Source organism: Stenotrophomonas sp. Bg11-02 (genome assembly GCF_002836635.1).
Taxonomy (GTDB): Bacteria; Pseudomonadota; Gammaproteobacteria; order Xanthomonadales; family Xanthomonadaceae; genus Stenotrophomonas; species Stenotrophomonas lacuserhaii.
Window position 1 is genome coordinate 1 of record NZ_PJAY01000063.1, and the last position, 101,118, is coordinate 101,118.

A 101,118-nucleotide genomic window follows, 5' to 3' on the forward strand; every position below is an offset into this window, starting at 1 on the left:
GCTCCCGGAACCTGTCAGGGGGCCGGGCGGTGGGGCTGGGCGGGGGCGTAGAGCGCCATGGATGGCGCGAAACGAGGCCCGCAGGAGCGGCTCTTGCCGTCCCCCGCACAGCCCCACCGCCCGGCCCAGACCAAGGCTGCTGCTTTGAAGCCACCCGCGAGGGGGTCCCACCCGTTCGACCACCCGAACGACAGGCAAAGAAAAAGCCGCTGGCGAACCAGCGGCTTCTTCAGAACAGCGTGAAGAAAGAAGTTATTACTTCTTGGCTTCTTCAGCAGCGTCCTTGGCCTGCTCGGCGGTGCCTTCGGCAGCCTTGGCAGTGTCAGCAGCTGCGTCGGCAGCAGCGTCGGTGGCGGCGCCAGCGGCGGCACCGGCAGCGTCGGCCGAAGCGTCAGCAGCGGTAGCGGCGGTGTCAGCAGCCTGCTGGGCAGCGTCGGCGGTGGCGGTGCCAGCGGCAGCAGCCTGGTCAGCAGCGGCCTGCGCTTCGGTGGCAGCTTCGTTGGCCGAAGCAGCGGCGTCCTGGGCAGCTTCCTGCTTCGAGCAGGCAGCCAGGGCCAGGGCCAGGGACATAGCAACCAGCAGCTTGTTGATGCTCATTTGGTGAATCCTCGTCGTCGTTAGATAGGCAACGCGCAGTTGCGCGCCGCCAACATGATGACAAGCCACGAATGGCTGTCAAGCGATCCCGCATTCAGTTTTGCGAAACGGGCGTTAAATCCAATCAAATCAATTCGATGGCGATGGCCGTTGCTTCACCACCGCCGATGCACAGCGTAGCGATGCCGCGCTTGCCACCGCGGCTGCGCAATGCGTGGACCAGGGTGACCACCAGACGCGCACCGGATGCGCCGATCGGATGACCCAGCGCGCAGGCGCCACCATTGACATTCAACTTGTCGTGGGCGATGCCCAGTTCACGCATCGGCGCCATGGCCACCACCGCGAATGCCTCGTTGACCTCGAACAGATCGACATCGGCCAGCGTCCAGCCCGCCTTGTCCAGCAGTTTATGGATCGCGCCGATCGGGGCGGTGGTGAACCATTCCGGCTCCTGCGAGTGGGTGGCATGGGCAACGATGCGGGCCAACGGCTGCAGGCCGCGGGCGTTGGCATCGTCTTCGGACAACAGCACCACCGCAGCGGCACCATCGGAGATGCTGGAGGAGCTGGCGGCGGTCACGCTGCCGTCTTTCTTGAACGCCGGACGCAGGGTCGGGATCTTGGCGATGTCGGCGCGGGTGGGCTGCTCGTCGACGGATACTTCGACCTCGCCCTTGCGGCTGGCGACCTTCACCGCGACGATTTCATCGGCGAACGCGCCATTGGCCTGCGCGGCCTGGGCGCGCTTGACCGACTCGATCGCGTAGGCATCCTGCTCTTCGCGGCTGAACTGGTACTTGTCCACGGCGCACTCGGCGAACTCGCCCATCGCCTTGCCGTCGTAGGCATTGACCAGCCCGTCGTGGGCCATGTGGTCCACCGCCTGGAAGTTGCCGAAGCGGTTGCCGGTGCGCGAATTGGGCAGCAGGTGCGGCGCGTTGGACATGGATTCCATGCCACCGGCGACGACGATGCTGGCCGAACCGGCCTTGATCAGGTCATGCCCCAGCATGATCGCCTTCATGCCCGAACCGCACACCTTGTTCAGCGTGGTGGCGCCGGTGGACAGCGGCAGTCCGCCGGCGATGGCGGCCTGGCGGGCGGGCGCCTGGCCCAGGTTGGCCGGCAGCACGCAGCCCATGATGACTTCGGTAACGTCGCTGGCCGGCACGCCGGAGGCTTCAAGCGCGGCGGCGATCGCGGTCGCGCCCAGGGTCGGGGTGGGGACGCCGTTGAACTGGCCGAGGAAGGAGCCGATGGCAGTACGCTTGGCCGCGGCGATGACGATGTTGGACATGGCAATCTCGTTGTTGCGTGAGCAAATTCGGAAAAGGAGACGCGAGCCGTTGGAAGGCGACGCGAATCCCGGCAGACTGCGTGGGGGACGCCAGTATAGGCGGTGCCCCTGACTGCGGGTTGGCTGGCCCAGCGCCGGCATCCGGCGACTGCGGCACTCGATACCTTTCACGGGGATACAGGGATGAAACGGGTTCAACTGAATACGGCTACAGGGATGAAGACTGCGCTGGCCATGGCGCTGGCCGCGGCATTGAGCGCCTGCGGAGGTGGTGGCGGCGGGGGCAATGTCCGCGTCGAACCGCCCGCGCCGCCGCCGGTCACGCCACCGCCGGTGACCCCGCCTCCCGTTACGCCGCCCCCCGAAGCGCCGCCGCAGCCGAGCAGGCAGGGCCATCTCACCGCGATCAACGCGCTGGGCACCGGGCTGACCGGGCAGGGCGTGCGTATCGGCGTGGTGGATTCAGGCGTCAACCGCACCCATCCGGCGCTGGCCGGTCGTGTGGTCGCCAACTACACCTACGTCGATCCGCGGGAAAACGACCTGGGACGCGATGACGTGGTCGGGCATGGCACCACCGTGTCGATGCTGGCCGCCGGCGGCGCCTACGCCGGCTCGCAGGTCGGCGTGGCGCCCGGCGCGGAGATCGTCTCGGCGCGGATCATCGCCGACAAGCGGCCCGTGGACGACGGCAGCGGCAATGGCAACCAGGTCAGTGGTGCGATCGGCCTGGCGCCGGTGCATCGCGACCTCGTCAATGCGGGTGTCAAGATCATGAACAACTCCTGGGGTGGCCTGTATTGGACCAACGCGGCGACCACTGCACAGATCGCCGAGGAGTACCGCCCGTTCATCACCAGCAACGGCGGACTGGTGGTGTTTGCCACCGGCAACGACGGCAGGTCCACCCCGTCGAACATGGCCGCGCTGCCGAGCCGCCCCGGTGTCGGCGGCAGCATGCCGGCGGCCGACCTGGTGCGCGGCTGGCTGGCGGTAACCGCCGTGGACACGGTCACCCCGACCCAGCTTGCCAGCTACGCCAATGCCTGCGGCGAAGCCGCCAGCTACTGCCTGGCCGCGCCCGGCACCGCGGTCTATCCGGATCCACAGGCAACCACGGCGACCGCAAGCTATTACTACGGCTGGGGCACGTCCTATGCGGCGCCGCTGGTCTCCGGCGCAGCGGCGCTGGTCTGGCAACGCTATCCGTATTTCAGCAACGACCTGGTCCGCCAGACCCTGCTGGGCACGGCAACGGACATCGGCGCTACCGGCGTGGACCCGGTGTTCGGCAACGGGCTGCTCAATGTCGGCAAGGCCGTGAACGGTCCGGGGCGACTGGACTGGGGGGATGTCAGCGTCAACGTCAACCGGCTCGGGCTGGATTCGGTATGGAGCAACGATCTAAGTGGGGCCGGCGGCCTGGTCAAGCAGGGCGTGGGCGCGCTGGGCTTGTCGGGACGCAACACCTACAGCGGTGCCACGCGCATTGAACAGGGCACCCTGGCGTTGCGCGGCGGCGCTTCGATCACCTCCAGCGTCAGCATCCTCGCCCAGGCCGGCAGCCCGAGTGGCGCCGCGCTGCAGTTCATGAACGGCACCACCCGGGTGGTCGGCAACGTCGACAACGGCGCCAGCGTGGTGCTGACCAGCGCCAACGCCGATGCCACCATCGAAGGCAATTACCTCCAGCGCGACGGTGCCCAGCTGATGGTCGCGCTGGGCGTCAACGCATTGCAGGTCACCGGCACGGCGACCCTGCAGGGGGGTGGGGTGCTGGTCAATGGCGCGATTGCCGGTTATGTGCCGGCCGATGGCACGCGGCAGTCGTTGATCCGGGCACAGGGTGGGTTGTCCGGCCAGTTCAACACCGCTGCGGTGGGCCAGAACGGCGTGTCGCTGCTGGAATCTTCGTACGGCTATGACAGCACCACGGCATGGCTGGAACTGACCCGGGTCAGCGTGGTCGCCGCTGCCAGCGCGGCATCGCTGGATGCGCGCGCACTGGCATCGGCCGAGCGCGTGGAGCGCGCCTTCGAACGGCTCGACGGCAGTCCGGACCTGCAGGGCAGCGCGTTGGCCGATGTGGCCGGCGAGCTGCAGCGCACGCCCGGTGGCATCAGCGGGTTGTCGGCCAGCCTGGACAGCCTGTCCGGCAAGGCCCACGCCTTGGCCACCCAGGCCACCTTCGACAGCGTGGACATGAGCCGCCGTGCAGTGGCTGCGCGCTTCGGCGAGGTGCAGGCACGCCCGGCGCTGCGCGGTGCGTGGCAGCATGCGCTGGGCGAGGCAGGGCAGGGCAATTTCGCCGGCAATGGCGCGCAGACCCGGGGCTGGATGGTGGGCCATGAAAGCGCGTTGGGCGGCAATGGCGTGCTGGGCGTGGCCTTCGGCGAAGTGCGCAGCAACGCCAGTGGCAACGACAACGGCGGACTGGGGCGTGATCGCCAGGCACAGGCGCAGCTGTACGCCGGCTGGAGCGAGGGGCGTGGTTACCTGCTGGCGCAACTGGGTGCTGGACAGTTCCAGCGCCAGGTGGACCGGCAGCTACTGCTCGGTGCGCAGGCGGTCGGTGCGGGCGCACGCTACGGCGGCCGCTTCGCCAGCGTCAGCGTGGAATCCGGGCTGCGCTTTGGCGGCCCGCGTATGGCGCTGACGCCGTACGTGGCGGCCAGCCAGGTGCAGGTGCGCTCGGACGGGTTCACCGAGCAGGGCGGGCTGGGCTTCGGCCTGCACATGCAGGACAACCTGGCGCGGCGCAGCCTCGCCATGGCCGGTCTGCGTGCAGAGCGCCAGTGGCGGCGTTGGACCCTGCGCGGCTACTCCGAATGGCAGCAGGAGCTCTCCAGTGAGGGGTTCGATGCGCAGGCCGGCTTCACCGGCGTCGAGGCGTGGGCCCCCTTGGTTTCCGGCGCACTGCCGCGTGCGTCGGGCCTGCTCGGCGTGGCGCTGGAAGCTGGGGTGGGGCGTAGCGGCAGGGTGTCGTTCGGTTACGACCAGCGCTTCGGTGGCGGCCTTGATGTATCGCAGGCGGCGCTGAACTACAGCACCGGCTTCTGATTGTGAGGTAGCGCCGAGCCATGCTCGGCGGCTTTCCGGGTCGGCGCCGCGTTGTCCGATGAAAGGCGCCGCGCTTCGCGCTCGCCGAGCACGGCTCGGCGCTACCGGGCTTTCCGGTCAGCGCTAGCGGCGGTCAGCCGGCGCGCAGGTCGCCCAGGCGCGGGGTGGCGCGTCCCATCGGCAGCTTCAGTCTGCCGATCGACTGGATGCGCGCTTCGGCAATGCGGTCGGCCGCGCGCTGGGGGGCAATGTTCTCGCGCTGGGACAGCGCAAAGATGCGGCCCAGGTTGTGATAGATGCTGCGGATCAGGCGCATCGCGCGTTCGCGGTTGTAGCCGTCGATTTCCAGCGAGACATTCATCACCCCACCTGCGTTCACCGCGTAATCCGGCGCGTACAGGATGCCGCGCGCGTGCAGTTCGTCGCCTACTTCCGGGTTGGCCAGCTGGTTGTTGGCGGTGCCGCAGATGATGCGCGCCTTCAGCCGCGGCAGCACGTCCAGGCTGATCGCACCTTCCAGCGCACACGGCGCGAACACATCGGCGTTGACCTCGTGGATCTCGTCCGGCTTCACCGCCTCGGCGCCGTACTCGGATACCGCGCGGTCCACCAGCGATGCATCCAGGTCGGTCACGTACAGCTTGGCGCCGCGGTCGCGCAGCAGCTTCACCAGTTCCATGCCGATGTGGCCCAGCCCCTGCACGGCGATGCTGGTCTTGCCTACTTCTTCGTGCCCCAGCTTGGCCTGCAGCGAAGCCATCAGCGCCTGCAGCGCACCGTAGGCGGTGAACGGGGCCGGGTCACCGGAGCCGCCGTGAACCTGGTGGACGCCGGTGACGAACTGGCTTTCCAGGTAGATGTTTTCCATATCGTTGACATCGGTGCCGACGTCCTCGGCGGTGATGTAACGACCGCCCAGCGCATCGACCTGGCGACCGAAGGCACGCAGCAGCACTTCGGTCTTGTCGGTGCGCGGGTCACCGATGATCACCGCCTTGCCACCGCCGACGTTCAGGCCGGCCAGTGCGTTCTTGTAGGTCATCGTGCGGCTGAGTCGCAGCACATCGGCCAGTGCCTCGTCGGTGCTTGCGTAAGGACGCATGCGGACGCCGCCCAAGGCCGGGCCGAGGGTGGTGCTGTGCAGGGCGATGATGGCCCGCAACCCGGCATCGGGGTTGTTGCAGAAAACGACCTGCTCGTGACCGGTAGTGGCGAGGGTTTCGAATAGCATGGCGACTCCGTTGGCGTGAACAGCAGCGAACCACTTCGAACAGGCCAGCAACGATAAGGGTGCAGAAACAAAAAAAGCGACGTCGTCAGTTCAGGGGACGGGCCGCGCGGCGCCATTCTAGTCCATTCCCCGGGGTGGTGTTGTGCACGTCCGGGCCCATGGCCAGGCGGGTGCCCGGGTTAAAGAACCCACCGTATCGGCCGATGCTGGATGCACGGCGGTGTCCGCCTGAACCCAAGGAACGGTGCGGTGGCAGTACAGCAATCCTACGCCCGCTTTGGCGGGCCATGCGGGGCGGGCCGATGAGTGCGACGGGCAGCAGGGGCTGGGCCGGGTGGTGGGGGCGGCTGTTCGGCCGTGCCGCGACGGGGCGCGCCACGCAGCGGCGCACGCGGTGCCGCGATGTCCTGGTGGCCGAAGCCGTTGCGCCGACCGGGGCGGTTGCCGCTGGCGAGCCCGATGCCGATGCCGAGGCGCGCCTGCATTCCGGCCTGTATGCGCTGGCTCTGCACCCGGCCCTTGATGGCGGCGCTGCCTGCAACGAGGCCCTGCTCGAAGCCACCCGGCAGGCGCTGCTGTCACGTGACTGGAGCGCGCGCCAGTTGCCGCGGCGGCCGCAGCTGCTGCCGCAGCTGATCCAGACCGTCAACGATCCGGAATCCTCCGCGCGGGCGACCGCGGCGATCATCGGCCAGGATCCGGTGCTGACCGGCAACCTGCTGCGCATCGCCAACAGCCCGGCTTTCCGCATGCAGGAGCGGCCGGTGGACAGCCTGCAGCGGGCCATCACGCTGGTCGGCACCGAAGGCATCCGGCAGATCATCAGCGCGGTGCTGGTGCAGCCGGTCATGCACCTGCAGTGCAGTGAGTTCCCGCAGTTCAGCACGATCATCTGGGAGCATGCGCTGCTGTCCTCGCGCGCGGCGGCCGACCACGCACGTACGGTCAGCCAGCAGGATCCGTTCGCCGCACAGTGGCTGGGGCTCACCCAGGGCCTGGGCGCCGCGCTGGTGATGAAACAGCTGCTGCAGGAAGCGCAGACGCTGCAGGTGCCGCTGGACTACCCCACCGCCGAGGCGGTGCTGCGGCAGTGGACGCTGCCAGTCGCCCAGCGCGTGGCTGCGGCGTGGGAGCTGCCCGCGCCGGTGCACGAAGCGCTTGAGCAAACCAACGCCGACAGCCCGCTGCCACGCACTCTGCGCTTCGCTCGCGCGGCGGCGGCGGCCAGCCTGTTGGCCCGGCATGGGCACATCGGCAAGAGCCAGGGGCTGGCCTGGCTGGAGCAGCTGCCCGGCACCCCGCCGCATGCCCTGCTGTGGATCTGGCGGCGCCTGCACGGGCGGCCGGTTGAAACCCTCGCCGACGAACACGACGGCGAGGGCTGAGCGGGATCAGAGCTGCGATTCCAGCGGCAGCCAGCTGATCACCCGGGCACTGGTGCGCAGGCGCACGCTGCTGTCCGGTTCGGTGTCGACCCAATGCGGCGGTGGATCCCGTTCCAGCCAGCGCACCCGGTCCTGTGCGTCCAATGCGAGCCACCAGCTCTGTTCCGGACTGGACAGCCGCAGGTATTCGGCCGTCAGCTGGGCCGCCAGCACCGGGTCGTCGAAGATCACGCCCATTTCCGTGTTGAGGTAGGCCGAGCGCGGATCCAGGTTGAAGGAGCCGACGAAGCCGTGCCGGTCATCCAGCACGAAGGCCTTGGTATGCAGGCTGGCGCCGCTGCTGCCGAACAGGCCGGAACTGGTCGCCTTGCCATGTGCCTTCAGTTCGTACAGCTGCACGCCGGCCTGCAGCAGCGGCACCCGGTAGGTCATGTAGCCCCCGTGCACGGCGACCACGTCGTTGGCGGCCAGGGAGTTGGTGACCACCCCGACCTGCACGCCGCGTTCGCTCAGCCGGGACAGTCCATCCAGCCCCTCGTTGCCGGGCACGAAGTACGGCGATATCAGCAGGGCCTTGTGCTGCGACGCCGTCAGCATCTGGACCAGGTCGCTGACCAGCCAGTTCTGCGGATCATCGCGGCGATGCTTCATGGGCGGATCGGAAACGATGCGCACGTTCCTGCTCCAGTGCAGCGGCGCTGCGCTGGCCCGTGCGCGTGGACGCGACTTCGCCACTTCCTGCAGGTACGGCCTGGCCGATTCCAGCCGTGCTTCATTGTCCGATTCGCGCATCAGCAGGCGCAGCTGCTGGCGGGTGTGGTAGGCCAGCGCGGCAATGGGCACGGCCGCTTCGCTGTTCCAGTAAGCGTCGAACACGGTGTTGGCCTGGTCGACGGCTTCACCGGCCACCAGCAGGTCCAGGTCGCGGAAGTTCACGTCCGGGCGCGCGCTGAAGTATTCCTCGCCGATATTGCGGCCACCAACGATGGCGACCCGCCCATCGGCGATCCAGCTCTTGTTGTGCATGCGGTGGTTGACCGAGAAGAACCGCTGCACCATCTCCAGCATGCGCCACGGCCCATTGCGGTTGCGGAACGGGTTGTAGAGGCGGATTTCGATGTTGGGATGGGTATCGAGCGCCATCATCAGCGCGTCCTTGTCCTGCGCGTTCATGTCGTCGAGCAGGATCCGCACGCGCACGCCGCGCTCGGCGGCGTCGTGCAGGGCACGCGCCATCAGGTGGCCGATCAGGTCGTCCTTCCACATGTAGTACTGCAGGTCCAGGCTGCGTTCGGCGCGTTCGGTGATGACCGCGCGCGCAGCGAAGGCATCCAGCCCATCGGACAGGAAGGCCACGCCGGATGCCCCGGGATGCGCCGCCTGCAGCGCGCTTACCTCGCGGTCGATGCGGGTCTGCGTGGGGTGAACCGGCAGCACGTGCGATGTTTCGCCACGCGCCTGCGGGGTCAGATGGTCGGCCAGCAACAGGCCGGACAGCACCAGCAATACCAGCAGCGCAAGCACGATGGCCAGGCCGCGCAGCAGCCGGCGCCACAGGGGAAGGGGTTTACTCATGCACCGATCCTAACCGCCAGGCCGGTGCACGCGCAGTGCACTGCTCAGAAACGCTCGTCACTGCCCAGATAACGCCAGCTGCCCGGGGCCAGCTTGCCCAGCGAGACACGCCCGATGCGCAGGCGGCGGATGCCGACCACCTGCATCGAGGCACCGGCGCAGGCTTCGCGCAGCATGCGCGGATGCAGGCCCTTGCCGGCAAAGCGCAGCCGCTGTTCGCTCTGCCAGCTGATCTTGCAGCCGGGGATGGTGCGTCCGTTTTCCTTCAGGCCGGTCTGCAGCCGGGCCACGTCCCACATCGCGCGCTCGCCCTGGATATCCACCAGGAACTCCTGTTCGGTGCGCGCAAGCTGCTGCTGCAGGTGGGCGATGATCAGCGGGTCCTGGCTGACCACCACCAGGCCACTGTCCGAAGCGGGCAGCGCGGCGGCCAGCTGCAGGCCGTGGAAGTGGCGCTGCAGCGGACGGATGCTGCCCAGGTCCAGCGGGCTCTGCGATTCCGGGGTGACCATCGCGCTGAGCGTATGCGCGGCCGCATCGACCGGCTTGGCCAGCAGCATGGTCACGCGCTCGGTTTTCTCATCGCGCGCGGCCGGGTCCATCTCCACCGTCTCGGTGGTGACCTGCGCCTGCGGCTGTTCCACCACCTGTCCATCCACGCGCACCCAGCCGCCTTCGATGTAGCGGCGGGCTTCGCCACGGGGGCAGCCGAGCAGTTCGGCCAGGCGTTTGTCGAGACGGGTGGAGAGCATGGGGCAGGGAACCTCTAGGGGGCGCGCAGTGTACCTGCCACGGCGTTTGGCTGCTTCAGCCGCCGCGGTGGGCCAGTTCAGTCAGGAACAGCCGGGTGTCGAATTCCAGCTGCATGTAGTCCGGTTCCATATGCTGGCACAGTTGGTAGAAGGCCTTGTTGTGGTCGGCTTCCTTCAGGTGCGCCAGTTCATGCACCACGATCATCCGCAGGAAGGCGGCCGGCGCCTGCCGGAACACGCTGGCCACGCGGATCTCGCGGCTGGCCTTCAGGCGTCCGCCGTGCACGCGCGACACCGCGGTGTGCAGGCCCAGCGCGTGTTTCACCACTTCCAGCTTGTTGTCGTAGCAGACCTTGTTCAGGTGCACCGACTGGCGCAGGTAGCGGTCCTTGAGCTGCTGGGTGTAGTCATACAGCTGGCGGTCGCTGCGTACCTCGTGCGCCTCGGGATAGCGCCGCTGCAGCAGGGCGCCAAGGCGGTCTTCGGCGAGCAGCTGGCGCACCTGCTCCTGCAGGGGTTCGGGATAGCCGGTCAGGTATTTCAGGGAGGGCATGGTGCCGCTGGGGCTCCGGTATCATGGACGTCCCTAAGATAGACCAGTTGCAGGCAGGACCATGGCAAAGCCGAACGCGCTGCAGGAACAATTGCTCAAGGCCGGGTTGGCCAAGAAGGCGCAGGCCAGTGCCGCGGCCCGCGAGCAGGCCAAGGCCCGCCAGGGCAAGGCGCCGGATGCATCGGCGGAGATCCAGCGCGAGGCCGAGCGCGTGCGGCTGGAGAAGGTCGAGCGTGACCGCGCCATCGCCGCCGAACGCAATGCGCAGCTGCGTGCCACCGAGGGCCGCGCGCAGGCGCGGCAGATCGTGCAGGCGCATGCGGTTCCGCACGCGGGCGAGAGCGAGTACCGCTTCACCCACGGCGAGGTGATCCGCACGCTGCTGATCGATGCCAAGCTGCGCAAGGCGCTGTCGGCCGGTGCGCTGGTGATCGTGGCGGCGGGCGAAGGTTATGCGTTGTTGCCACGCGCGGCGGCGGAAAAGGTGCGCGAGCGCGCCCCGGAACTGATTGCGGTCGACCACGGCCAGGCGGGGGAGAGCACGGTCGCCTCCACCGGCAATGCTGAAGACGATGCGTATTACGCGCAGTTCCAGATTCCGGACGACCTGGTCTGGTAAAGGGTTTTTCTGCGCTGGCGCGCGGCGTTGAAGCGACGGCGACGTCAACGTCAACAGCTGCAGGGCCGTTGGTTGGGCGGGGCGGGGTGGGTTTGCGGGAATCGCCGTGAATCCATCCCTGGAGGCTCGCCATCCGCATCCATGCGGATGAGCGTTCCCGCCAACCACCCCGCCCCACCTTCGACAGGTCTGCGGGGGCCTTGGTAGCGCCGACCCATGGTCGGCGGAATGTTTCCGCCAACGGCCCGCTGCGCTCGCCGACCATGGGTCGGCGCTACCAGGGCATCGTGACGTGTCGGGTGGAGGGAGCCCCTGGGTCAGGGGCGGCCGCGAAGCGGCGGGGTGTGGGTGTTGGTGAGACGGGGCCCGCGGTTTGCGCAGCAAAGCGTGGGAGCGGCAGCGCGAATGCGGTGACGCGTACCCGCGCCATGGATGGCGCGAAACGAGGCCCGCAGGAGCGGCTTTTGCCGTCCCCCGACCAGCCCCACCGCCCGGCCCAAGCTCAGCTTCAAGCTTCTAAGCCACCCGCGAGGGGGCCCAACCCGTTCGCCCCACCCAACGGCTGCTTCACCCGTGCCGGATTAGGCTGGAAACCCGTATCCCCGTGGAGGAAGCCCCCATGGCCACCGGATGGGCACAGGACGGTGCCGTGCAGGACCAGATCGACGCCACCGTCGACGATGCCATCGCCCGCGCCCGCAGCCAGCTCAAGCAGGGCCCCGGCCTGGAACACTGTGAGGAATGCGACGCCCCGATCCCGGTGGCCCGGCGCAGGGCCGTACCCGGCGTCCGCCTGTGCGTGGCCTGCCAGCAGGCCCACGACGAAGACGAAAGCGCCCAGTCCGGCTACAACCGCCGCGGCAGCAAGGACAGCCAGCTGCGCTGAACCAGGGTCGCGTTACCGCTTTTTCCTTTTCACTTACGCGGCGGCCCCCGGCCCAGATCAAGGCTGTAGCTTGAAGGCACCCGCGAGAGGGTTCCCACCCGTTCGAGCACCCTCAACCGTCGCCCTGGATCCCACCCGGCGCCGTGGACGGATCCCGCCACCGCCGCACGGTGCGCTGGAAAAACAGGTTGTTCGGCAACTGCAGCACCGTGCCTTCGTGTCCCTCGCCGGTTTCCTGCAGCGTGGTGTAGATCAGGTTCACGTCGATCACCCGGCCCTTCAGCCCCGGCTTCTCGCCGTTCTCCAGTACCTCGATGTAATCGTGCAGGCGGAACGGCCGCGTGGTGAAGATCAGCAGCGTGCAGAAGATGTTCGACAGCACGCTTCAGGCCGCGAAGAACGCCACCGCGCCTACCGCCGCAAAGCCGGTGAAGGCCGTCCACAGCACCGTCCCGGAGGTGCCCAGGATGCGCAGGATCACCAGCAGCGCGCCAAAGTAGATGACGAAGGTCGTGATCCGGCGCGCGCCCATCACCATTTCCGGCGGCAGGGTGTAATGCGCAGCGAAGCGGCGGATCAGCCGTCGCAGCACCAGCTTCAGCAGCCACGCGGCCAGCAGCGTGGCCAGTACCAGCAGGACCATCTCTGCCTGTTCCAGCCAGGCATGGGCCCACGGCGGCAGGTACTTTTCCATCGAACAGACATCCGGTAACGCAGGGGGAGGTCGATGTTACCTGCGCCCGGCCCTGGGATCGACCATCGCCATGGCGCCGGGCAGGTCGGCACAGGCCGCCACTACGCCCTGTTGCAGCAGGCAGGCGCGGTTGCCCTGCAGGCGCACCTGCAGTTGCAGGGGATTGCCCTGCAGCAGGCCGCAGACGAGGATGGCAAGCAGGCCGCTGGCGGCGGGGGTGGACATGGGCCTTCTCCGTGGCCGGGGTGGCCGCTGGGTACCGGGCTTGGATGCAGGCGGGGGCCGAAAGGTTTAACGCCGCCTCCCGCTCAACCGCTTTAAACCTTTTCCGCAGGCGCTGCATCCAAGGGTCATGCTCGACACGCTCACCCCCACACTGGATACAAGCCTGCCTGCCTACGACGAACCGGCGGTGGTGCGCGCTGCCGCCGCAGGCGATGTGGCCGCCTACGAGCAGCTGTACCGGCGGCATGCGCCGCGGCTGTTCGCGGTGGTGTGGCGGTTGTGCGGCGGCCAGCGGGCACGTGCCGAAGACGCGCTGCAGGAAGCGTTCCTGCAGGCTTGGAAAGCGCTGCCGGCCTTCCGGATGGACAGCAGCATCGCCACCTGGCTGCATCGGCTGGCGGTCAACGCCGCGTTGATGGAGCTGCGCGCACGCAGCAACCAGGCCCACGACAGCCTGGACGTTGCGGGCCTGGACCTGCCGCAAATGCACGTGCATGACCGCTGCGCCGGGACCGAACGCGACCTGGAAAGGGTGCTGGCCACCTTGCCGCCGCGCGCGCGCGCCGTGCTGGTACTGCATGACATCGAAGGCTGGAAACACAGTGAGATCGCCGAACAGCTGCAGATGGCGGTCGGCAGTTCGAAGGCACAGTTGCATCGAGCACGCGGCCTGTTGCGCGCGCGCCTGGGAGACATGACATGAACCACGAAGACCCCCGTATGACCGACCACACCGACGATGCGCTGCAGCAGCGCCTGCGCGCGCTGCCAAGGGAGCTGGCGCCGCCGGGTGACGGTTGGGCACGGTTGCAGGCTGCGCTGCCGCCGCGGCCGCCGATCGTGGCCGCCCCGCCGCGAATGCTGGGCCACGGCCCCTCCGCACGGCGCCGCCTGCGCTGGGCATTGCCAGCCGGCGCGGCATTGGCCGCCAGCGTTGCCTTGTACTGGGTAGCGCCGATGACGATGCAGCTGCCATCGCAGACGCCGGCTGCGCCCAGCGTGCTGCAGCAGCAGGCCAGCGCGATGAGCGCCGATTACCAGCAGGCCATCGCAGCGCTGCCGCGGGTCGATGCGCCGGAGTGGCGCCCGGCGCTGCGCGAGCTGGACGACAGTGCCCACCAGATCCATGCCGCGCTGGCGCAGAGCCCGCGTTCGCGCCACCTGCTTGAACAGCTGCAGCGCACCTATGCGCTGCGGCTTGAACTGACCCGGCAGGCGGCAACGTCTACCGGCCTGCCCAGCTAACCCGATCCAACAGGAGAATCACGACCATGAACGCTTGTTTCCTACGCCGCCCGCTGCTTTTCGCCGCATTGGCGCTGCTGTCCCTGCCGGCGTGGGCGGACACCCGCGTCGATGAGCGCCATGCCATCGCCAGTGGCGGGCGGGTCGAACTGAGCAACATCGCCGGCAAGGTGGTGGTACGCGGCTGGGACCGCAGTGACGTGCAGCTCACCGGCACGCTCGCCGAAGGATTGACGTTGAAGCAGGAAAAAAGCGCGAACCGGGTACGCTGGGAAGTGCAGTACCCGCGGCGCAACAACAGGGGCGGCGCCACGCTGGAACTGCGCGTGCCGCGTGCGGTGGAGCTGCAGCTGGGCACGGTCAGCGCCGACCTGGATATCAGTGCGATCGACGTCAAGCGCCTGCAGGCAAACACGGTCAGCGGTGACCTGCGCGCCGCCGGTCGCAGCGCTGAGAGCACGCTCAACACCGTCAGCGGTGATGTCGACGCGCAGTTGCAGACCTCCCGCATGGACGCGCGGACGGTGAGTGGCAGCATCCGGGCCGGTGGCGGGCTGTCCGGCGAAATCGGCGCCACCTCGGTGTCGGGCCGGGTTGGCGTGGAGGCCGGGCGCACCCAGCGCATGGTCGTGGAGACGGTATCGGGCACGGTCGAGCTGTCCGCGGCGGCCTTGGCGCCGGGCGGGCGGATCAGCGTGGAATCGGTCAGTGCGCCGATCTCCCTGCAGCTGCCGCGCAACGTGTCCGCGCAGCTGTCGGTGAACAGTTTCAGTGGCTCCATCCAGAGTGACGCCGGCAAGGTGGAACGGCCGCGTTACGGCCCTGGCAGCTCGCTGGATACCCGCTTGGGCAATGGAGATGGGGACATCAGCCTGGAATCGCATTCCGGTGGCGTGCGGGTGCGGCTGGATCGCTGACCCGTTGGCAGGGGCCAGCCTTGGCCGGCCGCGGCGGTGATGCCGCCGCGGTCGCCGACGCGGTCAGCTGGCTTTCTTCAGCGACCAGGTGTTGCCGAGGACTTCGATCTTGCCGCCAGCCTTGCGGAACGCGGCCAGGTCGGCGGCGATGCTGTTGCTGCTGGGCGTGGACGATGAACCGCCCTTGCGCTCGTTGCGGATGGTGTTGCTGGCCTTCGCGGGGGTCTTTGCCTTGCGGGGCATGGGTGCTCCTGTCAGGTGGAAGGGTGGGGAGGGTTCCAGGCAAGTGCCTGGTGCTGGTAATCCTGCCGTTCACGCTGGCAGTCATCGCCGCCCATCTCGAACTGGCGACAGATGGCGGGGCGCTGCGTATAGATGGAACAACGCAGGTGATACGGGTCGATGGCTGCGCACCAGCCTTCTTCGTTCTGCGCCATGCGGCGACCGCCGTGGCCGTCGCTTTCAACGAACCAGATGGGGACGTCATCGCCCGGCATCAACCACACCGGCATCCGGCAGCACACCGCGTCACAGCGACGACAGTCGATGGAGGCGGGGGTCTGCTCAGTTTGTAAGGCCTCGTGGGCCTTCGTAATGCCCAAGGATGGTCTCGATCGCGGCTCGGAGCGGGTGCGTGGTCATGGAAGCGCCAAGGAAAGCATGGCCACAGGGCCCGCAAGGGGCGGCTGCGCACTGAAGAGCGCGGCGTGCGCCACAAGGGCGGCACGTCAGCGGTGAGCGCAGGTGAATGTCAAGCCGGTCGAGTTTAACGCGGATCGTGCGGAGATATGTTAATGCGAACCCGCTGCGGCCAGCGCGAGCCCCTGGACGACGCCGAAAGAGGCATCGCCATGGACCTGGCGGGCCTCGGGGAAGGCATCGGCGGCGGCCTGCCGCAGGTAGCCGGCGCGGGACATGCCGCCGGTCATGAACACCGCATCCGGGGCCTGGCCGATGTCCTGGCGGACCTGGTCGAGCAGCTCGCGCAGCTGGCCAAGGTAGCCGTGCGCGGCCTGCCCCAGACCCTCGGCGGAAGTTTCCCTCTGCAGCCCCTTTTCGATGAACGGCAGCGGACTGGCATGTGCGGCAGCGCCACTCAGGCTGATCTTGGCGCGTTCCACCTCACGGTACAGGCGTGCGGTGTTGCCGGTGTCCTGCAGCGCCTGCAGGCGGCTGCCATACGGGTCTTCGACGTGGTCGTAGCGGTGCTGGCGGAAGTCGCGCTGGCGGGTCATGTCCTGCACCATCGCCGCTTCCACGTAGTGGTGGGTCGGCACCCGGGTGATGCCGCGGCCGAACAGTGGCATGTAGGCGGCCAGGCTGAGCGCCAGGTCGATATCGGTACCGCCGCGGGCGATGCCCCAGGCGCGGTGGATGCGCGGCGGCTCGCCCCCGCCCACGCGGGCATGGGCGATGTCGGTGGTGCCGCCGCCGATGTCCACGATGATCGCCTCGTGCGGCTGCCCACTGGTGGCGTGGTAGTGCATGGCGGCCGCGGCGGGCTCTTCCATGAAGGCCACTTCGTCGAAACCGGCGCCCAGCGCAGCTTCGCGCAGGATCGCCAGCGCCTGGTCGTTACCGGCATCGCCGATGGAACTGCGGAACTGCACCGGCCTGCCCAACAGGGCTTCGCGCACCGGTGCGCCCAGCTGCGCGCTGGCGGTGAGCCGGATGTGTTCCAGGATGTGGGTGGCGATCCCGGTGATGGTCTGCCGCGCGCGCGGATGCAGGTTGTAGCCGAGCATCGATTTCGGGCTCTGTACCAGGTTGCCTTCGTTCTCCTCGAAGTAGGCTTCCAGCGCGTCATCGCCGTACACCGCGTTCTGCAGCAGCTGGCTGGAACTGCGCGGCTCGGCCATGCGCTTTTCCATCCACTGGCGGCGCAGCGACAGCAGTGCTTCGCGGCGCAGGGCTTCGGGCGGGCGCGCGTGGCCGTTGGCACGCGCCTGGGCGGCGGCCGCTTCGATCAGCGCCTGCAGCTCATGCTCCTGGCCGGGTTCCAGCTTGAATTCACCGGGGTCCTGCATGATGCCGGGGAAGTACACCGAGGTGCGGAACTGGTCGGCGTCACCGAAACGGATCGGCTGCACCTGGCCATCGCGGACGATGGCTGCGGCGGAGTTGCTGGTGCCGAAGTCGATGCCCAGGCGCATGGTGGGGTTCCGCTGTTTCGAGGGCCGCGCACTGTAGCGCGCCGGCCGGCCCAGCGGTAGGGCCGGTCCGCCAGGGCGGGCGGTTACAATGGCCGCTGTCGAACTACAGTCAGGTTTTGCCCGATGTCCGCCACCCCCGCCTGCCCGCAATGCACGCTTGAAAACACCTATGCCGATGGCGCCCTGATGATCTGCGCCGACTGCGGCTTCGAGTGGACCGCCGAGGAAGGTGTCGGTTCCGGCGTGGTGGTACGGGACAGCAACGGCAACGTGCTGGCTGCCGGTGACACGGTCACGGTGATCAAGGACCTGAAGGTCAAGGGCTCGTCGATCCCGCTCAAGCAGGGCACGGTGATCCGCAACATCCGCCTGGTGGAAGACGATGCCGAGCACATCGAAGGCAACTCGGACAAGATCAAGGGCCTGGTGCTGAAGACCTGCTTCCTCAAGAAGGCCTGATGCCTCAGCGACCCAGCCGCGCGCTGGCCTGCTGCCGACGCCAGCGCTGCAGGCTGTCCAGCTTGTCCTGGTAACGCGACTGCAGGGCTGCACCGCCCAACGCCTGTGCGCGCGCCAGTTCGCCATTGGCGCGCTCCAGCTGGCCGGCCATCAGATAGGCACGGGCCAGCGCGAAGTGGAACTGGTGTGCGCTGTCGTACAGACGCAGCGCACGCCGGTAATAGGTGATGGCTGCATCGGCATCACCGGCACGTTCGGCCTGGGTGCCGAGCACATACTGGAAGAACGGATCACTCTGCCGCACGCTGCGCAGGCGGGCCTGCAGGCGCGCCGCTTCGCTGGTTTCGCCAAGCCGCAACAAGAGGTTGCTCGCATTGGCCAGGCTGGCCGGATTGCGCGGCGCGATGCGCAGCGCATCGGCGTAATGCTGCCGCGCAAGCGCCAGGTTGCCCTGGCGGGTTTCCAGGACGCCAAGGTTGTTCAGCGCCGAAGGGAAGTCGCTTGCCTGGCCCAACGCGGCGCCGTACCACGCACGCGCGCCTGCCACGTCACCGGCCTCCATCCGTTCGGCACCGCGGTTGTTGTAGAAGTGGGCAAGCGCCCGCGCATCACTGATCTGCCGCGGGCCGTCGCGGTCGTACAGCACGTTGCGGTCCAGGTCGACGGTGCCGCGGCGGCCGTTGAATTCGATGCCCGCGTTGACGTGGCCGACGTTGTAGAGCACGCCGGCATCCTGGTACCACGACACCACCTGCGCCACTTCCTGCACCTGCGCCTGGATGCCGATATGGCGTGCCAGGGTGACGAACAGCAGGGTGAAGGACAGGCAGTTGGCGCGACGATGCTGCCATGTTTCTTCGATGGTGTAGGTCGCCCCGGCGTCGTACTGCAGGTCCATGCCATCGCGGTCGAAGATCATTTCCGCCAGTCGAAGCAACTGCGGTCCACGGCCGCCGCCCGGATCGATGACGCGGGCCTGCAGCAGCGCGGAGAGTGCCGGCGGGATGGCCGTCACTTCAGCCGGGGAGGGGGGCGGTACAACCGTGGGTGGGACGGTCTGCAACCGGGCGGAAGGGGCCTGCACCGATGACTGCGCCATCGCCGGCGCGGCGACCAGCGCGACCAGGGGAAGCATCACCACGGCATGCAACAGCAGGCGGTTCATCGCCATTCTCCGCAGGCGCGGCACGCGCCATCGGCTTGAGCATAGACCGACCCCTGCCCGTCGCCACACCGCTGGTCGGACACATGCCGGTCATCCACAGCGGGTGTGGACCATGCGCGGAGAAAGCTGTGCATAAGTGGTGATGACGCTGTCGCTGCAGGGCGTGTGAAAGGGTGGTGAAAGATTGTCCAGTGCTTGCGTCGCGGCGGCCCGCTGGCACATCCTGAGCGCATGGAATTCCAGCCGATCATCCTGCCCGCCGGGCAGTGGGACGCCCTGCAGGCCAGCTATGCCGCACCGCCGCGGGCCTACCACCACTTCGGCCACGTGCGCGCCTTGCTTCAGCACGCGCAGTGGGTCGCTGCGCAGGCGCCGTGGCAACAGCCGCTCGAGGTCTACCTGGCCGTGCTGTACCACGATGCGATCTATGAAAGCGGGCGCAAGGACAACGAGGCGCGTTCGGCTGAGCTCGCTGCCGAAGCCATCGCACAGTGGCTGCCCGAACATGACATCGACGTGGCGCGGGTGCGCGAACTGATCCTGCTGACCGCGCGCCACGGCAGCCTGCAGCCCGGCGACGTCGACGACGAGGCGGCGTTGTTCCTGGACTGCGACATGGCCATCCTCGGCGCGCCCGAAGCGGTGTTCGACGCCTACGACCGCGGCGTGGCCGAAGAGTACGCCGGCAGCGTGCCGGCGTTCCTGTACCGCGCCGGCCGTCGCCGCTTCCTGCGCAACCTGGCGCGGCAGCCACGCATCTACCTCAGCGATCTGTTCCACCAGCATTTCGACGCACCGGCACGGGCGAACCTGCTACGGGTGGCCGGGCCCTGACAGCGGCCGCTACACTGGCGGCCTGTCCTGTTGGCCTGATTGCGTGACTGATTCCGATCCCCGTCCTATACCGCCGGAAGCGCCCGGTCCGAACGAATGCTGCGGCAGTGGTTGCCCGTTATGCGTGCTCGACCTGTACAGCGAAGAGCTGCAGAACTATCGGCAGGCGCTGGCGGCGTGGTTGCTGCGGCATCCGGAGGCAGGCGCGCCATGAACCGCGCACGCGACCTTCGCTGTGCCAGTGGCATTGCGATGGTGGCGTTGCTGCTGTTCGTGGCGACTGCCCTGTGGAGCCAGTTCGCGCGCGCTGACCTTGACTGGGTCAACGCTACCCTGAGCCTGTATCTGCACGGACCCTGGGGGCTTGCGCTGCGCACGGCGTACTGCCTGCTGGCAGGCGCCATCGTGGTACTTGGGCTTTCGATGTACCGGCAGCTGCGCGGTCCGCGCCGCAGTGGCGCCGCCGCCCTGCTGTTCGTAGGTGCCGGGCTGGGCCTGGCAGGCGTTGCGGTGGGGGACAGCTGGCTGCCCGAGCGGGCCCCGCTTGCGTGGCCGCTGGTGCACGGCCTTTCGGCGATGACCGCATTCCTGTGCGCCAGCGTGGCGATGTTGCTGCAGTCCTGGTACCTGCGCGACGAACCCGGTTGGAAGCGCGCGGCGGCGGTGCTGTGGTGGTGGGCGTGGCTGGCCTTCGTGCTGTTGTGGCTGCACGTGTTGTGGCGGGCGCCGCCGCGCGGGGCAGGGCAGAAACTGGTGATCGCGGTGATCGTCGGCTGGCTGCTGTGGTTGGCGTGGTCCGGCTGGCGCCACGCGCGCACCCCACGCTGAGCGGGCACCCATTCCGGCACACCCCCTTGGCACCTGCCGGGCGTATCGTGGGCGCAGGTCAGGTCCTGTCGGAGTAGTGCATGCGGTTCAGTGGAAGATGCGCGCGCGCGCTGATGGCGTGGTGCGTGCTGGTGCCATGCGTGGCGGCTGGAGTGCCCGTGCAGCAGGCCAGCCATGGACGGTTCCAGCAGGTGCCGCTGGCACAGCCGCATGGCACGGTGCAGCGCGTGGTGCTGTGGTTCCATGCGGCCGGCAAAGCCGACGCCGCGCAGCGCGAACGCGATGCGCTGCGTGACACCGGGGCGCTGGTGGTATCGGTGGACCTGGGACAACTGAAGGGCGCGCTGCAGCGCGAAGGCAGTGCTGCCTGCTCATTCGGCGCAGGCGACGTGGAGAATTTCTCGCGCTGGCTGCAGGCATGGCTGCACCTGCCCGGTTATCGCCTGCCGTTGCTGGCCGGCGACGGCGACGGCGCCCGGTTCGCCTATGTGCTGGCGGCGCAGGCTGGCGACGGGGTATTCGCTGGCCTGCTGACCACCGGCTTCCAGCCGGGTGTGGCACCGCAGCGGATGGCGTGCGGCGCTGGTATCGTCGATGGCGCCCTGAAGCCGGTGCCACTTGCGCTGCCCTGGCTGGCCGCCGATACCGGCGCGCAGTCGCGTGCCTTCCAGCAGACAATCGCTTCGGCACGTACCTTTCGCCGTACCGCTGGCGGCGATGCACTGCCTGGCCTGCTGGCCGCGGCGCGGGTGCTGGGCGAAGCACCCGGGGTCAACGTGGCGCCTGCCCCGAAGGACCTCGATGGCCTGCCCGTGGTCGAGGTGCCTGCGACCGTCCCCGGCGAGACCGTTGCCATCTTCGTCTCAGGCGACGGCGGCTGGGCGGGACTGGACAAGGACGTTGCCGCAGCGTTGGCCGCGCAGGGCGTGTCGGTGGTCGGAGTGGACTCGCTGCGGTACTTCTGGAGTGCCCGCACGCCGGCCGGCTTTGCCGCCGACCTGACCCGCATCGCCGACTATTACCGGCAGCGCTGGCAGCGTCCGAAGCTGATGCTGATCGGCTTTTCCCAAGGCGCCGATGTACTGCCTGCCAGCATCAACCGGCTGGCGCCGGCGCTGCGCGCGCAGGTGGAGCTGATCGCGCTGCTGTCGGTGGGGCGCACGGCCGACTTCGAATTCCACGTCAGCAACTGGCTGGGCAGCAATGATGACGGCCTGCCGATCGCACCGGAGATCGCGCGCCTGCCTGACGACAGGACCCTGTGTGTTTACGGGCAGAAGGACGCCGACGCCCTGTGCCCGGACCTGCCACCAGGCGTGCGCGTGCTGCCGTTGCCTGGCGACCACCATTTCAACGGTGACCACGACCGCCTCGCCCGGGAGATCCTCAACGCCGCTGCGCGCTAGTGCCGCGGCTCGAGTGAGATCAGGCGCGTGGCATCGAGCAGCGCGGCCGGCAGGTGCACGCCACCGGGCGCGGCCAGGTAGCGCGGCCGCCACTGCGGGGCGAACTTGGATTTGAAGCGGCGCAGTCCGCTGAAGCCATAGAAGCGCTCGCCGTGGCGCGCCACCAGCGAGGCTGCGCGTGACCAGCGACCGGCCAGGCGGTGATCGGCCAGCCCGGACAGCGGCGCCATGCCCAGCGAGAAACGGGTATCGCCGCGCTCGCGTCCCCACAGGAACAGTTCGATGAACAGGAAGTCCATCGTGCCCTTCGGAGCATCGGGCAGGTGCCGCATCAGGTCGACCGACAGCTCGTGGCCTGCCGGTGCGTGCCACAGGTTGGCGAAGGCCACGATGCGGCCTTCCGCTTCCACCAGCGCCACCGGGAAACGTGCGAGGTAGACAGGGTCGAAGCTGCCCAGCGAGAAGCCTTTTTCCTCGCCGGCCTTGTCGTCCAGCCAGGCGCTGGAAACCGCCGAAAGTTCGGGCATCAGTGCCGGCAGCTCGTCCGCTGCGGCCACGCGGAAGCTCAATCCGCTGCGTTTGCCACGGTTCCAGGCCTGCCGCAGGTCGGCGCGGTCGCGCCCTTCCAGGGTGAACTCCTGCAGCGGCACCATCGCCTCTTCGCCCAGTTTGACCAGCCCCAGCCCCAGGTCGAGATAGGTCTGCCAGTAGGCTTCGCCGACCTGGTAGAACACTGGGCGCAGGCCAAGGCGATCCGCTTCTTCGCGGAAGCGCCAGATCAGCGTCCGGGCCACGTCCGGCGGCCCCACTGGGTCGCCCATCGCGATCAGCGAGCCGCCATGCCGCTGCATCATCACAAAGCCCAGCCCGGCCTCGTCGCGCAGCACGGCCTTGTCGGCGGTGAGCACCAGGCAGGCCTGGGTATCGCGTGCGGCCGCCAACACGGGTGCCAGCGCCTGCAGGGTGGCCTCGTCGGCTGCCGGCAGCGGGCCGCGCGTGTTGTGCAGCAGCCGTCCGATGCCGAAGATCGCTACGGCCATCGCCACCACCAGCAGCGCGCGCAATGCACGGGGTGCATTGCCGGACAGCGCGAACTGCCACCACAGCTCGTTCTGGTATTCCACATGGCTGTAGACGAAGAACAGCAGCCACACCACTGCCACCAGCACCAGGCCCAGGTTGCGCAGCCACGGCCACGACCATGCCTGGTCCAGCAGCGCGCCTTCGCGGTAGAACTCGCGTCGCGCGGTCCACAGCGCCACGGCGACCAGAAGCGCGGCTACCGCGATCAGCACCTGCCCACCGCGCAGCCAGATCGGCAGCGGCGCGGCCACGCAGATCACCAGCGCCAGCACCCAGGCGGCATGGCTGCGCCGCGACAGTCCCTGGCCGATCAGCAGCAGCACCACGCCGGCCAGGCTGCCGAGCAGGTGCGAGGTTTCCAGCAGCGGCAGCGAGGCCGTGTGCAGGTGCCGATGCGGCGCCGGCAGCGTGCCGTCCACGATCAGCGCGGCGCCGACACTGAACACCGCCAGTGCCACGATGTGCGGCAGCCACGGGCGTAGCGCCTTCCAGCCAGCGCGGGTGGCACCGGCGCTGGCACGCAGCGGGCGGCGCAGCGCCGGCGCAGTGGCCAGCAGCGTGGCCAGCAGCAGCGGCAACACGTAGTAAGTAACGCGGTAGACCAGCGCGGCGGCCAGCACCGCACCGGGTGCCACCTGCGGCAGCAGCTTCAGCAGGCTCCATTCGAACACGCCCAGTCCGGCCGGCACGGTGGAGACCAGCCCGGCCAGCACCGCCACCAGGTACATGCCGACGAAGCCGGGCAGGCCGGTGGGCGTGGAATCGGGCAGCAGCACGTACAGCGCGGCAGCGGCGAGCACCAGTTCGACCACGCTGAGCGCGGTCACCGCCAGCATGGTGCGACGATCCGGCAGCCACAGCGCATGGCCGAACACGGAGAACCTGCGGCCTTCGTGGCCCACTGCCAGGATGGCCGCCGCATAGCCCAGCCACAGCGCCGCGCCGACCGTCTGCAAGGCGCCGACCTTTAGCGGCAATGCAAGGGCGGCTGCGGCCGGTTCAAGGCACAACGCGGCGCCAAGCAGCACCCAGGCGCCGAACACGAAGCCCAGCGTGCTCATCAGCACCACCTGGCCGATCTGCGCCAGGTCCAGCCCCGCGCTGCGATAACCGCGCAAACGCACCGCGCCACCGGTAAGCGCAGCGAAGCCGACGGTCTGCCCCAGCGCATGGGCGAGGAAGGCGGTGATGCCGATCCGTGCCGGATGCACGCGCACGCCGCTGCGGCGCAGCCCGATCGCATCGAAGCCGACCAGGCATGCGTAACTGGCCAGCCCCAGCAGCACGGCGAGCAGCAGTTGCCCTGTGCCGAGATCGTGGAAGGCCTGGCGCACCGCGCGGTAGCCATGTTCGTCGAAGGCGCCGGCCAGTCCGTGCAGCGCCACTGCCAGCACCAGCAGCGGAAACACCACCGTCAGCAGCCGCTTGGCGCGCTGGCGGGCAGGGGAGGCGAGCGGGGCGGATTCAGTCATTGAAGGAAAGTGGACCCGCACGGGCGATGGGCGCGTCAACGGCGCGAAGCTGCGCATCGTGCGCCTGTGCCGGGGGTTTGGCTAGGGGCGGGCGGTTGCGCTGTTGCACTGCCGTTGGCCATCACCACAAGCCGGTCGCGGTGGGCCAGAATGGGGCTTGTCCACAGAAAGAGGAGCACGCCCGTGTTGGAGCGTTTCGATGTTGGTCCGCGCATGTCCGAGATGACCATCCACAACAAGGTCGCCTACCTGTCGGGGCAGATTCCCGAGGACACCAGCCAGGACATCACCGGGCAGACCCGGCAGGTGCTGGAGGAGATCGACAAGCTGCTGGTGCTGGCGGCCAGTGACAAGCAGCACGTGCTGCGGGCGGAGATTTTCCTGGCCGACATGGCCGACTTCGATGGCATGAATGCCGCGTGGGACGAATGGGTGGTGGCGGGCATGACGCCGGCGCGTGCGACAGTGGAAGCCAAGCTGGCGCATGCAGAGTGGAAGGTCGAGATCGTGGTGACCGCCGCGGTCCCTTGATGCTGAGGGGCTGATGCGTTGGCGGGCTGCGTCCGGCACCTGATCTTCAAGCAACGGCAACGGCAACGGCAACGACAAAAGCTGCAGGGCTGTTGCGTTGGTGGGGCGGGGTGGCTGTGCAGGACACGCCGCAAGTACGTCCGTGTAGGCTCGCTTTTCGCATCCCTGCGAAAAGACGGTCCTGCACAGCCACCCCGCCCCACCTTCGACAGGTCCATGGGGGCCATGGACAAGGCAGTGGTTGGAAGGGGGGGTAAACATGGGGTCAGAGTCCTTTCGCGTAGCGAAAGGACTCTGACCCCTGCCTTTATCCTCTTCATTACGCGGGTGGCGGCCACCGGAACCTGTCAGGGGCCGGGCGGGGAGGCTGTGCGGGGCCTTGAGCGGCAGGAGCCGCGAAGAGCTACATGGACGTACTTGCGCGTGCCCCGCATAGCCTCCCCGCCCGGCCCCCCCAGCTATAGCTTCAAACAGCAGCCACCCGCGAGGGGGTCTCACCCGTTCGACCCACCAGGTCGATGCAGTCCACCGGACACGGCGGAACACACAACTCGCAGCCGGTGCAAAGATCGGCAATCACCGTGTGCATGTACTTGGCCCCGCCGACGATCGCATCCACCGGGCAGGCCTGGATGCACTTGGTGCAGCCGATGCAGTCGGCTTCGATGATCACCGCCACCTGCGCTGGCTTGTGCTCGCCGCGGCTGCGGTCATACGGCAGCGCCGGCACGCCCAGCACCTGCGCCAATGCGCGCGCACCGGCATCACCGCCCGGTGGGCAGCGCTCCACGCCGGCTTCGCGGCGGGCCATCGCCGCGGCGTAGGGGCGGCAGCCGTCGAACCCGCACTGGCCGCATTGGGTCTGCGGCAACAGGCGGTCCAGCCGCTCCACCAGCGGGGGAGGCATCAGGCTCATGCGGGGCGATGGCGGCGAAGGGGAATCATCGTTCCAGTGGTTTTCCGCGATACCAGCGGTCATGGGCGAGGGCGAGCATCGGCGCGTCCTCGCGGCTGTCACCGTAAGCATGGATGCGCGTGTAACGGGATAGATCGAAGCGCTGCCGGATGTGCTGGGCCTTGCGGGGGCCGCAGTCACCGCCGGCATAACGGCCGGTCAAACGGCCCTCGCGGGTTTCCAGCTGGTTGCAGATCAACTGCAGTCCCAACGTGTCGCACCAAGGCCGCAGGTACAGATCAAGCGACGCCGACACGATGGCTACGGTGTGGCCCTGGGCCTGGTGCCAGCGTATCTGTTCGAGCATTTCCGGGCGCATCATCTCCGGCAACGCATCGCGTGCGTAGCCGGCGGCCAGCAGCGCGATGTCATCGGCGTGGCGGCCACTGAACACCAGCGCGGTGACGCGGGCGCGGATGCGCTCGGCGCTGATCAGCCGCAGCCGGAAGGCGGCCAGCCAGGGCCCCACCAACCACCAGGCGCGCGCCCGTTGTTCGGGCGTGGCCACCCGCCGCAGGAAGCGGCGGTAGCTGTCGGCCGTGGTGACGGTGTCGTCGAAGTCGAACAGCGCCAGCTCCATCGCACCCTCCGGCGTGGCCTGTTGCAGGTCAGCGGACCGGCATGCCCGGCAGCGCGGCACTGTCGGCGTCCAGCAGCGCCAGCGCACCACCGTCAAAGCCGGCCGACAGGATCATCCCTTCGCTCAGGCCGAAGCGCATCTTGCGCGGGGCCAGGTTGGCGATGAACACCACGCTGCGCCCGACCAGCTTTTCCGGTTCGCCGTAACTGGCGCGGATACCGGAAAAAATCTGCCGGGTGCCCAGCTCGCCGGCGTCCAGTTCAAAGCGCAGCAGCTTGTCCGAACCCTCCACGAATCCGCAGGCAAGCACTTTGCCGATGCGCAGGTCCAACTTGGCGAAGTCGTCGATGCCGATGTACGCCGGTGCGGCGTCGCCCTGCGGCGCGCTCGCGGCGGCAGCCGGCTTGGCTTCGGCCTTGGCGGCAGGTGCGGCAGCGGCGACGGGGGCAGCGGCGATCGGCTGCAGGGTGTCCTTGGAGGCGTCGGTCATGGCGTCGATTTTCTTCGGGTCGATTCGGGTGAACAGCGCAACGTAGTCGTTGATGCGATGGGCCAGCAGCGGCTGCGCCAGTGCGGTCCAGTCGCTGACCGGTGCGGCCAGGAAGGCTTCGGCCTGCGCCGAGGTGGCAGGCAGCACCGGCTTGAGCGCGGTGACCAGTACCCGGAACAGGTTCAGGCCCTGGGTGCACACCGACTGCAGCTGCGCATCGGCGCCTTCCTGCTTGGCGATCACCCACGGCTTGACGTCGTCGATGTAGCGGTTGGCTTCGTCGGCCAGCGCCATCGTCTGGCGGATGGCGGCTGCCGGATCGTTGCGTTCGTAGGCTTCGCGGATCGGCGCGAGGGCCTCGACGAAACGCTGGTACTGCGTCGGATCGGGCAGCTGCGTGGCCAGCTGGCCATCGAAGCGCTTGCTGATGAAGCCGGCGCAGCGGCTGGCCAGGTTGACGAACTTGCCAACCAGGTCGGCGTTGACGCGGGCGATGAAGTCGCCCAGGTTCAGGTCGAGATCGTCCACCCCACCGGAGGATTTGGCGGCGTAGTAGTAACGCAGCGCTTCCGGTTCCAGCCCGGCATCCAGGAACGTCCGCGCCATCACGAAGGTGCCGCGCGACTTGCTCATCTTCGCCCCGTCCACGGTCAGGTAGCCGTTGACGTGCAGTCGGGTCGGCGCGCGGTGGCCGGTGGCATGCAGCACCGCCGGCCAGAACAGGCCGTGGAAATTGACGATGTCCTTGCCGATGAAGTGGTGCAGTTCGGTGGAGGTGCCGGCGCGCAGGTGCGATTGGAAATCCACGCCGGTCTTCGCGCACAGCGTCTGGAAGCTGGACAGGTAGCCGATCGGAGCATCCAGCCACACATACAGGAACTTGCCCGGGTGGCCGGGGATCTCGAAGCCGAAGTACGGCGCATCGCGCGAGATGTCCCACGCGCGCAGGCCCCCGTCGGCGTTCATCCATTCCATCAGCTTGGCCTTGACGCCGGGCAGGGCGACATCACCGCCCAGCCACTCGCGCAGGAAGCCTTCGAACCTGCCCACTTCGAAGAAGAAATGCTCGGAATCGCGGACTTCCGGGGTGGCCCCGGAGATCACCGATTTCGGCTCCTTCAGGTCGGTCGGGCTGTAAGTGGCGCCGCAGACTTCGCAGTTGTCGCCGTACTGGTCGGCGCTGCCACAGTTCGGGCAGATGCCCTTGATGTAGCGGTCCGGCAGGAACATGCCCTTGGCCGGATCGTAGAACTGCGCGACCGAACGGCGGCTGACGTGGCCTTCCGCTTCCAGCTTCAGGTAGAACGATTCGGTCAGCGCCTTGTTGGCAGCCGAGTTGGTCGAATCGTAGTGGTCGAAGTCGACCCCGAAGGCGGCGAAATCGCGCTCGTGGCCAGCCTGGATGCCGGCGATGAACACTTCCGGGGTCAGTCCGGCCTTTTCGGCGGCCAGCATGATCGGGGTGCCATGGGTGTCGTCTGCACAGACGAACCAGGTGGTGCCGCCGCTCATTCGCCGCGCACGCACCCAGATATCAGCCTGGATGTAGCCCACCAGGTGGCCCAGGTGCAGCGGGCCGTTGGCGTAGGGCAGGGCGGTGGTGACGAGCGCGGTACGGGTCATGGTCACGGCGTGCAGCGAGGGGAATCCCGGATTATCGCACAAGGGGGTCGGATGGCCTTCCAGAAAAGGGCGATCCGACCTCCGTGACCGCCTGCGCTTACTCGCGCTGCCAGGTCTGGGCGCGGCAGATGAAAGCCACGCAGCCGGACACGTCCAGGCGGGTGCCGCCGGGCTGCAGTTTCATCTTGGATTTGTAGGTCTTGCCGTTGGCCGGGTCCAGGATGGTGCCGCCGGACCAGCTGGCGGTGCCGTCGGACGTCAGGTTCCACAGGATGGTCATGCCACGCACGGGCTTGTCCTTGTTGGTGCCGCTGCAGTCGCTGCAGACCGGGTTCGGCCCCTTGTCCGACTGCAGGATGTCGACCACCTTGCCGCTCAGCGTGCCGTTGCCGGCCTGGGTGATCTCCACGATCGACTTCACCTTGCCGGTTTTGTCATCGATGGTCTTCCAGCGGCCCACCGCCGAATCGGCGGCGTTCGCTGAAAGCGCGGCCACGCACAGCGGCAGCGCCAGCAGCAGGGTCTTGAAGGTGTTGCGCATGGTCCCCTCCCAGGGCTTTGGTTCACTGCCAGCGGCAGTGCCGGCATGTGCCGACTGTATACCCATCCGGGTGGGTATGGTGCAAGCAAGGGGCGGGAGAGCGTGACGACCAACGGTCGTCACCCACAACAACGGCCGTCACTGCGCCGTTTCGTACAGCTCCAGCGGCAGGTCATCCGGATCGGCGAAGAAGGTGAAGCGGCGGCCGGTGTACTCATCCACGCGGATCGGCTCGCACTCTACGCCGTGCCGGGCGAGGTGCGCGATGAACGGTTCCAGCGCCTCCACCCGGAAGGCCAGGTGGCGCAGCCCCTGCGCTTCGGGCCGGCTGGGGCGCGGCGGCGGGCTGGGGAAGGAGAACAGCTCCAGCTGGCTGCCATCGGGCAGGGCCAGGTCCAGTTTCCAGGAGTCGCGTGCGGTCCGGTGATGCTCGGCCAGTACCGCCAGGCCGAGCACGTCGACGTAGAACGCCCGCGAGCGGACATAGTCGGCGCAGATCAGGGCGACGTGGTGGATGCCTTGCAGGCCAAGGGCCATGGGGAGTGCGCCTGGGAGGGCCGGCCATGATCTCAGATCACGCCGCGCAGCGTGATGGACTCCGGGCGCCGCATGGACGAAATGCGAAAGCGCCTGGGCCATGCCGCGTGCAGCCTTGGGCCTCCTCCGCATGCAGAGAGTGCCCTCCGTGACCACCCCTATCAGCGAGTCTCCCGTCACGTACACGTCGTTCATTTCCGTACAGCTTGCGTCCAAACCTTCCGTGCCGAGGGCGCTGTCGACCCTGCGAACGCTCAGCAATCCCGCGCGCGACGAACTTCCCTCCAGCTTGAACCGCACGCCGGTGGCTGCGCATCCTGGACCGGCTCATTACTCTGCAGTGGCAGCTTCGTCGCCCAACGCAGCGGCCGGTGCCAGCGACTGGAAGGATTACGTCGGTCATCTGCAGCAACAGGACAAGGTTCCCGGCGCAGGACGCTCGGACCCTGATCAGGGCGTAGTGATACCGTCCAATATCAGCGTGAAGCAGATGCTCGCGTTCCTTCGCAACCAACCGCCGGCAACGCCCGCCGGTGTGGCGCAGGGGGGGCGCCCGCCAACGCCCGCGCCCGCAGCGGCGGCGGCCGTGCACGTTGCTGCCGTCGCGGAGTCGGCAACCGTGCCGTCGGTGTCCGTGCTGCAGACTGACGATCCGGTGTGGGTCGATGACCCGTGGGAACTGACGACGCTGCTGGACCAGATGGAACACCCGCATCGAGCCGCCGAAGCGGAGGCCGCGTCAATCGACGCGCAGCTGCTGGAAGAGGAGCGCGCACTGGATGAGGAACTCGGCGCGCTCGCTGAAGCGCAGCGTCCGCGTGGTGCCAAGCCTCCGATGATCCTTGAGGAGGACGAGGAGAATCCCTTCCAAGCGTCCGAGCTCGTCGGGACGATACCGCGCTGGGAGCAGGGCAGGCTGCGCAGCGAAGCGATGTTGCGCGCGAACGCAGCGCTTGAAGAAGAGAATGCAGAACCGGTGTTGCGTTCGCCCGGGCGCCGGGGAAACGTGAAATTTGACCAGGTCGAAACCAGCCGGGTGCTCGAGGTTGACGCCGAGTCGGGCGAGTTGGTTTCAGTGATAGACGCCTTCTTCCTGACCAAAGAGCATGATGGAAAATGGAAGCCGAATCAGTCCAAGCAGTCGATATCGCCGCACCAGATCAGCGACAACCCAGGCACCGGCCCACGTGTGGCCGCGTTCGCAATGCCGCGCGTCCTGACGGCTGCCGATGACAGTGGCTGCGTCGTGCATTCGGTGTTCCACGAAGATCGGTATGACCAGCCGACCCATGCCGAGATGGGTGAAGCCTTCTGGTCCGATCTCGGCCGGGACGACGCGCCGGCTGAGCCGCTCGCCAGTGGAAGTTTCTGGGGCGACCTGGTCCGGTACAACGAGCCGGCTGAGCCGGGCGTGGGCGAGGCGTTCCTTCAGCTGCAGCAGCTGCAAAAGCTGCAGGAGCTGCATGGCAAGTTGGAAGCCGCGCTGCGCCACAACCAGCAATTGAAAGAGGAGGTCGGCGTCTACTTGTGACCTTTGGCCTGTGCCGGATCCCGTGCCCTGCGGCAGCGGGATCCGGCCCCATCAGCGGCCGGGTTGCGCCTGCCAGCGGCTCATCCGCTGTTCCAGGATGTCCAGCGGCATGGAGCCGTCCTTCAACAGTTCGCCATGGAAGGCGCGCAGGTCGAAGGCGCCGCTCTGCGCCTGCCGGGCGCGGTCGCGCAGCTCCACGATCTTCGCCTCGCCCAGTACGTTGGACAGCGCCTGTCCGGGCTGGGCCATCATCCGTTCCACTTCGGCGTTGGCATCGTCGACGGCCATGCCGGTGTTCTGCTCCAGATACTCCACCGCGCGCTTCTTGTTCCAGCCCTGCGCGTGGATCCCGGTATCGGCCACCACGCGTGCCGCGCGGGTCAGCGCGGCGTGCAGGTAGCCGATATGGTCGTAAGGATCGGCATACAGCCCCAGCGGCTCGCCCAGCGATTCGGCATACAGGCCCCAGCCTTCAACGAAGGCCAGATCGCCGCCGAGACGTCGGAAACGGGGCAGCTTTTCGATTTCCTGCTGCAGTCCCAGCTGTACGTGATGGCCCGGCACGGCCTCATGCAGGTACAGCATGGGCACGCTCCAGCGCTTGCGTGCGGGCAGGTTGCTGGTGTTCACCGACAGCACGGCGGGGCGGCTGCCGTTGACGCCGGGCTGGTAGGACGCCGCTGCCGAGGAAGCGGCGCGGTCGGCTTCGACCGGCTGGATCTCCAACGCGGCCTTGGGCAGGGTCTGCAGCACGCTGGGCAGTTTCGCGGCCACCTGTTGCTGTACCTGCCGATAGCGGCCCAGCAGCGCATTGGCATCGCTGTACTGGAACTGCCTGTCGCTGCGCATGCGCTGCAGCAGCTTGGCTTCGCTGCCGCGCAGCTTGTTGTCCTTCATCACCGCGGCAATCTGTGCATGCAGGGCCTGTACGCGCTGTTCGCCCCAGGCATGCAGCTGGGCCGGATCCTGGGCGGTGGCGGTGGCCTGGCGCAGCGTGCCGGCATACCACGCCGCGCCATTGGGCAATGCGCCCAGGCCCGCGGTTTCGCGCGTGGCCGGCAGGTATTCGGTGGCGATGAACCCACGCAGCGCGCGGTAGGCGGGCATGATGCGGAACTCGATCATGCGCTTGTACTCGGCGCTGATGCGGGTCTTCTCTTCGGCCGGGATGGTCTCCGGCATGGTCCGGATCGGCGTCCAGAAAATGCTTTCTTCGGCAGTCGGCTTGATTACCGCATCCAGCTGCGGCAGCACCTTTTCCATCAGGTCGCGCGGCTGCACCACCCCGGCCGCCATGCCCTGGCGCATGTTCGCAGTGGCCTGTTCGAACAGGGCCGGGATGCCCAGCGATCGTTTTGACCAGTCATCGTAGTCCTTGACCGTATTGAACGGCTGCGCCCCCGCACCGGCGCCGAGGATGGCCATGATGCTGCCCAGGTTGTAATACTGGCTGATCGGCAGCATCCAGGAGGGGTACTGCTCGGCTGCCAGCGATGCCTTGGCATCGCGGACGAAGATCTCGTAGCTGAGCAGATCCTGCCCCTGCAGGCCGCTGCTGCCGATCTTTTCCACCTTGCCCAGCCATTGCGTGGTGAAGTCATGCGACTGCTGGCGCCAAGCCGCAGACAGGATGTTCGGTAGCTCGCCGTTGTAGCGCGCGTCGCCCTGGAACGTGGCCTGCAGGGGATTGAGCCGCATCGAGGCATCCCAGTACTCGTCGTACAGCCGCTCCAGCTGGACCGCCTTGCTGGCGGGTGCAGCGGCGGCCTGCCGGCCTGCCGCAGCTGCCGGGCGTGCACGCGGCCTGGCCTTGGGCTTGGTCGCCTGGCGGGTCTGCGCGGCTGCAGGGCGTGTGGCTTTCTTCTTGGCGGCTTCGGCCGGCGGCGCGGCGCTGAACAGCATCAACGAGGCAAGTGCGACTGCCAGGGCGCGGGCAAGCTGGGGCATCGGATATTTCCGTGGAACACAGACCGTGGAGCTTGCACGATCCAGACGCATACGGCCAGCATCGAGCGCGCAGTCAGGAAACGCCGCGTTGTCGCTCAGTCAGCTGCCGCGTCGGCCCGTAGCTGTCGTGCCCGGTCCGCACCCAGGTATTGCGTGATCGCATGCCGCATCAGGTAAAGCAAGGGAATGAGGGCAATGGCGAAGGCCATTTTGTAGACGTAATTGACACTGCTGACCGCCAGGAACAGCGACGTCGGCCACTGCTGCGGCCCCAGCACGAAGGCGATCCAGATCACCACGAAGCTGTCGATCAGTTGGGACACCGCGGTCGATCCGGTGGCGCGCAGCCACACATGGCGCTCGCCGGTAGCACGGCGGATGCGGTGGAACACCGCCACATCGATCAGCTGGCCGCCCATGAACGCGACCAGCGAGCCGGTGATGGTCCACATGCCCTGGCCGAACACCACGGCAAACGCCGCCTGATAGTCCGGCACGCCGTGCGCGCTCATCGAGCCGACCCACCAGCTGGCCGGCGCCAGCGAGATGGCAGCATACGCGAACAGGAAGCCATAGCAGATCAGGGCCGCCGCCAGCCACGAAATGAGGCGCACGCCGCGTTTGCCGAAGAACTCATTGATGGTGTCGGTCATGACGAACACCACCGGCCACAGCAACGTGCCGGCGGTGAAGCTGAGCGAACCGGTCTGGCCGAACAGGTTCCAATCCAGCGGTGCGATACCGAAGGTGTCTTCCAGCGCGAAGATCTTCACTCCGATCAGCTCGGCCAGCAGCGCGTTGGCGCAGAAGAATGCGGCCAGCCCGATGAACAGCAGGACCGCACGGTCCTGGAGCGGCCGCGCGCTCATCAGCCGCGTTCGCCAGCGCGGGTGAAGGGCACGGTTTCCGGCGCGACGGCACCGCCGGAGATGATGAAGCTCATCGCCTGGTCCACGGTCCAGTCGGTCGGCGTCAGCAGTTCCACCGGCACGATCTCCAGATAACCGGAGGTCGGATTGGGCGTGGTCGGCACGTACACCGCCGCCAGCTCGCGGCCGGTGCCCTGTTCGCGGATGACCCGGGTGACCAGGCCCACCGCCTTCATCTCACGGTGCGGGAAGTCGATCAATACCACGCGCTGGGTGGTGCCCGGCTCGGTCTGCAGCATGTCCAGCAGCTTCTTGGCGCTGTCATAGATGATGCTGGCCAGCGGAATCCGTTTGATCACCGCGCCGACCCAGCGCAGCAGGCGCTGGCCGACTACCCGGCGGCTCAGCACGCCCACGGCCAGGATCACCAGAAGAGTGGCCAGCAGCGCCACCACGTTCTGGATCCATTCGATGTGAACCCAGCCGAGGTAGTGCGGGAACCGTGTGGCGATGGGTTCGGACATCGCCACCACCAGCGGGCTGGATATGCCGGACAACAGCACGAAGACGAACTTCACCACGACCCAGGTGAGCCAGATCGGCAGCAGGGTCAGCAGGCCGGTCAGGAACAGCCGTTGCAGGGAAGGGCGGGGAGTGAGAGTGGGGGCTGGGAGTGACATCGGCGCATTGTAGCGGTCGCGTGGCGCCGGTTAGGCTCTGCTGTGTCATAGGACGTGGCAGGGAGGGGTTGCGATGGTGTCGAGGATGGCAAAGGGGGTGAGGTGGTCGGTGGTCAGTGTGCTGGGCGCGGTGGCAGCAGCGGTGTTGCTGTGGTGTGCATCGCATTTCTGGCCGATGCCCGACAAGCAGCGCAGCGCGTTGGCGCTGATGCGCACGCAGGTCCCGGCCGAAGGCCGCAACGGCTATGCGTTGCTGTGGATGCTGGACTTCGATGGCATGGACGACAGTTCCCGCGCAGCGGCGATGGCGGTGGACGCCGCACGCTGGCAGGCCGCTCCGGACCTTGCCGGCGGCGTGCGGATGAGTGCCGAAGGCGATCATCCGCGCGTGGCCTATCCACAAGGACGCTACTGCAGCGGGCCCACCGGCGCCTGCCTGGAGCAGGTGCGCAGCGACCCGCAGCGTTTCGCCCGGGCCCACGCCGGGCATGCAGGCCTGCATGCGCGCGTGTCGCAGACGGCGGCATTCAGGCATTTCACCAGCCCATGGGACAGCCAGGTCGCCGCGATCATGCTCCCGTTCCCTGCGTTGAATGGATTGACGGATCCGGTCACCGCGCACGCATTGGCCCATGTCCAGGGCGATACCGCCGGTGCCTTGCAGGGACTGTGCAGCGGCCTCCTCGCTGGCCGCCGCCTGCTGTCCGGCAGCGATACCCTGCTTGCCAGCAGTGTCGGCATGGCCATGGTGGAACTCAATGGTGGCGTGCTGGGCGAGGTGCTGGCCGAACTGCCGCGCGACGCCTCGCTTCCCGCTGCCTGTACGGCGGCGCTGCGGCCGATGACGGCGGCGGAAACCAGCCTGTGCCGACCGCTGCAGGGCGAGATGCGCTACGCCGGCATGGCTATGCGTTACTCTGCGCGATCGCCGGGTTCAGTGCTGGTGCTGGATACCGAGCGCTCCCTGGCGCGCCTCGCCACGGCGCATGCATGGGCGTGCGACCCCGCACAGCAGCAGCGATTGGGCGAGGACAGGCAGATCGCGGCGCCCACGCAGGCCACGCACGGATTCGACTGCGTGGCCAACCTGGCAGGTTGCGAGTTGAGCGATATTCCCGCGCAGCTATACCTGCGTTATGCCGGCCGCAGCCAGGACGCCGCCGCGATGGTGCGGCTGCTGGCGGCGCAGCAGTGGCTGCGCACGCAGTCGGGTTCACCCGCCGACGCGCTGGCCAGGCTGCCGGTGGCGCTACGTTCGGCAACCCGCGCCCCCCATGCGGATGCCGAGGGGCGCTGGCTTCAGGTCGCGCGGCGTGACACCTCGCGCCGGCCCGACGACCGCCTGCTGAGGGTGCCGCTGCGCTGGGATCCAGAACCTTCACGGCAAGCTGCGAAGTGAGGCGGACCCTGCACAGGCGTCAGCCGGTGGCGAGCACCACCGTCCACTCTGCTTCCAACGGTTCATCCTCCCCCACGCTGCGCGGCAGCAGGGTAACGGTCTCGCGATCTTCGGCAGACAGCGCCTGGTAGAGCAGGTCGCTGTCATTGAGTGGCTCGCCACTGAAATAGATCTGTGTCACCAGGCGATCATGCTGGCCGCGGATGTCGAAGTGGATGTGCGGGGTGCGAAGCTGATCCGGGCCGGTTCCGATGGGATACGCTCCGGGGACGATGGTCAGGAAGCGGAACCTCCCCTCCGCGTCGGTTTCCTGTCGTCCAAACCCCTGGAATGCAGGGTCAAGCGGCGCAGCCTCGTTGGCGTCGGTGGCATGCGCGTAGCGCCCGTGGGTGTTGGCCTGCCACATCTCGATCCAGGCGCCCGCCACCGGCTGGCCCAGGGTGTCGACGACGCGTCCATGCAGGTCGATCCGGGTGCCCTGCGCAACGCCCGGCTGTCCGTCGACGCGGGTAAGGTCCGCGTCCTCGTCCAGCGGTCGCTGGATGGGATAGTACGGACCCATGATGTCCTCCACGGTGATCCGGCGTTGCTGCTGCGCGGCGGCGGTGGTGGTGAACAGGGCGGTGGCCGCCCACCCGGCGGCCTGCAGGGCGTGGCGTCTGCTGATCGTTGCTGACATTTCGTTTCTCCGATGAAGATGGCGCACCGCATGTGCGCCGCACTTCATCATCGATATGCCGCGATGCGGTGCCGTGCGCTCCATCTCGGTATAAGCACAAGCGTTCGATTCGGCGGCACTCGCCTCAATCGACAATTGCGCCGCCGCGCGCCTGCGGCTTGAGCCGGATGTAGACCTGCTTGCGCACGCGCGCGATCACCTCTCCTGAAGCATCCAGTACGTCGTTGCTGTACCAGCGCAGTTGCTTGCTGCCATCGGCAGCGTCCGAGCGGATTTCCGCGAGCATTGCGTCATCGATGCGGAAGGTCGCGCGCACCGTACTACGGCCGGGCTTGAGGAATTCGATCTCGCCGGCGCGATCCCACACGTAGTAGTCGCGGCCCAGGTTGTGCATCAGCCCCAGCATCCAGAACGGATCGGTCATGGCGAACAGGCTGCCGCCGAAATGGGTGCCGACATAGTTCCGGTTCCACGGACGCATGCGCAGTTCGACGTCGATGTCACGGTAATCCGGTGACACCCGGGTTACGTGGATGCCGGCGAACAGGAAGGGCGGCCACAGATTGATGCCGTGGCGGAACAGGCTGGCTTTCATGGTGGACCGGCATCCAGGAGGGGGGATGCCAGTGTAACCATGCGGTTGCGTATGGAAAAGCGTGGCCCGCTCAGCCCGCGTCCAGCTGATAGCCGTCGCCACCAGTGGCCTTGACCCGATGCAGTGCGGCGTCCGCGCCGGCCACGAACGCCTGCGCGGACAGTTCCGGGTCCGGCACCCGGCAGAATCCGCCGATGCTGAGGGTCACCTTCGAGGCGGCCGGATCGGTCGCGGCAGAGGCAAGCCGACGTACATCGCCGATCAGGTCCTCGGCCACCTGGCGGGCACCGCCCGGCGCGGTATCGGGAAGGATCATCGCCAACGCATCGTCGCCAAGGCGGACGGCGGCGTCGCGTGGTCGGCGGGCATGGGCGGCCACCAACCGGGCGACCGCGACCAGCACCTGCTCGTCGGCCCGATGACCGGGCCGGAGGGGGTGGCCCATGCCGCGCTGCACCTCGATCAGTACGACGGTGAGCGGCCTGCGCGCGCGCAGCCCGGCCTCGCGCTCCTGCTGCAGGGTGTGTTCGAAGCGCTGCCGGTTACCCAGCCCGGTGAGCGCGTCCAGCCCGGCCCGTCGACGCCATCCGGCGATCGACCACGCGGCGACTGCGGTGATGCAAGCGAGCGCCACGACCCACGCGGCCGCGGGCGCCCACCACAGGTTGCCGGACCGCAACAATCCCAGTGCAAGCAGCAAGGGCAGGACCAGCCCGACCATCACGCCCGCCACGGTGGCTGTGCGCCCGCCACAGACCCCAAGCACGCAAAGCGCCACCACCAGCGCGCTGATGCCGTCCTGCCAGGTCCCTGCCATGACCTGCAGTGTGCGTGACTGCAGCAGCATCGAGGCCACGTGGGCCTGGAATCCGGTTGCGCTGATTACGGATCCACCGGCGCCTGGGGGCCGCAGTCCCGGTGCGATGGCAGGGGCGGCAGGCCCCACCAGAACGCGCCGGCCGTGCAGCAGGGAGGGCGCCACCCGACCTTCCAGCACCTCGACATAGGACAGCTGCGGGACCCCCTGCGGCCCCGCGTATCGAAGGCGGACGTAGTCGTCGCCGACCCATTGGAAAGGCGCGGCGTGCTGTTGCCGAACCGGCAGGCCCTTCATACGCTCGGGCAGGTCGGCGAGTGCGACGCCCAGCGCCGGCCAATGGGCTGATCCGATGCCGGCATGCAGGAAAATACCGCGTGCCACCCCATCGGCATCCACGTGCACCTCTGCGTGGCCCAGCGCGGCGGCATTGGCGGTCATCCGTGCAATGGGCAGCCGTTCTTCGGCCAACCGGCCGTCGCGGGCCGGTACCGCCAGCACCGGCAACACCACCTGGCCGTTGCGCGCGATCGCCGCCGCCAGGGCGGCGTCGGCGCCCGGATGAGAGTCAGGTTCGGACAACGGCAGGTCCAGCAGCACCCGCTTGCTGCCGGCCCGGGTCAGCCGGTCCAACAGGCGCGCGTGCACGCTGCGGGGCCAGGGCCACGGGCCGATCTGCTGCAGGCTTGCCTCATCGATGGCGACGATCAGCAGGCTGGGGTCGGCTGGGTAGCTCCAGCGGGCGAGGTAGTGGTCGAAGATCGCCTCGTCCACTGCGCCCAGCCATCGGCCATGGCTGGCGGCAGCAGCGGCCAGCCCGGCTAGCAGCGCCAGCAGCAGCCGATAGCGCCAGGCCAGCGGCTGCCGCTTCATTGCCGCCGCCAGCCACATGGGGTTACTCCTTCAGCAATCACGCGATCCTCCCCCGGGAAAGATCGGTGGAGCGATGCCCTCGGCCGCCTGGCCGGGTTTCATTCCCCCGAATGAACCGTGACGTGTACGACGCCACCGGATCAGTATCGCGTGCCGGCCGCAGGCCGGTTCTGAACGTATTTACCTTCAGAACAGCAGCGCGGCCATCTTCCGCCGGTACTGGCTGACCAATGCGGGGTCGGTGATCACGTTGAATGCATCGATCAGCGCCTTGCGCGGCAGGCCGTCATCGAAACTGCGATCTACCCGCAGCATCTCCAGGAACTGCTCCAGTGCGGCCGCGTCTTCGCCTGCCAGCAGCAACTGCACGCCGCGCAGGTGGCGGGCGGTCAGGTCACCAGCATCGGCTGCGATGCGCGCTTCCAGGGCTTCCGGGGCCGGTGCATCCTTCAGGGCCGAAGCGAACGAAAGGCGCGCGCGGGCGCGCACGGCGCGGTCATCGGTGGCCAGGTTGGCCGGCAGTCCATCGATCAGGGTGCGGGCTTCGTCCACCCCGCCGATCTGCAGCAGGGCCACGGCCAGGTCCAGACGCAGCTCGTCCTTGCCCGGTTCGGCCGCGATCTGCGCGCGCAGCACGTCGACCTGCGCCTGCGCATCCAGCGGCTCGGGCTCGGCTTCGGCCACCGGCTCGGCCGGGGCGATGCCGTGCTGGGCCAGGAACTCACGCAACTGGCCTTCGGTCACTGCACCGGGGAAACCATCCACCAGCTGGCCGCCCTTGACCAGGAACACGGTCGGCACCGAACGGATCTGGAACGCCGCGGCGATCTGCTGTTCCTTGTCCACGTCCACCTTGGCCAGCTGGAAGGCACCGTTGTATTCACCGGCCAGCTTTTCCAGCAGCGGTCCGAGGGTCTTGCAGGGCTCGCACCAGGTCGCCCAGAAATCGACCAGTACCGGCGTCTGCAGGGATTTCTGCAGCACTTCGGCTTCGAAGGTTTCGGTCACAGCGTCGAATACGTTCGGCAGTTCGCTCATGGAAACTCTGGATCTACGGCGGGAGACCGATTCTATGGTGGCGGACGCTTGCGGCTTCAACCCACCGCCGGTTCGATGTTCCACAATAGGGTCCCCGATTTCCCGAGTGCCGCTCCATGCCGACCCTGCTTCCGCGCCGTCTCGAGAACCTGCTCGGTCCTGCCGCGGCGGTGGGGTGGGTGCTGTCCGTGGCCGGTTTCGGCGTTGCGCTGGACGGCTTCGAGCAGGGGCGCCATCCGGTGGCGCTGCTTGGGGCGGGCGGCATCGCCCATGCACTCGGCTTCAACCTGCTGGGTTGGGTGCTGCCGGGCCTGCTCGCCACGGCGATGGCGCTGTGCCTGCTGGCGCGCCTGCCGGCCGGCAGCAGCTGGCTGCTGCGGGTGGCCGGCCAGCTGCTGGTGCTGGCCGGACTGGCCTTTGCCGGCATGGGCCTGTTCCCGTTGGACGTGCAGGACCTGGACGGCCCGGCCAGCCAGGCGCATGCCAGCGCATGGATGGTGTGGGCGCTGGCGTTCATTGCCGGCACGCTGATGCTGGGCGTCGGCAGCTGGCGCAGATCGCCGCCGTTGGCGCGGCTGGCGCTGGGCTGCGGGCTGGTCGCGGCGGTCACCGCTTTCGCCCTGCAGGGGGTGGTGCCGGCGCCGCTGGCGCAGCGGCTTACCTTTGCGGCGTGGGCGTCATGGCTGCTGTTGGGGCTGCGCCTGCTGGGCCCGGCCGATACCCGCCGGTAAGCGGCCGGGAGCGGGCGGCGGGCCGCCTGTCGACCGGATTGGAGGCTTTTGCCGCACTGCGGTACCCTGTGCCGCTTTGCCGCCGCACTTGTGTGTTCCATGACCAGCGTCGAACCCAACGCCTACGACCCGCAGCAGGTTGAATCCGCCGCCCAGCAGTTCTGGGACGGTACCCGTGCCTTCGAAGTCAACGAGACCTCGGACAAGCCGAAGTACTTCTGCCTGTCGATGCTTCCGTACCCGTCGGGCGCGCTGCACATGGGCCATGTGCGCAACTACACCATCGGTGACGTGATCAGCCGCTACAAGCGGATGACCGGGCACAACGTGCTGCAGCCGATGGGCTGGGACGCGTTCGGCCTGCCCGCCGAAAATGCCGCGATCAAGAACAAGACCGCGCCGGCCAAGTGGACCTACAAGAACATCGACCACATGCGCAGCCAGCTCAAGTCGCTGGGCTATGCCATCGACTGGTCGCGTGAGTTCGCCACCTGCAACCCGGACTATTACGTCCACGAGCAGCGCATGTTCACCCGCCTGATGCGCAAGGGCCTGGCCTACCGCCGCAACGCGGTGGTCAACTGGGATCCGATCGACCAGACCGTGCTGGCCAACGAGCAGGTCATCGACGGCCGCGGTTGGCGCTCCGGTGCGCTGGTGGAAAAGCGCGAGATCCCGCAGTGGTTCCTGCGCATCACCGATTACGCCCAGGAGCTGCTGGACGGACTGGACGAACTGGATGGCTGGCCGGAATCGGTCAAGACCATGCAGCGCAACTGGATCGGCCGCTCGGAAGGGCTGGAGATCCAGTTCGCCGTACGTGATGCCGAGGGCAACACGCTGGACCCGCTGCGCGTGTTCACCACCCGGCCGGACACGGTGATGGGCGTGACCTTCGTGTCCATCGCCGGCGAACATCCGCTGGCGCTGCATGCGGCCAGGAACAACCCGCAGCTGGCTGAACTGCTGGCCGGGCTGAAGCAGGGCGGGGTGTCCGAAGCGGAACTGGAAACCCAGGAAAAGCGCGGCATGGATACCGGCCTGAAGGCCATCCATCCGGTGACCGGCGAGCAGGTGCCGGTGTGGGTGGCCAACTTCGTGCTGATGGGCTACGGCACCGGCGCGGTGATGGCCGTGCCGGGCCATGACCAGCGCGACAACGAATTCGCCAACAAGTACGGCCTGCCGATCCGCCAGGTCATCGCGCTGAAATCGCTGCGCAAGGACGAAACCGCGTACGACGCCAGCCGTTGGCAGGACTGGTACAGCGACAAGAGCCGCGAAAGCGAGCTGGTCAATTCGGGCGAGTTCGACGGCCTGGATTTCCAGGGCGCCTTCGAAGCCCTGGCCGAACGCTTCGAGCGCAAGGCCCAGGGCCAGCGCCGCGTGAACTACCGCCTGCGCGACTGGGGTGTCAGCCGCCAGCGTTACTGGGGCTGCCCGATTCCGGTGATCTACTGCGACAAATGTGGCGCGGTGCCGGTGCCGGAAGAGCAACTGCCCGTCGTCCTGCCGGAAAACGTGGCCTTCTCGGGTACCGGTTCGCCGATCAAGACCGATCCGGAATGGCGCAAGACCACCTGTCCGGACTGCGGCGGCGCGGCCGAGCGCGAGACCGACACCTTCGATACCTTCATGGAGTCGAGCTGGTACTACGCCCGCTACACCTCCCCGGGCGCACGCGATGCGGTGGACAAGCGCGGCAACTACTGGCTGCCGGTGGACCAGTACATCGGTGGCATCGAACACGCGATCCTGCACCTGATGTATTTCCGCTTCTATCACAAGCTGCTGCGTGACGCGCGGATGGTGGACAGCAACGAGCCGGCGCGCAACCTGCTGTGCCAGGGCATGGTGATCGCCGAAACCTACTACCGCGCCAACCCGGACGGGTCCAAGGACTGGATCAACCCGGCCGACGTGGACGTGCAGCGCGACGAGCGTGGCCGCATCACCGGCGCCACCCTGGTGGCCGACGGCCAGCCGGTCGTGGTCGGCGGCACGGAGAAGATGTCCAAGTCCAAGAACAACGGCGTGGACCCGCAGACCATGGTCGGCAAGTACGGCGCCGACACCGTGCGCCTTTTCTCGATGTTCGCCGCACCGCCGGAACAGTCGCTGGAGTGGAACGAAGCCGGCGTGGACGGCATGGCGCGGTTCCTGCGCCGGTTGTGGGCGCAGGTGCACAAGCATGCGGCCGATGGTGCGGCCCCGGCGCTGGACGTGTCCGCGCTGGACGCCGGCCAGAAGACCCTGCGCCGCAAGACCCATGAAACCATCGGCAAGGTCGGCGACGACTATGGCCGCCGCCACAGCTTCAACACCGCCATTGCCGCGGTGATGGAACTGATGAATGCGCTGGCCAAGTTCGATGACGCCACGCCGCAAGGCCGGGCGGTGCGCCACGAAGCCCTGCAGGCGATCGTGCTGATGCTCAACCCGATCACTCCGCATGCCAGCCATGCGCTGTGGCAGGTGCTGGGCCATGGCCAGACGCTGCTGGAAGACCAGGTCTTCCCGCAGGCCGATCCAGGTGCCCTGGTACGCGATGCGCTGACCCTGGCGGTGCAGGTCAACGGCAAGCTGCGCGGCACGATCGAGGTCGCCGCCGACGCGGCGCGCGAGCAGATCGAAGCGCTGGCGGTGGCCGAACCGAACGCGGCCAAGTTCATGGAAGGCCTGACCGTGCGCAAGATCATCATCGTGCCCGGCAAGATCGTGAACATCGTCGTCGGCTGACCCCGGCCGCGCCACCGCGGTGGGTGACGCCAGGCTCTGGCGGGTGACGCCAGGCTGTGGTGGGTGACGACCGTTGGTCGTCACCGCCTTCCCGGGCCCCGATGATCAACCGTCATTCACGCCTCATCGGGCAGGCTGTATTGCCGCAGCCGCCCGGCTACTACAGACTGTGTCCATGACCCGAATCCTGCTTGCCCTTCTCTTCGCCCTCGGCCTGGCCGGTTGCGGCTTCCACATGCGCAACAAGCTGATGCTGCCGGCCGACACGGCAGCAGTGAAGGTGGTCTCCACCGCGCCCTACAGCGAGCTGGCCAAGCTGCTGCGACGCAGCCTGCGGGCGTCCGGGGCGACCCTGGCCGATGACGACTCGACCGCGCCGGCCGCGCAGCTGCAGGTGCTGTCCGAGCGCTGGGGTGACCTGCCGATCGCCATCGACGCACAGGGTCGTGCGCAGGAATACAGCCTGCGCTACGCGGTGATCTTCATCTTCCGCCGCGAAGACGGCAGCGAACTGGTGCCGCAGCAGGTGATCGAGCTGTCGCGCGATTACGTTTCCCCGCCGACCGACGCCACCGGCACCACCACCGAGCGCGAGATCCTGGCCGATGAGCTGCGCCGTGAAATGTCGGCCTCGATCATCCGCCGCATCGACAGCGTGGTACGCAACGAGCTGCGCGAAGGCCGCAGCATCTCGGCCCCGGTCGAGGCGGTCGACGGCCAGGTGATTCCGGCAGGCCCGGCGCCGGCCGGCGTGCCGGCCATCCAGACCACCATCCCCACTGCCAAGCCCATCCCCCAGCCGGCCACCAAGCCGGTGCAGGACTGAGCCGGCACCCGGATGGAACAGCGCCCGGAGCAGCTGGCCAGCGCCACCGGCGGTCAGCCGCTGGCGCCCGTCTATCTCATCGCCGGGCCTGAAACCCTGCGCGTGCTGGAAGCGGCCGATGCGGTGCGCGCAAAAGCGCGCGCAGAGGGCATCAGCGAACGCGAAGTATTCGATGCCGATGGGCGCGATTTCGACTGGGGACGGCTGCAGGCGGGGTTCAACGCGCCCAGCCTGTTCAGTGCACGCCGCCTGATCGAAGTGCGGCTGCCCAACGGCAAGCCGGGCAAGGAAGGCGCCGAAGTCATCAGTGACTTCTGCGCCTCACCGCCACCGGACGTGGTGCTGTTGATCAGCGCCAATGAATGGAGCAAATCGCACCAGGGCAAGTGGGCCGATGCCGTAGGCCGTGCCGGCGTGATTTCGGTAGCGTGGGCGATCAAGCCGCACGAGCTGCCTGAGTGGATCGAGCGCCGCCTGCGTGGCAAGGGCCTGCGCGCCGATCCACAAGCGGTGCAGCGGCTGGCCGAGCGGGTGGAAGGCAACCTGCTGGCCGCCGCGCAGGAAATCGACAAACTGGCCCTGCTGGTCGAATCCGGGCAGGTGCTGGATGTGGAAAAGATGGACGCGCTGGTGGCCGATGCGGCCCGCTATGACGTTTTCCGGCTGGTGGAGTCGACCTTCTCCGGCCAGCCCACCGCGGTGCTGCGGATGGTGGCCGGGCTGCGCGCCGAAGGCGAGGCGGTGGCCGCCCTTATGCCGATTGTCATCCGTGAACTGCTGGCTGGCGCTGCGTTGGCCCAGGTGCAGGCGCGGGGCGGCAACCTTGCCGCGGAAATGAAATCACGCGGCATCTGGGAGTCCCGCCAGGCGCCGTACAAGCGCGCGCTGCAGCGGCACCCGGAAGCCAAGCGCTGGGAGCGCTTCGTTGCCGAAGCCGGGCTGGTGGATCGCATTGCCAAAGGGCGCGCCGACGGTGACCCGTGGCTGGCCCTGGAACGCCTGCTGGTGGCGGTGTCCGAAGCACGCGCGGTACGCCTGCTGGCGCGCGCCTGAGCGCTGGCCATGGGCCTTCGCATCTATTACGGCGGCACGTTCGATCCGGTGCACAACGGGCATCTTGCCATTGCCCGTGCCGCACGCGATGCCTTGAACCTGCCGATACGGCTGCTGCCGGCGGCCGACCCGCCGCACCGTCCGGCACCCGGCGCCAGCGCCGAGCAACGTTGCCGGATGCTGCAGCTGGCGCTTGCCGATGAAACCGGATTGCTGCTGGATCGCCACGAACTGGAGCGCGCCGCCCGCCATCGGCAACGTCCGTCCTACACCGTGGATACCCTGACCGAACTGCGCCAGGCGTTCGGCGCGGATACGCCGCTGGCCTGGCTGGTGGGGGCCGACAGCCTGCTGTCGCTGGCCACCTGGCATCGCTGGCAGGACCTGTTCGGGCTGGCGCATTTCATCGTCGCCGAGCGCCCCGGCAGCAGCTTGCCGCAGGTGGTGGAGGGCGTGCTGGGCCAGGCACTGCACGGCCGCTGGACCGACCAGCCGCAGGACCTTGAGGATGCAGCGGCAGGGCGTGTGCTGCGCCTGCATCAGCCGCTGCGCAGCGAGTCGGCCAGCGAGGTCCGCGCCCGCATCGCCGCCGGCGGCACCTGGCAGGCCCTGGTACCGCCGGCGGTGGCGGGTTACATCACCGGACATCGGCTTTACGGTGTGTGATCCTGGGGCTTGGCAGCTGTCATCCGCCCGTCGTGGTGCAGGTCACCGACGCGGGAACCTGGCCGCCGAAGGTGGCGCGGGTATGCTCGTAAATGGCACGCAGGACGGCCTGTTTGTGATCGGGTTCATTCACTACCAACGGTAGGTGGACGCTTCCGCGCGTATCGCACCGCCAGGCAACGCAACCCGGGCAGGGATCCCCTTCAGGACCTACTGGCGCCTGGACGGGCGCTGCAGCGCTACCAAGCGCGATACCCGAGGCGACGACGAAGGTGGCAAGCAGGCTCATGGTGATGCTCCAGTCAATGGGAAAGGGCGCGCAACCGGCGGGCCACCATCATCGGCTCGCCCAACCGGGCCCGTTATCAGGCATAGCCGGCGGCGCGGGTCAGGTCAGCGGCTTGTCCGCCTGGGGGCTGAATCCGGTGAATGCCTCCCGCGCCGGTCCCACGTATAATCCCCCCTACGTTTATCGAGTCGACCCGCTTTGAGCAACCAGCCCCAACCCCAGACCATCAAGGTCGAACTGCCCAACCCGCCGCCCTCCGTGGAGCAGCTGTTGGCCTGCGTGACCGACGCCACCGAAGAGCTGAAGGCCAAGGACGTGGTCACCATCGACGTACGCGGCAAGTCCAGCGTCGCCGATTACTTCGTGATCGCCTCGGGTACCTCGTCGCGTCACGTGAAGTCCATCGCCGAGGAAGTGGTCCGCTTCGCCAAGAAGCTGGACATGATGCCGTTGGGCGTTGAAGGCGAGCGCGAAGCCGAATGGGTCCTGGTCGACCTGGGCGATGTCGTGGTCCATGTCATGCTGCCGCGCGTGCGCGAGCTGTATGCGCTGGAGCGCCTGTGGACGGTGGGCGACCAGCGTGGCCAGCACGAAGAAGAAGAAGGCCAGGACGACGAGGTCTGATCGACCGGCCTGCTGCCCGTGGTGTACCCCCCGACGGCGCCGATGGCGCCGTTGGACGTTATGAGGAAGCCTGATGAAAGCGCGACTGATCGCCACCGGTGAACGCGCCCCCAGCTGGGTGGCGCAGGGCTTTGCCGAATACCAGAAGCGGCTCTCGCACTGGCTGCCGTTCGAGCTGGTGGAGATCGAGCCGGGCCTGCGTGGCAAGGGCCGCGATGCGCGCCGTGCGACCGACGACGAAGGCAAGCGGGTGATTGCCGCGCTGCCGAAGAATGCCTACGTGGTGGCGCTGGACGTTCCCGGCCGACAGCTCAGCTCGGAACAGTTGGCGCAGCGGCTGGAGCACTGGCGCGGGCAGGGCAGGGACCTGGCGTTCCTGATCGGCGGGCCGGAAGGGCATTCGTCGGAGGTATCGGCACTGGCGGATGAAAAATGGTCGATCGGCCCATTGACCCTGCCGCACATGCTGGTGCGCCTGGTCGTCGCCGAACAGCTGTATCGCGCCGCGGCGATGTTGGCCAACCACCCCTACCATCGCGCGTGAAGAGTCGTTATACTGGTCGTCTGCCCGAATAGCTCAGCCGGTTAGAGCACTTGACTGTTAATCAGGGGGTCGTTGGTTCGAGTCCAACTTCGGGCGCCATTTTGAAAACCCGCATCGCGAGATGCGGGTTTTTTTTGTGTGGCATGCTGCGCCCATCCTTGGCCGGAGCGTCACGATGGGTGAGATCATCACAGCGGGTATCGTCTTCGCCTGCCTGAGCGCGGCGTCGATCGGCATGATGTACCTGTATCCGCGGCTTTCGGCCCGGCACCGGGATGACGAGACCAATACGGTCCTGCGGTTGGTGGCCAATATCTTCGTGGTGATGACCTCGCTGGTGTTCGGCCTGCTGATCAATTCGTCGAAGAACACCTTCGAAACCATCGATTCGAACGTGCACGGTTTTTCGACCAGCCTGATCATGTTCGACCGCTCGCTGCGGACGTACGGGGTGGAAACCGAGGAGACCCGACGGCGGCTCAGGGAGTACATCGAGACCGCCATTGCCCATCCCGCGCGCAGCGACGATGCCCTCGTCCACCACCACGACCCGGCGGCCAACGCACTGGACCAGGTCGGTGGCGCGCTGGATCGTATCGCGCCAGCGGATCGTTTCCACGAAGGGTTGCTGGCCGATGCGCGACAGCAGTACCAGACCGTCGTGCTGCAACGATGGAGCATCGTCGAACAGTCCGAAGCCAGCGTGCCGCGCCTGATCATCTGGATGCTGATGGCGTGGATGACGCTGATCTATGGAAGTTTCGGCTATCGTGCCCCGCACAACCCGATGGTGGTCGGCATGTTCCTTGTATCGGCCGCTTTGATCGCGACCTCGGTGTACTTCGTGCTGGACATGAGCGTGCCGTTCCATGGGCCGATCCAGGTGTCCGCCGCGCCGTTGCACCGCGCGCTGGCCGAGATCCAGCCATGAGGTAACCCAGCGCATGTGCCCGCCCTGGTAGCGCCGAGCCGTGCTCGGCGGTAGGCTTCAGCGGCCAGCATCGGCATTAGGAGCAGTGACTCATGGAGAAACAACAGGCCGCCGCCATCGCAGAGGCGGTGCTCGACCCCGACCTGCAGGCACAGCAGTACCGTTCCGCGGCATTGAAGGCGGCCTCGCGCGAGCGAGCCCGAAATCGGGATATCGCCTGGTTCGGCCTTGCCGGCCTGATCGTGGGCATGCCGCTTGCCTGGCTGCTTGGCGCCGCGCCCGGCCACGGCGCGCTGCTGGGCGTGGGCGCAGGGTGCGTGCTGGGATGCATCGCGCGCGCTCTCCGATCCACGCGTCGCCGTTAGTCATCCCGCGCGCCGATGCACGCAGAAAAAAGCCCGGGCACGAGGCCCGGGCTTGGTCACATCACGCGATGAATCCGATCAGTTGAACGTGTACTTCGCGCCCACCGTGAAGTAGCGGCCGATGGCGCCGCTGAAGTGCAGCGGGTTGTAGTTGATGCCGCCGTAAGTGGCCGGATCCAGCGGTGCGGTGCGGTCGAACACGTTGGCCACCGAGCCGAAGATCTCCAGTCCATCCATGGCCTTCCAGTTGGCCGACAGATCAAACGTGGTGAATGAAGCGACCTTGCAGTCGCCCGGGGCCGGGCTGCCATCGGCGCGGAAGTTCAGGCAGTCGTCTTCCTTGGTACCGCCGGTTTCGGCCAGGTTGTCCATCGAACTGATGTAGTTGACGATGCCGCTGACCGACCAGTCGTGGTAGTTCCAGGTGGCACCGAAGTTGATGCGGTCCTTCGGCGTGCCGATGCAGTTGGTGACATCGCAGTTGCCGTGGGTGCCGGCGTATTCGTGGGTAGTGTCACCCTCGGTACGCTCGAACTTGCTGGTGTGGCTCCACTGCAGGTCCAGCCGCAGGTCGCCGGCAGTACCCAGCGGGATGTCCTGGCGGATATCGGTGTCGATACCTTCAACCTTCGACGCGCTGGCATTCACGTAGTTCGTGTTGATGGCCAGGATCGAGCCGGTGCCCGGCACACCATTGAGCAGGTCGGTATCGCGCAGCACGTTGCCTGACGCGATGGCATCAGCCGTTGAACCCTGTGCGATTTCATTGGTGCGCTTGATACGCCATGCGTCCACGGTGATCGACGTCGTGCGGGTCGGCTGCAGCACGATGCCCAGCGAATAGCTCTTGGACTCTTCGGCTTCCAGCAGCGGGTTGGGGCGGGTGATGATCGCCACCGGCTGCTGGCCGCAATCATCCTGCGTGCCACCCGGGGCGGGGGTGCCACCCGGGCAGCGGACCGGGTCGAGCGCATTGGAGAAGGCGGCCAGGCCACCATCGCCGTTCTCGGCCGGGTTCGGCGCGCGAAAGCCTTCGGCATAGGTGCCGCGCAGGGCGATCCAGTCGATCGGGGTCCACTTGAAGCCGACCTTCGGGGTCACCGAATCATCGCCGCTTTCGTATTTGTCATAGCGCGCGGCGGCGGTGAGTTCCAGCGATTCCAGCACCGGCGCGGCCAGTTCGGCATAGGCGGCGTAGACGTTCTGGGTACCGTCGTAGGACGAGAAGCCCAGCCCGATGATGTCGCCGGCATCGGTGTACGTCTGCGGCGACAGGCTGTTGGTGGTACGACGCCACTCGGTGCCCAGCGCCAGCCCCAGCGGACCGCCGGCCAGGTCCATCAGCGAGCGGTTCACCTTGAAGTCGAACATGTCCAGACTGCTCTTGGCGGTGGCCTGGATGGTCGGGGAAATGTAGTCGTACAGGCTCTGCGGATTGCCTTCCGAGCCGGCACCGATGTTCCATGTGCCAGCCGGGCAGGCCAAGTCGCCCAGCACGCACTGCACCGCGCTGTAACGCAGGAAGCCGTCACGCTTGTTGACCAGGTTGGTGGACGAATGCAGGTAGCCGGTGTCGTAGCTCCACTCGCCCCAGGTGCCCTTTACCCCGGCCAGGAAGCGGATGAACTCGTTGTCGTTGTTGGTCACGCGCGGGCCGACGTCGAAGGCGTTGTAGCGCACGCGCACCGGTTCGCCGTAGGGGTTGTCGGGATGCCCGACCGCCAGCACGGTGGCGCCGGGGCCACTGTTGGCATTGACCGGGCCACCAGGATAACCCCACGCGCCGGACACGTTGGACGGGGTGTTGTTGAAGGTGGTTTCCTTCTTGGAGTAGCCCATTTCCACATAGGCTTCGGCGCTGTCGTTGAAGGCGAAGGTCGCACGTCCGAACACGTTGACGTATTTCTCTTCCGGGCTCAGGTCACGATAGTCGGCCATGTCCCACAGGCAGCCGCCGCCCGGATCCTGCGGGGCGACACTGGAAAGGCCTGAACAACCGGGCAGTGATTCCAGCAGGCCGGTGGTCGGGTTGAAGATGCTGCCGGTCGGCGAGTTGCCGCCGCCGCTGCCGTTGCCGGTGATCGCCCCGCCAAGGAACTGGCTGCCGCCGGCGCTGTAGCCCCAGCGACGCAGGTCACCGGTGCCGATCCAGTCGCGGTTGCGACGGTCGCTGACGCGGATGCCATCGGACTTGCCCACGTCGATGCTGGCGAAGGCATTCCAGCCATCTTCGGACAGATTGCCGGTACCGGCGGTCAGGGTTGCCTTGCGCGCATCGCCGTCGCTGTCGCCGGACAAGCCATAGGAGCCGCGCAGGATCACGCCTTCGAAGTCACTGCGCAGGATGATGTTCACCACGCCGGCGATGGCGTCCGAACCATAGGTGGCAGACGCGCCGTCCTTCAGGACTTCCACGCGCTCCACGGCATCCAGCGGGATGGTGCTGAGATCGGTGAAGACCTTCTGTCCGTCATCGGCCAGGCCATAGGTGGCCATGCGCCGTCCGTTCAACAGCACCAGAGTGGAACCGGCGCCCAGGCCGCGCAGCGAAATGCCGGCGCCGCCGCCGGCGAAGCCGTTGCCGAAGGTCTTGGGGATGGAGCCGGAGCCGTCCGAAGTCAGGGTCTGCAGGTATTCGGCGACCGTGGTCTTGCCGGTACGGTCGATCTCCTGGCGGGTGACCACCTGCACCGGTGAGGGGGTTTCGGTATTGGTGCGCGGGATGTTGGAGCCGGTGACGGTGATCCGGTCCAGGTTGGTGGCGGGGTCCTGCGCGAAGGCCGTCGTGGATCCGGCGGCCGCGATCAGCAGCGCGCTGCCAGCAAGGACGTGGGTGATGGACGTGGCAAGCGACGTGCGGCGGCTGGCACGTGGAAGGGTCGGGTATTTCACAGCTCTCTCCTGACTGGGAATACGTAGTGGCGTGTCCTACCGCAGGCCCCCTTGCCCCGCGATGTCGCCAATCTAGGTTTCTTTCAGGTGACGCAAGAGTGAAATTTTGCTTAATCGGGTCCGCTTTGTGACGTCCGTCAGGGAGCTGGACAGGGGGTGATATCCGTCACCCCCTGTCGCGCCTTACTCTGGCAAGGAGAACTCGATCGGCACCAGGCCCACCGAGGACGTGGCCACGCCGTCCTGCATGGACGGTTCGAATCGCCACTGGCGCAGTACCTGCTGGCGCGCAGCAAGGTCCAGCGCACGCGAACCGCTGCTGCGTTCGATGTAAACCGCAGTGGGGCGGCCCTCGGCACTGACTTCCACCCGCAGCAGGACGGTGCCCTGCTCACGGCCACGCAGGGCGGCGATCGGGTACGTCGGCGGCGGGGCGGAGCGGTACCGCAGTTGTGCGCCAGGGCCGCTGCGGGTGGGCGTAGCGGTCTGCAGGGGCACGCTCGGAACGAGGGCGGGCTGCGGTTCGGCGGCGGGCACGGCGTAGGCCGGGACCTGCTCGGTGACGGTGGTGGGGGTCGGCAGGGGCGTCGGCTGGGGTTTCACCACGGTCTGCGGCGGTGCGACCTGCTGGACGACTTCCGGCGGAACCGGCGTGGGCGGCAGTGACTTGTCCGGGGTGATCCAGCGGATCTGCGGGGCCTCACGTGGCAGGGGGGCGCCCACGTAGGCGGCGGGGATCACCAGCAGCATGAAGGCCAGCACGTGCAGCGCGATCGCGGTGCTCCATGCGGCGATGCGGGCGGGGTCGAAGCGGAGCGGGACTACCGGGTACGTACGAACCATGGTTCACCTCCGTGCAAAGCCAGCAGGGGGACGTCATCGGGCCGGTGGATGCCGGCGGACAGCAATAGCGCGGCCAGCGCGGCGTGCCCAGCGGGGCAGGCGCGTTCGTTTGGTTACGAGTCAGGTAACGGCGGTGGCGCTACGTAGTGACGACCTTGGTCGTCACCCGCAGATCGCCGTGACGACCAAGGTCGTCACCTACCAATTGGCACCCAAGCAGAACGGTGACGACCAACGGTCGTCACGCACCAAGGGCGGTCGTCACCCACCAAACAGTGGATCGGCACTCAACTGCGAAGGCCTCAGCGGCCGAGTTCGAACACCACGTCCAGGTTCACCGACACGGTGGTTTCACCGGCGGCCACCGGGGTGCTGGCCATGTCGGCGGCCATCGGCGCGGCGGCCGCGCGCATCATCACCGGGCGGAAGCCGCCGCCGCTGCTTTCGGAAATGCTGACGATGCGGCGCACCTGCAGGCCCAGCGACTTGGCGTAGGTCTGCGCACGGGCCTGGGCCTTCTTCAGTGCGGCCAGGCGGGCTTCGTCATACACCGGTTCCGGCTGGTCGATCTCGAAGCTGGGGCCGTTGATCTGGTTGGCGCCCTGTGCGGCCAGCGCGTCCAGCACCTTGCCCAGCTTGGCGATGTCACGCACCTTCAGGCTGACCGTGTTGCTGGCCTGGTAGCCGGTGATCTTCGGTGCCTCGTTGTCAGCGTAGCGATACTGCGGGCTCAGGTTCACCCCGCTGGTCTGCACGTCGCGCTCGGCGATGCCCGCGGCCTTGATCGCGGCCAGCACGGTGTCCATCTTCTGCGCGTTCTCGCGCATCGCGGTGTTGCCGTCCACGGCCTGGGTAACCACGCCGGCGGAGAGCGTGGCGATGTCCGGCACGCGGCTGGCTTCGGCGTTGGCCGATACGTTGAGCAGGGTGCCTTCCACCGGGGCGATGGCAGGGGCCGGTACGGCGGCTTGAGCGGTCACGGAAGCTCCCAGGGCGAGGGACAGGGCGAGCAGCAGGGGTGAGAGGACAGGGCGACGCATGGAGATCTCCTTGAAGGCCATCGAGGTTGCTGGCGAAGGGATGAACGCGTTGTGAGCCGGAACGGGGTTGCGCATGGCCGCGGCACGTTGCCTGCGATTCAGGCCCTGCGCGCAGGGTATGCTGTGTCGATGCTCTATCTTGCCTCCCGCTCCCCCCGCCGCAGTGAATTGCTTGCCCGCCTTGGCCGTCCGTTCCAGACCCTGGACCTGGACGTGGCCGAAGTGCGCGCGGTTGGCGAAACGCCGCGCGACTACGTGCAGCGGGTAGCCGCCGACAAGGCCCGCGCAGGGCTGGCCCACGTGCTGGCCGCCGATCCCGCAGCGGTGGTGGTCGGCTCGGATACCGAAGTGGTGCTGGGTGAGCGCGTGTTCGGCAAACCGGCCGATGCCGGGGATGCCGCCGCCATGCTGGCCGCGCTGTCCGGCCGCACCCACCAGGTGATGACCGCCGTGGTGCTGGCTTCTGCCGGCGGCGTGTCGGCGGATGTGGTGGTGTCCGAGGTCACCTTCGCCGCGCTGGAGCAAGCCCGCATCGCCGCTTACGTGGCTACCGGCGAGCCGTTCGGCAAGGCCGGTGCGTATGCCATCCAGGGAGAAGCAGAGCGCTTCATCACCCATCTGGCCGGAAGCTATTCCGGCGTGATGGGATTGCCGCTGTACCAGACCGACCGGCTGCTGGCCGGCGCGGGCTTGCCTTCCTACCCTGTTGCCGCCACGGAGGCTGCCGTACATGTCTGAAGAAATACTGGTCAACGTAACCCCCCGCGAAACCCGGGTGGCGGTGATCGAGAACGGCATGCTGCAGGAGCTGCACATCGAACGTGGCTGGCGGCGCGGCGTGGTCGGCAACATCTACAAGGGAAAGGTGCAGCGGGTGATGCCCGGCATGCAGGCCGCGTTCGTTGAAGTGGGGCTGGAGCGCGCTGCGTTCCTGCACGCCAACGATGTGGTGCGGCCGGCCCCGGTGGCCAGCCCGGACACAGACGGCACCACCCTGCCGCCGCCCTCCAGCGTACCCATCGTGGAGCTGCTGCGCGACGGCCAGGACATCGTGGTGCAGGTGGTCAAGGACCCGATCGGCACCAAGGGCGCACGCCTCACCACCCAGATCAGCATCCCCTCGCGTTACATGGTGCTGCTGCCGCAGTCCAAGGTGGTCGGCGTTTCGGCGCGCATCGAAGACGAAGGCGAGCGCGCACGGCTGAAGGCGCTGGTGACCGAACTGTCGGCCCAGCACGGTGGCTACGGCTACATCGTGCGCACCAACGCCGAAGGCCAACCGGCCGAAGCGATTGCCGAAGACGTGGCCTACCTGTCGCGGGTATGGAACGTGGTCGAGCGGCGCGGCCGCGAGGCCGCTTCGTGCAGCGTGATCTATGAAGACCTCAGCCTGCCGCTGCGTTCGGTGCGCGACCTGATCCGCAAGGACGTGGACAAGGTGAAGGTCGATTCCAAGGAAACCTTCGTGCAGCTGCAGGCCTTCGTGGCCAAGTACATGCCGGTGCTGGCCGAGAAGCTGGAACTGTACGCTGGCGACCGCCCGATCTTCGACATGTTCGGGGTGGAGGACGAGATCGGCCGCGCACTGGACAAGCAGGTGCCGCTGAAATCCGGTGGCTACCTGGTGATCGACCAGACCGAAGCGATGACCACCATCGACGTCAACACCGGTTCGTTCGTCGGCCAGCGCAACCTGGAAGAAACCGTCTACCGTACCAACCTGGAAGCGGCGCAGGCCGTTGCCAGGCAGCTGCGCCTGCGCAATCTGGGCGGCATCATCATCATCGACTTCATCGACATGGTGGACGCCGAACACCGTCGCCAGGTGCTGCGCACGCTGGAAAAAGCACTGGCCCGCGACCATGCCAAGACCACCGTGTACGACTTCTCGCCGCTGGGCCTGGTGGAGATGACGCGCAAGCGCACCGTGGAGAGCCTGGAGCGCCAGCTGTCGGAAACCTGCCCGCAATGCAGTGGCCGTGGCAGCATCAAGACAACCGAAACGGTCACCTACGAAATCTTCCGCGAGATCACCCGTGCGGTGCGCCAGTTCGAAGCGGCGCGCCTGCTGGTGATCGCCTCCTCGAAGGTGGTGGCCCGCATCACCGACGAAGAATCCACCGCCGTTGCCGAGCTGGAAGAATTCCTCGGCAAGAGCATCCGCTTCCAGGCGGACGACCAGTACCTGCAGGAACAATTCGATGTGGTCCTGCTCTGATCTTTACCGGCCGGTTGCCGGCCAGGGCCGATGAGCGCGCCGCCGCGCCTGCGACTGCGAAGGATCCGCCGTCTTGCCCTGTACGCGTCCGCCATCACCCTGGTGGCGGTGGCGTTGCTGGTGGGTACCTTCAGCCAGCTGCTTCCGCTGGCTGAGCGGAACCCGGAACAGATTGCCGCCTGGTTGACCGCACGTGCCGGCCAGCCGGTGCGCTTCGATGACCTGAAAGCGCAGTGGACCCGCCGTGGCCCACTCCTGCAGCTCGATGGCCTGCGCATCGGGGCCGGCGATGGCCTGCGCGTGGGCCAGGCCGAAGTGCAGGTGGCGATGTACGCCGGCCTGCTGCCAGGGCGCTCGTTGACCGAATTGCGCCTGCGCGGACTGGCGCTCACCCTGCAGCGAGCCGACGACGGGCGCTGGAGCGTGCGCGGCCTGCCGAGCCGGCCGGGTAGCGATCCGTTGGATGCGCTGCGGCGGCTCGGTGAACTCCAGGTCGAACGCGGTCGCTTGACCGTGGATGCGCCTTCGCTGGGGCTGCAGGCGACCCTGCCGCGGCTGGACGTGCGGCTGCGGGTCAACGGTGACCGGCTGCGCGTGGGCGTGCGGGCGTGGGCCAGGGAAGACGCGCTGCCGCTTTCGGCGGTGCTGGACGTGGACCGCCGCCATGGCAATGGTGAGGCCTGGTTGGGCGGGGATCCGGTGGACCTGCAGGCGTGGTCGTCGCTGCTCTCCGGTGCCGGCGTGAAGGTGCTGCAGGGCCGCGGTGAACTCAATGCCTGGGTGGCCCTGCGTGACTTCCGCCCGGTGATGGTCACCACCGATTCGGACCTGACCGCGCTGCACCTGGCCGGCGCGCCCACGGCCCATGTGGCGCGGCCGACGCTGGACGTGGAGCGCCTGCAGATGCGCGCGCGATGGCGTTACAGCGCAGGTGGCTGGCGCGCACAGGCGCCGTTGCTACGGGTGCGTGCCGACGGCCGCGAACAGGTGCTTGATGGCCTGCTGGTCGGTGCCGGGCAGCACATGGCGCTGGTCGCCGACAACGTGGATGGCAACGTGCTGCTGCGCGGACTGGCGCTGACCGATCGGGTCGACGCCGGGCTGCGCGACTGGCTGTACCGCGCCCACCCGCAGGTGCGCGTGCGTTCGCTGCAGGCTCGCGGCGAACGCAACGGTGCGCTGTGGGTGCAGGGCGACCTGGAAACGCTGGCGTTTTCCAGCGTGGACGGCGGGCCGGGACTGGCCGGCGTAGGCGGCCGCTTCCAGGGCGACGCCGAAGGTTTTTCGCTGCAGTTGCAGCCGCAGCAGCAACTGCAGTTCGACTGGCCGAAGGGCTTCGGCGTGCGTCACGACGTGCGCCTGGCCGGTGAAGTGGTGGGCTGGCACGACGAAGCCGGTGGCTGGCGCATCGGCACCCCGGCGCTGCGCGTGCAGGGCACCGATTACGCGGCCGACGTGCGCGGCGGGTTGTGGTTCCAGGGCGACGGGACGCGGCCGTGGATGCAGCTGGCGGCGAAGATCGACGATGTACCGATGACCGCCGCCAAGCGCTTCTGGATCCGTTCGAAGATGAGCGCCAACGCGCGCGCTTGGCTGGATACCGCGCTGCAGTCCGGCCGCGTGCGCAACGGCATCGGGCTGGTCACCGGTGACCTGGACGACTGGCCGTTCGACCGCAACAACGGCCGCTTCGAGGCCACCGGCCATATCGAGGACGGCACCATCCGCTTCCAGAAGACCTGGCCGGACATGACCCGGGTGGATGCGGACATCGCCTTCATCGGCCCGGGCTTTTCGCTCAAGGGCCGCGGCGACCTGGCCGGGGTCAACGTGGATGCGATGGAAGCAGGGATCGAGGACTTCGGCCAGACCCCGCTGTACGTGCGTGCGCAGAGCCGCAGCGAAGCCAGCCGGTTGTTGGCCATGCTGCGGCGCAGTCCGCTGCACGGACAGTACGGCGACACTCTGGATGCGCTCAGCGCCAGCGGCCCGGCGAATGTGGATTTCGACCTGCTTCAGCCGCTGCATCCCGGCCAGCCCGGGCACCTGCAGGGCAGCGTGGCGCTGGATGGCGTAAAGCTGTCCGACAAGCGCTATGCGCTGGATTTCGAGGACGTGCGCGGCAGCGCGAAGTACGCCGGTGGCGGCTTCGGGGCTGACAACCTCAGCGTGCGCCACCTTGGCGCGCCGGGCACGTTGAGCCTGCGCGCCGGCGGCTTCGTGCGCGATCCGCAGCTGGCCTTCGAATCGGAACTGGATGCCAACCTGGACGCCGGCACGCTGCTGGACCGCGCTCCGGAAATGGCCTGGCTGAAGCCTTACATCGAAGGCCGCTCGGACTGGAAGATCGGCGTGGACATGCCCAAGGCGGTGGCTGCGGCGCCGTCAGCGGGCGGCACTGCGGCGCCGACCCCGCCTGCGCGGCTGCACCTGCAGTCCAACCTGGTGGGCACCACGCTGAGCCTGCCGGCACCACTGGACAAGCCGGCCGCCGAGGCGCTGGATACCCGCGTGGCGGCGCAGCTGCCGATGGGCGATGGTCGCATCGACGTGGCCTTCGGCGAGCGCCTGGCACTGGCCGCGCGCACGCACCAGGGCCAGACCGGCGTGCAGGTCACGCTGGGCAGTGCCCGGGTGGACCGCGATCCGCCGGCCAGCGGGCTGGCGGTCAATGGCCGAAGCGGCTCGCTGGATGCGCTCGAATGGATATCCCTGGCGCGTGGTTCGGCCGGCGATGGCAAGGACGACGGCACGCCCAGCGACCCGATGCCGCTGCGTTCGGTGGATGTGCAGGTGGCCCAGCTGCTGCTGATCGGCGGGGTGTTCGAACAGACCCGCCTGCAGCTGCGGCCGACCGCCCAGCACCTGGACGTGCGCCTGGACGGCCCCTCGCTGGCCGGCCAGCTGCAGGTGCCCAACGCCAGCGGCGGCACCATCAGCGGCGCCCTGCAGCGCGTGCACTGGAAGTCGCTGCCGGGCCCGGCGCAGCCGCGTCCGCGCGATGGCGCGCCGATCGTGATGCCCGATGGTGAAGTGATGGCGGCGCGCGTTCAGGCCAGCGCCAACGACACTGATCCAGCCGCCATTCCGCCGCTGTCGCTGGACATCGCCGACCTGCAGTTCGGCAAGATCAACCTCGGCCAGGCGGTGGTGCGCACCCAGCCCGTTGCCAACGGCCTGCGCGTGCAGCAACTGGATTTCCGTTCGCCGAAACAGGCCATCGATGTCCGTGGCAGCTGGTTGGGCAAGGGGCCTGCGGCACGCACCGACCTCACCGCGCAGGTGCGCAGCGAAGACCTCGGCGACCTGCTGCGCGACCTGGATTACGGTGGCCAGCTGCGTGGCGGGCAGGGCAGCATCGACCTGCAGGCCGGCTGGGCCGGTGGGCCGTCGGACTTCCAGCTGGGCAACCTGCAGGGGAGCATGAAGGTCGATGCACGCAACGGCCAGCTGCTGGAACTGGAGCCCGGTGCGGGGCGCGTGCTGGGCCTGCTGAGCATCACCCAGCTGCCGCGCCGGCTGATGCTGGACTTCCGCGACTTCTTCTCCAAGGGCTTTGCGTTCAACCAGATCGCCGGCACGCTGGCCTTCGCCGATGGATCGGCCACCACCGACAGGGTGATGATCGAAGGCCCGGCCGCCAACATCCGTATCCGCGGCCGTACCGACCTGCGCGCGCAGCAGTTCGACCAGACCATCGACGTCAACCCGCGCTCGGGCAACCTGCTGACGGTGGTGGGCGCAGTGGCCGGCGGTCCGGTGGGCGCCGCGCTCGGCGCGGCCACCAATGCGGTGCTGTCCAAGCCGCTGGGCGAAATCGGGGCCAAGACCTACCGTGTCACCGGCCCCTGGAAAGAACCGAAAGTGGAGGTGGTGGAGCGCGATGCGTCCGTGCCGCCGCCGCCCAAGCCGACCGCGCGCTGAGCGCTCGGCACTCCCCTCTGCATGACGCGGCTTGCCATGGCCGCGTTCTGCCCCCAGATTGAAGCTCATGACCGATAACGCCCTTACCCTCGCGACCGACCGCCTGCTGCAGCCCGCCGGGCTGGATGCAGGCACCCTGGAAAACACCTTCGGCCACCTGCTGGGCCCGGGCATCGACTTTGGTGACCTGTACTTCCAGCACGCCCGCCGCGAAAGCTGGAGCGTGGAAGATGGCATCGTCAAGGACGGTGCGCATTCCATCGAACAGGGCGTCGGCGTGCGCGCGATTTCCGGTGAGAAGACCGGCTTCGCCTATTCCGATGACATCCACCGCGACGCGCTGTCCAACGCCGCGCACTCGGCCCGCGCGATTTCGCGCGAGGGTGGGGCGCAGACCGGCAAGTCCCTGCTGCGCGGCGATGCGCGCGCCCTGTACCCGGCACTGGATCCGGTGGACAGCATGGGCAACGAAGCCAAGGTGGAAGTGCTCAAGCGCCTGGACGCCTACCTGCGCGCCGCCGACCCGCGCGTGAAGCAGGTGATGGTGAGCCTGTCCGGCGGCGTGGACACCATCCTGATCGCCCGCAGCGACGGCGTGCTGGGCGCGGACATCCGCCCGCTGGTGCGCTTGAACGTGCAGGTGATCGTGGAGCAGAACGGCCGTCGTGAATCCGGTTATTCCGGTGGCGGTGGTCGCTATGACTACACCGAACTGTTTGCCAGTGGCCGTCCGGAAGCCTTCGCCCGCGAAGCGCTGCGGCAGGCCCTGGTGAACCTGGAGGCGGTACCCGCACCGGCCGGCGTGATGACGGTGGTGCTCGGCCCGGGCTGGCCCGGCGTGCTGCTGCACGAAGCGGTCGGCCATGGCCTGGAAGGCGACTTCAACCGCAAGGGTACCAGCGTGTATGCCGGTCGCCTGGGCGAGCGGGTGGCCTCGCCGGGGGTGACCATCGTCGATGACGGCACGCTGGAAGGCCTGCGCGGTTCGCTCAACATCGATGACGAGGGTCAGCGCACCCAGTGCACCACGCTGATCGAAGACGGCATCCTGGTCGGCTACATGCAGGATTCACTCAACGCGCGCCTGATGGGCATGGCACCGACCGGCAACGGCCGCCGCGAATCGTTCGCGCACCTGACCATGCCGCGCATGACCAATACCTACATGCGCGCCGGGCAGCATGACCCGGAAGAGATGATCCGCTCGGTCAAGAAGGGCCTGTACGCGGTGAACTTCGGCGGCGGCCAGGTCGACATCACCAGCGGCAAATACGTGTTTTCGGCCACCGAGGCCTATCTGATCGAAGACGGTCGCATCACCGCGCCGGTGAAGGGCGCCACGATCATCGGCAACGGCCCGGAGACCATGCAGAAGGTGCGCATGATCGGCAACGACCTGGCGCTGGACCAGGGCGTCGGCATCTGCGGCAAGGACGGCCAGAGCGTACCGGTCGGCGTGGGCCAGCCGTCGCTGCTGATCGATGGACTCACCGTGGGTGGCACCCAGGCGTGATGCCAGCGGTGCCCCTGCCCGGCAGCGCCGCGGGCTTCCCGGCGGTATCCCTGCCCGGTAGCGCCGAGCCATGCTCGGCGGCTTTCCCGGCAGCGCAGGCCTCAATCCTGGCTGTCGTCCGCGTCTTCTTCCACCGCTTCGGCGTCTTCGCCGTTGTCGGCCACGATCAGCCCCAGCGCGGCCGGCAGCATCAGCGTACGCAGCACCTGGAAGATTTCCCGGTAGGCGCGCGGCGGCTTGTTCTTGGCCTTCTCGGCCTGGGCGTTGCGCACCAGCGTGCGCAGCTCCTGGCGGTCGGCCTGCGGGTATTCGTCCAGCAGCTTGGACAGCGCGGCGTCGCCATCGCTCATCAGCTTTTCGCGCCAGTCTTCGGCCCGGTGCATCATCGCCACTTCGCGGCGGCCGGTATCGCTGTTGGCGTCCAGCGCCTCGCGGATGGCATCCAGCGTGGACTCTTCTTCCCGGCGCATGTGCTTGGCCAGGAACGCCAGCTGCCGCTTGTGCGCGATGTGGGCGGTGATCCGCTTGCATTCGGCGATGTGCGGCAGCAGGTCTTCCGGCACCGGCAGGCGCGCCAGCTGCGCAGGAGTCAGCGAAACCAGCTTTTCGCCAAGCGCAAGCACGTCCAGCGCTTCGTTGCGCTTCTGCTTGCGGCTTTTATCGTGGAATTCACCGGTTTCTTCGTCGCGTCCGCGCATCGTCTTTCCTACTTTCGTAAATACGTCGCCCGGCGCAGTGCCGGGCCCAACCTGTACAGGATAAAGCATTGAACGTCATCGCCCCTGAAGCGGCCGCTGCCGCTGGCACCGAGGCCCGGCTGGAACAGCTTGCCGATATCTCCCAGCAGCTGCTGGACCACGCCCGCCGGCTGGGCGCCAGCCAGGCTGAAGTGTCCTGCAGCGAGGACCGCGGGCTGGACGTGAACGTGCGCCTGGGCGAGGTGGAGACGGTGGAATCCACCGCCGACCGGGGGATCGCGGTCACCGTCTACTTCGGCAAGCGCAAGGGCAGCGCCAGCACTGCCGACCTGCAGCCGTCCAGCCTGGTGGCCACGGTGGAGCAGGCTTGCGCGATCGCCCGGCATACCGAAGACGATGCCGCCGCCGGGCTGGCCGACGCCGAGCTGATGGCCCGCGAATTCCCTGAACTGGACAGCTGGCATCCATGGGCGCTGCAGGCCGACCAGACCATCGATCTGGCGCTGGCCTGTGAGGCGGCCGGCCGCGACAGCGATGCGCGCATCAGCAACAGCGATGGCGCCTCGGCATCGACCGGGCAGAGCCTGTCGGTGTATGCCAACTCGCACGGCTTCTTCGGCCGCGAGCGTGGCACTCACCATTCAATCAGCGTGGCGCTGATTGCCGGGCAGGGCGACGGCATGCAGCGCGATGGCTGGTATACCAGCGCGCTGGCCCGCGAGGACCTGGAAGACCCGGCCACGGTGGGCCGCAAGGCCGCCGAGCGCACCATCGCCCGGCTGCAGCCGCGTTCGATGGCCACCAGCAGCATGCCGGTGCTGTTCGCACCGGAAGTGGCGCGCAGTCTGGTCGGCCACCTGCTGTCGGCGATTTCGGGCGGCGCGCTGTACCGCCAGTCCAGCTTCCTGCTGGACAGCCTGGGCACTTCCCTGTTCCCGGCCTGGATGCAGATCGACGAGCTGCCGCACCTGCGTCGTGGCCGCCGCTCGGCCGCCTTCGATGGCGACGGCGTGGCGACCCGGACCTCGGCGATCGTGCGCGACGGCGTGCTGCAGCGCTACATCCTGGGCAGTTATTCGGCGCGCAAGCTGGGCCTGCAGACCACCGCCAACGCCGGTGGCGTGCACAACCTGCAGGTGGCCGCCAGCGCACCGGGCCTGGACCTGCATGCCATCGCCCGGCAGATGGGCAACGGCCTGCTGGTGACCGAGCTGATGGGGCAGGGCGTCAACGGCGTGACCGGCGATTACTCGCGTGGTGCCGGCGGCTTCCGCGTGGAGAATGGCGAAATCCTGTACCCGGTGGACGGCATCACCATCGCCGGCAACCTGCGCGACATGTTCCAGTCCATCGAGGCGATCGGCAGCGACGTGGACGTCCGTTCGCACATCGCCATCGGCTCGCTGCTGATCGGCAAAATGACGGTCGCCGGTAACGACTGACGTCGTTATTGGCGTACTCTTGCCGGGCTGCGACGGCCCACGGGGAGTGGGTCGCGCCGACCCTACACCTTAAAAGGAGTTTTCCGTGAGCGAATTCGACAACGTCACCGCCCCGCCGCCGCCGCCGTCCAGCGTGGAGCCGGCCCCGGCCGACCAGCGCACCATGGCACTGGCCGCGCACCTGCTGGGCATCTTCACCTGGTTCATCGGCGCGCTGGTGATCTGGCTGATCAACAAGGACGACGCCAGCAAGGCCTTCGTCACCGACCAGGCCAAGGAAGCGCTGAACTTCCAGATCACCATCGCCATCGCCATGGCGATCTGCGTGGTGCTGATGATCGTCTTCATCGGCGCCCTGCTGATGCCGGTGGTCGGCGTGTTGAACGTGGTCTTCTGCATCATCGCCGCAGTGAAGTCCAACAACGGCGAAGCCTACCGCTACCCGTTCACCCTGCGCCTGATCAAGTAATCACGGTGGGTGACGACCGTTGGTCGTCACGCTCTGAACAGAATGCCCGGCCATGCCGGGCATTTTTTTTGCGCCGCGCTGCGCGCTCGCCGAGCATGGCTCGGCGCTACCGGTTTCCCGGATCGGATCGCGGTGTATCAGCCCGCGCTCGGCGGCACCGGCGTGTTGAGCAGCTGCTGTTCCCACAGGTAGGCGATTCCGCTGCCGGTGGCGTGCTGCTTGAGCACCTCGGTCAGTTCGGCGGCGTGCTCGGTGCGCGCCCAGTCGCGCTGCCATTCGGCGGCCAATGCCATCCAGGTCATCATGTTGGCGCCGGCCGCGATCATGCGCTGGATCGCCACCTGGTGGGCCTCCACCGAAACTGCGCCGGAGGCATCGGTGATCACGGTGACATCCCAGCCTTCGCCCAGCGCCTGGATCACCGGCATCGCCACGCAGATTTCGGTCCACAGGCCGGCGATGATCAGCTGCTTGCGGCCGGTGGCCTTTACCGCATCGACCACCTTCGGGTCTTCCCAGGTATTGATGAAGGTGCGGTCGATGACCTCCTGACCGGGGAAAACATCGGTGATGTGCGGGAAGATCAGCCCGCCGCGATCGGCGATCACGCTGGTCAGGATGGTGGGCACCTTGAAGGCCTTGGCTGCCTTGGCCAGCGCCGTCGCGTTGTTCACCACGGCATGCGGGTCGTGGCTGTTGAGGTTTGCCAGCTGGTAGGGCTGGTGGTCGATGAGCACCAGCACGGAATCTTCAGGGCGGAGCAGCGAGGAAAGGCCGTTGCGGAAGGTCATGGAGTCATCCTGTTGCCGAGGGGTGTGCAGCGAAACCGAACCTTGTCATCCCCGCGTCCGGGGCGGTAGAACCCTTTACTGCCAAGCTGTGTCGCACAATGGGGAACGCGGGACGGGCCCGGCGTGTGTCAGGCTGGCGAGTGGATCCGGGAGGTCACGGTGGATATCGAAGAACTGCGCACGTTCGTGGAAGTGGCCAACGCAGGGGGTGTTTCGCCTGCCGCGCGCCGGTTGAATGTGTCCAAGTCGATCGTCAGCCGGCGGCTGGCCCGGTTGGAGGCAGAGCTGGGTGTGCAGCTGCTGGCACGCACCACGCGCGGCGCAGCGCTGACCGAAGCCGGTGCCACGTTCCGCGATCATGCGGCGAAGGCCTGCGCGGAGATCGATGCGGCGCGCGATGCGATCCTGCCCAGTGGTGACCTGCGCGGTCGCCTGCGGGTTGCCGCTCCGTTGACGTTTGGCCCGACCCACTTCGCTTCGGTGTTCGCCGAAATGGCGCGGCGCCATCCGCAACTGCATGTGCACGCGTCCTACAGCGACCGCTTCGCAGACCTGGTGGCGGAGGGATTCGACTGCGCGATCCGCGTGGGTTACCTGCCTGATTCCAACCTGGTCGCCCGCTGCGTGGGACCGCTGTACGGGAAGCTCGTCGCCAGTCCGGCGTATGTGGCGGCGCATGGCGCGCCGGAAACGCCGGACGAAGTGTTGGCGCATGAGGCGCTGATGCAGGGCACCGAAGCCTGGCAGTTCAGCGATGGCGATGCCGTGGTGACCGTGCATCCGCGTGGGCGCTTCAAGGCCGACAACGGCACTGCGCTGATTGCCGCGGCGGTGGCGGGGCTGGGCATCGCCTGGCTGCCCGATGGACTCACCCAGCCGTACCTGGATGCTGGCACGCTGGTGCCGGTGATGCCGCGTTATCCGCCGCCGGCAGCCGGTATCTACGTGATCCGTCCGCCGGGCCCGCACCCCTCGCTGAAGGTGCGGGCGCTGACCGAACTGCTGATTTCCTGCTTCGACGACGGGGCGCAGGAAGCAGCGTTTCGCCGCTAGCTGCTGCGCCAGCCGCGGGTCAGGATGAAATCGAGCACGCCGATGACCAGCAGCGACAGTCCCATCAGCGGGAACAGGATGCCGCCGATGCACAGCAGCGCGAACACGATGGCGACCGTGCGTTTCGCATGCGGCAGGGGAGGGATGCCGATGCCACCGGCGGGACGGCGTTTCCACCACATCACCGCACCGCTGACGCACAGCAGGAAGATTGCCGCGCAGGCCATCAGCAGCACCAGCCGGTTGACGGTGCCGTATTGCTGGCCCAGGTGCACGTTGATGCCCCATTCCAGTCCCCGACCAAGCGCACCGTAGTCGGCGTAGTCCATGTCCAGCAGGATGCGGCCACTGTACTGGTCCATGTGCACGACGCGTTGCAGGCTGACCTGCTCCGGATAGACCGACGCGGAGTACACCCCCATCGGACCACGCGGCAGCGCCACACTGTAACCGGGTGCCATGCCCATCCCGTTGAAGCGCTCCAGCGCGGCATCGATGCCGATGGCTCCGGGCTGCGGGGCGAGATCACCGGACACCCTGCCGCCGTGACCTTCATGGCCCTCGTGCGCCTGCTGCTGTGGCGGCGCGGCGTGCTGCGCAGGGGCGACGTGCGAGGTCGGCAGCCTTGCCTGCTCCATCGACCAGCTGGTGGCGGTGGTATCGGCCAGACGCTGGTCGGACATCGGTACGTCCACCCGCACGCCAGCCGGGTATCCAACGTTGTGGCCGTTTGCCCAGACGTTGACCTGCTTGCCCCAGACCAGCGACCACGGCATGCCGGTCAGGGCCAGGAACAGCAGCACCGCACCCACCCACACGCCGGTCACCGCATGCAGGTCACGCCAGAACAGGCGCTGGGCAGGTCGCCCGCGTACGCTGCTGACGCCGCCACGCTGCCCGCGCGGCCACCACAGGAAAACCCCGGTGATCACCAGCAGGATCGCCCAGCCTGCGGCGATTTCGATCAACGCGCTGGCCCAGCTTCCGATCAGGTCCAGGCTGTGCAGCCTGCGCACCACGCCGGAGAAGGTGCCCTTGTCCGGCAGCGAGCCCAGCACCCGCGCGGTGCCGGGGTCGACGTAGTACACATCGCGCGCTCCATCGGCCTGCTGCACGCCGATTTCCACGCTCCCATCGACGCGCTCGGGCAGGGTGTAACGGAACGTTTGTCCTGCTGCGATGGCTTCAACGGCGGCGATCTGGGCACTCGCTGATGTGGGCATGCCGTGCGCGGGCTGCACCACTTTCAGATCGTGGTGGATCCAGCGGTCGATCGGTTTCTGGTACAGATACGCCGCGCCGGTCACCGCCAGCCATGCGATGAACGGCAGCACGAACAGGCCGGCATAGAAGTGCCACCGCCACACTGCACGATGGAAGCGCCAGCGATCAGTCGGGCTGCGGGTAGGCGTGGTCTGCATGTCAGATATCCCGGGTCCAGCTCAGGTAGAGCGCGCGTCCATCACCGGGTGAGTAACCGGAGGAACCGCTGTCATACCAGGCATAGACATAGAAACGGTCGGTCGCGTTCTTCAGCTGCAGGGCCACGCGGTTACGGTTGTCCACGTGGTAGGTCGCGCTCAGGTTCATCAGCACGTAGCCGCCATGACGGCCGAGCGTATTGCTCCGTTCCACGAAGTAATCGCCCTGCCCGTTGCCCCATGCGCTGAAGCTCCAGTCCACCCGCGGCGCGTACTCCACGCCGGCACTGGCCAGCCAGTTCGGCACGTTCTCGATCTGCCTGCCACGCGTCTGCGGCGCGCTCGGGTCGGCCACGGTGATCACCGCTTTCTGGCGCGAATACGCGCCCCAGGCCCGCCACTGCTCGTTGGCCTGCCAGCTCAGCTGGGCATCCCAGCCGCGCCGCAGCGTCTGGCCGACATTGCCGACTTCATTGGCACCGATCGCGCCGTTGACGCCCAGGATGGTGGCCACTTCATCCGATGCGCGCTGCTCCCAGTACGCCACGCGGGTCTGCAGCCCCGGCAGCGGCGTCCACTTGAGCCCGCTTTCCCAGCCTTCATTGCGCGAGGGCAGCACGTTGTTGGCCTGGATACGGTAAGCACCGTTGCCACTGCCGATCTGGAACGTGCGGCCCCAGTTTGCATATGCCACGGTGCGGTTGCCCAGGTCGTAGGACGCGCTCAGCTTCGGCTGCTTGATGAGGCCATAGCGGTAAGCGGGTGCATGGCTGCCATCGGCGCGGTTGCGGAACCCTCCGTCGATGTGGTCCACCCGGTAGGCCGGTACGATCTTGAGCGCTTCAACCGGCTTGACCACGGCCTGCACATACGCGCCCTGCGTGTCGAGGTCGAAGCTCCAGTCACGCAGGGTGGTCTGGCGCTCGCGTGCCACGGTGCGGTAGCGGGCGGCGAGATTGTCCTGCCACTGCGCGTCAACGCCGGCATCCAGCACCAACTCCGCCAGCGAGGTAGCAGGGCGCCAAGTGGTGTTGAGGATCACGCCGCGGTGCGTCTCGTCGTTGAAGCGCTCCTGCTGTGCGCCGCCCGCGGTAAAGGTCACCCAGCGCTGGTTGCGGTAGTCATTCTGGTAGGCCTTGGCATTCCAGCTCCAGCCGTTGCCCAGCTGGCCATCGGCATGCAGTGAGGTCTGCACGGTCCGGCGCTCACTTCGGTCATCGCGCGCGTAATCGGGGGATTGCGTTGGATTGGCCTGCACTTCGGCGTAACTCAGGTAGCCGGCTTCCAGCGCGGTGTTCTTGTAATAGCGGGTGCTCAGCCCCGCACGCCACTGGTCTTCTTCGTTGCTGTAGAACCACTTGCCGGCGAAGCTGCGCTGGTTGGCTTCGGCATGGTCGCGCTCACCCTCGGAGCCGCGCCAGCCGACAAAATAGTTCTGCGCCCACGCGCCCTTTTCGAATCCCTTGGCGATCTGGATATCGCGGGTACCGAAGCTGCCGACGGTGAGGCTGGCCTGCCCGTCGTTACCACCTTGGCGGGTCAGGACGTTCACATCGCCGGCGATGGCATGCAGGCCATAGCGGGCATCGTTGGTGCCGCGGACGATTTCCAGTGCACTGATGTCCAGCGGGAACACCGCATCCAGGTAGGGCATCCCGCCGGCATTGTCATTGCTGGGAATACCGTCGATCAGCAGCTTGACCGCGTTGATGCGGCCTTCGCCGTTGAAGCCCCGGAAGGAGAAGCGGCCGGCATCGGTGCCCATCTTGAACTGGGTCACCTGCACGCCGGGGGCGTTCATCAGCAGCTCCCAGCTGTGGTCGACTTTCTGCCGCTGCAGCAGGTCACCGCCGATGACGTCCACCGAAGTGAATACCAGGCGTGCCGGCAGCTCCCGCTGCGCCGTCGCGCGGGCGTGGACGGTGCCCAACGTCAGTGCGGTTCCATCCTGCGCGACTGCCACCGAAGGTAAGGCGGCCGCGCACGCCAGTGCCGCCAGGATCGCCGTTGGCAGCGGGTGCTTTGGTTGAAATTTTTTCATGGTCCACAACATCGAAATGCCGCGACCGGGGGCGGTCGGGACAGGCAGAAGATCCGGTGCATCAGCCCGGTGGAAGGGAAGTCGGGGATTCAGTCATGCCTCGACGTGCAGCATGCAGCCGCAGGCCGGGGACTGAATCAGCAGGCGATGGCCGGCGGACCGCGGGCGCCCAGCGTGCCCAGCGCAGGAGCGGGCCGGGTCGGGTGACGTGCCGTGATCGTGCCGAACGCTGCGGGCCAGACAGTGAGCAACAGCAGCAGCGCGACCAGCAGGCTGATCATCCGCGCAGCAATGAGGCAGTAGTCGCACTCCACGCCCATCTCATGCTTGGCGTGGGGATCCGGCGGCTCGGTTTCGCTCGATGCCGCGTGAGCAGGCGGCTGCGGTGCCGTCATGTCGTGATGCATGGCGTGCTGCATGCCATGGTGCATATCGTGTGCGCTACCCATGTGCGGGTTAGCGGCAGCTTCCACGGGCGCCAGGGCAGCCCTTGGCGCGGGATGCTCCGCCAGCGAACGGCTGATCAGCGGCGCCACCATCACCAAGGCCATGGCCAGGCATGCCCAGGCGTGGAGCCAGCGGTGGAAGAGGGGCAAGCGCACGACTTGGATTCTAGGGGAAGCCAGCGGGATCAGCGCGTGAGATGGCCGTTTACCTGCCTGCTGCGACGCTTTGTCACACCCGGGCCCGGGGTCACCAACGCTGGGATGCTGCCAATTACGCCGCGGTTGAATATAGTGAGTCCGGGCGCGCCCTGTGCAGGGGGATGGATCGCAGCGCCCCCGCCGAAACCCGTGGTTCGAACCGCTGACAGAAAGGACGCATCGTGAGCCCGGAAACCATCCTTGCAGGCGTTGCTGCCGCAGTTGTCATTCTGGGGCTGATGGGATCGTTCTGGCCCAAGCGCAAGCCACCGCACATGGTGTTCAAATGTGGAGGTTGCAACGCCGCCAGCCGGCACAGCAATCGCACCATCGAAGCATGGCGTCGTGGGAAAACGCGGTTCTTCTGCCCGCCCTGTCACCTGAAATGGCTGCAATCCCAGCCCCGACGTGAGCACGATACGTATGCCGGCCATGGACGCGGCGGCGGTTCGGGGTGCCTGGGCGTGTTTGTGATTCTGGGTTTTCTGCCCGCCGGTGGCATGCTGGCGTGGGTCTTCCTCTGACCAGGAAGAACGCATGAACGCAGTGATTTATCACATCTCCCGCTGCGGGCCACGTCCGGCGCCGCAGCCGTCCCGGGCAGTGCCGTGCCAGACGACCGAACGGTAGCGCCGAGCCATTCTCGGCGAGCGCAGCGGCGAAGGCGTGACGACCAACGGTCGTCACCCACCGAAGCGGGTCGTCACCCAACCGGGTCGGGCCTTGCGATCCCCAACCTAACGCTGTTAGATTCGCCCCCTAACAACGTTAGGTAGAAACTTCGTGCGCCAACCGATTGCCCGCGAACATATCGTCGGGGCGGCCTTCCGGATACTCGACGAGGCCGGCCTGGAGGGGCTCACCCTGCGCAAGGTGGCCTGTTCGCTGGGCATCCGTGCGCCGTCGCTGTACTGGCACTTCAAGAGCAAGCAGGCGCTGATTGATGCCATGGCCGACGCGATGATCGCCGACGTGGCGCAGGCCATCCCCGATGGCCAGTCCTGGCGCCAGACCCTGCTGCAGATCGCACGCGAGTTCCGCGTCGCGTTCAAGGCGCGGCGGGATGGCGCACGGGTGTATGCCGGGACCTTCCTGGCCACCGAAAACGTGCTGCGCGTGGGCGAGGCCAGCATCGCCGCACTGGTTGGCGCTGGTGCATCGGCCTGCTTTGCCGCCACCACGGCGATGGACCTTGTGTACTACACGATGGGCTATGTCATCGAAGAACAGTCCTGGCCCGGCGACGGCAGCATGGAAGCGTTGGGTGAGGCCTTCATGGCGCTGGCCGAGCAGCGTTTCCCGCATTGCTGGGAAGCGCGCGAGGTCTGGCGCGAAGTTGATTTCGATACCCGTTTTGAACAGGGCCTGGGGCTGATGCTGGACGGCATCGAACTGCGGCTTGGCCGCACCCCCTGACTCCCGCATTCCTTTTGAACCTGATGCCTCCACACGGAAAGCCCCTCATGCGTGCACCCTTTTTGATCCTGCTGGTTCTGCTGCTCGCCGGCTGCGGTGGCAAGGACGAAGCGGCCGATGAAACCGCAGCTGACAGCTCGGCGCTTCCGGTATCGCTGGCGCCCGCGCAGCAGCAGGCAATGGCGCGCACGGTGCTGGTGTCCGGGCCGGTCACTGCCTACGAGGAAATGCAGCTGGGCGTGGAAATCAGCGGCCAGCGGGTCACCGCGCTGCCGGTGGACGTGGGCCAGTGGGTGAAGAAAGGCCAGGTGCTGCTGCAGCTGGACCATCGCACGCTGGACAGCGAACTGGCGCAGGCCGATGCCTCGCTGCGGCAGGCGCAGGCTTCGCAGGAACTGGCGCGGATGAACTACGAGCGCAGCGCCAAGCTGGCCGCCCAGCAGTTGATCAGCGCCAGCAGCCTGGACGAGCTGCGCGCCAACCGCATCAATGCCGAAGCCCAGACTGCCACCGCCCGTGCCGCGCGCGATGCGGCCAAGCTGCGGCGTGACTTCGCCGACCTGCGCGCGCCGGCCGATGGCCTGATCTCCAAGCGGCTGGTGCAGCCCGGCCAGGTGGTGTCGGCCGGCACCGAGCTGCTGCGCCTGATCCGCGATGGTCGCCTGGAATGGCGCGCCGAACTGCCGGAAAACCAGCTGGCCGACGTCGCCGTAGGCAACACCATCGAACTGCGTTACGCAGGCCAGGTGGTCACCGGCAGCATCCGCGCGGTCACCCCCGGCGTGGACGCGCAGACCCGCACCGGCACCCTGTACGCGGACCTGCCCACGCCCGGGCCGCTCAAGCCCGGCGTCTACGTGGAAGGCCGCATCGTCACCGGTGACGGGCAGGCGCTGACCATCCCGACCGCGGCGATCGTGCAGCGCGACGGCCACAATTACGTGTTCACCGTCACCGACAAGCAGCAGGCCAGCCGCCACCGCGTCAGCACCGGGCAGGCCGTGCAGGGCCGCACCGCCATCCTGGAAGGCCTGAAGGCCGGCGACCAGGTGGTAGTGGAAGGCGCGGGCTTCCTGGGTGAGGGCGACCGCGTGCGCGTGGTCACCACGCCGCAGGCCAGCGATGCGAAGGCGGCTGCGCAATGAATTTTTCCGCCTGGGCGATCAAGCGCCCGCTTCCCGCGCTGCTGATCTTCTTCGTGCTGTGCGTGGCCGGACTCTGGGGCTTCTACCAGTTGCCAGTAGCGCGTTTCCCGGACATCGCCTTCCCGATGACCACCGTGACGGTGACCCAGCCCGGCGCCTCGCCGAGCCAACTGGAAGCAGAGGTCACGCGCAAGGTCGAAGACTCGGTCGCTACCGTCAACAACGTCAAGCGCGTGATGTCCACGGTGAGCGAGGGCGTCAGCACCACCACCATCGAGTTCCAGCTGGAAGCGGACCTCGCCACCGCACTGGATGATACCCGCGATGCGGTCACGCGCATCCGCACCGACCTGCCGCAGGACATCCAGGAACCGGTGATTTCCAAGGTCGATATCGGCGGCTCGCTGATGACCTACGCGCTGGTCGCACCGCACATGAGCAGCGACGAAGCCAGCTGGTTCGTCGACCGCGATATCGCGCGCGCCATGTACGGCGTACCCGGCGTGGCCCAGGTCACCCGGGTGGGCGGCGTGGAGCGCCAGGTACGCGTGGACCTGGACCCCAACGCGCTGATCGCCATGGGCATCACCGCCGGCGATGTCTCCCAGCAGCTGGCGCGCATCCAGGTGGAGCGCGCGGGCGGCAAGGCCGAGATAGAAGGCGCCCAGCAGACCATCCGCACGCTGGGCACGGTAGGCGATGCGCAGGCGCTGCGTGACTATTCCATCGCGCTGCCGGATGGCCGCGCGGTGCGTCTTTCCACGCTGGCCACGGTGACCGACGCGGCCGCCGACCCGACCGAAGCGGCGCTGCTTGATGGCAAGCAGGTCGTGGCGTTTTCGATGTCGCGTACGCGCGGCTCCAGCGAGGTCAAGGTGGAAGCCGGCGTGCATGCCGCGCTGGACAAGATCAAGGCGGACCATCCCGGCATTGATTTCCGGCTGGTCACCACCGCCATCGATGAAACCCACCGCTCCTACGATTCGTCGATGACGATGCTGTGGGAGGGCGCGCTGCTGGCCCTGCTGGTGGTGTGGCTGTTCCTGCGCGACTGGCGTGCCACCTGGGTAGCTGCGCTGGCGTTGCCGTTGTCGATCATTCCCACGTTCGCGGTGATGTACTTCTTCGGCTTCACGCTGAACATCATCACCTTGCTGGCGTTGTCGGTGGTGGTTGGCATCCTGGTCGACGATGCCATCGTGGAAATCGAGAACATCGTGCGCCACCTGCGCATGGGCAAGCCGCCACTGGAAGCTGCGCGCGAAGCCGCCGGCGAGATCGGCAATGCGGTCATTGCCACCTCGCTGACGCTGGCCGCGGTATTCGTGCCGGTGGCCTTCATGCCCGGCATCGCCGGCAAGTTCTTCCGTGAGTTCGGCTGGACTGCGGCAACCGCAGTGCTGTTCTCACTGCTGGTGGCGCGCCTGCTCACCCCGATGATGGCCGCCTACCTGCTCAAGCCGCATGGCGAAGAGAAGCCGGATTCGCGCCTGATGGTCTGGTACCTGGGCTGGGTGGACGCAGCGCTGCGCCACCGTGGCCGCACGCTGTGGCTGGCCACCGGTCTGTTCGTCGCCTCGCTGGGGCTTGTGCCGTTCATCCCGGCCACCTTCATCCCGCAGTCCGACCTGGGCCGCAGCAACCTCAACCTGGAACTGCCGCCCGGCACGCGCCTGCAGGACACCGTGGCGGTGGCCGAACGTGCCCGCGCGCTGCTCACCGACATGCCGGAACTCAAGCAGGTCTACACCGCCGTGGGCAGCGTGCTGGACCTCGGCGACCCCGGCGCCACCGGCGTGGGCGAGCCGCGCAAGGCGACGCTGGTGCTGGACTGGGGATCGGCCGATGACCGTGACCGCGACCAGCGCGCACTCGAACGCGAGGCCCGGCACAAGCTGGCCAACCTGCCCGGCGTGCGCGTGAGCTACGTGAGTTCCGAACCGGGCAACCTGCTTCAGTTGGTCCTGTCCGGTGATGATCCGCAACGCCTGCAGGAGGCCTCCACCGCGCTGGAACGCGACCTGCGCGGCATCCAGGGACTGGGCAGCGTGAGCTCCACCGCCTCGCTGCTGCGGCCGGAAGTGCAGATCGTTCCGGACTCGGCGCGCGCCGCCGATCTGGGCGTGGCAACGGCCGACATCGCCGAAGCCGCACGCATCGCCACCGCCGGCGACTACGAACAGCGCCTGGCCAAGCTCAACCTGCCGGACCGCCAGGTGCCGATCCGCGTGGGCTTCGCCGAAGCGACGCTGGCCAACCCGGCATTGATCAGCCAGTTGCGCGTACCGGGGCGCGATGGCCCAGTGCCGTTGGCGGCGGTGGCCGATATCCAGCAGGGCAGTGGCCCGTCGCAGATCTCGCGCTACCAGCGCCAGCGCAATGTCACCCTCACCGCCGAACTCAACGGCCGTCCGCTGGGCGAGGTGATGGCTGAAGTGCAGGCATTGCCCGGGGTGAAGCAGTTGCCGCCGGGCGTGAGCTTCCTCAACACCGGCGATGCCGAAGTGTTCGTGGAGCTTTTCATCGGCTTCATGCTGGCCATGGCGGCCGGTCTGGTCTGCATCTACATGGTGCTGTTGCTGCTGTTCAACCATGCGCTGATGCCGGTCACCATCCTGGCGGCGGTGCCGCTCTGCGCCGGTGGTGCGTTCGGTGCGCTGCTGATCACCCAGAACATGCTGTCGCTGCCGGCGTTGATCGGCCTGCTGATGCTGATCGGCATCGCCACCAAGAACTCGATCCTGCTGGTGGACTACGCGGTGATCGCCGAGGACGAGCACGGCATGAGCCAGCACGATGCACTGGTGGATGCCTGCCGCAAGCGTGCACAGCCGATCATCATGACCACCCTTGCGATGGGCGCGGGCATGATGCCGATCGCGCTGGGTTTTGCGGGGGACTCCAGCTTCCGCGCGCCGATGGCGATCGCGGTGATCGGTGGGTTGATCACCTCCACGCTGCTCAGCCTGATCGTGATCCCGGCCGCGTTCACGGTGGTGGATGATCTGGGTGAGTGGATGTCACGCAGGTTCCGGCGGAAGTCTTCGCATCCTGCCACCTAGCCCGGTAGCGCCGACCCATGGTCGGCGGCATCGGCCACCATCGGGCCGCGTGAACCGTCACTGCGCTGCCGGCGCCTTGGTCTGCATCTGTTGCGGTGTCTGCAGCAGCGTCCGGGTAGTCGCACGCAGCACCAGCGTGGACGGTACGCTTACGCGGCTGGCAGCCGGGTCATTGCCCAGCATTTCCACGCATTGGCGGCCCAGCAGGGCCATGTCCTGGACAAATGTGGTGAGGCGGTTCTGCTGCCATGCCGCCATGGGAATGTCATCGCAGCCGATGACCTGGATGTCCTCGGGCACGCGCAACCCGGGCACGGTCCTGATGGCGTCCAGTGCGCCGATGGCCACCAGGTCGTTCACGCAGAACAGCCCGTCGGGCCGAGCCCCGGATGCCAGCAGCTGCCTCATTGCGGCGTAACCTTCTTCATAGGTGAATCCGGCCACAGCACGCTGCGGCGTGGGCAGTCCGCGGGCGACAACGCGCTTGCTGAAGCCGCTTTCGCGTTCGCGCTGTGATGGGTTATCGCGCCCTGCCAGATACGCCAGCTGCGTGCAGCCCCTGTCCACCAGCGCGTTCGCAGCGTCCCGGCCGATGGCCCGGTTCGACGTGGATACCACCCTTAGCGTGCCGAACTGGCGGGAGTTCACCGCCACCACCGGAATGCCGAGCTGATCGAGCCGGTCGGCGTCCTTGGCCGAACGCACCGCCAGTACGCTGATGGCGCCATCGATCCGGTAGCGCGACAGGTCATCGACGCGATCCCCCAGGTTCTCGTCGCTGCCGGCATCGACCAGTACCGCTTCCAGCCGACGTTCCTTCAGGGCGGTGGTGATGCCGTGGAGAATCCCTGCGTAAACCGGATTGTAGAAGCCGCCCATCACCACCGCGACCAGGCCTGAGCGGCCTGTCTGCAGGATCGCCGGCAACGCGTTGGGCCGGTACTTGAGCTGGTCCGCAGCGGCCAGGACCTTTTCCCGCACCGCCAGGGACACGGACGCCCCGGGCGTGAAGACCCGGGAGACCGTGGACTGGGAAACGCCGGCCAACCGTGCCACGGACCAGGAAGAGACCTGCGATCGCCGTTTTCCGTTCGATGTCGAGCCTGCAGGACACATGGATGCACCGTTTGATGATTTGGTTTTCACTTCTGTGGGCGTAGTCTTGCATAGCTATGCAAACAACGTTTCATCCCCCTAAGCCGCCCGCTGCGCCCGATGCGACGCCCGGGCTGCTTACCCGGTCTCCCCCGGGGACCCGCCTGCACCGGTATCCAGGCGCCAGGCTCGCGTCCCCCTCTCTCCCGGAACTGAAATGAACTCCTCGGAAAAACCCCTCGTTCGCGCAGGTCGGTGGCTGTTGTCACTGGTCCTGGCCGTGTTCGGCCTGTGCATGGTCGGCGGCGGCATATGGCTCATCGCGTTGGGCGGCAACTGGTACTACGCCATCGCCGGGCTGCTCAGCCTTGGCAGTGCCATGGGACTGGCGCGGCGACGGCCATCGGCCTCGCTCTGGTTCGGCGCCTTGTTCCTGCTCACACTGGCGTGGACCGTCTGGGAGGCCGGTTCACGCTACTGGGCCTGGGTGCCGCGCTTTGCGTTGGTGCTGGTGCTTGCCATCGGCTTCTCGCTGCTGCTGCCTACGCTGCATGCCCGCATGACCCGGCGCAGGGCGGGGGCGGTCACCGGTGTGCTGGTCGCCGCTTTCCTGGTTGCAACCGGGCTGGCCTTCGTACCGCAGGGCGTGACCGAAGCAGAGAATGTACCCGCCGTCGCAGGTAACGCCTTCGAGGCCGCCACCGGGGCCGGCACGGACAGTGCGTTGCCGTCCACCGATTGGCCCGCCTACGGGGGCAACCAAGCTGCCATGCGCTATTCGCTGGCGAGCCAGATCACGCCTGCAAACGTGAAGAATCTCGCGGTGGCATGGACCGCGGAAGTCGGCGAGGTGCCGAGTGATTCGCGCTGGGGCGTGCAGAACACGCCGCTGAAAATCGGCGATTCTCTGTACGTATGCGGCTACCTCAATACGGTGACCGCATTGGACGCTGCCACGGGCAAAGCGAAATGGACCTTCGACCCCGGCGTGACCTCCAAGGCAGTGCCCTACACCCCGGCCTGTCGTTCGCTGGCGTACTTCGCCGAACCGGCCGCCGACACCGCGACAGCGGGTGCCACCTGCGCAACCCGCATCATCGTCGGCACGCTGGATGCGCGCATCATCGAACTCGACGCGCGTGACGGCAAGCGCTGCGATTCGTTCGGCAGCAACGGCGAAGTGAAGCTCACCGAAGGCATGGGCGAGGTGTACCAGGGTTACGTGGCCATTACCTCGGCGCCTGCGGTGGTTCGCGATACGCTGATCGTCGGGCACACCACCATCGATGGGCAGCGCGCTTATGGTCCTTCCGGCGTCACCAAGGCCTACGATGTGCGCACCGGCAAGCTGAAGTGGGCATGGGATGCGGCAACCCCGATGGATACCGCGCCGCGCGTTGGCGAGGACGTGTACAAGCGCGGCTCGCCGGACGTGTGGACCTCCTTCACCGGCGACAACAAGCTGGGCCTTGTGTACCTGCCGGTCGCCAATGCATCGGGCGACTATTATTCCTCCGAGCGCACCCCGGAAGAACTGAAATACTCGCCCTCGTTGACCGCGCTCGACGTGGAAACCGGGCAGCCGCGCTGGACCTTCCAGAACACCCACGCCGATGTGTGGGACAACGATCCGGGTTCACCGCCGACCCTGTTCGATTATCCGCAGGCAGACGGAACGCGCATCCCGGCGGTGATCTTCCCGACCAAAAGTGGCGACGTCTACGTGTTGAACCGCGAGACCGGCAAGCCGCTGTTCCCGGTGGAAGAGCGACCGGTGCCGCAGGGTGGCTTCGAGCCGGCGGCGCGTTCAAAGACGCAACCGTTCTCGCTGTTCAACAGCCTGGCCAAGGGAGACATGACGCCGGAGAAGACCTGGGGCCTGACCCCGCTGGACCAGCTGGCCTGCCGCATCCAGTACCACCAGGCGGATTATCGCGGGCAGTACACACCGCCCAGCGTGGACAAGCCGATCATCAACTATCCCGGCTATAACGGCGGCTCGGACTGGGGTGGCGTGGCGCTTGATCCGGCACGCGGCCTGATCATCGCCAATTACAACGACATGCCCAACTACACCCGGCTGGTCAGCCGTGCAGAGGCGGACAAGCTGGGGTGGAAGGCCCCGCAGATCATCAACGACCCCGGCTACAAGGCGCACGGCGAAGGCGCAGGCGATCCGCAGGAAGGCCTGCCGGTTGCCGTGGATGTCAATGCGGGCTGGCAGATGAAGTTCACCGGCATGCTGTGCAAGGAGCCCCCGTACGGTGGCATCCGCGCGATCGATGTGCGCGACGGTCGTACCGTGTGGGATCGACCGCTGGGTACGGCCCGCAAGAATGGTCCCTTCGGCCTGCCCACGGGTCTGCCCATCGTCATCGGCACGCCGAACAACGGCGGCTCGGTGGTCACAAAGTCCGGCCTGGTCTTCATTGCGGCGGCAACCGATGACCTTATCCGTGCCATCGACATCACCACCGGCAAAACCGTCTGGTCTGCTCCGCTCCCGGCCGGTGGCCAGGCGATGCCGATGGTCTACGAGGCAGGGGGCAGGGAATACGTGGTGATCACGGCAACCGGCCACCACTTCATGCACACCCCACGCGGCAACTTCGTGGTGGCCTACGCATTGCCGCAGTAACACCGCGTAGGCGTGACAACTGCCGGCGCCCGATCCTCTTTTCCTGATGGGAAAGGGGTTCTGGCGCCGGGCAGCGGGGCGGGGCGGATGACACTGATTCTTCACGGCAGACATTCATCGCTGGCGTTTGCCTTTTCAATTCGATGCGCTATGGCGCAGCGTTTACACACGCCTGCTCCCCGGTGCACCCACCACGTTGCGCCGGCGTTCGCCAGCGCCCGCAGCGTAGTGACAGGGATGACGATACGTTCGACATGCGTCAGGTTGGCAGCACCTTCGTAGGTCGGTGCTGTTCCCTGATCGTGGACTCCGTTGACCGGCCTCAGTTGCACCACGCGAGCTGGCCGGGCATGCCGCTGCTACATCTCTTCCAGCTTGCGTTCAACTGGTTGACGAATCAGGAGGGGGAGTCGTGCACGGTCACGGGTACACGGCGGACGTGGCTTGCGGCAGTGCAGTACGTTAAACCTACGATGCGGTGGACAACCTGCGTAGCGCGAAGTTGGGTGGGGTCAAGGACCACAACTACTGGTACGACGCCAAGAATCGCCTGGCCAACGTGCAGGACAGCGCGGGCGCAACAACCATAGCGCTGACCTACGATGTGCGGGGCAACGTCGCCAAGCGCAGCGGTGTCACGCACACCTTTGACTTCGGCAATCGCTTGCGCGCGGTGGCTGCCGCTGAGCGGTATCGTTACGATGCACAGGGGCGGCGCATCCTGTCGACCGCGACCAGCGGTGGCAGCACTATCCGCTCCCTGTATGGGAACGACGGCGTTCTACGCCGGCAGGACAATGCTCGCGAAGGCAAGAACACGGAGTACATCCAGCTCAACGGGAGCTTGGTCGCGCGCGCGATCCAGGTGGTCGCTCCGACCACGCCCGCACTGACCGTTCCATCGTTCAGCAATAACGGGACGTATGCGGTGAGCTGGACGGCTGTCAGCTATGCAACACGCTATGAATTGCGCGAGCAGCTCGGGACGGGTGCGTGGACCACTGTGCACAACGGCACAGCGCGAACCTGGAGTGCCTCTGCCAAAGCCGAAGGAAATTATGGCTACAGCATCCGTGCGTGCCAGCAGGACGCCTGTGGTAGCTGGAGTGCAACGGCCACGATCTCGGTGCAGAAGCCGCCCGCTGCCTCTGCAGTTGTCTCAGCTCCGACAACCGCGCTGAACGGCAACTATTCCGTCACCTGGACGGCTGTAACGGGCGCTGCCACGTACCGCCTGCAGGAGCAGATCGGCAGTGGTACATGGGCAACGGTGCAGGAGACTGCGGCGCGTAGCTGGGCGGTTTCGGGCAAGGCGACGGGCAGCTACGGGTACCGCGTCTACGCTTGCAACCCGGCAGGATGTGGAGCGGTGTCGGCTACCGCAAAGACGACGGTTCTTTATCCGCCGGCAAGCGCGCCGGGTATCTCCGCACCTGGCCAGAGCCTGGGTGGTGCCTACGCCGTGAGCTGGAATGCGCTGGCTGGGACCACGCGCTACGGCCTGGAGGAAAGTGTAAATGGCAGCGGCTGGACGGTGGTGGCTTCCATTACCGGTACCAGTCAGGCGTTCAGCGGTAAGGGGACGGGCAGTTATGCATACCGCGTGCGTGGCGGCAACGATGCAGGGTGGGGTGCCTATTCGGGAACGGCGACCGTCTCGGTCATCCAGCCTCCGGGCGCGCCAGGGCTGAGCGGCCCGGCGAGCACAAGTAATGGCAGCGCCACGTTGAGCTGGAATGGCGTTGAGATGGCGGCGAACTACGTGCTTGAGGAGAGCGTGAATGGCGGCGGTTGGGGCGTGGTCCAGAACGATGGATCCACCCAGTCAACGCGCAATGGCCTTGGGTTTGCCACTTACACGTATCGGGTGAAGGCGTGCAATGCCGCCGGCTGCAGCGGGTATTCCAACAACGTGGCGGTAGTTTCCAACCCGCCGCCTGGTACACCTGCGATCACCAAATCGGTCAAGTATCAGTGGATCGTCAACCGTGCCACCAAGAACCGCTGTGAGGCGCAATGGACTGCTGTGACAGGGGCTGCAACGTATGAGTTCCAAGCTTATGGTGGCCGAACGCAGTACACCGGGCCGCTGACTTCCATCAAGTCTGAGGGCGCCGGATATTGTGCGTCCAGCCACATCATCCGTGCCTGCAATGCCAGTGGTTGCTCTGCATGGTCCAGTCCGCCGGTCAACCAGTCGTTGGTTGACCTGGGCGACCTCACTAACCCGTGGTGACGAACAGATGCGAACCATGAATATCATCAAGAGACTGGCCACGGGCGTGGTGATGCTGGCAGGCACGTGGAGTGCCGCTGGCCAGGAGATCATCGAGTACGTCCACACCGACGCGCTGGGCTCGCCGGTTGCGGTGTCCGATGCCGCGGGGAACGTGACCGAGCGCACCGCGTATGAGCCGTATGGTGCGCTGGTTGGACTACAGCAGGCCGATGTGCCTCGTTTTACGGGCCATGTGGCAGACTCTGGGACGGGGCTAACTTACATGCAGCAACGGTACTATGATCCTCAGATAGGTTTACTCTTGTCGGCAGATCCGGTCACGGCATATAGCGATCCAGTTGCCGCTTTCAATAGATACCGGTACGCAAATAGTAGTCCATACAAGTTCATCGATCCTGATGGCAGAAGAGCCTGTGGGCAGAACACAACGTGTGCACTGAAGAGTGGTGCGGCAGGTAGTACCTCTTACATCAACGATGGCAATAGGAAATTCCCGTCTGGAACGGAGCAAAGGAGATATGACTCTGCATCCGCGATAGTGGATAAGGTGAGCGCTGTCGTAGAGTCTCGCAAGAACGAATCGCCTGATGTTGCTTCCAAATATTTCTCAAAGGTATTTCAGCCTGTATCTAACGATTATGGCGTGGAGATATCGGCAAATATTAAAGGAGGTGATGTGGCGGGGTGGTACTTGCGGGACCTTAAGGTCGGCAGTAAATTTAGGTCGCAGGACGGAATCGGATTTATGGCTCCTGGTGGTGTTGTCTCGGGAGGCTATAACATACACACCCATCCGCTCGAAGATCCGACCGGGCATTGGAATGAGCCGTTCTCTGGAGATGACATTATGTTTATGAGGAGCACTCAATCTACTGGCTATGTTTCTACGCCGTCTATGAAGGTATATAAAACCAAGGCGGGCGGAGCTGTTGAGGAGGTCAAGTGAACAGGTTTAGTATTTCTTTTGTTAGAGCGTTGCTGGGTCTTTCTGTTGTTTTTTCGATATCGTCCTGTTCTGCGGCGCAGTCGACACGGGCAACTCCTAATGGTTGCTCCCAGAGTGCGAAAGGCGTCCTTGCTTGTTATGCGTCATTTGGCGCTATTTCTAATGCCCCCGAGTCGTATGATGGTCTTGATTTGACGATTAGTGGATATGTCGTTATCGATAATGGCGCGCTGTCCGTATATGCCGATGAAACTTCCTACGCTCATCGCATTATTGAGAACGGTTTGATTATTGTGCGGGGTCCCCTGGATTTGCAAAAATCCATTTTTGATAGGTACGGATACAAGTATGCTCGTATCTCGGGCGTTTTCCGGGCAAGTAAGGTGCCTGGTGATGTGGTTAGATATGAGTTGGGAAGTATTGGCGGTGATATTAAGGTGTGGCCCTTGCCTGATCGGACAGGGGGTTCTGAAAGGGAAGATTGGGGTGATGTTAGAATCGACGTCAAGGATCTTTCTTCCGCTGCTCCAGCGGCCTCGCCGGGGAGCGGTGCCCGGAAATAGGCGTATAGACGATTGACCGTTTGAGCTGGCGTACGGTTATCGGTCAGTCCGTCTGACTCCATATCAGGCACGCGCCTGAGGCGCCTTTTTCGAATTTTTGGCAAGCTGATTGTCGGCGTTTTTAGCCGATCTCAAGCGGCGGGTATTTATTGCTGTTACCGACGACGAGCCAGGCCCTACTCATTGATGCCGTTGTGATCGAGTTGTGTGTGTCCGTGGAAGACGACGGGCAGGATGATTCGGTGTGGGACGTTTACGTGCAAAGGGCGGATGCTGGGCATCTTCCTGTGCCGCAGGCCATAGCGTGCGTACCAGATGACTCCGGTGTCAGATTTCTGGTCGATTCGGAGCCAAGGAGTAGTTTTTATGACTGATGATGAACTCAGGGATGCCATCATCAATGGTATCCGGACCCTTCTTCTATCCGAGCCGGAGTGCAGGGAGGGCATGGCGCAGTGGAACAGTGATGCAGCGACCATCAAGCGGCTCATGATGCTGGATAGGGGCGCCGTGGGTGTTCCGCATGAACTGTGGCATTACCTCGACGATGTGGATATCAGGGTGAAGGACAGGGATTACGCGAAGGCGCAGATTGAGCATGTCGAGGATCTAATTCGGCAGTGGACGAGCCGCAACGAATGATGGTTTTTTAAAGCAGGTCCTCGAAGGACTCCAAACCTCACCCCGCCGTAGGCCACACCAGCGTCCGATGGATCTGCGCCCCCGCCCACGCGCCATCCGCCACGGCCAGTGAAACCGAGTGCGGCATGCGCGCAACGTCGCCGCAGGCGAACACACCTTCAACACTGGTCTCCTTGGCCTCGCTGGTCTGCAGCTGGGTACCCATCGGGGTTTCCATCAGCGCACAGCCCAGCGTCTGCGAGATCGGCGTGGAAGGCGCATTGAGCGAGGCGGTGAACAGCCCGGCAAACGACAGCCGCCGCCCGTCCGCCAGCACCACGTCGGCATGTTCTTCGATACGTGCGATGGGCGTTTCTTCGATGCGTACCCCACGCGCAACAAGTTCCTCGCGCGCCGCCGCATCCAGTGCGATGGCCTCGTTGAGCAGGAATGTAACGTTGCCCCATTCGGGCAGAAGCTGCGCCTGGTGGATCGACATCGGCACCACGGCAATCACCCCGATCTCGCCCTGGTCCAGCTCATAACCATGGCAGTAGGGACAGTGGAATACGCTCTTTCCCCAGCGCTCGCCGATGCCGTCGATGGAGGGCAGTTCGTCCGACACGCCGGTGGCCAGCAGCAGGCGACGGGCGCTGAAGGTGCCGGATGCTGCGGTGGCCACGCTGAAGGCATCGCGTGTTCCCGATGCATCCAAAGCGACGTCTTCCACCCAGGTGAGGGTGGGGTAGGCCTGCAGTTGCTGGCGTGCGGTGCGTGCGATCTCGGCCGGGTCGGCGCCATCCTGGCTGAGAAAGCCGTGCGAATCGGCGGCCGCGTGGTTGCGTCGCTTGCCCGCGTCGATGATCAGCACGCGCCGCCTGGCACGTACCAGCTGCAGGGCCGCAGCCATGCCGGCGTAGCTGCCGCCGATGATGATGACGTCATGGGTGTTCATGGATGCTTGCTCCGCAGATGGTGGGCGTGACGGCGTTTGAAGTCGGCGGCGAGATCGGCCAGTGACACCGCGGCAAACCGCTCCAGCAGCAGCGCTTCTGCCCGGACGAAGGCATCGTCCAAGGCGGCGTTGACGGCCTGTTCGACCAGGCACTCGGGGTTTTCGTGGCGGTTGCCGATGGCGAACAAGGCCGGCTCGCCCAGTGCCTCGTGCAGTTGGCGCAGGCTCACCTTGCTCAGGTCCGCCTTGATGCGCCAGCCGCCGGCGTGGCCGCGCACGGCGGCGACCAGCCCGGCTTCGCGCAGCAGGCCCATGGTGCGGCGGACCACCACCGGATGGGTGCCCAGGCAGGTCGCCAGCGCGTCGGAGGTCATCGGTCCGGGTTGCTCGGCCATGTGCAGCAGGGCATGCAGGACGGCGGAAAGTCGGCTGTCGCGTTTCATGTAACTAATGATGTTACCTTTAGCGCCACAGGTCAAATCAACGAGGCAGGCGCCCATGTTTTCCGATCCCCACGCCATTGCAGGCTATGCAGAAGGTGCGATGCAGAAGGTACCGGGCCTGCTGGACATGCAGCGCATGGCGCGCCTGTTGCTGGCAGAACGCGTGCCGGCAGACGGCACGGTGCTGGTGCTCGGCGCGGGCGGTGGGATGGAGCTACGCGCCTTCGCCGAGGCACAGCCCGGGTGGCATTTCCGCGCTGTCGATCCGTCTGCACCGATGCTGGACATGGCGCGCCAGCGGCTGGGGGTGTTGGCATCGCGCGTGGCGTTCACCGAGGGCTACATCGACGACGCGCCCGAAGAAGTATGCGACGGCGCGGTCTGCCTGCTGACCCTGCATTTCCTGCCGGCCGGGCAGCGACTGCACACGCTGAAAGCAATGCGGCGCCGGCTGAAACCAGGCGCGCCGCTGGTGGTGGCACATCACAGCTATCCGCAGGATGACGCGCAGAAGGGCCGCTGGCTGCAGCGCTTTGCCGCATTCTCGGCCTCATCGGGGATCACGCTGGACGTGGCGCACACCGTGGACAGCATGGCCCGACTGCTGCCCGCGCTGTCACCGGAGCAGGACGTGGCGCTGCTGCACGAGGCTGGCTTCGGCACGGTGGAACTGTTCTACGCCGCTTTCAGTTTCAGGGGCTGGGTGGCCTACGCGGCTGATTGAGCGGGCTCCACACGGATGTCATCAAACCTTGGTAAAACCGACGTCCGCCATGCACGAGCCGCGTGGATTCCAATCCCGTCTCGTCAGGTTCGCAGGCTGGGGATAAGGGGGGGCCAAGGAGAACAATGACCAGGAAAGACGCCGCGCAGAACAGGAAGGCAGATTCGCTGCTGCTTGAGCGCTACCGGAAGGAATACCTGCATCAGCCTGATTTCAGGTGTGGTCTTGGGGTGACGTGGCCATCACTTCGCCGGTCCATTCTGGAAGAAGCGATCCGCTGCCAGTCGGTGGGCAGTGGTATACCGCCGTTTACGTTGGCACAGGCCGCCGCGGTGCTCAATGTCCCGCCCAGGCAGTTGCTGATATTGGAAAAAGCGTACCCGGGTTCCGATCGGCTGTTCCCGCTGGCCGCAGGCTTCACCGGCGGCGTGCGTAAAGCGCTCGTGTCACCCGCGCGGTTGCTGGAATGGGCCGCAACGGTGCCGGAGGTGTGCAGTTGGCGCACCGCGCGCGCCGAGGAGGCCAGCCTGGGCGCCACGGCAAAGCCACAGGACATCCTCGATCAACTGGAGATCCTGCAGGCCGCACCCGCAGCGATGCTCATGGGGCGCCGTCGCGGCGAAGTGCCGAAGGTGCTGTCGCTGAGGCCCGATCCTGTTTCGTTTCCGATCGACGTGCAGGACATTTTCAGATGGCAGGACGAGGACGAACGTTCAGCCCATGGTGCGTACGACACGGAGGTGCACGAAGTGGCGCTGCCCGATGCGCTGGGACGCCCTTGGGCCGACGAAGGCCTCCGCCGGGTCTGGATGGAACGCTTTAGAAGGGCGTTGGCGCGGCTGGGACTATTGCTGGAGACCCGCCGCAGCGAGGCCAGCAACGCGGTCAGACGTGCGCAGGCGGATCTCAGTCTTGCCGATGAAGGGCGGCGTACCATCCGGTTGGCGATTGCCAACGCGCGTTGATGGCGGGACGTCACCGCACGTCGACCACGCGCGTTGCGAGCTTCAATCGGCCTGCGGGCTGGCTGTTCTGGGAAGATGCAGCTGGCTCGCGGGCCGACCCCCATGGTCTGGTCGCAGGACTACGGCGATACCTCGCCGACAGGCGCCCGGAAGCTGGCCTGCACCCGCAGTTGGCGGCCACTGCGCACGGCGCTGAGGGAATCCGGCGCCATTGCATGGCGGGTGCGTAGCAGGTCCAGCCAAGTGAACAGCTGCGTGGAACTCACCTCGTCGGCTTCTATTTCCCAGCCGCCCTGATCGTCTTCGCGTTGCCGGCTGATGCCAAGCCCGGCAGTTTCCGCGGCCGCTGCAACTGCAATGCGCAGAGCTTGTGCGTTGGCCGGGCGGGACGCCGTTGATCCCGTGCCCTGCATCACCCGCAACGTTGCCGCGTCGGCCCGTGCCGCGTGCCATTGCGCATCGGACATCACGCGCTGGGCATGCACGGTATCACGCAGCGTACGCAGGGGCACGTACACGGCGTACCAGAGCACGAAAGCTGCCACCATCGCCAGCATCACCGAAACCATCATCCTTTCGCGTGGCGCACGCTGCTGCCAGGCTTCGCGCACGCGCTGCAATGAAGTGGTGTTCATGGCGTGCCCCCGATCGCGACCAGGCTGCGCGTGGCACCTTCGACAGGCCCGCTTTCCAGCGGAACCAAGGAAAGCTGCTGCTGTTCCAGTGACGCGCGGATCGCCTCCAGTTGCTGCTCATCGCGATGCACCAGGCCGACCCGCAGCCCGCTTTCAACATCGAATTCATAGCTGTCCAGCTGACTGCCGGGGTGCTGCTTCAAGGCGTTGAACAAGGCAGTGGACTCCGTCGCGAGCCGCTGCGGTGCGCGCCGTTGCTGGGCAAACACGCGTAGGGCCTGGGAAGGATCGCTTCCTCGCGCGTTCGCGGGCAGTACGTGACCTGCCAAGGTATCGGCATGATGATCCCGCCATGCGGCCCATGCCACGTCCCGTAGAGTCTGTGCGGCCACCACCAGCAGGGGCGACAGCGCGACGGCCGCGAACAGCAGCAGGCGCCGGCGGCGCCGTTTGACTGCGCGGGTATCTGGTCGCTGGTGGTCGAACTGAAGCAGGTCGAGCGCGGGCGCCTGCGTAGCGGCGTGAGCCAGGTGTTGAAGGCTTTCCGCTTCGGGCAACACCTCCACCTGCAGGTCCCCGGCGATGGACAGGGCGAGTTCGGTATCGGCGGTAAACGCCGTGCGCGCTCCACGCACCAACAGGCGCACGCCCAGCGCTGCGGCCCGCAGCATCGGTGCTTCCGGCGCTGTCACGAGCAGGCAGTCCGGCACCCAGATGGCATCGGCCACGCCCAGTGCGGCACAACGCTGCTTCCACTCCGTCATCGTTGCGTTGTCCACCGCGGCCACCAGGGTCGGCATGCCCGGCTCGGGCGCTGCAGCCAGCGCGATATGCAGCAGCTCCACCGGGACCGCCACGTGGTCCTCCAGTCGAAGGCGCGCCGCCGCCCGCGCCTGAAGGGGATGGCGCGTGGGCAGGTCGAGCCAGAGCAGGGAAACGCCTTCGGCGGGAAGTGCCACCACATCGCGGACCATGCCCTGCTGCGGCATGGGCTGACCGGGGGCCAGGGACTTGCTGTGCGTTGTGCTGCCGTCCGGCCCGATCTGCAACCATGTCACGGATTGGTCGGCGCGTGGCGGCAGCAGGATCAGCCGCGTAGCCATGGAAAGGGTCTTCATTCGTCTCGTGTCCAGCGTCGTGCGGCCAGGCGTGCATCACCTGTGCCACGGGATTCAAGGAGTGCGGTCAACGTGGCCTGCGTTCCCGCGTGGTCGACATCCACGTCCAACGCGAACCAGCGTGGCTGAAGGGTGATCTGCTCGTAGACCTGGGTATCCAGGGATACCTCCGGAAAGGAGGCAAAGAAGGAGGTGGAATCCCATCCGGCCGCCGGTCGCGTAGCGATCACTTGCCGGGCACGTTCAACGGTCAGCGCGCCAGCGGTGAGCATCACCAGCACGGGTGCATCGCCCACCTGCAGCGCGTTGACGTTGACCGGCGAGAGCGCAGGTTCGGGCAGCGCGCACACGTAGGGGCGCACGCGCCGGTAGACCTGCGCGGTATAGCCGTGCACCGCGCGCAGTTCGCTCACCTCGGCCAGCAACGTGCCGGCCGTGCGGTAGGCCCCGCGTCGTGCGGCATAGCTTGCGTCCTCGGCGCCGAGCGGAGCACGGACGCCGTCAACGTCGACCCAGTCGGCCAGTGCGTCAGCCAGCGCCTGGGCCTGAGCCGCGGGAAACTCCAGCGCATCGAGCAAGGCTACGTACTGGCGTACGCCGAGCTCACGTCGCTGGCCCTGGCCCAGCGGACCCTGCACGACGCTGTTGAGGTTGAAACAGGTGCTGCCGTCACGCAGGCGCGCCTGGATCAGGCCGTTCTCGATGGGAAAGACCAGCGGCTTTCCGCTCCACGAATCAACACGCACGCCGGGCCGGGCCAGTTGTCCGACCCGCTTGCGTGCCATGGTTTCAGCGCCGAGCGCGAAGCGCTGCGATTGCGCCATGGCCTGGGCGTTGGCGGTGCGCTGCACGCCGAAGCGGATGTCGTCGAGCAGGGCGACCACAAGTACCCCCATGACGACACTCAGCAGCAGGATGGCCAGCAGCGCCATGCCGGACTGCGTGGCCCGACGGGAGGGCATCGCGCGGTTGCTGCGCGAGAGGTTGGAGCGCCTGCTCATGGGGCCTCCGGCAACACGAAGATCTGGGTGATGCGACCGTAGTCGCGCAGCTGTACCTCGATCCGTACCGCACTGGGCATCGCGCCGACGCCGCCGATCCAACCATCACTCCACGCACCGTAGGAATAGAACCAGGCGCGGACCGACTGCACGCGTTCCAGCAGGACCTGCGGATCGCCAGCCACGGTGCCATCCAATGCGGGACGCGTACTGCGCTCCAAGCGCCCATCCACCAGTCTGTACTCGACGAACTGCAGCGAAGCACGCGCGTCTTCTGCGGGATTCTCCCAGCCACGCCGCGTGAACGCCAACAGCGGGCGCACGCGGTCGTCCGGAGCTGCAGCGCTGAATGCATTGCGCTCGCTGGCACCATCGCTGCGCCGCGTTGCACGCACCGCCGCCTGGCCCAGGTCCGCCTTGAGCAGGGCATGCGTCAGCTGCACCTGCGCCAGGCGATCCATGCGGGCGCGCACGGCGGTTCGTTGATCGGCCGTCCATGCCAGCAGGCCGACGGCGGTCGCAGCGATCAGTGCAAACAGCGCCAGCGCGACCAGTACCTCGATCAAGGTGAAACCGCCGGGCCGCTGGTGGGATCGTTTCATCGAAACACCGTGGCGCTGGCCGCCTCGCCGCCATCAGGTGTACTGACGCGTATCTCCACGCGCATCAGGGACTCCTGCCCTTCACCCCCGCCGATCACCGTGCGCTGCCAGGACCACCGGCGGTCTGCCAGGGACTCGGTGCCCTGCGCGGTGCGTGCCAGCGTGTCGCGTTGCACGACCAACGCTTCGGCCGCCAGGTTGTCGGCCACGATCCCGGCGAACACGCGATCTTCCATGCGCACGGCGGTGCGCATGCTTTCCCCTGCCAGGTTCAGCAGGCCGGCCACCACCAACGCCAGGATCGCGAGCGCGACCAGCATTTCCAGTAGCGAGAACCCCTTGCAGTGCGTCTGCATGAACTCAGCGCCTTCCGGCATCGACAGCAACCTGGCCCGACCGAGCTACGCGTATGTCGACGCGCTGGCGCCCGTTGTCCAGGCTCAGCGATTGTGGCTCGGCCATCCCGGTCGGATCGAAACTGAAGCCTACCTGCAGGTTTCCACGCTCTACCAGGGGGGTCACGCCATCGGTCCAGTTGCGGGCGCCGAAGGGGCCTTCCTGCAACGGTGACCACCGACCATGCTCGAGGCGGGCGAAATGATAACCCGCAGGCTCGGCTGCCACCCGCACCGAACGCCCGCCCAGGATGGCCTGTTCGCGCGCGCGCTTGAGGTGCGCGGCAAAGGTGTCGGCCTGCCGGTGCAGGGCGGCGTCGCCGTCGGGCAGGGTCAACAGCACAGCGGTGGTACCCATGCCGGCAATTGCGATCACCAGCATCAGCTCGAGCAGCGAAAAGCCGCGTACACAGCGTCTGCAGCGGCGAAGCCCAGGCGATGCCGCGAGCATGGCCGTGCCTTCGCTCATTGCCAGTTGCCGATGTCCGAATTCTCGCCTTCGCCGCCTTCCACGCCGTCTGCTGCGAAGGAATACACGTCCACCGCGCTGCGGCGACCGGGCGTGCGGTACTGGTACGGGTTGCCCCACGGATCTGCCGGCAGGCGACGGATGTAGCCGCCCTTGCGGTAGCGTTCCGGACGGGTCAGTCCGGCCGGCGGCTGCAGCAGTGCCTGCAGACCCTGCTCGGTGCGCGGATAGGCCAGGTTGTCGAGCCGGTAGGCTTCCAGCGCCTGTTCCAGCAGGGACACGTCAGCACGGGCCTTCTCGGCCATCGCACGGTCCTGGCTTGGCAGCACATTGATCATCACCACGGTGGCCAGCAGGCCGATGATCACGATGACCACCATCAGTTCGATGAGGCTGAAACCTGCTTCGCGGTGGCGATTGAAGGAGGGCGATCGCTTGGTCATGGGTATCACCAGGGAAGAATGAGGAGAAGCACGGCGCCAGTCAGCCCAGTGCGAGGGAGTTGAATTGCAGGATGGGCAGCAGGATCGACAGCACCACCATGGCGACCACGCCGCCCAGGGTGACGATGATCGCCGGCTCCAGCAGACTCAGCGTTGCGCTGGAGAAAGTGTCCAGTTCGCGTTCCAGATAGTCGGCGCCGCGTTCGAGCATCGGCCCGAGCCGGCCGCTGCTTTCGCCGCTGCCGGCCATGTAGAGCAAGGTGGGAGGGAAGACATTGGCCTGTTTCATGGCTGCCGACAGGCTGCCGCCGCCATCCAGAGCGGCCACCATGCTGCGCGTTGCCGAACGCAGCGCCAGGTTGCCGATGGTGCGCGCGGTGACCGAAAGACCTTCCAGCAGCGGCAGGCCACTGGCCAGCATGACGGCAAGGGTGCGCGCCATGCGCGCGGCATGCATGTCACGGATCACCCGTCCAATCACCGGCAGGCGGAGCAGCACGGTGTCGGCGCGCAGGCGGTAGGCTTCCTGACGCAACAGGCGGGCGGAAACGATCGCTGCGACGGCGAGCAGCAGCAGTGCCAGCCATCCCCATTGGGTCATCGCATCGGAGACTGCGATCATCGCGCGGGTCAGCAGTGGCAGTTCCCGGCCCATCGAATCGAACTGCTCCACGACCTTGGGTACCACGAAGGCCATCAGGGCGATGACCACCACCACCGCAGTGGCGGCCAGGGTGATGGGGTAGACCAGCGCGCCGATCAACCTGGCACGCAGCTGCTGCTGGCGCTCAAGCAGCTCGGCCAGGCTTTCCAGGATATCGGGCAGCGAGCCCGAGCGTTCGCCGGCAGCCACCATGGCGCAGTAGAGCGGTGGGAATGCCTTGCCCTGCAAAGCCATCGCATCGGCCAGGCGCAAGCCCTCCACGACCTGTGCATGCGTGGCCAGCACCACGCGCCTGACCCCGCGACGTTCGCTCTGTGCGCCGATGGTCCGCAGGGCTTCCTCCAGCGGCACGCCTGCGGCCAGCGTTGAAAGCTGGCGGGTGAACATGGCCAGTTCGCGCGTGCCAAAACGCCCCTGCCGTAGTGATTGCGTAGGCTGTGTGGCCGGCTCCAGCCGCACCGGCACCAGGTGTTGCCGCTCCAGCTGCTCGCGCGCTTCGCGCACGCTGCTGGCGGCGGCTGTCCCGGTTCGGATACGGCCTTCGCCGTCCAGGGCCGTGTAGTCAAACGTCGGCATGCGCCACGGCCTCCTGTCGAGTCACGCGCAGGGCTTCTTCCTGGGTGGTCAGCCCAGCGGCCACGCAGCGCTGGGCGGCATCGGCCAGCCGCCCGCCATTGCTGAAGGCAAGCGTGGCGATCGCATCTTCACCGGCATCAGCGGCGATCAGCCGGCGCATGCGCTCGTCGACCTCGATGTACTCATGGATGCCGATGCGGCCGCTGTAACCGGTGTGTCCGCAGTGCGTGCAGCCGACGGCGCTGAAGTAGGTGCCGGCTGCATCCAGCTCTTGTTTGTCGCGTCTGCGCGGCTGCCTGCAGTGCGTGCAAAGCCGGCGCAGCAGGCGCTGGGCCATCACCATGCGCAGGCAGGACGCCAGGAGGAACGGTTCGATACCGATGTCGCGCAGGCGGGTGATCGCACCGGCGGCGTCATTGGTGTGCACGGTCGACAGCACCAGGTGGCCTGTCAGGCTGGCCTGGACCGCCACCTCGGCGGTCTCGCCGTCGCGGATCTCGCCGACCATCAGCACGTCCGGGTCCTGGCGCAGGATCGCACGCAGGCCCATGGCAAAACTCATCCCGACGCGCGCGTTGACCTGGGTCTGGCCGATCCCTTCGATGGAGTACTCCACCGGATCTTCCACGGTCAGGATGTTGCGCTCGCCGTCATTGAGCGAACCCAGCGCTGCGTACAGGGTGGTGGTCTTGCCCGAGCCCGTCGGGCCGGTGACCATGACGATGCCGTTCGGTGTCTGCAGCGCCCGCCGCAGCGCGGCCAGCGCTGGTGCTCCCAACCCCAGCCGCTCCAACGACAGGGCTTCCTGGTCCTTGTGCAGGATGCGCAGCACCACCCGCTCACCGCCGCGCGTGGGCAGGGTTGAAACGCGGACGTCCAGATGCCTGGCGCCCATCGACAGCGATACCCGGCCATCCTGCGGTATGCGCCGTTCGGCGATGTCCAGCCGCGCCATGACTTTCACCCGCGACACCAGCAGCGGCGCGATGCGCGCGGGAAGCTGGGCCGCTTCGCGCATCACGCCATCGATCCGGAAGCGTATGCGCAGCGCGGATTCGAAGGATTCAATGTGCACGTCGGACGCGCCCAGTCGCGCCGCCTCGGCGATGACCCCGTTGATGATGCGGATGATGGGGGCATCACCCTGGCTCTCCAGCAGATCGGCGGTGCTGGGCAGATCGCCGAGCAGGGCATCCAGGCCGACATGCAGGTCGAGGTTGCCGACATTGGCGGCGTTGCCCATCGCGGCATCAGCATAGACTTCCGACAAACGGCGGTCGAAGCTGGCGGCGTCCACTCTCTGCACCTGGAACGGGCGCATCAGCACGCGCTGCGCTTCCAGCAGTGCGCTGCCCTGCGCGCCTTCGCGCATCAACACCTGCGCGGTGGCGCCGGGCGTTGCTTCATCCAGCAACAGTACGCCATGCCGCTTGGCAAAGGCGTAGGACAGGGCGGGTGGCATGACACTCATGGCTGGCGCGGGGCGGGAACGGTGGCCGCCGGTAGGCGCGCCCCCGGCGGGCTCACCGACGAAGGTGCTGTCGGCGGCGTGGCGTGCAGGTAGTCCCGCACCACCGCGTCCAGTTCGGCCAGCCCGGACTGATCGCCATGCAACTGGCTGTTGCGCAGGTAGCCGTAGCGCTGGCCGGTCATCCGCTGAGCGGCAGCCCCATCACGGATGATGCTCGGGCGCAGGAACACCATCAGGTTGGTCTTGCTGCGGCTGCGGGAGTTGCTGCGGAACAGGGCGCCGAGCACCGGGATGTCACCCAGCAACGGGATCTTCTCCGACCGGCTCTCGTCACTGTGGTCGAGCAGGCCGCCCAGGGCGACGATCGAGCCATCATCGACCACCACGTTGGTTTGTATTTCGCGCTTGTTGAGCACAAGCTCGTCACTGCTGTTGCTCACCGTTCCGTTGACCGACGACACTTCCTGCTTGATGGCAAGGGTGATGCCGCCCCCGCTGTTGATCTGCGGCCGGACGGTCAACTGGATGCCTACGTCTTCGCGATCGATGGTGCGGAACGGATTCTCGTTGTTGGATCCGAGGGCTTCACCGGTGGTCACCGGCACTTCCTGGCCGACCAGGATGCGCGCTTCCTCGTTGTCCAGGGTCAGTACCGAGGGCGTGGACAGCAGGCTGGAGCCGGTATCGTTCTTCACCGCGTTGATGATGACGCCGAACAACCGGTCGTCGCGCTGGTGTGCAAGGCCGATCAGGCCGCCGCTCAATCCCAGCAGGGCCTGCGCGGCCGCCTGGCGAGCCGCGTCGCCGATCGCGCTGCCTTCATCGCCGCTCTCGTTGCCAGCCAGTGCGGCCCCAGCCAGCGAGGCAATGCCCGGCCCGCCATTCGAAAACTGGGTAAGGCCGATCGGCACGGTGCCATCCTTGCCCGCCAGCAGCAACTGGGTGCCGAGCTTGCGCGCGGCCTGGTCGGAGATCTCGACCACGATGGCCTCAACCAGGACCTGTTCGCGCGGTACGTCGAGCTGGCGCACGACATCGAGAAGGACCCGCTGCGTATCTGGATCGGCATGCAGGATCAACGAATTGGAGCCGGGGTAACGCACGATAACCGGACGCTTGCCGGTGGCCGGGGCGATGATCTGGGTGTTGGTGGGGTCGTTGGTCGCGCCGGTTGCACTGACGGGCAACGGCGCGGTAGGCATGGCCGTGGTGCCGCCGCTGGCGCTCACTCCGCCTGCAAGCGTGTCGGGCGTCTGTCCGATCAACTGCTGCAGCACCGGCAGCAGTTGTTCGGCGCTGGCATGCTGCAGCTTGACCACGGCGACATCCCCGTTGCGTTGCGCCCGCGCGTCCAGTTCCAGCGCCAGCTTTGCCGCACGCTGGACCAGCGCCGGGTTGCCGCGCAGCAGCAGCGAGTTGCTGCTGTCCACCGGAAGTACCGACAGCGGTGCCGATGCCTTGTCCGCGCCGGTGCCGAACAGCTCCACCAGGGTGGTGGCCAATTCACGTGCCGATGTGTTGCGCAGGGCCACCGTATCGATGCCCGCACTGTCGCGGTCGATCCGTTCGACCAGCTCGAAGATGCGCTTGAGGTTGTCGCTGTAGTCGGCGACCAGCAGCTGGTTCCCCTGCGGCAGCGCCACCACCACGCCGCCGCGGCCGATCAGCGGCTTGAGCGTTTCCGCTGCCGCGCGCGCGTCGATCCGCTGCAGCGGGAACACGCGCGTGGCAAAGCCGAGCGGCGAGCCGGGCTGCTGTGCAGCACCGTCATCGGAAACCACCCTGTAGGTCGATGGGCCGGCTGGCACCGCGATCAACCCATTGGCACGCAGGACTGCAAGAAGGACCCCCATCAGGTCCTGGTTGCTCATGCTTTCGGTGCGGCTGACGTTGACCGTACCCTGTACCTTGGGGTCGACGATGAAGGTGGTGCCGGTGGCGCGCGCGACGTCCTGGATGAAGGCCGGCAGCTCCACTCCCTGCATCTGCATCGCCGGTGCGGCCGGTGGGGCCGCCTGGGGCTGGGCATGCAAGGCCTGCACCGGCAGTGCAGACAGGCTGGCAGCGAGCAGCATCAGGGGGGCATATCGGTGGGTCATGGTTTACCGCTTCCAAGGATGACCGTGCGCAGCTGTCCATCGCGCCGGTAGGCGATTTCGGCACGCGGGTTGGTTTTCAGTTGAATGGCGAGTTCGGCAAGGCGCTCTGCATCCAGCGCTTGGCCGTTGACGCTGACCAGTACGTCGCCGGGCTGCAGGCCTGCGGCGCGCATCATTGCATCGTTGCCACGCGGCAAAAGGGTGTAACCCGCACCGCGCCCGGCATCGGTCACCATGCGCAGGCCGGCTTCGGCGATCAAGCGGCCGGGGTCCACCTCGACACGGGACTCGGCGGGCGGTGCTGCGGCGGCCGGCGTCGCGGCCACGGCGGGAGCGGCCGTCGCTGCAGGTGCCGGCGTTGCCGTCGGGCCCGGTGGAAGGCTGGATGGCAGGTCCAAGCGCCGCGGTTGTCCGCCCTGGCGGAGCATGACGTGGTCGCTGGCGACCGACTCCAGTGTGACGCCCGCCGCGATCTCATCGCCTACGCGGTGGGCGCGCTGGGTCCCGCTGCCCGCACCCAGGATGGCTGCATTACCCAGCGATGACAGGCGGATGCCGAACAGTTTCAGGCCCACGACATCGGCCGTGGCCGGCGCGGTGTCCGAGCTGGCGAAGGGATCGTGCCCTGCAAGCGGGGCTGCGTCTGCCAGCACAACGGCAGCTTCCTGCGGCGTGCCCCGTGCCAGGCCCAGCACCGGCAGCGCTACCCAGGCAAGCTGCGTGAGCAGTGCCAGCCACAGCACGATTTCAACGGTGAGCAGCAGGCGGGGATGGCGAAAGGAATTCGTGAGCGTCATCGGAGGGAGGGCGTAGCCGCAGGCTTGAGGTGACGTCGAGTCGAGACAGGATGAGTCGGCAACATGACAGCCACATTGCTTCGGTCACATTGGTGAGCAAAAGATGAAAAAAAAGCCCGGCACGAGGCCGGGCTTCAATGTTGCTCAGCGCAGCTGGGCTCAGAATGCGATGGTCACACTGGCGTCATAACTGACGCCCCGCTCATACGCATAGACGTCGACCTTGCGGCCGTTGCCTTCCTGGTATTCCTGATGGTCGGTATCGAGCAGGTTGCGGGCAGCGAACGCCAGCGTTGTGCGGTAGTCCCACAGGTCGAAGCTCTTGCGCATCACCAGATCCAGGCTGACGCCCGGCTTTTCCATGTAGTCCGGCTGGCCGGGACGACCGCGGGCCATGATGCGCTCGCTGACGTAGTTTGCAATCAGCGTCGCCTGCAGCGACTCGTCACCGCTTTCCACGCCGACCTGGACATTGGCGATGTGCTCGGACTGCCCCTGCAGCTGGCTGCCATCACGCACGAACAGGCTGGCCGGAATGGGGGTGGCGTAGCCGAACGGCTGCACGGTGTCGCCTGAGCTGGCCTGCACTTCGGAATCAGACCAGGTGTAGTTGCCGGCCAGGTACAGGCGGTTGTCGCCCCACCATTGGGCCCGGATCGGCAGATCCAGGTACTTCTTGGCGTCCAGTTCCACGCCGTAGACGGTCGCGGAGGGCGCATTGACGAAGCTCTGGAAGACGGTGCCGCCGGACTCGTTCACGTTGGACTCGATCGGACGGTCGATGTCCTTGTAGAACACGCCGGCCGACAAATACTCACCGGCGCCATAGAACCACTCGTAACGCACATCGAAGTTGCGCAGCTTGCTGTCCACCAGGAACGGATTGCCGTAATAAAGGCGATCGTTGTCTGGATCGGTGTACTGCTGGGGCGCCATCTCACGGAACTGCGGACGGGCGATCGTCTCGGAGGCGCCGAAACGGATCTGCTGGTTGTCGGCGAAGTTCCAGGTGATGGTCAGCGCCGGCAGGAGGTAGTCGTTTTCCAGCGGCGCAGGCGCATCGACGGCCAGGCCGGTGAACAGGTCGTACGGGTCGACCGACTGCTCGGCATCTTCGTACCGCACGCCCAGGCTGCCGCGCACGCTGGGGACGATCTCGCCTTCCAGCTGCAGGTAGACCGCGCGCACCTCCAGGTTCGCGTCGTAGGCGGAGGCGCCGGTGTTGCCGGTGGTCTCACGCAGGCGCAGCGTATCCTGGCTCAGGTTGTAGTCCGAGAACAGATAGTCGGCGCGCTGGTAGCGGTTGTAGAACGGAATCGAGCCATCCAGGGCAAGGAAACGGAACTCGCGCTGCCAGGCGCTGCGATCGTTGTCCAGCCAGGACACGCCGCTGCTGAGGATCATTTCGCGCTCGGTCGGCAAACGCCATGCGAGATCCACGCCAGCGCTGTCCACGGTGTCTTCCACCTCGCCGAAGCGGATGTAGTTCTGCACGCGTGAGGCATCGTGCGCCCAATAGCCGTCCACGTTCTCGTAGCTGATCAGGGTCTCGTAGGGCGCGTCACGGGTCGCCTTGGAGCTGGCGGCGCGCCATTCGATGCTGAGGTCGTTGAACTCGCCGAACAGGTGCTTGCCGGTGAGCTGGTTGCTGACCAGCTCGCGTTCGAACCACTCTGTGTAATCATCACGAACGCCGAAGCCGGCCAGGTTGTCCACGCCGGCGCGGCTGCGCGCTTCCTTGACCGTGTCGTGCACGTACAGGGTGGTGAAGCCCACTTCATGGCGATCGGACTTCAGGCCGACGCCGAACATCGCATTGACGCGCGCATTGTTGCGGGTCGAGGCGAAGTCGTAGGTGCTGTTGAACTCGGTGCTGGCATCGGTGAAGTAGGCGTCCTGCTGGACACCGGTACGGGTGCGCCACTCATTCTCGAACTTGGCCACCGCCACGAAGCCCAGCTTCAACCCGTCCTGGACTTCCATCGAGTTGCCTGCACTGGCACCGAAGTCGAAGTCGGGATTGATGCTGTCCTTCTCCTGCAGCACGTACATGTTCGGGTCGTTGATGCTGCGCCCGATCGTGCGGATCGCTTCGCGATCAAAGGTTCCACCGAGGTCGACGCGGTTTCCGGTGGCGATGGCATCGCGCAGCTGCGGCGACATCTTGCGGGCGCCATCATCGTAGCCCCACCAGTCGTTGTCATCGCCGTGGTACGTAAGGCCTTTCTCACCGGTGGTCTCGCTGTTGCCACCCCCGCCGATGCTGAACTTGAAGTAGCCCTCATCCGGCACGGTGATGCTGCGCATGTCGATCACGCCGCCGCCGAACTCGCCGGGGTAACGCACTGAGTAAGTCTTCTGGACGGTGACGGTGTCCAGCACTTCGCTGGGGAACAGATCCAGCGGTATGACGCGCTGCAAAGGCTCCGGGCTGGGCACCGGCGAACCGTTGAACAAGGCCGAGGAATAGCGCTCGCCGAGACCGCGGACGTAGACGAATTTTCCGCCGACCAGGCTCAGTCCGCTGACCCGGCCCAAGGCCTGGGCGGCGTCGCTGTCGCCGGTGCGTTCGAGGTCTTCACGGGTGACGAAGGAGGCGACTTCGGACGTCTGCGCCATGGGCGTGGGAACAAACGCGCCGCGCACGTTGACCGAGTCGAGCTGGACGGCCGGGTTGTTGGCCGTCGTGTCGTTGGCAGGGGCCGTGTCGGCCCAGGCGGCCGGGGCGAGCGCGAGGGCGATCGCGATCCCGAGGCCGGAGCGGAGCGGATGGTGATGTGTTGGTTTGGACATGGACGATTGACCTTGGCTGCTGGATGCGTGCGAGGAGGGGATGCGCGCGGGGGCGCGGCGGCCTCGTGGTCGCCGCGCCCCCGTGCGTCTGCCAGCCGCTAGATCAGCAGGGCTTGTCTGCGGTCAGGCCGCAGGTCCAGCCCTGGTACCAGGTATCGGTCGTGTTCTTGACCGCGCCGATGTAGTCCACGTTCTGGAAGAATGCGTGCACGCCGCTGAGATTGGCGAACGGGGTGACCGCGGTTTCGTTGGCGCCGTTGATGAAGGTGCCGGTCAGGGTGGAGGTACCCGTGGCGGTGTTGTTGGCGCCTGCGCTGAAAGCGGTTTCCGCACGCGAGCCTGCGACGAACGGCGTCGGGCAGGAGAAGTAGACCGACTGGAACGTACCGGTGGTGTTGTCGTCGACGATGTTCAGGCACTGCGCCGCTGCACCGGTGCCGCCGGCGGTGCGGGTGACCACGCTGTTATAGAAGCTGGCCTGCGTACCCTGGTTGAGTTCCAGCGCGGAGGTGCCACCGGCGCGACCGACAAAGGTGAAGTTGGCGATCTTCGGGGTGGAATACGGCGTACGACGGATGGCGCTGAACTCGGTCATGCGATCGCCGCCGTTCGCGCGCTGGATCACGATGCCGAACTGCGCACCGCCGTTCCAGCCGGTATCAGTGTCCAGCGCGTCATCGTCATTGCCGTTGAGCACCAGGTGGCGCAGGTTGGCAGAGCCGCCGAAGATCTCTATGCCGTCATCGGAGCTGTTGTAGACCTGCAGGTGGTCCAGCGTGGTCCCGCTGCCCACGCCGCCCAGGGTGATGCCCTGCAGTTCGTTGTTCGGCGCGATGGCATAACCGGAGTGCATGACCCGCACGTAGCGCAGGCGTCCGCTGTTGTCATCGGCCTTGTTGCCGCCGTAGAAGGCGTTGTTGACGCCTTCGATCAGTGCTTGGCATTCCGGCGTGCCGGAGACGGTGGTGCCCGGGCAGGCGCTGATCGCAGCACGGCCGAGAATGACGATGCCGCCCCACTGACCGATCGAATCGATGTTGTTCTGGCCCTCCAGCGCCAGTCGCGAAGTGAACACGATCGGGGCGGTGGCAGTGCCTTCGGCGAAGATCTGCGAACCGCGGTTGACCACGATGAAGTCAGCGCCAGCCGAGCCGAAGAAGGTGGTGCCCGGCTCTACCGTGAGCGTGCCGGTCTGTGCGCCAGCGGCCGGGGCCGCTGCATTGCCGCCGGTGTCCTGGCCCACGCTGACCTGGCCGTTGATGGCGTAGGCAACGCCGTCGAGCTTCTTGATCACCAGATTGCCGACGATGCTGGTCGGCAACTGGCAGGCGCGCAGGCTGCCGGCGGCGATGGTGCCGACAT

91 protein-coding genes, 1 tRNA gene and 1 pseudogene are annotated in these 101,118 nt (G+C 66.9%); 43 read left to right on the forward strand and 50 right to left on the reverse strand.

Annotation, left to right across the window (positions count from 1 at the left end; translation table 11 throughout):
- Positions 1-255 precede the first annotated feature (255 nt).
- Both CXG43_RS13365 and CXG43_RS13370 read right to left on the reverse strand, forming a co-directional pair.
- Positions 256-597 (reverse strand): hypothetical protein, encoded by a 342-nt coding sequence (locus tag CXG43_RS13365; protein WP_042614545.1) that lies wholly within the window; start codon positions 595-597, stop codon positions 256-258.
- Between the two features lie 124 nt (positions 598-721).
- Complete coding sequence (locus tag CXG43_RS13370; RefSeq protein WP_101100364.1) at positions 722-1,897, reverse strand: acetyl-CoA C-acyltransferase; 1,176 nt, start codon at positions 1,895-1,897, stop codon at positions 722-724.
- Positions 1,898-2,113: 216 nt separating this feature from the next.
- Here CXG43_RS13370 and CXG43_RS13375 point away from each other — a divergent pair, with 216 nt between their 5' ends.
- Entirely contained in the window at positions 2,114-4,957 is a 2,844-nt protein-coding gene (locus tag CXG43_RS13375; protein WP_232767791.1) for an autotransporter serine protease, read from the forward strand.
- 133 nt (positions 4,958-5,090) lie between these two features.
- Here CXG43_RS13375 and CXG43_RS13380 read toward each other — a convergent pair whose 3' ends face one another.
- Positions 5,091-6,188 carry a Glu/Leu/Phe/Val dehydrogenase gene (locus CXG43_RS13380; protein ID WP_101100366.1) on the reverse strand — a complete coding sequence of 366 codons (1,098 nt, stop codon included), beginning with the start codon at positions 6,186-6,188 and terminating at the stop codon, positions 5,091-5,093.
- Between the two features lie 410 nt (positions 6,189-6,598).
- Between CXG43_RS13380 and CXG43_RS13385 the strand changes: the two genes are divergently transcribed.
- Positions 6,599-7,573, forward strand: a complete 975-nt coding sequence (locus CXG43_RS13385; protein WP_232767793.1) for an HDOD domain-containing protein — start codon at positions 6,599-6,601, stop codon at positions 7,571-7,573.
- Between the two features lie 6 nt (positions 7,574-7,579).
- On the opposite strand, the gene CXG43_RS13390 is transcribed toward CXG43_RS13385, so the two are convergent.
- From CXG43_RS13390 to CXG43_RS13400, 3 genes are read right to left on the reverse strand one after another with little or no spacing between them, the layout of a single operon-like run.
- Complete coding sequence (locus CXG43_RS13390) at positions 7,580-9,148, reverse strand: phospholipase D family protein (protein WP_101100368.1); 1,569 nt, start codon at positions 9,146-9,148, stop codon at positions 7,580-7,582.
- Between the two features lie 44 nt (positions 9,149-9,192).
- Positions 9,193-9,900 carry an RNA pseudouridine synthase gene (locus CXG43_RS13395; RefSeq protein WP_042614540.1) on the reverse strand — a complete coding sequence of 236 codons (708 nt, stop codon included), beginning with the start codon at positions 9,898-9,900 and terminating at the stop codon, positions 9,193-9,195.
- Between the two features lie 55 nt (positions 9,901-9,955).
- Positions 9,956-10,453, reverse strand: a complete 498-nt coding sequence (locus tag CXG43_RS13400; RefSeq protein ID WP_101100369.1) for a M48 family metallopeptidase — start codon at positions 10,451-10,453, stop codon at positions 9,956-9,958.
- 61 nt (positions 10,454-10,514) lie between these two features.
- On the opposite strand from CXG43_RS13400, the gene CXG43_RS13405 reads away from it, so the two are divergent.
- Positions 10,515-11,072 carry a DUF2058 domain-containing protein gene (locus CXG43_RS13405; protein WP_101100370.1) on the forward strand — a complete coding sequence of 186 codons (558 nt, stop codon included), beginning with the start codon at positions 10,515-10,517 and terminating at the stop codon, positions 11,070-11,072.
- Between the two features lie 619 nt (positions 11,073-11,691).
- The gene (locus tag CXG43_RS13410) at positions 11,692-11,958 is read left to right on the forward strand and encodes a DksA/TraR family C4-type zinc finger protein (protein WP_101100371.1); all 267 of its coding nucleotides are present in this window, start codon (positions 11,692-11,694) and stop codon (positions 11,956-11,958) included.
- 112 nt (positions 11,959-12,070) lie between these two features.
- On the opposite strand, the pseudogene CXG43_RS13415 reads toward CXG43_RS13410, so the two are convergent.
- Positions 12,071-12,568, reverse strand: a pseudogene (locus CXG43_RS13415) (mechanosensitive ion channel family protein); the annotation flags it as partial.
- A 120-nt stretch (positions 12,569-12,688) separates the two neighbouring features.
- Positions 12,689-12,877, reverse strand: coding sequence for a hypothetical protein (locus CXG43_RS13420; protein WP_101100372.1), 189 nt, complete (start codon positions 12,875-12,877; stop codon positions 12,689-12,691).
- Positions 12,878-13,004: 127 nt separating this feature from the next.
- Between CXG43_RS13420 and CXG43_RS13425 the strand changes: the two genes are divergently transcribed.
- From CXG43_RS13425 to CXG43_RS13435, 3 genes are read left to right on the forward strand one after another with little or no spacing between them, the layout of a single operon-like run.
- The gene (locus tag CXG43_RS13425; protein WP_101100373.1) at positions 13,005-13,580 is read left to right on the forward strand and encodes an RNA polymerase sigma factor; all 576 of its coding nucleotides are present in this window, start codon (positions 13,005-13,007) and stop codon (positions 13,578-13,580) included.
- Positions 13,581-13,597: 17 nt separating this feature from the next.
- On the forward strand, positions 13,598-14,122 hold the full coding sequence (locus CXG43_RS13430) for a hypothetical protein (protein WP_101100374.1): 525 nt from the start codon (positions 13,598-13,600) through the stop codon (positions 14,120-14,122).
- A 26-nt stretch (positions 14,123-14,148) separates the two neighbouring features.
- A complete protein-coding gene (locus tag CXG43_RS13435; RefSeq protein WP_101100375.1) occupies positions 14,149-15,039 on the forward strand; it encodes a DUF4097 family beta strand repeat-containing protein in 891 nt (296 codons plus the stop codon).
- Between the two features lie 63 nt (positions 15,040-15,102).
- On the opposite strand, the gene CXG43_RS13440 is transcribed toward CXG43_RS13435, so the two are convergent.
- From CXG43_RS13440 to CXG43_RS13450, 3 genes are all read right to left on the reverse strand, one after another.
- Positions 15,103-15,282, reverse strand: a complete 180-nt coding sequence (locus tag CXG43_RS13440; protein ID WP_042615088.1) for a hypothetical protein — start codon at positions 15,280-15,282, stop codon at positions 15,103-15,105.
- A gap of 11 nt (positions 15,283-15,293) precedes the next feature.
- Positions 15,294-15,587 (reverse strand): YkgJ family cysteine cluster protein, encoded by a 294-nt coding sequence (locus CXG43_RS13445; RefSeq protein WP_083492053.1) that lies wholly within the window; start codon positions 15,585-15,587, stop codon positions 15,294-15,296.
- A 243-nt stretch (positions 15,588-15,830) separates the two neighbouring features.
- Positions 15,831-17,192 carry an Hsp70 family protein gene (locus CXG43_RS13450; protein WP_101100376.1) on the reverse strand — a complete coding sequence of 454 codons (1,362 nt, stop codon included), beginning with the start codon at positions 17,190-17,192 and terminating at the stop codon, positions 15,831-15,833.
- A 123-nt stretch (positions 17,193-17,315) separates the two neighbouring features.
- Here CXG43_RS13450 and CXG43_RS13455 point away from each other — a divergent pair, with 123 nt between their 5' ends.
- Complete coding sequence (locus CXG43_RS13455) at positions 17,316-17,651, forward strand: zinc ribbon domain-containing protein YjdM (protein ID WP_042615086.1); 336 nt, start codon at positions 17,316-17,318, stop codon at positions 17,649-17,651.
- Positions 17,652-17,655: 4 nt separating this feature from the next.
- Here the strand turns inward: CXG43_RS13455 and CXG43_RS13460 are convergent, their stop codons facing one another.
- Positions 17,656-18,816: a tetratricopeptide repeat protein gene (locus CXG43_RS13460; RefSeq protein WP_101100436.1), complete on the reverse strand. Its 1,161-nt coding sequence runs from the start codon at positions 18,814-18,816 to the stop codon at positions 17,656-17,658.
- A 231-nt stretch (positions 18,817-19,047) separates the two neighbouring features.
- Here CXG43_RS13460 and CXG43_RS13465 point away from each other — a divergent pair, with 231 nt between their 5' ends.
- From CXG43_RS13465 to CXG43_RS13480, 4 genes are all read left to right on the forward strand, one after another.
- A complete protein-coding gene (locus CXG43_RS13465) occupies positions 19,048-19,650 on the forward strand; it encodes a hypothetical protein (RefSeq protein ID WP_101100377.1) in 603 nt (200 codons plus the stop codon).
- A 43-nt stretch (positions 19,651-19,693) separates the two neighbouring features.
- The gene (locus CXG43_RS13470; protein WP_101100378.1) at positions 19,694-19,864 is read left to right on the forward strand and encodes an oxidoreductase-like domain-containing protein; all 171 of its coding nucleotides are present in this window, start codon (positions 19,694-19,696) and stop codon (positions 19,862-19,864) included.
- Positions 19,861-20,478, forward strand: a complete 618-nt coding sequence (locus CXG43_RS13475) for a DUF998 domain-containing protein (protein WP_101100379.1) — start codon at positions 19,861-19,863, stop codon at positions 20,476-20,478. The genes CXG43_RS13470 and CXG43_RS13475 overlap by 4 nt, the downstream gene beginning before the upstream one ends.
- 80 nt (positions 20,479-20,558) lie before the next feature.
- Positions 20,559-21,884 carry an AcvB/VirJ family lysyl-phosphatidylglycerol hydrolase gene (locus CXG43_RS13480; RefSeq protein WP_101100380.1) on the forward strand — a complete coding sequence of 442 codons (1,326 nt, stop codon included), beginning with the start codon at positions 20,559-20,561 and terminating at the stop codon, positions 21,882-21,884.
- Here the strand turns inward: CXG43_RS13480 and mprF are convergent.
- Complete coding sequence (gene mprF / locus CXG43_RS13485; RefSeq protein ID WP_101100381.1) at positions 21,881-24,439, reverse strand: bifunctional lysylphosphatidylglycerol flippase/synthetase MprF; 2,559 nt, start codon at positions 24,437-24,439, stop codon at positions 21,881-21,883. The genes CXG43_RS13480 and mprF overlap by 4 nt on opposite strands.
- A gap of 183 nt (positions 24,440-24,622) precedes the next feature.
- Here mprF and CXG43_RS13490 point away from each other — a divergent pair, with 183 nt between their 5' ends.
- Positions 24,623-24,970, forward strand: coding sequence for a RidA family protein (locus CXG43_RS13490; RefSeq protein WP_042615079.1), 348 nt, complete (start codon positions 24,623-24,625; stop codon positions 24,968-24,970).
- A gap of 466 nt (positions 24,971-25,436) precedes the next feature.
- Here the strand turns inward: CXG43_RS13490 and rnfB are convergent, their stop codons facing one another.
- From rnfB to CXG43_RS13515, 5 genes are all read right to left on the reverse strand, one after another.
- Positions 25,437-25,886 carry an Rnf electron transport complex subunit RnfB gene (gene rnfB, locus CXG43_RS13495; RefSeq protein ID WP_101100382.1) on the reverse strand — a complete coding sequence of 150 codons (450 nt, stop codon included), beginning with the start codon at positions 25,884-25,886 and terminating at the stop codon, positions 25,437-25,439.
- A gap of 25 nt (positions 25,887-25,911) precedes the next feature.
- Positions 25,912-26,505, reverse strand: coding sequence for an HAD family hydrolase (locus CXG43_RS13500; protein ID WP_101100437.1), 594 nt, complete (start codon positions 26,503-26,505; stop codon positions 25,912-25,914).
- Between the two features lie 28 nt (positions 26,506-26,533).
- Entirely contained in the window at positions 26,534-28,618 is a 2,085-nt protein-coding gene (gene metG / locus CXG43_RS13505; protein ID WP_101100383.1) for a methionine--tRNA ligase, read from the reverse strand.
- A gap of 97 nt (positions 28,619-28,715) precedes the next feature.
- Complete coding sequence (locus tag CXG43_RS13510; protein ID WP_101100384.1) at positions 28,716-29,159, reverse strand: DUF2147 domain-containing protein; 444 nt, start codon at positions 29,157-29,159, stop codon at positions 28,716-28,718.
- A gap of 138 nt (positions 29,160-29,297) precedes the next feature.
- Positions 29,298-29,696 carry a VOC family protein gene (locus tag CXG43_RS13515; protein WP_101100385.1) on the reverse strand — a complete coding sequence of 133 codons (399 nt, stop codon included), beginning with the start codon at positions 29,694-29,696 and terminating at the stop codon, positions 29,298-29,300.
- A gap of 148 nt (positions 29,697-29,844) precedes the next feature.
- Here CXG43_RS13515 and CXG43_RS13520 point away from each other — a divergent pair, with 148 nt between their 5' ends.
- Positions 29,845-31,227, forward strand: a complete 1,383-nt coding sequence (locus tag CXG43_RS13520) for a hypothetical protein (RefSeq protein ID WP_157825144.1) — start codon at positions 29,845-29,847, stop codon at positions 31,225-31,227.
- A 51-nt stretch (positions 31,228-31,278) separates the two neighbouring features.
- Here the strand turns inward: CXG43_RS13520 and CXG43_RS13525 are convergent, their stop codons facing one another.
- From CXG43_RS13525 to CXG43_RS13535, 3 genes are all read right to left on the reverse strand, one after another.
- Positions 31,279-33,174, reverse strand: a complete 1,896-nt coding sequence (locus CXG43_RS13525; protein WP_101100387.1) for a DUF885 family protein — start codon at positions 33,172-33,174, stop codon at positions 31,279-31,281.
- Between the two features lie 95 nt (positions 33,175-33,269).
- Positions 33,270-34,043 carry a queuosine precursor transporter gene (locus tag CXG43_RS13530; protein ID WP_101100388.1) on the reverse strand — a complete coding sequence of 258 codons (774 nt, stop codon included), beginning with the start codon at positions 34,041-34,043 and terminating at the stop codon, positions 33,270-33,272.
- Entirely contained in the window at positions 34,043-34,723 is a 681-nt protein-coding gene (locus CXG43_RS13535; protein ID WP_101100389.1) for a DUF502 domain-containing protein, read from the reverse strand. The genes CXG43_RS13530 and CXG43_RS13535 overlap by 1 nt, the downstream gene beginning before the upstream one ends.
- An 85-nt stretch (positions 34,724-34,808) precedes the next feature.
- On the opposite strand from CXG43_RS13535, the gene CXG43_RS13540 reads away from it, so the two are divergent.
- Positions 34,809-36,122: a hypothetical protein gene (locus CXG43_RS13540; protein ID WP_157825145.1), complete on the forward strand. Its 1,314-nt coding sequence runs from the start codon at positions 34,809-34,811 to the stop codon at positions 36,120-36,122.
- A gap of 19 nt (positions 36,123-36,141) precedes the next feature.
- On the opposite strand, the gene CXG43_RS13545 is transcribed toward CXG43_RS13540, so the two are convergent.
- The 4 genes from CXG43_RS13545 to trxA form a co-directional block, all read right to left on the reverse strand.
- Positions 36,142-36,936, reverse strand: coding sequence for a protocatechuate 3,4-dioxygenase (locus tag CXG43_RS13545; protein ID WP_157825146.1), 795 nt, complete (start codon positions 36,934-36,936; stop codon positions 36,142-36,144).
- Complete coding sequence (locus tag CXG43_RS13550; protein ID WP_101100392.1) at positions 36,926-37,396, reverse strand: DUF4442 domain-containing protein; 471 nt, start codon at positions 37,394-37,396, stop codon at positions 36,926-36,928. The genes CXG43_RS13545 and CXG43_RS13550 overlap by 11 nt, the downstream gene beginning before the upstream one ends.
- Positions 37,397-37,466: 70 nt before the next feature.
- Positions 37,467-39,104 (reverse strand): CHASE2 domain-containing protein, encoded by a 1,638-nt coding sequence (locus CXG43_RS13555; RefSeq protein WP_332870929.1) that lies wholly within the window; start codon positions 39,102-39,104, stop codon positions 37,467-37,469.
- A gap of 168 nt (positions 39,105-39,272) precedes the next feature.
- The gene (gene trxA, locus CXG43_RS13560) at positions 39,273-40,124 is read right to left on the reverse strand and encodes a thioredoxin (protein ID WP_101100393.1); all 852 of its coding nucleotides are present in this window, start codon (positions 40,122-40,124) and stop codon (positions 39,273-39,275) included.
- Positions 40,125-40,240: 116 nt separating this feature from the next.
- Between trxA and CXG43_RS13565 the strand changes: the two genes are divergently transcribed.
- The 5 genes from CXG43_RS13565 (at position 40,241) to nadD (ending at position 46,139) form a co-directional block, all read left to right on the forward strand.
- Positions 40,241-40,855, forward strand: a complete 615-nt coding sequence (locus CXG43_RS13565; RefSeq protein ID WP_101100394.1) for a DUF998 domain-containing protein — start codon at positions 40,241-40,243, stop codon at positions 40,853-40,855.
- A gap of 99 nt (positions 40,856-40,954) precedes the next feature.
- Positions 40,955-43,594 (forward strand): leucine--tRNA ligase, encoded by a 2,640-nt coding sequence (gene leuS, locus CXG43_RS13570; RefSeq protein WP_101100395.1) that lies wholly within the window; start codon positions 40,955-40,957, stop codon positions 43,592-43,594.
- Positions 43,595-43,769: 175 nt separating this feature from the next.
- Positions 43,770-44,420, forward strand: a complete 651-nt coding sequence (gene lptE / locus CXG43_RS13575) for an LPS assembly lipoprotein LptE (protein ID WP_101100396.1) — start codon at positions 43,770-43,772, stop codon at positions 44,418-44,420.
- Positions 44,421-44,432: 12 nt separating this feature from the next.
- Entirely contained in the window at positions 44,433-45,473 is a 1,041-nt protein-coding gene (gene holA / locus CXG43_RS13580; protein WP_101100397.1) for a DNA polymerase III subunit delta, read from the forward strand.
- Between the two features lie 9 nt (positions 45,474-45,482).
- Positions 45,483-46,139, forward strand: coding sequence for a nicotinate-nucleotide adenylyltransferase (nadD, locus tag CXG43_RS13585; protein ID WP_101100398.1), 657 nt, complete (start codon positions 45,483-45,485; stop codon positions 46,137-46,139).
- A gap of 19 nt (positions 46,140-46,158) precedes the next feature.
- Here nadD and CXG43_RS19180 read toward each other — a convergent pair whose 3' ends face one another.
- Positions 46,159-46,428, reverse strand: coding sequence for a hypothetical protein (locus CXG43_RS19180; protein WP_157825147.1), 270 nt, complete (start codon positions 46,426-46,428; stop codon positions 46,159-46,161).
- Between the two features lie 198 nt (positions 46,429-46,626).
- Between CXG43_RS19180 and rsfS the strand changes: the two genes are divergently transcribed.
- The 5 genes from rsfS (at position 46,627) to CXG43_RS13610 (ending at position 48,892) form a co-directional block, all read left to right on the forward strand.
- Positions 46,627-47,052, forward strand: a complete 426-nt coding sequence (gene rsfS / locus CXG43_RS13590; RefSeq protein WP_101100399.1) for a ribosome silencing factor — start codon at positions 46,627-46,629, stop codon at positions 47,050-47,052.
- Positions 47,053-47,125: 73 nt separating this feature from the next.
- On the forward strand, positions 47,126-47,596 hold the full coding sequence (rlmH, locus tag CXG43_RS13595) for a 23S rRNA (pseudouridine(1915)-N(3))-methyltransferase RlmH (protein WP_057508755.1): 471 nt from the start codon (positions 47,126-47,128) through the stop codon (positions 47,594-47,596).
- A gap of 22 nt (positions 47,597-47,618) precedes the next feature.
- A tRNA-Asn gene (locus tag CXG43_RS13600) sits at positions 47,619-47,695 on the forward strand.
- 76 nt (positions 47,696-47,771) lie between these two features.
- Positions 47,772-48,527, forward strand: a complete 756-nt coding sequence (locus CXG43_RS13605) for a DUF4239 domain-containing protein (RefSeq protein WP_101100400.1) — start codon at positions 47,772-47,774, stop codon at positions 48,525-48,527.
- Positions 48,528-48,619: 92 nt separating this feature from the next.
- Positions 48,620-48,892: a hypothetical protein gene (locus tag CXG43_RS13610; protein ID WP_101100401.1), complete on the forward strand. Its 273-nt coding sequence runs from the start codon at positions 48,620-48,622 to the stop codon at positions 48,890-48,892.
- Between the two features lie 78 nt (positions 48,893-48,970).
- Here CXG43_RS13610 and CXG43_RS13615 read toward each other — a convergent pair whose 3' ends face one another.
- From CXG43_RS13615 to CXG43_RS13625, 3 genes are all read right to left on the reverse strand, one after another.
- Positions 48,971-51,784 carry a TonB-dependent receptor gene (locus CXG43_RS13615; RefSeq protein WP_101100402.1) on the reverse strand — a complete coding sequence of 938 codons (2,814 nt, stop codon included), beginning with the start codon at positions 51,782-51,784 and terminating at the stop codon, positions 48,971-48,973.
- A gap of 183 nt (positions 51,785-51,967) precedes the next feature.
- Positions 51,968-52,627: an energy transducer TonB gene (locus tag CXG43_RS13620; protein WP_101100403.1), complete on the reverse strand. Its 660-nt coding sequence runs from the start codon at positions 52,625-52,627 to the stop codon at positions 51,968-51,970.
- A 302-nt stretch (positions 52,628-52,929) separates the two neighbouring features.
- Entirely contained in the window at positions 52,930-53,667 is a 738-nt protein-coding gene (locus CXG43_RS13625; RefSeq protein WP_101100439.1) for an SIMPL domain-containing protein, read from the reverse strand.
- A 129-nt stretch (positions 53,668-53,796) separates the two neighbouring features.
- On the opposite strand from CXG43_RS13625, the gene CXG43_RS13630 reads away from it, so the two are divergent.
- The 4 genes from CXG43_RS13630 (at position 53,797) to tldD (ending at position 61,322) form a co-directional block, all read left to right on the forward strand.
- Positions 53,797-54,405, forward strand: a complete 609-nt coding sequence (locus CXG43_RS13630; RefSeq protein ID WP_101100404.1) for a Maf-like protein — start codon at positions 53,797-53,799, stop codon at positions 54,403-54,405.
- Positions 54,398-55,885: a ribonuclease G gene (gene rng, locus CXG43_RS13635; RefSeq protein ID WP_042612244.1), complete on the forward strand. Its 1,488-nt coding sequence runs from the start codon at positions 54,398-54,400 to the stop codon at positions 55,883-55,885. Before CXG43_RS13630 ends, rng begins: the two co-directional genes overlap by 8 nt.
- A 30-nt stretch (positions 55,886-55,915) precedes the next feature.
- Positions 55,916-59,809 (forward strand): YhdP family protein, encoded by a 3,894-nt coding sequence (locus CXG43_RS13640; RefSeq protein ID WP_101100405.1) that lies wholly within the window; start codon positions 55,916-55,918, stop codon positions 59,807-59,809.
- Positions 59,810-59,876: 67 nt separating this feature from the next.
- Entirely contained in the window at positions 59,877-61,322 is a 1,446-nt protein-coding gene (gene tldD / locus CXG43_RS13645) for a metalloprotease TldD (protein WP_101100406.1), read from the forward strand.
- A gap of 101 nt (positions 61,323-61,423) precedes the next feature.
- On the opposite strand, the gene yjgA is transcribed toward tldD, so the two are convergent.
- Positions 61,424-62,020, reverse strand: coding sequence for a ribosome biogenesis factor YjgA (gene yjgA, locus CXG43_RS13650; protein WP_101100407.1), 597 nt, complete (start codon positions 62,018-62,020; stop codon positions 61,424-61,426).
- A gap of 68 nt (positions 62,021-62,088) precedes the next feature.
- Between yjgA and pmbA the strand changes: the two genes are divergently transcribed.
- On the forward strand, positions 62,089-63,462 hold the full coding sequence (pmbA, locus tag CXG43_RS13655) for a metalloprotease PmbA (RefSeq protein ID WP_101100408.1): 1,374 nt from the start codon (positions 62,089-62,091) through the stop codon (positions 63,460-63,462).
- 85 nt (positions 63,463-63,547) lie between these two features.
- On the forward strand, positions 63,548-63,931 hold the full coding sequence (locus CXG43_RS13660; protein ID WP_042612249.1) for a DUF4870 domain-containing protein: 384 nt from the start codon (positions 63,548-63,550) through the stop codon (positions 63,929-63,931).
- Between the two features lie 137 nt (positions 63,932-64,068).
- Here CXG43_RS13660 and CXG43_RS13665 read toward each other — a convergent pair whose 3' ends face one another.
- Positions 64,069-64,722 carry an isochorismatase family protein gene (locus CXG43_RS13665; protein WP_042612250.1) on the reverse strand — a complete coding sequence of 218 codons (654 nt, stop codon included), beginning with the start codon at positions 64,720-64,722 and terminating at the stop codon, positions 64,069-64,071.
- Between the two features lie 159 nt (positions 64,723-64,881).
- Between CXG43_RS13665 and CXG43_RS13670 the strand changes: the two genes are divergently transcribed.
- Complete coding sequence (locus tag CXG43_RS13670) at positions 64,882-65,775, forward strand: LysR family transcriptional regulator (protein WP_101100409.1); 894 nt, start codon at positions 64,882-64,884, stop codon at positions 65,773-65,775.
- On the opposite strand, the gene CXG43_RS13675 is transcribed toward CXG43_RS13670, so the two are convergent.
- The 3 genes from CXG43_RS13675 to CXG43_RS13685 form a co-directional block, all read right to left on the reverse strand.
- Positions 65,772-67,196 (reverse strand): PepSY domain-containing protein, encoded by a 1,425-nt coding sequence (locus CXG43_RS13675; RefSeq protein ID WP_101100410.1) that lies wholly within the window; start codon positions 67,194-67,196, stop codon positions 65,772-65,774. The two genes, CXG43_RS13670 and CXG43_RS13675, sit on opposite strands and share 4 nt — an antisense overlap.
- A 1-nt stretch (position 67,197) precedes the next feature.
- On the reverse strand, positions 67,198-69,237 hold the full coding sequence (locus CXG43_RS13680; RefSeq protein ID WP_101100411.1) for a TonB-dependent receptor: 2,040 nt from the start codon (positions 69,235-69,237) through the stop codon (positions 67,198-67,200).
- Positions 69,238-69,374: 137 nt separating this feature from the next.
- On the reverse strand, positions 69,375-69,776 hold the full coding sequence (locus CXG43_RS13685) for a DUF2946 family protein (protein WP_232767795.1): 402 nt from the start codon (positions 69,774-69,776) through the stop codon (positions 69,375-69,377).
- 287 nt (positions 69,777-70,063) lie between these two features.
- On the opposite strand from CXG43_RS13685, the gene CXG43_RS19185 reads away from it, so the two are divergent.
- The 4 genes from CXG43_RS19185 (at position 70,064) to CXG43_RS13700 (ending at position 75,504) form a co-directional block, all read left to right on the forward strand.
- Positions 70,064-70,405 (forward strand): hypothetical protein, encoded by a 342-nt coding sequence (locus tag CXG43_RS19185; RefSeq protein WP_157825148.1) that lies wholly within the window; start codon positions 70,064-70,066, stop codon positions 70,403-70,405.
- Between the two features lie 259 nt (positions 70,406-70,664).
- Positions 70,665-71,297, forward strand: coding sequence for a TetR/AcrR family transcriptional regulator C-terminal domain-containing protein (locus CXG43_RS13690; RefSeq protein ID WP_101100413.1), 633 nt, complete (start codon positions 70,665-70,667; stop codon positions 71,295-71,297).
- Between the two features lie 47 nt (positions 71,298-71,344).
- The gene (locus tag CXG43_RS13695) at positions 71,345-72,442 is read left to right on the forward strand and encodes an efflux RND transporter periplasmic adaptor subunit (RefSeq protein WP_101100414.1); all 1,098 of its coding nucleotides are present in this window, start codon (positions 71,345-71,347) and stop codon (positions 72,440-72,442) included.
- Positions 72,439-75,504, forward strand: coding sequence for an efflux RND transporter permease subunit (locus CXG43_RS13700; protein WP_101100415.1), 3,066 nt, complete (start codon positions 72,439-72,441; stop codon positions 75,502-75,504). Before CXG43_RS13695 ends, CXG43_RS13700 begins: the two co-directional genes overlap by 4 nt.
- A gap of 57 nt (positions 75,505-75,561) precedes the next feature.
- Here the strand turns inward: CXG43_RS13700 and CXG43_RS13705 are convergent, their stop codons facing one another.
- Entirely contained in the window at positions 75,562-76,620 is a 1,059-nt protein-coding gene (locus CXG43_RS13705) for a LacI family DNA-binding transcriptional regulator (RefSeq protein WP_101100416.1), read from the reverse strand.
- Between the two features lie 196 nt (positions 76,621-76,816).
- Here CXG43_RS13705 and CXG43_RS13710 point away from each other — a divergent pair, with 196 nt between their 5' ends.
- From CXG43_RS13710 to CXG43_RS13725, 5 genes are all read left to right on the forward strand, one after another.
- A complete protein-coding gene (locus tag CXG43_RS13710; protein WP_101100417.1) occupies positions 76,817-79,237 on the forward strand; it encodes a membrane-bound PQQ-dependent dehydrogenase, glucose/quinate/shikimate family in 2,421 nt (806 codons plus the stop codon).
- Between the two features lie 478 nt (positions 79,238-79,715).
- A complete protein-coding gene (locus CXG43_RS13715; RefSeq protein ID WP_101100418.1) occupies positions 79,716-81,473 on the forward strand; it encodes a fibronectin type III domain-containing protein in 1,758 nt (585 codons plus the stop codon).
- A 16-nt stretch (positions 81,474-81,489) separates the two neighbouring features.
- The gene (locus CXG43_RS13720; protein ID WP_232767798.1) at positions 81,490-82,422 is read left to right on the forward strand and encodes an RHS repeat-associated core domain-containing protein; all 933 of its coding nucleotides are present in this window, start codon (positions 81,490-81,492) and stop codon (positions 82,420-82,422) included.
- Positions 82,419-82,985 carry a hypothetical protein gene (locus tag CXG43_RS19190; protein WP_157825149.1) on the forward strand — a complete coding sequence of 189 codons (567 nt, stop codon included), beginning with the start codon at positions 82,419-82,421 and terminating at the stop codon, positions 82,983-82,985. Before CXG43_RS13720 ends, CXG43_RS19190 begins: the two co-directional genes overlap by 4 nt.
- A 366-nt stretch (positions 82,986-83,351) precedes the next feature.
- On the forward strand, positions 83,352-83,627 hold the full coding sequence (locus tag CXG43_RS13725; protein WP_101116199.1) for a hypothetical protein: 276 nt from the start codon (positions 83,352-83,354) through the stop codon (positions 83,625-83,627).
- A gap of 37 nt (positions 83,628-83,664) precedes the next feature.
- On the opposite strand, the gene CXG43_RS13730 is transcribed toward CXG43_RS13725, so the two are convergent.
- Both CXG43_RS13730 and CXG43_RS13735 read right to left on the reverse strand, forming a co-directional pair.
- Positions 83,665-84,561, reverse strand: a complete 897-nt coding sequence (locus tag CXG43_RS13730) for an NAD(P)/FAD-dependent oxidoreductase (RefSeq protein ID WP_101100421.1) — start codon at positions 84,559-84,561, stop codon at positions 83,665-83,667.
- Complete coding sequence (locus CXG43_RS13735) at positions 84,558-85,004, reverse strand: Rrf2 family transcriptional regulator (protein WP_101100422.1); 447 nt, start codon at positions 85,002-85,004, stop codon at positions 84,558-84,560. Before CXG43_RS13735 ends, CXG43_RS13730 begins: the two co-directional genes overlap by 4 nt.
- Before the next feature lie 55 nt (positions 85,005-85,059).
- Here CXG43_RS13735 and CXG43_RS13740 point away from each other — a divergent pair, with 55 nt between their 5' ends.
- Entirely contained in the window at positions 85,060-85,728 is a 669-nt protein-coding gene (locus CXG43_RS13740; RefSeq protein ID WP_101100423.1) for a class I SAM-dependent methyltransferase, read from the forward strand.
- 125 nt (positions 85,729-85,853) lie between these two features.
- Positions 85,854-86,693 carry a hypothetical protein gene (locus CXG43_RS13745; protein WP_101100424.1) on the forward strand — a complete coding sequence of 280 codons (840 nt, stop codon included), beginning with the start codon at positions 85,854-85,856 and terminating at the stop codon, positions 86,691-86,693.
- A gap of 119 nt (positions 86,694-86,812) precedes the next feature.
- Here the strand turns inward: CXG43_RS13745 and gspM are convergent, their stop codons facing one another.
- The 13 genes from gspM to CXG43_RS13810 all read right to left on the reverse strand — a co-directional run.
- Complete coding sequence (gspM, locus tag CXG43_RS13750; RefSeq protein WP_101100425.1) at positions 86,813-87,328, reverse strand: type II secretion system protein GspM; 516 nt, start codon at positions 87,326-87,328, stop codon at positions 86,813-86,815.
- Positions 87,325-88,431 carry a type II secretion system protein GspL gene (gene gspL, locus CXG43_RS13755; RefSeq protein ID WP_198552686.1) on the reverse strand — a complete coding sequence of 369 codons (1,107 nt, stop codon included), beginning with the start codon at positions 88,429-88,431 and terminating at the stop codon, positions 87,325-87,327. Before gspL ends, gspM begins: the two co-directional genes overlap by 4 nt.
- An 11-nt stretch (positions 88,432-88,442) precedes the next feature.
- Complete coding sequence (gene gspK / locus CXG43_RS13760) at positions 88,443-89,447, reverse strand: type II secretion system minor pseudopilin GspK (RefSeq protein WP_232767800.1); 1,005 nt, start codon at positions 89,445-89,447, stop codon at positions 88,443-88,445.
- Complete coding sequence (gene gspJ / locus CXG43_RS13765; protein ID WP_101100427.1) at positions 89,444-90,049, reverse strand: type II secretion system minor pseudopilin GspJ; 606 nt, start codon at positions 90,047-90,049, stop codon at positions 89,444-89,446. The genes gspK and gspJ overlap by 4 nt, the downstream gene beginning before the upstream one ends.
- Positions 90,046-90,426 (reverse strand): type II secretion system minor pseudopilin GspI, encoded by a 381-nt coding sequence (gene gspI / locus CXG43_RS13770; RefSeq protein ID WP_232767801.1) that lies wholly within the window; start codon positions 90,424-90,426, stop codon positions 90,046-90,048. The genes gspJ and gspI overlap by 4 nt, the downstream gene beginning before the upstream one ends.
- The gene (locus CXG43_RS13775) at positions 90,410-90,913 is read right to left on the reverse strand and encodes a GspH/FimT family pseudopilin (RefSeq protein ID WP_101100428.1); all 504 of its coding nucleotides are present in this window, start codon (positions 90,911-90,913) and stop codon (positions 90,410-90,412) included. The genes gspI and CXG43_RS13775 overlap by 17 nt, the downstream gene beginning before the upstream one ends.
- Positions 90,910-91,356, reverse strand: a complete 447-nt coding sequence (gene gspG, locus CXG43_RS13780; RefSeq protein ID WP_101100429.1) for a type II secretion system major pseudopilin GspG — start codon at positions 91,354-91,356, stop codon at positions 90,910-90,912. Before gspG ends, CXG43_RS13775 begins: the two co-directional genes overlap by 4 nt.
- A 40-nt stretch (positions 91,357-91,396) precedes the next feature.
- Positions 91,397-92,596 (reverse strand): type II secretion system inner membrane protein GspF, encoded by a 1,200-nt coding sequence (gene gspF / locus CXG43_RS13785; protein WP_101100430.1) that lies wholly within the window; start codon positions 92,594-92,596, stop codon positions 91,397-91,399.
- A complete protein-coding gene (locus tag CXG43_RS13790) occupies positions 92,583-94,067 on the reverse strand; it encodes an ATPase, T2SS/T4P/T4SS family (RefSeq protein ID WP_101100431.1) in 1,485 nt (494 codons plus the stop codon). The genes gspF and CXG43_RS13790 overlap by 14 nt, the downstream gene beginning before the upstream one ends.
- On the reverse strand, positions 94,064-96,166 hold the full coding sequence (gene gspD / locus CXG43_RS13795) for a type II secretion system secretin GspD (RefSeq protein ID WP_101100432.1): 2,103 nt from the start codon (positions 96,164-96,166) through the stop codon (positions 94,064-94,066). The genes CXG43_RS13790 and gspD overlap by 4 nt, the downstream gene beginning before the upstream one ends.
- On the reverse strand, positions 96,163-96,963 hold the full coding sequence (locus CXG43_RS13800) for a type II secretion system protein N (RefSeq protein WP_101100433.1): 801 nt from the start codon (positions 96,961-96,963) through the stop codon (positions 96,163-96,165). The genes gspD and CXG43_RS13800 overlap by 4 nt, the downstream gene beginning before the upstream one ends.
- A gap of 159 nt (positions 96,964-97,122) precedes the next feature.
- Positions 97,123-99,756: a TonB-dependent receptor gene (locus CXG43_RS13805; RefSeq protein ID WP_101100434.1), complete on the reverse strand. Its 2,634-nt coding sequence runs from the start codon at positions 99,754-99,756 to the stop codon at positions 97,123-97,125.
- Between the two features lie 103 nt (positions 99,757-99,859).
- A partial coding sequence (locus CXG43_RS13810) for a hypothetical protein (protein ID WP_101100435.1) occupies positions 99,860-101,118 on the reverse strand: 1,259 nt, incomplete at its 5' end.

Bases quoted from the DNA above. Each gene is read 5' to 3' on its own strand.
- CXG43_RS13365 (WP_042614545.1), bottom strand. From the start codon at position 597: ATGAGCATCAACAAGCTGCTGGTTGCTATGTCCCTGGCCCTGGCCCTG.
- CXG43_RS13370 (WP_101100364.1), bottom strand. From the start codon at position 1,897: ATGTCCAACATCGTCATCGCCGCGGCCAAGCGTACTGCCATCGGCTCC.
- CXG43_RS13375 (WP_232767791.1), top strand. From the start codon at position 2,114: ATGAAGACTGCGCTGGCCATGGCGCTGGCCGCGGCATTGAGCGCCTGC.
- CXG43_RS13380 (WP_101100366.1), bottom strand. From the start codon at position 6,188: ATGCTATTCGAAACCCTCGCCACTACCGGTCACGAGCAGGTCGTTTTC.
- CXG43_RS13390 (WP_101100368.1), bottom strand. From the start codon at position 9,148: ATGAGTAAACCCCTTCCCCTGTGGCGCCGGCTGCTGCGCGGCCTGGCC.
- CXG43_RS13395 (WP_042614540.1), bottom strand. From the start codon at position 9,900: ATGCTCTCCACCCGTCTCGACAAACGCCTGGCCGAACTGCTCGGCTGC.
- CXG43_RS13400 (WP_101100369.1), bottom strand. From the start codon at position 10,453: ATGCCCTCCCTGAAATACCTGACCGGCTATCCCGAACCCCTGCAGGAG.
- CXG43_RS13405 (WP_101100370.1), top strand. From the start codon at position 10,515: ATGGCAAAGCCGAACGCGCTGCAGGAACAATTGCTCAAGGCCGGGTTG.
- CXG43_RS13410 (WP_101100371.1), top strand. From the start codon at position 11,692: ATGGCCACCGGATGGGCACAGGACGGTGCCGTGCAGGACCAGATCGAC.
- CXG43_RS13420 (WP_101100372.1), bottom strand. From the start codon at position 12,877: ATGTCCACCCCCGCCGCCAGCGGCCTGCTTGCCATCCTCGTCTGCGGC.
- CXG43_RS13425 (WP_101100373.1), top strand. From the start codon at position 13,005: ATGCTCGACACGCTCACCCCCACACTGGATACAAGCCTGCCTGCCTAC.
- CXG43_RS13430 (WP_101100374.1), top strand. From the start codon at position 13,598: ATGACCGACCACACCGACGATGCGCTGCAGCAGCGCCTGCGCGCGCTG.
- CXG43_RS13435 (WP_101100375.1), top strand. From the start codon at position 14,149: ATGAACGCTTGTTTCCTACGCCGCCCGCTGCTTTTCGCCGCATTGGCG.
- CXG43_RS13440 (WP_042615088.1), bottom strand. From the start codon at position 15,282: ATGCCCCGCAAGGCAAAGACCCCCGCGAAGGCCAGCAACACCATCCGC.
- CXG43_RS13450 (WP_101100376.1), bottom strand. From the start codon at position 17,192: ATGCGCCTGGGCATCGACTTCGGCACCAGCAACTCCGCCGCAGCCATC.
- CXG43_RS13455 (WP_042615086.1), top strand. From the start codon at position 17,316: ATGTCCGCCACCCCCGCCTGCCCGCAATGCACGCTTGAAAACACCTAT.
- CXG43_RS13460 (WP_101100436.1), bottom strand. From the start codon at position 18,816: ATGAACCGCCTGCTGTTGCATGCCGTGGTGATGCTTCCCCTGGTCGCG.
- CXG43_RS13465 (WP_101100377.1), top strand. From the start codon at position 19,048: ATGGAATTCCAGCCGATCATCCTGCCCGCCGGGCAGTGGGACGCCCTG.
- CXG43_RS13475 (WP_101100379.1), top strand. From the start codon at position 19,861: ATGAACCGCGCACGCGACCTTCGCTGTGCCAGTGGCATTGCGATGGTG.
- CXG43_RS13480 (WP_101100380.1), top strand. From the start codon at position 20,559: ATGCGGTTCAGTGGAAGATGCGCGCGCGCGCTGATGGCGTGGTGCGTG.
- mprF (WP_101100381.1), bottom strand. From the start codon at position 24,439: ATGACTGAATCCGCCCCGCTCGCCTCCCCTGCCCGCCAGCGCGCCAAG.
- rnfB (WP_101100382.1), bottom strand. From the start codon at position 25,886: ATGAGCCTGATGCCTCCCCCGCTGGTGGAGCGGCTGGACCGCCTGTTG.
- CXG43_RS13500 (WP_101100437.1), bottom strand. From the start codon at position 26,505: ATGGAGCTGGCGCTGTTCGACTTCGACGACACCGTCACCACGGCCGAC.
- metG (WP_101100383.1), bottom strand. From the start codon at position 28,618: ATGACCCGTACCGCGCTCGTCACCACCGCCCTGCCCTACGCCAACGGC.
- CXG43_RS13510 (WP_101100384.1), bottom strand. From the start codon at position 29,159: ATGCGCAACACCTTCAAGACCCTGCTGCTGGCGCTGCCGCTGTGCGTG.
- CXG43_RS13515 (WP_101100385.1), bottom strand. From the start codon at position 29,696: ATGGCCCTTGGCCTGCAAGGCATCCACCACGTCGCCCTGATCTGCGCC.
- CXG43_RS13525 (WP_101100387.1), bottom strand. From the start codon at position 33,174: ATGCCCCAGCTTGCCCGCGCCCTGGCAGTCGCACTTGCCTCGTTGATG.
- CXG43_RS13530 (WP_101100388.1), bottom strand. From the start codon at position 34,043: ATGAGCGCGCGGCCGCTCCAGGACCGTGCGGTCCTGCTGTTCATCGGG.
- CXG43_RS13535 (WP_101100389.1), bottom strand. From the start codon at position 34,723: ATGTCACTCCCAGCCCCCACTCTCACTCCCCGCCCTTCCCTGCAACGG.
- CXG43_RS13540 (WP_157825145.1), top strand. From the start codon at position 34,809: ATGGCAAAGGGGGTGAGGTGGTCGGTGGTCAGTGTGCTGGGCGCGGTG.
- CXG43_RS13550 (WP_101100392.1), bottom strand. From the start codon at position 37,396: ATGAAAGCCAGCCTGTTCCGCCACGGCATCAATCTGTGGCCGCCCTTC.
- CXG43_RS13555 (WP_332870929.1), bottom strand. From the start codon at position 39,104: ATGTGGCTGGCGGCGGCAATGAAGCGGCAGCCGCTGGCCTGGCGCTAT.
- trxA (WP_101100393.1), bottom strand. From the start codon at position 40,124: ATGAGCGAACTGCCGAACGTATTCGACGCTGTGACCGAAACCTTCGAA.
- CXG43_RS13565 (WP_101100394.1), top strand. From the start codon at position 40,241: ATGCCGACCCTGCTTCCGCGCCGTCTCGAGAACCTGCTCGGTCCTGCC.
- leuS (WP_101100395.1), top strand. From the start codon at position 40,955: ATGACCAGCGTCGAACCCAACGCCTACGACCCGCAGCAGGTTGAATCC.
- lptE (WP_101100396.1), top strand. From the start codon at position 43,770: ATGACCCGAATCCTGCTTGCCCTTCTCTTCGCCCTCGGCCTGGCCGGT.
- holA (WP_101100397.1), top strand. From the start codon at position 44,433: ATGGAACAGCGCCCGGAGCAGCTGGCCAGCGCCACCGGCGGTCAGCCG.
- nadD (WP_101100398.1), top strand. From the start codon at position 45,483: ATGGGCCTTCGCATCTATTACGGCGGCACGTTCGATCCGGTGCACAAC.
- CXG43_RS19180 (WP_157825147.1), bottom strand. From the start codon at position 46,428: ATGAGCCTGCTTGCCACCTTCGTCGTCGCCTCGGGTATCGCGCTTGGT.
- rlmH (WP_057508755.1), top strand. From the start codon at position 47,126: ATGAAAGCGCGACTGATCGCCACCGGTGAACGCGCCCCCAGCTGGGTG.
- CXG43_RS13605 (WP_101100400.1), top strand. From the start codon at position 47,772: ATGGGTGAGATCATCACAGCGGGTATCGTCTTCGCCTGCCTGAGCGCG.
- CXG43_RS13610 (WP_101100401.1), top strand. From the start codon at position 48,620: ATGGAGAAACAACAGGCCGCCGCCATCGCAGAGGCGGTGCTCGACCCC.
- CXG43_RS13620 (WP_101100403.1), bottom strand. From the start codon at position 52,627: ATGGTTCGTACGTACCCGGTAGTCCCGCTCCGCTTCGACCCCGCCCGC.
- CXG43_RS13625 (WP_101100439.1), bottom strand. From the start codon at position 53,667: ATGCGTCGCCCTGTCCTCTCACCCCTGCTGCTCGCCCTGTCCCTCGCC.
- CXG43_RS13630 (WP_101100404.1), top strand. From the start codon at position 53,797: ATGCTCTATCTTGCCTCCCGCTCCCCCCGCCGCAGTGAATTGCTTGCC.
- rng (WP_042612244.1), top strand. From the start codon at position 54,398: ATGTCTGAAGAAATACTGGTCAACGTAACCCCCCGCGAAACCCGGGTG.
- CXG43_RS13640 (WP_101100405.1), top strand. From the start codon at position 55,916: ATGAGCGCGCCGCCGCGCCTGCGACTGCGAAGGATCCGCCGTCTTGCC.
- tldD (WP_101100406.1), top strand. From the start codon at position 59,877: ATGACCGATAACGCCCTTACCCTCGCGACCGACCGCCTGCTGCAGCCC.
- yjgA (WP_101100407.1), bottom strand. From the start codon at position 62,020: ATGCGCGGACGCGACGAAGAAACCGGTGAATTCCACGATAAAAGCCGC.
- CXG43_RS13665 (WP_042612250.1), bottom strand. From the start codon at position 64,722: ATGACCTTCCGCAACGGCCTTTCCTCGCTGCTCCGCCCTGAAGATTCC.
- CXG43_RS13675 (WP_101100410.1), bottom strand. From the start codon at position 67,196: ATGCAGACCACGCCTACCCGCAGCCCGACTGATCGCTGGCGCTTCCAT.
- CXG43_RS13680 (WP_101100411.1), bottom strand. From the start codon at position 69,237: ATGAAAAAATTTCAACCAAAGCACCCGCTGCCAACGGCGATCCTGGCG.
- CXG43_RS13685 (WP_232767795.1), bottom strand. From the start codon at position 69,776: ATGGTGGCGCCGCTGATCAGCCGTTCGCTGGCGGAGCATCCCGCGCCA.
- CXG43_RS13695 (WP_101100414.1), top strand. From the start codon at position 71,345: ATGCGTGCACCCTTTTTGATCCTGCTGGTTCTGCTGCTCGCCGGCTGC.
- CXG43_RS13700 (WP_101100415.1), top strand. From the start codon at position 72,439: ATGAATTTTTCCGCCTGGGCGATCAAGCGCCCGCTTCCCGCGCTGCTG.
- CXG43_RS13705 (WP_101100416.1), bottom strand. From the start codon at position 76,620: ATGTGTCCTGCAGGCTCGACATCGAACGGAAAACGGCGATCGCAGGTC.
- CXG43_RS13710 (WP_101100417.1), top strand. From the start codon at position 76,817: ATGAACTCCTCGGAAAAACCCCTCGTTCGCGCAGGTCGGTGGCTGTTG.
- CXG43_RS13720 (WP_232767798.1), top strand. From the start codon at position 81,490: ATGAATATCATCAAGAGACTGGCCACGGGCGTGGTGATGCTGGCAGGC.
- CXG43_RS13725 (WP_101116199.1), top strand. From the start codon at position 83,352: ATGACTGATGATGAACTCAGGGATGCCATCATCAATGGTATCCGGACC.
- CXG43_RS13730 (WP_101100421.1), bottom strand. From the start codon at position 84,561: ATGAACACCCATGACGTCATCATCATCGGCGGCAGCTACGCCGGCATG.
- CXG43_RS13735 (WP_101100422.1), bottom strand. From the start codon at position 85,004: ATGAAACGCGACAGCCGACTTTCCGCCGTCCTGCATGCCCTGCTGCAC.
- CXG43_RS13740 (WP_101100423.1), top strand. From the start codon at position 85,060: ATGTTTTCCGATCCCCACGCCATTGCAGGCTATGCAGAAGGTGCGATG.
- CXG43_RS13745 (WP_101100424.1), top strand. From the start codon at position 85,854: ATGACCAGGAAAGACGCCGCGCAGAACAGGAAGGCAGATTCGCTGCTG.
- gspM (WP_101100425.1), bottom strand. From the start codon at position 87,328: ATGAACACCACTTCATTGCAGCGCGTGCGCGAAGCCTGGCAGCAGCGT.
- gspL (WP_198552686.1), bottom strand. From the start codon at position 88,431: ATGGCTACGCGGCTGATCCTGCTGCCGCCACGCGCCGACCAATCCGTG.
- gspK (WP_232767800.1), bottom strand. From the start codon at position 89,447: ATGAGCAGGCGCTCCAACCTCTCGCGCAGCAACCGCGCGATGCCCTCC.
- gspJ (WP_101100427.1), bottom strand. From the start codon at position 90,049: ATGAAACGATCCCACCAGCGGCCCGGCGGTTTCACCTTGATCGAGGTA.
- gspI (WP_232767801.1), bottom strand. From the start codon at position 90,426: ATGCCGGAAGGCGCTGAGTTCATGCAGACGCACTGCAAGGGGTTCTCG.
- CXG43_RS13775 (WP_101100428.1), bottom strand. From the start codon at position 90,913: ATGAGCGAAGGCACGGCCATGCTCGCGGCATCGCCTGGGCTTCGCCGC.
- gspG (WP_101100429.1), bottom strand. From the start codon at position 91,356: ATGACCAAGCGATCGCCCTCCTTCAATCGCCACCGCGAAGCAGGTTTC.
- gspF (WP_101100430.1), bottom strand. From the start codon at position 92,596: ATGCCGACGTTTGACTACACGGCCCTGGACGGCGAAGGCCGTATCCGA.
- CXG43_RS13790 (WP_101100431.1), bottom strand. From the start codon at position 94,067: ATGAGTGTCATGCCACCCGCCCTGTCCTACGCCTTTGCCAAGCGGCAT.
- gspD (WP_101100432.1), bottom strand. From the start codon at position 96,166: ATGACCCACCGATATGCCCCCCTGATGCTGCTCGCTGCCAGCCTGTCT.
- CXG43_RS13800 (WP_101100433.1), bottom strand. From the start codon at position 96,963: ATGACGCTCACGAATTCCTTTCGCCATCCCCGCCTGCTGCTCACCGTT.
- CXG43_RS13805 (WP_101100434.1), bottom strand. From the start codon at position 99,756: ATGTCCAAACCAACACATCACCATCCGCTCCGCTCCGGCCTCGGGATC.